The 104,737-nt window shown below is 72.4% G+C and carries 79 protein-coding genes and 8 pseudogenes (1 of these 87 running past the window's edge); 37 read left to right on the top strand and 50 right to left on the bottom strand.

Annotated elements, in window-relative coordinates:
- Nucleotides 1-116 precede the first annotated feature (116 nt).
- The gene (locus ORI94_RS22220; RefSeq protein ID WP_266078416.1) at nt 117-1,307 is read right to left on the bottom strand and encodes a zinc-dependent alcohol dehydrogenase; all 1,191 of its coding nucleotides are present in this window, start codon (nt 1,305-1,307) and stop codon (nt 117-119) included.
- Between the two features lie 183 nt (nt 1,308-1,490).
- On the opposite strand from ORI94_RS22220, the gene ORI94_RS22215 reads away from it, so the two are divergent.
- Together ORI94_RS22215 and ORI94_RS22210 are read left to right on the top strand one after the other, a co-directional pair.
- A complete protein-coding gene (locus ORI94_RS22215; protein WP_266078414.1) occupies nt 1,491-2,504 on the top strand; it encodes a DUF3048 domain-containing protein in 1,014 nt (337 codons plus the stop codon).
- Nucleotides 2,505-2,643: 139 nt separating this feature from the next.
- Nucleotides 2,644-3,045 (top strand): annotated as a pseudogene (locus tag ORI94_RS22210) (alpha/beta fold hydrolase); the annotation flags it as partial.
- Between the two features lie 289 nt (nt 3,046-3,334).
- Here the strand turns inward: ORI94_RS22210 and ORI94_RS22205 are convergent.
- Nucleotides 3,335-6,073, bottom strand: a complete 2,739-nt coding sequence (locus ORI94_RS22205; protein WP_266078412.1) for an ATP-binding protein — start codon at nt 6,071-6,073, stop codon at nt 3,335-3,337.
- Nucleotides 6,074-6,509: 436 nt separating this feature from the next.
- Here ORI94_RS22205 and ORI94_RS22200 point away from each other — a divergent pair, with 436 nt between their 5' ends.
- Entirely contained in the window at nt 6,510-7,493 is a 984-nt protein-coding gene (locus ORI94_RS22200; protein ID WP_266078409.1) for a DUF2510 domain-containing protein, read from the top strand.
- A gap of 166 nt (nt 7,494-7,659) precedes the next feature.
- Here ORI94_RS22200 and ORI94_RS22195 read toward each other — a convergent pair whose 3' ends face one another.
- Nucleotides 7,660-8,274, bottom strand: a complete 615-nt coding sequence (locus ORI94_RS22195; protein ID WP_266078407.1) for a TetR/AcrR family transcriptional regulator — start codon at nt 8,272-8,274, stop codon at nt 7,660-7,662.
- 255 nt (nt 8,275-8,529) lie between these two features.
- Here ORI94_RS22195 and ORI94_RS22190 point away from each other — a divergent pair, with 255 nt between their 5' ends.
- Nucleotides 8,530-9,393: a phosphatase PAP2 family protein gene (locus ORI94_RS22190; protein WP_266078405.1), complete on the top strand. Its 864-nt coding sequence runs from the start codon at nt 8,530-8,532 to the stop codon at nt 9,391-9,393.
- Nucleotides 9,390-10,424 carry a hypothetical protein gene (locus ORI94_RS22185; RefSeq protein WP_266078403.1) on the top strand — a complete coding sequence of 345 codons (1,035 nt, stop codon included), beginning with the start codon at nt 9,390-9,392 and terminating at the stop codon, nt 10,422-10,424. Before ORI94_RS22190 ends, ORI94_RS22185 begins: the two co-directional genes overlap by 4 nt.
- 40 nt (nt 10,425-10,464) lie before the next feature.
- Here ORI94_RS22185 and ORI94_RS22180 read toward each other — a convergent pair whose 3' ends face one another.
- Together ORI94_RS22180 and ORI94_RS22175 are read right to left on the bottom strand one after the other, a co-directional pair.
- On the bottom strand, nt 10,465-10,902 hold the full coding sequence (locus ORI94_RS22180) for a hypothetical protein (protein WP_266078401.1): 438 nt from the start codon (nt 10,900-10,902) through the stop codon (nt 10,465-10,467).
- 287 nt (nt 10,903-11,189) lie between these two features.
- A complete protein-coding gene (locus ORI94_RS22175; protein WP_266078400.1) occupies nt 11,190-11,849 on the bottom strand; it encodes a hypothetical protein in 660 nt (219 codons plus the stop codon).
- Nucleotides 11,850-12,073: 224 nt separating this feature from the next.
- Here ORI94_RS22175 and ORI94_RS22170 point away from each other — a divergent pair, with 224 nt between their 5' ends.
- Nucleotides 12,074-12,736 carry a helix-turn-helix domain-containing protein gene (locus tag ORI94_RS22170; RefSeq protein ID WP_042171501.1) on the top strand — a complete coding sequence of 221 codons (663 nt, stop codon included), beginning with the start codon at nt 12,074-12,076 and terminating at the stop codon, nt 12,734-12,736.
- Between the two features lie 253 nt (nt 12,737-12,989).
- Nucleotides 12,990-13,226, top strand: coding sequence for a hypothetical protein (locus ORI94_RS22165; RefSeq protein ID WP_266078397.1), 237 nt, complete (start codon nt 12,990-12,992; stop codon nt 13,224-13,226).
- Between the two features lie 4 nt (nt 13,227-13,230).
- Here ORI94_RS22165 and ORI94_RS22160 read toward each other — a convergent pair whose 3' ends face one another.
- Nucleotides 13,231-13,959, bottom strand: a complete 729-nt coding sequence (locus ORI94_RS22160) for a 4'-phosphopantetheinyl transferase family protein (protein WP_266078395.1) — start codon at nt 13,957-13,959, stop codon at nt 13,231-13,233.
- A complete protein-coding gene (locus tag ORI94_RS22155) occupies nt 13,956-14,879 on the bottom strand; it encodes a metallophosphoesterase family protein (RefSeq protein ID WP_266078393.1) in 924 nt (307 codons plus the stop codon). Before ORI94_RS22155 ends, ORI94_RS22160 begins: the two co-directional genes overlap by 4 nt.
- 247 nt (nt 14,880-15,126) lie before the next feature.
- Between ORI94_RS22155 and ORI94_RS22150 the strand changes: the two genes are divergently transcribed.
- The gene (locus ORI94_RS22150) at nt 15,127-16,335 is read left to right on the top strand and encodes an ATP-grasp domain-containing protein (protein ID WP_266078391.1); all 1,209 of its coding nucleotides are present in this window, start codon (nt 15,127-15,129) and stop codon (nt 16,333-16,335) included.
- 287 nt (nt 16,336-16,622) lie between these two features.
- Here ORI94_RS22150 and ORI94_RS22145 read toward each other — a convergent pair whose 3' ends face one another.
- The gene (locus ORI94_RS22145) at nt 16,623-19,754 is read right to left on the bottom strand and encodes an alpha-mannosidase (RefSeq protein WP_266078389.1); all 3,132 of its coding nucleotides are present in this window, start codon (nt 19,752-19,754) and stop codon (nt 16,623-16,625) included.
- A 36-nt stretch (nt 19,755-19,790) separates the two neighbouring features.
- Nucleotides 19,791-21,128 carry a 6-phospho-beta-glucosidase gene (locus ORI94_RS22140; RefSeq protein WP_266078387.1) on the bottom strand — a complete coding sequence of 446 codons (1,338 nt, stop codon included), beginning with the start codon at nt 21,126-21,128 and terminating at the stop codon, nt 19,791-19,793.
- A 428-nt stretch (nt 21,129-21,556) separates the two neighbouring features.
- Between ORI94_RS22140 and ORI94_RS22135 the strand changes: the two genes are divergently transcribed.
- From ORI94_RS22135 to ORI94_RS22115, 5 genes and pseudogenes are all read left to right on the top strand, one after another.
- Nucleotides 21,557-22,984 carry a glycoside hydrolase family 16 protein gene (locus ORI94_RS22135; RefSeq protein WP_266078385.1) on the top strand — a complete coding sequence of 476 codons (1,428 nt, stop codon included), beginning with the start codon at nt 21,557-21,559 and terminating at the stop codon, nt 22,982-22,984.
- Between the two features lie 307 nt (nt 22,985-23,291).
- Nucleotides 23,292-24,878, top strand: coding sequence for a glucose-6-phosphate dehydrogenase (zwf, locus tag ORI94_RS22130; protein ID WP_266078383.1), 1,587 nt, complete (start codon nt 23,292-23,294; stop codon nt 24,876-24,878).
- The gene (gene opcA / locus ORI94_RS22125) at nt 24,875-25,810 is read left to right on the top strand and encodes a glucose-6-phosphate dehydrogenase assembly protein OpcA (protein ID WP_266078381.1); all 936 of its coding nucleotides are present in this window, start codon (nt 24,875-24,877) and stop codon (nt 25,808-25,810) included. Before zwf ends, opcA begins: the two co-directional genes overlap by 4 nt.
- 104 nt (nt 25,811-25,914) lie before the next feature.
- A pseudogene (gene gnd / locus ORI94_RS22120) lies at nt 25,915-26,784 on the top strand (phosphogluconate dehydrogenase (NAD(+)-dependent, decarboxylating)); the annotation flags it as partial.
- Nucleotides 26,785-26,912: 128 nt separating this feature from the next.
- Entirely contained in the window at nt 26,913-27,497 is a 585-nt protein-coding gene (locus tag ORI94_RS22115; RefSeq protein WP_266078377.1) for a histidine phosphatase family protein, read from the top strand.
- Between the two features lie 151 nt (nt 27,498-27,648).
- Here ORI94_RS22115 and ORI94_RS22110 read toward each other — a convergent pair.
- Nucleotides 27,649-27,813 (bottom strand): annotated as a pseudogene (locus tag ORI94_RS22110) (PPOX class F420-dependent enzyme); the annotation flags it as partial.
- Between the two features lie 137 nt (nt 27,814-27,950).
- On the opposite strand from ORI94_RS22110, the gene ORI94_RS22105 reads away from it, so the two are divergent.
- Entirely contained in the window at nt 27,951-29,219 is a 1,269-nt protein-coding gene (locus ORI94_RS22105) for a serine hydrolase domain-containing protein (RefSeq protein WP_266078375.1), read from the top strand.
- 28 nt (nt 29,220-29,247) lie between these two features.
- Here the strand turns inward: ORI94_RS22105 and ribA are convergent, their stop codons facing one another.
- The gene (gene ribA / locus ORI94_RS22100) at nt 29,248-29,907 is read right to left on the bottom strand and encodes a GTP cyclohydrolase II (protein WP_266078373.1); all 660 of its coding nucleotides are present in this window, start codon (nt 29,905-29,907) and stop codon (nt 29,248-29,250) included.
- Nucleotides 29,908-29,948: 41 nt separating this feature from the next.
- Between ribA and ORI94_RS22095 the strand changes: the two genes are divergently transcribed.
- On the top strand, nt 29,949-30,752 hold the full coding sequence (locus ORI94_RS22095) for a creatininase family protein (RefSeq protein WP_266078371.1): 804 nt from the start codon (nt 29,949-29,951) through the stop codon (nt 30,750-30,752).
- Nucleotides 30,753-30,931: 179 nt separating this feature from the next.
- Here ORI94_RS22095 and ORI94_RS22090 read toward each other — a convergent pair.
- From ORI94_RS22090 to ORI94_RS22070, 5 genes and pseudogenes are all read right to left on the bottom strand, one after another.
- A pseudogene (locus ORI94_RS22090) lies at nt 30,932-31,687 on the bottom strand (lysylphosphatidylglycerol synthase transmembrane domain-containing protein); the annotation flags it as partial.
- A gap of 428 nt (nt 31,688-32,115) precedes the next feature.
- Complete coding sequence (locus tag ORI94_RS22085; protein WP_266078370.1) at nt 32,116-33,171, bottom strand: class I SAM-dependent methyltransferase; 1,056 nt, start codon at nt 33,169-33,171, stop codon at nt 32,116-32,118.
- Nucleotides 33,168-34,355: a glycosyltransferase family 4 protein gene (locus ORI94_RS22080; protein WP_416237867.1), complete on the bottom strand. Its 1,188-nt coding sequence runs from the start codon at nt 34,353-34,355 to the stop codon at nt 33,168-33,170. Before ORI94_RS22080 ends, ORI94_RS22085 begins: the two co-directional genes overlap by 4 nt.
- Nucleotides 34,356-34,450: 95 nt before the next feature.
- Nucleotides 34,451-34,849, bottom strand: coding sequence for a 6-pyruvoyl trahydropterin synthase family protein (locus tag ORI94_RS22075; RefSeq protein WP_266078366.1), 399 nt, complete (start codon nt 34,847-34,849; stop codon nt 34,451-34,453).
- 114 nt (nt 34,850-34,963) lie between these two features.
- The gene (locus ORI94_RS22070) at nt 34,964-35,947 is read right to left on the bottom strand and encodes a zinc-dependent alcohol dehydrogenase (RefSeq protein ID WP_266078364.1); all 984 of its coding nucleotides are present in this window, start codon (nt 35,945-35,947) and stop codon (nt 34,964-34,966) included.
- A 108-nt stretch (nt 35,948-36,055) separates the two neighbouring features.
- On the opposite strand from ORI94_RS22070, the gene ORI94_RS22065 reads away from it, so the two are divergent.
- Nucleotides 36,056-36,817 (top strand): CDP-alcohol phosphatidyltransferase family protein, encoded by a 762-nt coding sequence (locus ORI94_RS22065; RefSeq protein ID WP_266078362.1) that lies wholly within the window; start codon nt 36,056-36,058, stop codon nt 36,815-36,817.
- Nucleotides 36,818-37,065: 248 nt separating this feature from the next.
- Here the strand turns inward: ORI94_RS22065 and ORI94_RS22060 are convergent, their stop codons facing one another.
- The 5 genes from ORI94_RS22060 to ORI94_RS22040 form a co-directional block, all read right to left on the bottom strand.
- Nucleotides 37,066-37,443 (bottom strand): hypothetical protein, encoded by a 378-nt coding sequence (locus tag ORI94_RS22060; RefSeq protein ID WP_266078360.1) that lies wholly within the window; start codon nt 37,441-37,443, stop codon nt 37,066-37,068.
- Between the two features lie 99 nt (nt 37,444-37,542).
- Nucleotides 37,543-38,796: an MDR family MFS transporter gene (locus tag ORI94_RS22055; RefSeq protein WP_266078359.1), complete on the bottom strand. Its 1,254-nt coding sequence runs from the start codon at nt 38,794-38,796 to the stop codon at nt 37,543-37,545.
- Nucleotides 38,793-40,640, bottom strand: a complete 1,848-nt coding sequence (locus ORI94_RS22050) for an ABC transporter permease subunit (RefSeq protein WP_266078357.1) — start codon at nt 40,638-40,640, stop codon at nt 38,793-38,795. Before ORI94_RS22050 ends, ORI94_RS22055 begins: the two co-directional genes overlap by 4 nt.
- A 2-nt stretch (nt 40,641-40,642) precedes the next feature.
- Nucleotides 40,643-42,151, bottom strand: a complete 1,509-nt coding sequence (locus ORI94_RS22045; RefSeq protein ID WP_266078355.1) for an ABC transporter substrate-binding protein — start codon at nt 42,149-42,151, stop codon at nt 40,643-40,645.
- Between the two features lie 3 nt (nt 42,152-42,154).
- Nucleotides 42,155-42,736: a GNAT family N-acetyltransferase gene (locus tag ORI94_RS22040; RefSeq protein WP_266078353.1), complete on the bottom strand. Its 582-nt coding sequence runs from the start codon at nt 42,734-42,736 to the stop codon at nt 42,155-42,157.
- Nucleotides 42,737-42,889: 153 nt separating this feature from the next.
- Between ORI94_RS22040 and ORI94_RS22035 the strand changes: the two genes are divergently transcribed.
- The 6 genes and pseudogenes from ORI94_RS22035 to abc-f all read left to right on the top strand — a co-directional run.
- Entirely contained in the window at nt 42,890-43,891 is a 1,002-nt protein-coding gene (locus ORI94_RS22035; RefSeq protein WP_266078351.1) for an ATP-binding protein, read from the top strand.
- 576 nt (nt 43,892-44,467) lie between these two features.
- The gene (locus ORI94_RS22030; RefSeq protein WP_266078349.1) at nt 44,468-44,743 is read left to right on the top strand and encodes a hypothetical protein; all 276 of its coding nucleotides are present in this window, start codon (nt 44,468-44,470) and stop codon (nt 44,741-44,743) included.
- Nucleotides 44,744-44,831: 88 nt separating this feature from the next.
- The gene (locus ORI94_RS22025) at nt 44,832-45,743 is read left to right on the top strand and encodes a MerR family transcriptional regulator (RefSeq protein WP_266078347.1); all 912 of its coding nucleotides are present in this window, start codon (nt 44,832-44,834) and stop codon (nt 45,741-45,743) included.
- A gap of 324 nt (nt 45,744-46,067) precedes the next feature.
- Nucleotides 46,068-46,580 (top strand): hypothetical protein, encoded by a 513-nt coding sequence (locus ORI94_RS22020; protein WP_266078345.1) that lies wholly within the window; start codon nt 46,068-46,070, stop codon nt 46,578-46,580.
- A gap of 576 nt (nt 46,581-47,156) precedes the next feature.
- Nucleotides 47,157-54,383, top strand: a complete 7,227-nt coding sequence (locus tag ORI94_RS22015) for a LamG domain-containing protein (RefSeq protein WP_266078343.1) — start codon at nt 47,157-47,159, stop codon at nt 54,381-54,383.
- Nucleotides 54,384-54,644: 261 nt separating this feature from the next.
- Nucleotides 54,645-56,000: pseudogene (abc-f, locus tag ORI94_RS22010) on the top strand (ribosomal protection-like ABC-F family protein); the annotation flags it as partial.
- Between the two features lie 268 nt (nt 56,001-56,268).
- Here abc-f and ORI94_RS22005 read toward each other — a convergent pair.
- From ORI94_RS22005 to ORI94_RS21990, 4 genes are all read right to left on the bottom strand, one after another.
- Nucleotides 56,269-57,153, bottom strand: a complete 885-nt coding sequence (locus ORI94_RS22005; protein ID WP_266078341.1) for a C40 family peptidase — start codon at nt 57,151-57,153, stop codon at nt 56,269-56,271.
- Nucleotides 57,154-57,304: 151 nt separating this feature from the next.
- Nucleotides 57,305-61,210, bottom strand: a complete 3,906-nt coding sequence (locus ORI94_RS22000; protein WP_266078339.1) for a helix-turn-helix domain-containing protein — start codon at nt 61,208-61,210, stop codon at nt 57,305-57,307.
- Between the two features lie 158 nt (nt 61,211-61,368).
- On the bottom strand, nt 61,369-61,818 hold the full coding sequence (locus ORI94_RS21995; protein ID WP_266078337.1) for a hypothetical protein: 450 nt from the start codon (nt 61,816-61,818) through the stop codon (nt 61,369-61,371).
- A gap of 124 nt (nt 61,819-61,942) precedes the next feature.
- The gene (locus ORI94_RS21990) at nt 61,943-62,890 is read right to left on the bottom strand and encodes a hypothetical protein (protein ID WP_266078335.1); all 948 of its coding nucleotides are present in this window, start codon (nt 62,888-62,890) and stop codon (nt 61,943-61,945) included.
- 723 nt (nt 62,891-63,613) lie between these two features.
- Here ORI94_RS21990 and ORI94_RS21985 point away from each other — a divergent pair.
- Complete coding sequence (locus tag ORI94_RS21985; protein WP_266078333.1) at nt 63,614-64,132, top strand: NUDIX hydrolase; 519 nt, start codon at nt 63,614-63,616, stop codon at nt 64,130-64,132.
- Nucleotides 64,133-64,344: 212 nt separating this feature from the next.
- Here ORI94_RS21985 and ORI94_RS35580 read toward each other — a convergent pair.
- A pseudogene (locus ORI94_RS35580) lies at nt 64,345-64,638 on the bottom strand (hypothetical protein); the annotation flags it as partial.
- 304 nt (nt 64,639-64,942) lie between these two features.
- Here ORI94_RS35580 and ORI94_RS21975 point away from each other — a divergent pair.
- Together ORI94_RS21975 and ORI94_RS21970 are read left to right on the top strand one after the other, a co-directional pair.
- Nucleotides 64,943-65,848, top strand: a complete 906-nt coding sequence (locus tag ORI94_RS21975; protein WP_266078329.1) for an alpha/beta fold hydrolase — start codon at nt 64,943-64,945, stop codon at nt 65,846-65,848.
- Nucleotides 65,849-65,876: 28 nt separating this feature from the next.
- Complete coding sequence (locus ORI94_RS21970) at nt 65,877-66,770, top strand: virginiamycin B lyase (RefSeq protein ID WP_266078327.1); 894 nt, start codon at nt 65,877-65,879, stop codon at nt 66,768-66,770.
- A 313-nt stretch (nt 66,771-67,083) separates the two neighbouring features.
- Here ORI94_RS21970 and ORI94_RS21965 read toward each other — a convergent pair whose 3' ends face one another.
- Nucleotides 67,084-67,623, bottom strand: a complete 540-nt coding sequence (locus ORI94_RS21965) for a hypothetical protein (protein WP_266078325.1) — start codon at nt 67,621-67,623, stop codon at nt 67,084-67,086.
- A 128-nt stretch (nt 67,624-67,751) separates the two neighbouring features.
- Here ORI94_RS21965 and ORI94_RS21960 point away from each other — a divergent pair, with 128 nt between their 5' ends.
- On the top strand, nt 67,752-67,898 hold the full coding sequence (locus ORI94_RS21960; RefSeq protein WP_266078323.1) for a hypothetical protein: 147 nt from the start codon (nt 67,752-67,754) through the stop codon (nt 67,896-67,898).
- Nucleotides 67,899-68,135: 237 nt separating this feature from the next.
- Here the strand turns inward: ORI94_RS21960 and ORI94_RS21955 are convergent, their stop codons facing one another.
- Nucleotides 68,136-69,356: an FAD-dependent monooxygenase gene (locus tag ORI94_RS21955; protein WP_266078321.1), complete on the bottom strand. Its 1,221-nt coding sequence runs from the start codon at nt 69,354-69,356 to the stop codon at nt 68,136-68,138.
- Entirely contained in the window at nt 69,353-70,750 is a 1,398-nt protein-coding gene (locus tag ORI94_RS21950) for an MFS transporter (protein WP_266078319.1), read from the bottom strand. The genes ORI94_RS21955 and ORI94_RS21950 overlap by 4 nt, the downstream gene beginning before the upstream one ends.
- 291 nt (nt 70,751-71,041) lie before the next feature.
- Between ORI94_RS21950 and ORI94_RS21945 the strand changes: the two genes are divergently transcribed.
- Nucleotides 71,042-71,680, top strand: coding sequence for a TetR/AcrR family transcriptional regulator (locus ORI94_RS21945; protein ID WP_266078317.1), 639 nt, complete (start codon nt 71,042-71,044; stop codon nt 71,678-71,680).
- Between the two features lie 302 nt (nt 71,681-71,982).
- Here ORI94_RS21945 and ORI94_RS21940 read toward each other — a convergent pair whose 3' ends face one another.
- Complete coding sequence (locus tag ORI94_RS21940; protein WP_266078315.1) at nt 71,983-72,564, bottom strand: NYN domain-containing protein; 582 nt, start codon at nt 72,562-72,564, stop codon at nt 71,983-71,985.
- Nucleotides 72,565-72,848: 284 nt separating this feature from the next.
- Nucleotides 72,849-73,661: an NAD(P)H-binding protein gene (locus ORI94_RS21935; protein WP_266078313.1), complete on the bottom strand. Its 813-nt coding sequence runs from the start codon at nt 73,659-73,661 to the stop codon at nt 72,849-72,851.
- Between the two features lie 85 nt (nt 73,662-73,746).
- On the opposite strand from ORI94_RS21935, the gene ORI94_RS21930 reads away from it, so the two are divergent.
- Nucleotides 73,747-74,160: a winged helix-turn-helix transcriptional regulator gene (locus ORI94_RS21930; protein WP_266078311.1), complete on the top strand. Its 414-nt coding sequence runs from the start codon at nt 73,747-73,749 to the stop codon at nt 74,158-74,160.
- A gap of 78 nt (nt 74,161-74,238) precedes the next feature.
- On the opposite strand, the gene ORI94_RS21925 is transcribed toward ORI94_RS21930, so the two are convergent.
- On the bottom strand, nt 74,239-74,634 hold the full coding sequence (locus ORI94_RS21925; protein WP_266078309.1) for a VOC family protein: 396 nt from the start codon (nt 74,632-74,634) through the stop codon (nt 74,239-74,241).
- A gap of 719 nt (nt 74,635-75,353) precedes the next feature.
- On the opposite strand from ORI94_RS21925, the gene ORI94_RS21920 reads away from it, so the two are divergent.
- Both ORI94_RS21920 and ORI94_RS21915 read left to right on the top strand, forming a co-directional pair.
- A complete protein-coding gene (locus tag ORI94_RS21920; protein ID WP_266078307.1) occupies nt 75,354-76,241 on the top strand; it encodes a CAP domain-containing protein in 888 nt (295 codons plus the stop codon).
- A gap of 393 nt (nt 76,242-76,634) precedes the next feature.
- A complete protein-coding gene (locus ORI94_RS21915; RefSeq protein WP_266078305.1) occupies nt 76,635-77,144 on the top strand; it encodes a hypothetical protein in 510 nt (169 codons plus the stop codon).
- Between the two features lie 25 nt (nt 77,145-77,169).
- Here the strand turns inward: ORI94_RS21915 and ORI94_RS21910 are convergent, their stop codons facing one another.
- The 6 genes from ORI94_RS21910 to ORI94_RS21885 all read right to left on the bottom strand — a co-directional run bounded on the left by ORI94_RS21910 (nt 77,170) and on the right by ORI94_RS21885 (nt 86,093).
- On the bottom strand, nt 77,170-79,623 hold the full coding sequence (locus ORI94_RS21910) for an NACHT domain-containing protein (protein ID WP_266078303.1): 2,454 nt from the start codon (nt 79,621-79,623) through the stop codon (nt 77,170-77,172).
- A gap of 126 nt (nt 79,624-79,749) precedes the next feature.
- Nucleotides 79,750-79,965 (bottom strand): hypothetical protein, encoded by a 216-nt coding sequence (locus ORI94_RS21905; RefSeq protein ID WP_266078301.1) that lies wholly within the window; start codon nt 79,963-79,965, stop codon nt 79,750-79,752.
- 146 nt (nt 79,966-80,111) lie between these two features.
- Nucleotides 80,112-80,390, bottom strand: a complete 279-nt coding sequence (locus ORI94_RS21900; protein ID WP_266078299.1) for a hypothetical protein — start codon at nt 80,388-80,390, stop codon at nt 80,112-80,114.
- Nucleotides 80,391-80,623: 233 nt separating this feature from the next.
- The gene (gene betT, locus ORI94_RS21895; protein ID WP_323056077.1) at nt 80,624-82,747 is read right to left on the bottom strand and encodes a choline BCCT transporter BetT; all 2,124 of its coding nucleotides are present in this window, start codon (nt 82,745-82,747) and stop codon (nt 80,624-80,626) included.
- 231 nt (nt 82,748-82,978) lie between these two features.
- Nucleotides 82,979-84,547, bottom strand: a complete 1,569-nt coding sequence (locus ORI94_RS21890) for a GMC family oxidoreductase (protein WP_266078297.1) — start codon at nt 84,545-84,547, stop codon at nt 82,979-82,981.
- Nucleotides 84,548-84,626: 79 nt separating this feature from the next.
- The gene (locus ORI94_RS21885) at nt 84,627-86,093 is read right to left on the bottom strand and encodes an aldehyde dehydrogenase family protein (RefSeq protein WP_266078295.1); all 1,467 of its coding nucleotides are present in this window, start codon (nt 86,091-86,093) and stop codon (nt 84,627-84,629) included.
- Between the two features lie 397 nt (nt 86,094-86,490).
- On the opposite strand from ORI94_RS21885, the gene ORI94_RS21880 reads away from it, so the two are divergent.
- The 3 genes from ORI94_RS21880 (at nt 86,491) to ORI94_RS21870 (ending at nt 87,889) form a co-directional block, all read left to right on the top strand.
- Nucleotides 86,491-87,219 (top strand): TNT domain-containing protein, encoded by a 729-nt coding sequence (locus ORI94_RS21880; protein ID WP_416237865.1) that lies wholly within the window; start codon nt 86,491-86,493, stop codon nt 87,217-87,219.
- Between the two features lie 13 nt (nt 87,220-87,232).
- Nucleotides 87,233-87,484: a hypothetical protein gene (locus tag ORI94_RS21875; RefSeq protein WP_266078293.1), complete on the top strand. Its 252-nt coding sequence runs from the start codon at nt 87,233-87,235 to the stop codon at nt 87,482-87,484.
- Nucleotides 87,485-87,715: 231 nt separating this feature from the next.
- Nucleotides 87,716-87,889, top strand: a complete 174-nt coding sequence (locus ORI94_RS21870; protein WP_266078291.1) for a hypothetical protein — start codon at nt 87,716-87,718, stop codon at nt 87,887-87,889.
- A 498-nt stretch (nt 87,890-88,387) separates the two neighbouring features.
- On the opposite strand, the gene ORI94_RS21865 is transcribed toward ORI94_RS21870, so the two are convergent.
- The 6 genes from ORI94_RS21865 to ORI94_RS21840 all read right to left on the bottom strand — a co-directional run bounded on the left by ORI94_RS21865 (nt 88,388) and on the right by ORI94_RS21840 (nt 93,150).
- Nucleotides 88,388-88,876 carry a single-stranded DNA-binding protein gene (locus tag ORI94_RS21865; RefSeq protein WP_266078289.1) on the bottom strand — a complete coding sequence of 163 codons (489 nt, stop codon included), beginning with the start codon at nt 88,874-88,876 and terminating at the stop codon, nt 88,388-88,390.
- Between the two features lie 11 nt (nt 88,877-88,887).
- Complete coding sequence (locus ORI94_RS21860; protein ID WP_266078287.1) at nt 88,888-89,760, bottom strand: hypothetical protein; 873 nt, start codon at nt 89,758-89,760, stop codon at nt 88,888-88,890.
- On the bottom strand, nt 89,760-90,272 hold the full coding sequence (locus ORI94_RS21855) for a hypothetical protein (protein ID WP_062191906.1): 513 nt from the start codon (nt 90,270-90,272) through the stop codon (nt 89,760-89,762). Before ORI94_RS21855 ends, ORI94_RS21860 begins: the two co-directional genes overlap by 1 nt.
- Nucleotides 90,269-91,189: an ATP-binding protein gene (locus tag ORI94_RS21850; RefSeq protein WP_266078285.1), complete on the bottom strand. Its 921-nt coding sequence runs from the start codon at nt 91,187-91,189 to the stop codon at nt 90,269-90,271. Before ORI94_RS21850 ends, ORI94_RS21855 begins: the two co-directional genes overlap by 4 nt.
- 253 nt (nt 91,190-91,442) lie before the next feature.
- On the bottom strand, nt 91,443-92,525 hold the full coding sequence (gene ruvB / locus ORI94_RS21845; protein WP_266078283.1) for a Holliday junction branch migration DNA helicase RuvB: 1,083 nt from the start codon (nt 92,523-92,525) through the stop codon (nt 91,443-91,445).
- Between the two features lie 28 nt (nt 92,526-92,553).
- The gene (locus tag ORI94_RS21840; RefSeq protein ID WP_266078281.1) at nt 92,554-93,150 is read right to left on the bottom strand and encodes a crossover junction endodeoxyribonuclease RuvC; all 597 of its coding nucleotides are present in this window, start codon (nt 93,148-93,150) and stop codon (nt 92,554-92,556) included.
- Nucleotides 93,151-93,694: 544 nt separating this feature from the next.
- Here ORI94_RS21840 and ORI94_RS21835 point away from each other — a divergent pair.
- A complete protein-coding gene (locus ORI94_RS21835) occupies nt 93,695-94,663 on the top strand; it encodes a DUF4232 domain-containing protein (RefSeq protein ID WP_266078279.1) in 969 nt (322 codons plus the stop codon).
- A 310-nt stretch (nt 94,664-94,973) separates the two neighbouring features.
- Here ORI94_RS21835 and ORI94_RS21830 read toward each other — a convergent pair whose 3' ends face one another.
- The 4 genes from ORI94_RS21830 to ORI94_RS21815 all read right to left on the bottom strand — a co-directional run bounded on the left by ORI94_RS21830 (nt 94,974) and on the right by ORI94_RS21815 (nt 99,601).
- A complete protein-coding gene (locus tag ORI94_RS21830; RefSeq protein WP_266078277.1) occupies nt 94,974-96,365 on the bottom strand; it encodes a GH1 family beta-glucosidase in 1,392 nt (463 codons plus the stop codon).
- On the bottom strand, nt 96,362-97,201 hold the full coding sequence (locus tag ORI94_RS21825) for a carbohydrate ABC transporter permease (RefSeq protein ID WP_266078479.1): 840 nt from the start codon (nt 97,199-97,201) through the stop codon (nt 96,362-96,364). Before ORI94_RS21825 ends, ORI94_RS21830 begins: the two co-directional genes overlap by 4 nt.
- A gap of 79 nt (nt 97,202-97,280) precedes the next feature.
- Nucleotides 97,281-98,270 (bottom strand): carbohydrate ABC transporter permease, encoded by a 990-nt coding sequence (locus tag ORI94_RS21820; RefSeq protein ID WP_266078477.1) that lies wholly within the window; start codon nt 98,268-98,270, stop codon nt 97,281-97,283.
- 14 nt (nt 98,271-98,284) lie between these two features.
- Nucleotides 98,285-99,601 carry an ABC transporter substrate-binding protein gene (locus ORI94_RS21815; RefSeq protein ID WP_266078276.1) on the bottom strand — a complete coding sequence of 439 codons (1,317 nt, stop codon included), beginning with the start codon at nt 99,599-99,601 and terminating at the stop codon, nt 98,285-98,287.
- Between the two features lie 333 nt (nt 99,602-99,934).
- Here ORI94_RS21815 and ORI94_RS21810 point away from each other — a divergent pair, with 333 nt between their 5' ends.
- Nucleotides 99,935-101,797, top strand: coding sequence for a coagulation factor 5/8 type domain-containing protein (locus tag ORI94_RS21810; RefSeq protein WP_266078275.1), 1,863 nt, complete (start codon nt 99,935-99,937; stop codon nt 101,795-101,797).
- A 148-nt stretch (nt 101,798-101,945) separates the two neighbouring features.
- On the opposite strand, the pseudogene fusA reads toward ORI94_RS21810, so the two are convergent.
- Nucleotides 101,946-102,801, bottom strand: a pseudogene (fusA, locus tag ORI94_RS21805) (elongation factor G); the annotation flags it as partial.
- Between the two features lie 151 nt (nt 102,802-102,952).
- Between fusA and ORI94_RS21800 the strand changes: the two are divergent.
- A pseudogene (locus ORI94_RS21800) lies at nt 102,953-103,291 on the top strand (transposase family protein); the annotation flags it as partial.
- Nucleotides 103,292-103,397: 106 nt separating this feature from the next.
- On the opposite strand, the gene ORI94_RS21795 reads toward ORI94_RS21800, so the two are convergent.
- Nucleotides 103,398-103,847, bottom strand: a complete 450-nt coding sequence (locus ORI94_RS21795; protein WP_266078273.1) for an ATP-binding protein — start codon at nt 103,845-103,847, stop codon at nt 103,398-103,400.
- A gap of 174 nt (nt 103,848-104,021) precedes the next feature.
- Between ORI94_RS21795 and ORI94_RS21790 the strand changes: the two genes are divergently transcribed.
- Nucleotides 104,022-104,737, top strand: the 5' portion of a protein-coding gene (locus tag ORI94_RS21790) for a helix-turn-helix domain-containing protein (RefSeq protein ID WP_266078271.1). It continues 145 nt past the right edge of the window; only the first 716 of its 861 coding nucleotides appear in the window; its start codon is at nt 104,022-104,024; its stop codon lies off the right edge, out of view.

The raw sequence follows: 104,737 nt of genomic DNA, 5'->3' as shown, positions 1-104,737 counted from the left end.
CCCGCCCCCCCCCCCCCGCCCCGGCTGTACCCGCCGGGGTCCGCCCGGCGTCTTCGGACACCCGGGCGGGGACGGCGGACCACCGGGCCCGGCGAAGCGCGCGGCTACGGCTACGGCTACGGCTGCATGAGGATCTTGACCGCGCCGTCCCGCTTGCGCTGGAACATGTCGTAGGCCCGGGGCGCCTCCGACAGCGGCAGGCGGTGGGTGGCGAAGTCGTCGACGCCGAGGGGGTCGTCGTCCGTCAGGTGGGGGATGATCTCGTCGCTCCAGCGGCGCACGTTCGCCTGCCCCATGCGCATCTGGATCTGCTTGTCGAACATGGTGAGCAGGGGCATGGGATCCGCCGCGCCGCCGTAGACGCCGGAGATCGAGACGGTGCCGCCGCGGCGCACCAGGTCGATCGCGGTGTACAGGGCGGCGAGCCGGTCGACGCTGAAGCGTTCGGCCAGCGGGCCGCTGATCTTCCGGGGCAGCAGCGCCGCGGCGTTCTGCACCATGCGGGCCGCCGCGCTGCCGTGTGCCTCGGTGCCGACGGCGTCGATCACGGCGTCGGGGCCGCGGCCGTCGGTCCGGTCGCGGATCGCGGTGACGAGTTCCTTCTCGTCGTCGAAGGAGCGCAGGTCGAAGGTCTCCACGCCCCGTTCCTGTGCCCGGCGCAGTCGCTCCGGGACCAGGTCCACGCCGAAGACCCGGTCGGCGCCCTTGAGCCGGGCGATCCGGCAGGCCATGTCACCGATGGGACCGAGGCCGAGCACGGCGATGCTGCCGCCCTTCGGAACGTCGGCGTAGACCACCGCCTGCCAGGCGGTGGGCAGCACGTCGGAGAGATAGACGAACCGGTCGTCGGACGGCCCTTCGGGGACCTTGATCGGGCCGTACTGCGCCTGCGGGACCCGCAGGTACTCGGCCTGGCCGCCCGGCACCGCGCCGTAGAGGCGGGTGTAGCCGAACAGGGCCGCGCCCATGCCCTCGGCGCTGACCTGGGTGGTCTCGCACTGGGTGGGCAGACCGGTGAGGCACATCCAGCAGTTGCCGCAGGCGATCTGGAACGGCACGACGACACGGTCACCGGCCTGGAGGTCCGGTACGCCGGCACCGACCTCCTCGACGATGCCCATGGGCTCGTGGCCGAGGATGTCGCCGGGGGTCATGAACGGGGTGAGCACCTCGTAGAGGTGCAGGTCGGAGCCGCACAGCCCGGTGGACGTGACGCGGATGACGGCGTCCGTCGGTTCCTCGATCCGCGGGTCGGGCACCTCCTCCACGCGGACGTCCCTCTTTCCCTGCCAGGTCACTGCCTTCATCGCCGCCTGCTCCCTGCGTCGTCGTGGCCGGTGCGCCGTCCGTACCCGTGCGCTCCACGCCGAACCGCGCCCCGCTGAGCCGATCGGCGGAAGCCACCGCGCGGGAACACCGCTGATCAGGCATGGCCATCGACAATCAGAAAAGCGCACAATCAAGACAACCGATGATGTGGGGCAGGCAGGGTGGCGACGGTGGACACGGGACGAGGAACACGCACACGACGCGTCACGACGACGGGAGCGCTGCTGGCGGCACTGCTGGCGGCCGGTCTGGCGGCGGGCTGCACGGCGTCGAACGCTCCCGGCGACGACGGACGCGGATCGCCCCGCACAACGCGTCCGGGCGGGACGGAGGAGACCGGAGGGGACGGCCACCCGCCGGTCCTCGCGGTGAAGATCGACAACGCCCCCGCGGCCCGCCCCCAGACGGGCCTGGAGTCGGCGGACGTGGTGTACGTGGAGCAGGTCGAGGGCGGTCTGAGCCGGCTGATGGCGGTCTACGCAAGCCGGCTGCCCGAGTCCGTCGGCCCGGTACGCAGCGCCCGGGAGGCCGACCTGGAGCTGCTGCGCCAGTTCGACCGGCCGGTTCTGGCGTTCTCCGGGGCGCAGGGCAGGCTGCTGCCGCTGATCGACCGGGCTCCGCTGGAGCCCCTGACACCCGGTACGTCCGACACGGGGGCGGACGTCTACGTCCGGGGCCCCCACCGGCCCGCCCCGCACAACCTCTATCTCCAGCCCCGGCGGTTCATGGACGACCCGCCCGGCCGGGCCTCGCTGACCACCGGCTTCCGCGACGGCCCGCCGCCCGCGGGCGGCGAACCCGAGAACACGCGTACGGTGCGCTATCCGGCGGCCCGCTTCACCTTCACCTGGTCCGACGCCCGGAACCGCTGGCTGGTCTCCATGGACGGCACCCCCACGGTCACCGCGCGGGGCGAGCCGGTGGCGCCCTCGACCGTCGTCGTGCAGTACGTGACCGTCCGGCCGTCCGGCTACCACGACTCCCGGGGCAGCAACACGCCGTACACCGAGACGGTGGGCTCCGGAGCGGCCACCGTGCTGCGCGACGGGCGCGCCCACGAGGTCCGCTGGAGCCGCCCGGACGCCTCGGACGGCACCGCGTTCACGACGGAGGACGGCACCGCGGTGAACTTCGCGCAGGGGCAGGTGTGGGTGGTCTACGCGGAGGCCGCCTGACCGGCACGGAGGCGGCCGGCGGAACCTGCAGTTCAGCGGGGCGCCGGGGCACCGGCCCACCCGGGCGTCAGGCCACCGGGGCGGCCGGCTCGCCGGGGCGGCGCAGCCCTTCGGCGGCGTCCGCCACCCGCCGGATCAGTGGGACGAGGTGGCGCCCGAGCCGTCGGTCACGCACCGGGTGGTCCGCTGGGACCTGCCGGGGCACGGCGGTTCGGCGGCCGGGCTGATCGGTCCCGGCGCGAGCGTCGGCGATCTCGCGGACCTGGTGGTCGCGCTCGCCGACTCGCTCGGCATCGAGCGGTTCGCCTACGCGGGAGTGCCGGTGGGCGGCGCGGTGGGTCTGGAGCTGGCCGTACGGTACCCGCAGCGGGTGTCGTCGCTGGCCGTGATCTGCTCCTCGGCCCACTTCAACGGTGCGAAGGCCTGGGAGGAGCGGGCTGCGCTGGTGCGGAGCGGGGGCCTGGCGGAGCTCGCACAGAGGGCGGACTCCCGCTGGTTCACGCCCGGTTTCACGGTGCCCGAGCTGGTCCGCGGCCTCCGTCACGGCCCGCTCGCCGGTTGCCCCGGCGAGCTGTGGACGCGGCCGCGCCGAGTGGGCCCCGTACGCCACTGCGGGCGCGGACCACGGCAGCAGCACCGCGCCGCACGCCCTGGCGGCCCGTACTTTCCGTGGGCGACATCGACCCGCGTCCGTCCGCCGCGGCCGTGGCGCCGTGGTTCGTCCCCGTCGGGGTGCGGTCCCGCGGCCCGACCGGGTGGTCACCCCGGCCGGGAGCGCGCGCCGTTCGGCGTCCGAGTGGGGCGGCACTCCTCGGCTGCGTGCCCGAGGGTCACCGGGGCCGGTGCCCCGGCTCCCCTCCCGGGGCCGCGGCACGGCCCGTGCTCGCCGTCCGGCCGGCGAGTGCGGTCAGTTCGGCCTCGGCGCGGACGGCCAGGCCGTCCGCGCCGCAGGAACGCGCGAGAGCCAGGCCCCGCTCCAGGTCGGTCCGCGAGCGGGCGAGGACGCCGTACTCGACGCGGGCCGCCGCGTGTTCGTACTGGCAGGGTGAGGACTCCAGGTAGGTGACGGCCTGCGCGGCGAGCCGCACCGCCCGCTGGCCGGTCTCCAGGGCGGCGGCGCAGCGCAGGGCCTCCCCCATGGCGGTGTCCGTGCCGAAGCGCTCGGCCTGGCGGCGGTACTCGACGGCGAGCCGGGCGGCACGGGCCGGGTCCTGGGTGGCGATGGCGCGCGCGAGGTCGGCTGCCCAGAAGACGTGGACGGGGTTGTGGTGGTCGCGGGAGGCCGCCGCCTTCTCCGCGGCCTCCAGTTCGTTGATGCCGTCCTTCGTACGGCCGACGGCGAGCAGCAGTCTGCCGCGCACCGAACGGGGGTCGGGCAGCACGATGGTGGACGGGTAGGGCGGCGTGAAGCCGTGCCGTTCGGCGACCTCCCAGGCCTCGTCCGCATGGCCGCGGACGAGCAGCGTGTCGACCAGGTTGCAGGTCGCCGTCCAGTACAGGGGCAGGCCGCGTCCCACGCGTTCGGCCAGGCGCAGGGATTCGCGCAGCGACTTCTCCGCCGCCGCGAGGCGGCCCCGCCTGCGGTGTGCGAGACCGACGTAGGCGTGGGCGAGGACCAGGTGGCCGCCGCTCCAGCCGGCCGACTCGTAGGAGCGCAGGGCCTCGGTGTAGAGGCTCTCGGCGCGGTCGAGGCGATCGGTGTAGGCGTACGTGCTGGCGAGCATCAGGAGCAGCTCGACGCCCCACTCGGCGTCGGTCCAGCCGAGGCCGGGCGCGAGACGGCCGTTGACGAGGGCGCGGTCGCTGATCTCGGCGACCTCCTCGGCGTTCTCGCCGCGCATCATGGCGTCGAAGCCGCGCAGGATGAGCAGCGCGCGCTCGGAGTTGTCCCGGCCGGTGCAGGTGGCGGCGAGGTCGGCGAGGCGCTCGGAGCGGCCGGGGGCGGTGGTCTCGCCGTCGTGGATGCCCTCCCACATGAACTGCACGGCCTGCAGGCGCATCCGGGCGGGACCGGGCTCCAGCCGCGCTGCCTCCGTCTCGACGGTGCGGACGGCCTCCTCCATCTGGTTGTTGTGCATCAGCGCCTGGGAGAGCCGGACCACGGCGTCCACCCGCGCGTCCCCGGCGAGGCCGGACATGCCGAGCGCGGTCCGCAGATGGCCGATGGTCCGGGCGGGCGCGGTGAGGAAGGTGGCACAGCCCAACTCGTAGAGTACGCGCGCGTGGACCTCGGGGCGGGGCGGTTCCTCCAGGGCACGCTCCAGGCAGCGGCGGGCGGCGTCCGGGGCGCCGACGGCGAGGTGTTCACCGGCGGCGTCCCGCAGTTGGCGGACGAGTTCCTCGTCGTCGTCCGGGTGCACTTCGAGGAGGTGGCGGGAGGCGGACGCGGCGCCGCGCCCGGAGTCGGTGACGATTTGGGCGGCTATGCCGTGCATGGCGCGGCGCAGCGCGTCGGGGATGGAGTGGTAGACGGCGGTGGCTATCAGCGGGTGGACGAACTCGAGGTCGGCGGGGCCGCTGCGGCCGGTCCCGGGGTCGGGTGCGGTGAGGATGCGGGCAGTGCGCAGGCGTTCGGCGCAGCGGACGGCGACGGCGTGGTCGAGGAGGGCGAGCTCGGCCACCAGGCCGACGGTGATGTCGCTGCCGAGGATGGCGGCGGCCCAGGCGAACCGGGTGGCGTCTATGCCGAGTTCTTCCAGCCGGGCGACGAGCCCGCCGCCGCGGGCGGAGCGGTTCAGTTCGCGCAGTTCACCGGCGTGCGCCTCGACGGGTTCGAGTCCGCTGTCCCGGACCTTGGCGAGCAGCTCGACGGTGTCGTAGGGGTTGCCGCCGGTGACGGCCCACACCTCGCGGCAGAACGCGGCGTCCGCGTTCTCGCCGAGGGTGGCCCGGGTCAGGCCGGCCGCGGCGGGCGGGGTCAGTGCGCTGAGGACGGTGACGGGATGCTCGGCGGCCTCGGCGACGGCGTCCAGGTGGCGGGCGCTCGCCCCGGAGACCTCGCCGGGCCGGCGGGCGACCACGACGAGAACGGGCAGGTCCGCCAGGCTTTTCGCGAGGACGGAGAGCCAGTACAGGGTCTCCTGGTCGGCCCAGTGGGCGTCGTCGACCGTCAGCACCAGCGGCCAGTCCCGGTGGGCCAGCCGGCGCACGGCGGCGACCAGGCCCTCGCAGACGCCCTGCGGATCGGCGTGCCGGTCGCCGGGCTCGGCTACGCCGAGGGCGGGGCCGGCGACGTCGTACCAGTCGCCGAGGTACTCGCGGACCTCCTCCGGCACCATCGGCACCAGCGCGGGCTGGAGGAGCTGGCGTACGACGTTGAACGGGACGGTGCGCAGGGTCTCGCCGCCACGGGCCGACCACACGGTGCAGCCGCGCTGTTCGGCGATGCGCCGGGTCTCGGCGAGCAGTGCGGTCTTGCCGAGACCCGCCTCGCCCCGCAGCACCAGCAGACTGCCGGGCGAGGACCGGTCCGCGCACAGGGTGTCGACCATCGCGGTGATGGCGGCGACCTCCTCCTCCCGCTCCCAGAGAGAGGCCGAGGCCGATGCCATGGGCCGTACCTCCGTCATCCCGCTACCTCCCCAAGTCGCCCGAACGACGTACAGGCGTCGAGCGTAGTCCTCCGACGGCCCCGACGGAGCGGTACCGGCCGGGCTCTTGCCGTGGAGGGTGACAAGCGGGTACAGGGGTCGACGCGTCCTGCGGTTCACCGGGGTCCGACGGCCAACGCCTGTCACGGACAAGGCAGGTGATGGAGCGTCGGGCGGTTTCGACAGGTGCGGGGGTGGGGCTGGGCCCCGGGGGCCGGGTTCCGGGGGTTCCGGCCTCCGGGGGTTCCGGCCTCCGGGGGTTCCGGCCTCCGGCCGCCCTCCCGTGCGGGCCCGCACGCCCGCGGGCCCGCACGAGTGCGCACGCATGGATCCCCCCGGGCCCGCGCGACCTCGGGATCCCGGATATACGGACCTCTCTCATCCCTCTTTCACCGACGCCTCATACGGTGGGGGCATGACGCAGGCGACTCCTCCCGGGTGGTATCCCGACCCCGGGCAGACGAATGACGGACCGGCCACCGAGCGCTGGTGGGACGGCACCACCTGGACGGACCAGGTCCGGCCGGCGGGATCGGCGCCCGCCTGGGGCCCGCCGGTGCCGGGCTCGGTGGCCGGACCGGCGTATCCGGCCCGGCCGACGTACCCGGGGTACCCGGCGCATCCCGGGTATCCCGGGGTCGTGAAGTCCGGCCCGGGCTCCGGCCGGGGGCGGGGGCTGCGCATCGGGATCGCCGTGGCGGCGGCCGTCGCGGTGCTGGCGAGCATCGGGGTCGGCGTGTACGCGCTGACCGACGACGGCGGGAGCGACGGCTCCACCGCCTCGCGGGCACCGGACGGACGGGACGGCGGGCCGGACGGGGAGAGCGAGGAGGGCCCCGGCCCGGACACCTCGGAGCCGCCGCGGGTCGAGAGCGGGTCGGTGACCGACGGACTGAGCGGGATCAGCCTGCCCATCCCGGACGGCTGGTACGGCCAGGAGGGCCAGGTGGGCGCCCAGATCATGTCGGAGGACACGTACGACTGCCCCGGCGACACCTCCAGCACCTGCACCAAGGGCGGCGCGTACTCGGCACCGGCACTGGCCCTGGGCACCCGCGGTTCCACCGCGGAGGAGGTCGCCAAGGCGGACATCTCCGCCAATGCCGAGGAGTCGTACGGCGGCGATTCCTACGGGAGGATCAGCTCGCACGAGGTCCTCGAGTCGAAGGCGGTGACCGTCGCCGGGCAGAAGGGCTACCTGGTGCGGTGGAAGGCGGTCACGAGCAAGGGCTCCGACGGGTACGTCCAGTCGCTGGCCTTCCCCTCCCCAGCGCAGCCGGAGCAGATCGTCGTGGTCCGCCTCGGCGTGGACACGGACCAGAAGCAGTCCGTCCTCGACGACATCACCGAGGGCATAGAGGAGGCGGAGGGCAGCGGCGGCACCGGCCAGGACGTCTGAGCCCACCCTCGTCCGCCGCGCCGTCCGCCCCCGGAACGACGGCCGGGTGGGGCTCCCCCTCCGCTCGGGGGGAGCCCCACCCGGCCGGTGGTGCGCGCCGCCCCCGTCCCCACGGTGCGGCGCGGTCGGGCCGCCGCCCGGTCGTCCGGGAACGGCGGCCCTGGTCTCATTCCAGGCCGAGCGCCGGCAGTACGGCGGCCTCCACGAACCGGAGCAGGTAGTCCGGGTCCGCGTTCCCCTCCTCCAGGAGGGGCCGCACCCGCAGCACTCCGAAGAACTGGGCCGGGATGTACGCCAGTGCCGGATTGTCCGCGGGGACCTCACCGCGTTCGACCCCGCGGCGCACGATCGCCTTCAGCGCGGCGATCTCCGGTTCGACCAGCGCTTCGCGCAGGGCCTGCGCCAGCTCCGGGTCCTGCGTGACCGCGTGGCCGAGTGCCTGCAGCAGCGAGGTGTCCTTCACCGACCACGCGCCCGCGCTACGGGCGGCCTCGCGCAGGTCCCCGGCGAGGGTACCGGTGTCGATGCCGGCGAAGCGCGCCTGTCCGCTGGACCGCAGGGCCGCGGCGACGAACCGGGGCTTGGTCTGCCACTGCCGGTACAGCGTGGACTTGCTGCACCGTGTCCGGGCGGCGACCCCCTCCATGGTGACGGCGTCGTAGCCGCACTGTCTGATCTGTTCCAGGACCGCGTCGAAGAACTCCCGCTCACGCTCGGGCGTGATCTTGGAGCGGCGCGAACTGCCGACCGGTTCCGGTCGGTCCGCGGCCTGCGACGTCATCGGCTCGACTCCTTGTCCTGGGGCGGACCCTCCGGGCTGCCGGCTCCCGGCGGGCCTGCGTCCGCCACCCGTCGATACGTGAGCGTACCGGAACGGTTCCGTATCGGTACACTCGCGTATCGGTACGAACTCGTATCGGTACGCTTACGTATCGAATCGAACTCGTCCCGCCGAGGCTCGACACCGCAGCCCGACCCGGCACCACAAGTGCCCTCAGCACCACCACGGAACCAGCGTCGGCGAAAGGGCCGGGGGATGAATGCCCGCAGCGAGCCACCGAGCGAGCCGCCACCGGCGAGGCCCGGCCCACCGCCGGTGTCCGGCACGTCGGCACGCCCGCCCCTCCCGCGTGAGCTCCTGCTCGTGGTGGGACTCTTCCTCGTCTACAAGGTCGGCCGCCGGCTGGCGACGGGCCACTCCGAGGCCGCCCTCCGCAACGGGCACGACGTGTGGGAGCTGGAACGGGCGCTCCGTCTGCCCGGCGAGGGAGCGGTGCAGGCCCTGCTGCTGCACGGCGACGGCCCGGTGCACCTCGCGAACACCTACTACGCGGCCGTGCACTTCCCTGCCACCGCCGCTTTTCTGATCTGGCTCTTCCTGCGCCGTCCGGCCCACTACAGGTGGGCGCGAAGGGTGCTCGCCGCGGTCACCGCCGCCGCGCTGGTGCTGCATCTGGCGTTCCCGCTCGCGCCGCCCCGGATGCTCGCCGCCACCGGCCTGGTGGACACCGCGCGGGTGTACGGGCCCTCGGTCTACGGGCCTCCGCAGACCGACACGTTGTCGAACCAGTTCGCGGCGATGCCCTCGCTGCATTTCGGCTGGGCGCTGATGGTGGCGACCGGTCTGGTCGTCGCCACGCGCTCACGGTGGCGGTGGCTGTGGCTGCTGCATCCGCTGCTGACACTGCTGGTGATCGTCGGTACGGCGAACCACTTCTGGCTGGACGCGATCGTGGCGGCCGCCCTGCTCGGCGCCGCCCTCGCGGTCCTGCGCCTCCCCCAGCACGTCCGCCGGTCGCCGACGGTGCCGGTGCCGGTGCAAAGAGACGAGAAAGGCACGGCGGGCGCGGCGGACGGGACCAGGGCCGTGGACGGGGAACGCGCGGGGGCGCCCCGATGAACGCGGTCCTCGTCGCCGTCGCCCTGTCCCTCGTCTCCGCCGTCACCTACGCGGCCGCCGCGGTCGCGCAGGAACGGCTGGCGTCACGCTCCCCCGGCACCGGTGCCCTGCGGCTGCTGGGCAGCGGCGCCTGGTGGTGGACGGTCGTGCTGAACGCCGCGGGCGCGCTGCTGCACGTCGCGGCGCTCGCGTACGGCCCGCTGACCGTGGTCCAGCCGCTCGGCGCGCTCACTCTGGTCGTGGCCGTGCCCACAGGGGCATGGTTCGCGGGGCGGCGGGTGGGGCCCACCGAGTGGCGGGGCACGGCGTTCACCCTGGCCGGTCTCGCGGCGATCCTGGCCACCGCGTCGGAGCCGGCCCCGGGCGGCACGCTGTCCGTGCCCGGGGCGCTGCTGGTCTCGGGCGTCACGGCCGCTCTGATCGGCGTGCTGTCGCGGCCCGGCGCCCGGCCCGGACTGCGGCACGCGACCGCGGCGGGCATCGCCTTTGGGGTGGCGTCGGCGCTCGCCCAGTCCGTGACGGTGGCCGTGACGGACCGTTCGGGTCAGTTGCCGGACGTCCGGGTGATCGGGGTGGCCCTGCTCGTCGCGGTGTTCGCGGCCGGCGGACTGCTGCTGTCCCAGACCGCGTACCGCAGCGGGCTGGGCGCCCCGCTCGCGGTGGTGACCCTGGCGAACCCCGTGGCCGCCGCGGTGATCGGACTCTGCCTCCTCGGCGAGCGGTTCCGGGGCGGCCCGGCGGGGGTACTGCTCGCACTGTCCGGCGCGGCACTCGCCTCGTGGGGCGTGATTCTCCTGGCCCGGGCGACACCACGCCCGCGCCTCGGCGAGCGCACCGGAGTGGACCCCGCGGCGGGCCCTCCCGTGCCGGATCCCTCCGAGGCCGCCCACCCCGGGGCCGATCACCCCGGGGCCGCGGACCTCCCTCTGCGTCCGGGGCCGGCGGCACCGTCCGGACCCACCGGCCCCGTCCCCCGGCCACGGCGCAGGCGACGGCAGCCCGAACCGGGCCGCCCGGCCGACGTGGCGTAGACGGCTCCGCGGCGAGGCCGCGGCAAGGGGCCGGGGCCGGTCACCGGCCCGGTCGGCACCTGTCGCGCGTCAACTCGTCGACGACGAACCCGACCCCGACCCCGAGCATCCAGACGTCCTTGGCCAGGGCGAGACCCTCCTGGGTGGGCCGCAGGCTGCCTTCCTCCCGCATCCCAGGCGTCCGCAGGTACATCCCCAGCAGCGCCGACGAGAACGCCGCCAGTCCGGCACCGGCCACGACCGTGGGAACGGCGGGCAGCAGCAGGGCCGCGCCCAGCGTGATCTCCCCGGCGGAGAGCAGCCGGACGAAGGCGGCGGGCCGCACCTTCTCGAGGAACGGATAGGTGTTCTTGGCCATCCCGTGCACCTGGGCGGCCGTCTCCTCGTCGACACCCCGCTTGGACAGTCCGGAGTTGAGGATGAACGCCCCCGTGGCCAGACGGGGTGCCACGTGCCTGGGTTCGATGGGCAGACGCATGAGAGCTCCCGGTCGCTGTGTGGCGCAGTGCCGTCCACCCTAGAACGCCCCGGCCCTCCCGGCAGGTCGGCGGCCGGGAGCCGAAGGCCGGTCCGCCGCGGGAACGCGACCGGTCGACATCCGACGACCGGGATCCGCGTGGGGACGTCGAGCCCCCGGTGGTGGTCCGTACGGCACCGGGGGCCAGGGGATCGCTGGCGCAGACGGAAGCACAAGGCGCGCGAACGGTTTGCGTCGGTACGCAAGAAAGCGACGCGTCATGACCGCGTCGACTCCGGCGGGGCGGTTCAGTCCCCCGCCGGCACCACACTGAGATGGGAGGCGGCGGGCCGGCGTCTTCGGTGGCCGGCCGGGGTGCGGGGCGCCTCGCGCAGGACCAGCGTCAGCCGGACGCAGTCCATCTCCTCGAGCACCCTGGTCGTCTCCACGACGAGGCGGCAGTCGGTGACCCCCCAGCGCGGATCAGGGTGCCGCAACGGCCTTACGGCACCGTCGTGTTCGGCGGCCTGCTCGCCGACGGCACGGAGCCAGTGCGGCAGCCCCTGCCGGTAGGCGGCCTCCATGATGGGGTCCTGGGCGATGTCCCGGCGGATGGCCTGCAGCCCGTGGTCGTGGCCGTGCCGCTCCACCGTCTTGGCGAAGTGCGCCAGCATCGGCAGGCACCAGCTCGACTCGTGTTCCCCCAGCACGGTGGCGGCGTCCGGGTGGAAGAGGACGAACCGGAGGAAGTTGTCGCCGGGCATGGCCGTCGGATGCGGCTCGACATCCCGGAAAAGGGTCCGGAAAGCGGTGTTGGCCAGCAGGACGTCCCAGCGGCGGTCGACCACCAGGGAGGGAAAGGGCACCGCGTGGAGGAACACGGCGTAGTCCTCCAGGTAGGCCCGCACCTCGGGAGTCTCGGGGCCGGGCCGCGGTATCGACCGCTGCCCTCCTGCCTGATGTGCCATCGGGAGGCTCACCCCTCTTGCCTGTGCGGCCTTGACGCGGCGCCCCGATCCTCCGGCCCGAACCTCGGGCGTGTCAACTATCGTGGCATTCCATGCTGGTTGACGGCTGAAATTGGCCACAGTTGTGGCGAGACCTGGATGTGAGTTCGAGGCACGGGCTAGTCTCCGTGAAGTTCACGGCAATCCCGTGTGAGAGGCCTGTGAGAGACGTAGGAGATCTGTCGGTGACCGGTGGCTTCGTGGGTGAGGGTCGGGACACCGCGCCGACGACCGCGCTGACGGCCGTCGTCGCCCGCGTCGCCGCACTCGCCGACCGGCTCGACGTGCCGCACACCGAGGTCTTCGACGTCGGCCGGCTCTCCGCGGCCTCCGGAGTGCCGGAACCTGTCGTCAAGGCCCTGCTGAGCGGTCGGCCGGCGGGCGAACCCGAGGTGCAGACCCGGTTCGTGCAGCGCCTGGACCTGCTGCGCCGCACCCGGCTCAAGCCGAACGGCCGCAAGTACACACAGCAGGAGATCGCCGACGGCGCGGGCATGTCCCGGCAGCAGGCCGGCGCTCTGATCAACGGCGACCGGCGTCCCACCATGGAGCACTGCGACGCCATCCAGCGGTTCTTCCGGGTGCACGCCGGATTCCTCACCGCCGAGGACCCCGAAGCGCTCGCGAACGCGCTCCAGCACACCGAGCAGGAGCTGCTGCAGAGCCTGGCGGACCGTGAGCGGCGGGCCGCCGTGGCGGCCGGCGACCCGCTGGAGCGGCTGCTGCAGGACCACGGGGTGCGCGGTATCGCGTGGCGGGCCGCCCAGCTTCCCACCGACCAGCACCGCGACAAGGTCGCGGAGTGGCTGGACATGCTCCTGGAGAACGTCCAGCCCCCCAAGGCCTGAACGGGCGGGACGGTTCATCCGGGTGGGCGGGCCGGTCCGCGGCGCGGACCGGTCGAGCAGGCCCCGGCAGCCGGACAGGACAACCGGAAGACAGTCCGGCGGGACAGTCCGGCGGGACGTCGGTCAGTGGTGGGGCCACGACCACCGGAACCCGCGTACCACCATCAATGTCAGTGGTGGGCGGCAGGCTGGGGGCGCGCCCGCACCGCGCGGGACGCGCGATGCCGGACCACGACTTGGGGAGAGCCGAGCGATGCCCACCGCCGTACCGACCGACCGCGAGCGCACCGCCGTCCAGGCCTACCTGCGACTGCTGCACACGGTGCGCGCCGCCTACGACATGGAGAGCGGGCCCCCGGGCGCCCGCAGGCCCCCGGTCGTGGCACCGTCCGTCCTCGCGGAGGCGGAGACGGCCCTGGCCCGGGCCGGGCTGTCCGGCAACGAGGAGTCCTTCTTCCGGATGCTCCGCGAGTGGCCCCCCCAGCCGTGACGGGTCAGCCGTGGGGGACGGCGACCGCGGTCCCGACCAGGCCGCCCTCGACGCTCCAGCGGCCGTCGAAGTGGTCGAGGCGGCGGTCGCCCACCCAGGGCCCCGGGACCAGGAGCACCGCCCTGAACCCACCGCGCGCCGAAGCACCGGAACCACCGGTGCCGGTGCCGGTGCCGGTGCCGGTGCCGGTGCCGTCGGCAGGTTCGGTGAACAGCTCGATGTCGGCCTCCATGAAGTCGAGCCACTTCCCGGTGAGCGGGAACCACGCCTTGTAGACGGCCTCCTTGGCGCTGAACAACAGCCGGTCCCAGTGCACCCCCGGCCGTTCCCGAGTCAGCCGGGCGACGCGCTCCGCCTCCCCGGGAAGGGACACGGAGGACAACACCCCCTCGGGCAGCGGTCCGTGGACCTCCGCGTCGACGCCGACGGAAGCCAGGTCACCCGTACGGACCAGGGCGGCGGCGCAGTAGCCCGCGCAGTGGGTCATGCTGCCGGCCAGCCCGTCGGGCCAGCCGGGCGCGCCGCGCTCGCCGGGCAGCACGGGATGCGGGGGGACGCCGAGCTTCCTCATGGCCCGGCGGGCGCAGGAGCGTACCGCGGTGAACTCCCGCCGGCGCTTGTCGACGGCCCGCGCCACGACGGCCGCCTCCTCGGGGTAGAGCGGGGCGTCGACGCCCTCGTCGCCGTAGGCCTCCACGACGACGACCGTCTCGGGCAGCAGTTCCCCGATCACCGGTTCCCGCCCTTCCCCGTCACGGACCCGGACACGAACGCGGACCCGGGCCCGGCCGCGGACCCCGTCGCGGGCTTCTCCCCGGGCACGATCCGGCGCAGCCGCCCCGGCGGTGCCGGCCGCTTGCGCCATTCGCGGGGGTAGCCCACGGACACCTCCTCGAAACGGACGCCGTCCTGCCGGGTGCTGCGCGGGATGTGGAGGTGGCCGTAGACCATCGTGTGCACGTTGAACCTGCGGTGCCAGTCGTCGGTGAGGACGGTGCCGCACCACATGGCGAACTCGGGGTACCACAGGACGTCAGTGGGGTGCCGGTGCAGCGGGTAGTGGTTGACGAGGACGACGGGCAGGTCGTCGGGCAGGTCGGCGAGCCGCCGTTCGGTCTCCCCGACCCGGGCCCGGCACCAGGCCTCGCGGCTCGGGTAGGGGTCGGGGTGCAGCAGGTGTTCGTCGGTGCAGACGACGCCGGTGCCCTGCGCGTACTCCAGCCCCTCGTCCTTGGTGGCGCACCCGGCCGGCAGGAAGGAGTAGTCGTACAGGAGGAACAGCGGGGCCACGGCCACGGGACCGCCGGGGCCCTCCCAGACGGGGTAGGGGTCCTCGGGAGTGACCACGCCGAGGTCGCGGCACTGCTCGACGAGGTGGTCGTAGCGGGCGACGCCGCGCAGGGTGACGGCGTCCTTCGGGTGGGTCCACAGCTCGTGGTTGCCGGGCACCCAGACGACCTTCCGGAACCGGCCCGCGAGGGTTCCGAGCGCCCAGCGGATGTCGTCCACGGTCTCCGCGACGTCTCCGGCCACGAGGAGCCAGTCGTCGTCCGACTCGGGACGCATCCGCTCCACCAGGGCACGGTTCTCGTCGTAGCCGATGTGGAGGTCGCTGACGGCCCACAACTGTCCGCCGCCTGCTGTTGACGTCATCTGCCGCCCCTTGAACCTGAACGATCATTCCGTACGCACACCATGCACGAAGCGTACGGTCACCGGCGTACAGGATCATCGAATCCGTAACACGCCCGTGGTTCGGGAGCACGGATCGAAGCCGTATGATCGGCCGCAACACCGCCGCAGTGAAGCCCTTCCCCGGGGCCGTCCGGCGACCCTCCACACACCCTGCCCGGGCACGGGCCGCCGAGGCCTGCCCGCACACCGTGAAAGGCGGCCCTGCATGGCCTCTTGCGTACGCGTATGGCTCAACCGCACGTACGCGGAGAACGTGTTCTTCATGGATCAGCTGAGAAGGAATCCCAGCGACCGGGCCGTCGAGATCCATGCCACCCACGGCGACCCGGACTCCCCCGTACTGGCCGCCGCCGACACCGCCGAGCTCGAGCCCGAGGGCCTGTCCCCGGCGGCGTACGTCGAGTACGCGCTCGCCCAGTGCGCGCGGCGCGGCATCGACGTGTTCGTGCCGCGGCTGCACCAGGGCGCGATCGTCGCGCACCGCGCGGAGTTCGAGGCGGCCGGTACGGCGCTGCTGGCGCCGCCGCCCGAGGCGGTGGCCGTCTTCCACGACAAGGTGATCGCCTACGAGGCCGTCCAGGCGATCGGGGTGCCGGTGCCGCCGTGGTGGCGGGTGCGGTCGGCGGACGAGCTGGTCCACGCGGTCGACGAACTGGAGGCGCACGGGCACCGGGCGTGCTTCAAGCCCGCGTCCGGCGCGGGCGGTGTGGGCTACCGGGTGATCACCCGCGCCCCCTTCTCGCTCACGCAGCTGAACGGCTTCCCCAGCCCGTACGTGCCGCTGGAGCTGGTGCTGGAGGCGGTGCGGCAGGCCGAGGAGCCGGTGGACTGGCTGGTGATGCCGGTGCTGGGACAGCCGGAGGTGTCGGTGGACTGCCTCACCGGGCCGGACAACCGTCTCCGGCTGGCCGTCGGCCGCACCAAGAACGGCCGCCGCAGGGGGTTCACGCTGCACGAGCAGTGGCTGGAGCCGGCCCGGCGGATCGCGGAGGGGTTCGGGCTGCACCATCTGTCCAACATCCAGTTCCGGATGTTCGGCGAACGGCCCGTGCTGATGGACGTCAACACCCGACCGGCCGGCGGTCTGCACCAGCTGTCGCTGTGCGGGGTGAACGTGCCGTGGGCCGCCGTGCGGCTGGCGCTCGGTGACGATCCGGGGGAGATGTTCCCGCCGTTCCTGGGCCAGGACTACTCGGTGGTGTCGGGGCCGCGGCCGCTGCGGCCGGTCCCGGTGTCGCAGCGGGGCACGGACCTGCCCGCGGACCTTCCCACGCCCGCACTGAGCGGTGTACCGGCCTCGGCCGGGCCCGCCGTGCCCGCCGGGTCCCGGGCGGCGGCCGGCTCCGGTCAGGTGCGCGCCGCCGCCGCGGACGCCGTCGCCGGGGGCCCCGCCTGGGGAACGCACCACCGCTAGAACCCGGGTTCCCCCCGCACGCACCCACCGTTCCCGCTCCCACCGACCGGTCCCGGCGCGCTTCCCGTGCCGGGACCGGATTTTTTTCGGGAAATTTCTCCGGAGGGTGTATCAGGCGGCGGGTGTCGCGCTCTTAAAGGTGAAGGGCCGCGGGGGAAGCCCTCTCCGGGAGACGGGGAAGCCTTCCGGAGGGGACGGGGGGAGCCCGGGGGAAGCACGGGGGAACGGGGGGCTCGGGTCGGTCGGCCGCTGTCACGGGGGGCGACCGGCCGACCCGATGCGCGCCGTCAGCCCCGCCCCACCGCCAGCCGCAGGGTCAGCACCTGGAAGGGGCGCAGGGCCACCGGCACGGCGTCCCCGTCGGTGTCCGCCGGTTCCAGCGGGCGCTCCAGGAGATCGGTCACCGTGGCGCCGCCGAGCGGGAAGCCGGTGCGCAGGAGGCCGGTGGCACGCCCGCCGCGGGACTCGTAGAGGCGGACGACGACGTCACCGGAGGCGTCGTCCGCGAGCTTGACGGCCTCGACGGTCACCCCTTCGCCGTCCACGCGGACCACGGGAGTGGCGGGAGCCACGAGGACCTGTGGGTCCGGCGGGGCCGCCGCCCGGGTCACGCGCAGCGGCAGGTTGAGGGCGTAGCCCTCCGCGACGGCGTCCTCGACGCCCGCGCCGGGCAGCAGTGCGTAGGTGAAACGGTGGACGCCCTGGTCGGCCCCGGGGTCCGGGACGCGGGGCGCGCGCACCAGGCTGAGGCCGACCGTGGTGGTCGTTCCGCCGTCGTCGCGGACCGTGCGGGTCACGTCGTGGCCGTACGTCGAGTCGTTGAGGACGGCGACGCCGTAGCCGGGTTCGCCGAGGTGCACCCAGCGGTGGCCGGACACCTCGAACCGGGCCGCCTCCCAGCTGGTGTTGGTGTGGGTGGGGCGCTGGACGTGGCCGAACTGGATCTCCGCGGAGGAGTGCGGGGCCCGGATGTCCACCGGGAAACCGGCCTTGAGGATCTTCTCGGCCTCGTGCCAGTCGATCTCGGTCTCGAAGTCGATCCGGGGGCTGCCGGCACGCAGGGTGATCGTCTGGGTGATCCGTGAGCCGTTGCCGAAGGCGCGCTCCACCCGGACGGCTCCGATCAGCGGGTCCTCCGCGACGACGGTGACGGACTCGGTGCCGAGCAGGTCCGTGCGCCGGTTGCGGTAGTGCTTGTCGAGGTCCCAGGCGTCCCAGTGGTTGGGGAGGTCCGTGTGCAGCCGCAGCAGGTTGCCGGGGCCTGCCAGTACCTCGCGGGCCGACCGCAGATCGTATACGGACGACAGTGTGCCGTCGTCCGCCACCCGGACCCGCACCAGCCCGTTGTCGAGCACCCGCACCGTGTCCGTGGCCGTGGCGGTGACGGGCTGCGGGGGCGCGGCCGGAGCCGCGGCCGCCTCCGCGTCCGCGTCCGCCTCCAGGGGTGCGCTGCCGTTCGCGGGCACCGTCACGTACACGGGCGGGCCGCCGGGGACACGGACCACCTCGGCGCGGTCGTAGGGGCTCGTGTTGAACACCCGGGCGCCTGCGCCGTGGCGGCCGCCGCCCAGGGCGTCGGTCGCCTCCCTCGTCAGCGTCTCCAGTTCCTCCGCGACCCTGGCGTACTCGGCCTCGGCCTCCCGGTGCACCCAGGCGATGGAGGAACCGGGCAGGATGTCGTGGAACTGGTGCAGCAGGACGGTCTTCCACAGCCGGTCGAAGGCGTCGTACGGGTAGGAGTACTGGTCCGGCACCTGCACGGCTGCCGTCGTGGCCCACAACTCGGCCTCGCGCAGACGGTGTTCGCTGCGCCGGTTGCCCTGTTTGGTGCGGGCCTGGCTGGTGTAGGTGGCGCGGTGGAGTTCCAGGTAGAGCTCGCCGTTCCAGACCGGGGCGTCCGGGTACTCCTCCCGGGCCTTGGCGAAGAAGGTGTCGGGGTGTTCGACGACGACCTTCGCGGAGCCCTCCAGATCGGCCAGCCGGCGGGCCCGCTCCATGTGTTCGCGGGTGGGGCCGCCACCGCCGTCGCCCCAGCCGAACGGCGCGAGCGAGCGCCTGCCGCCGCCCTTCTCACGGTAGTTGCGCACGGCGCGGGCCATCTCGTCGCCGGTGAGGGCGGCGTTGTAGGTGTCGACCGGCGGGAAGTGGGTGAAGATGCGGGTGCCGTCGATGCCCTCCCACCAGAAGGTGTGGTGCGGGAACCTGTTGGTCTGGTTCCAGGAGATCTTCTGGGTGAGGAACCAGTCGTTGCCGGCGAGCTTGGCGAGCTGCGGGTAGGCGGCGGTGTAGCCGAAGGAGTCGGGCAGCCAGACGCCCTTGGTCTCGATGCCGAAGTGTTCGAGGAAGAACCTCTTGCCGTGCACGAGTTGGCGGGCGAGGGCCTCGCCGCCGGGCAGGTTGCCGTCGGCCTCCACCCACATGCCGCCCACCGGCGCCCACTGGCCCTTCTCGACCGCCTTCTTGATCCTCGCCCACACCTGGGGGTGGTGGTCGCGCACCCACGCGTACTGCTGGGCCTGCGAGCAGGCGAAGACGAACTCGTCGTACTCGTCGGCGAGCGCGGTGGCGTTGGAGAAGGTGCGGGCCGACTTGCGCCGGGTCTCGCGCAGCGGCCACAGCCAGGCGGAGTCGATGTGGGCGTGCCCGACGCCGGAGACGGTGTGCGCGCTGGCGTGCGCGGGCTGCGCGAGGACGGGGGCGAGGATCTCCCGGGCCGCGGGAGCGCTGCCGGAGACGTCGTCGAGGTCGAGGGCGTCCATGGCCCGGTCGAGCGCGTGCGCGATCTCGTGCCGGCGGGGCTCGTGCTCGCCCAGTTCGGCCATGAGTTCGCGCAGCACGTCGAGGTCGAGGTCGAGGTGCCAGACCGGTTCGTCGAGGACGGCGAGGTCGGCGCCGCGGAACACGTACAGCGGTGTGTCGCCCGCCGTGAGCCGGTCGCCGAGCGGGGTCGGGTGAGCGAAACCGTCGGCCAGGATGTCGGGGTTGGAGGCGGCCTCGACCAGGTAGTCGATCTCCTCGCCGCCCGCGGCCGGACGGCCGACCGGGACGTACCGGTTGAACGGGTTGACGGCCTTCAGGGGGGTGCCGTCGGGCAGGTGCACGAGGCCTTCGGCCTGGAAGCCCGGTCCGGCACCGGTGAAGCCGAGGTCGATGACCGCCTCGACGCGCCGCCCGGCCCATGCCGCGGGGACCTGTCCGCGCATCCGGAACCAGGTGGTGCCCCAGGGCGGGCCCCACGGGGTGTTCGGGGCGAAGGGCGCGTAGGAGGCGGCCGCGGCCTCGGCGAAGGGGACCGGTTCGCCCGGTGCGTGCCACGCCTCGACGGTGAGGGGGGCGGTGGCGGCGTAGATCGCGGGTTTGACGCGCTGGTGGTGGAGCCGCTGGACGCGGTGTTCGATCCGGTGGCGTTCGTCGTGCATGAGGGGCTCTCCTCCTGGTGTGCTCTTCCCGCGGGGCTACTTGAGGTGGGCGAGGCCGGGGTGGACGGCGCTGTAGCCGTCCACGAGGCGGCGGGCCACGTTCACGGAGTCGACGAGCGGGTGCAGCGCGAACGCCTTGACCGCGTGGGTGCGGGAGCCGGACTCGGCGGCACGGAGCACCTCGCGCTCGACCGCCTTGACGGAGCAGACCAGGCCGGTGGCGTGACCGGGCAGCGGATCGGCGGAGAGCGGGTGCGCTCCCTGGGCGTCGACGAGACAGGGGACCTCGACGACCGCGTCCGCGTCCAGCGCCGACAGGGTGCTGCGGTTGCGGACGTTGAGGATCAGGGTGGTGCGCTCGTCGCGGGCGACGGCCCGCATCAGGGCGAGGGCCACCTTCTCGTAGCCGCCGGACAGGTCGTCCTCGTCGCGGTCGCCGGCTCCGGCGGTCTCGCGGTTCTCGGACATGTAGGTGGCCTCGCGTTCGGCGCGGGTGCGCTCCCAGGTGGCGAGGGCGGGGGTGCCGGGGTCGCCCACCTGCGTGTAGAAACGGGCCTGCTGGTCGTGGAGGAAGGCGCCGCGGGTCTTGTGGGCCTGCCGGTAGGCGCGGACGGTCTCCCGGTTGAAGTAGTAGTAGTGCAGGTACTCGTTGGGGACCGCGCCGAGGGACTGGAGCCAGTCGGCGCCGAAGAGCCTGCCCTCCTCGAAGGAGCCGAGCAGCTGCCGGTCGGCGAGCAGGCGCGGGAGTTCGTCACGGCCCCTGACGTACAGGCCGCGCACCCAGCCGAGGTGGTTGAGGCCGACGTAGTCGATCCACGCCTCTCGCGGGTCCGCGCCGAGCACCCGGGCGATGCGGCGGCCGAGACCCACCGGTGAGTCGCAGATGCCGATGACCCGGTCGCCGAGGTGCCGGGACATGGCCTCGGTGACCAGGCCGGCCGGATTGGTGAAGTTGATGACCCAGGCGTCGGGGGCGAGCCGGGCCACCCGGCGGGCGATGTCGACGGCGACGGGGGCGGTCCGCAGCCCGTAGGCGATGCCGCCCGCGCCGACCGTCTCCTGCCCGAGGACGCCCTCGTCGAGCGCGACCCGTTCGTCGTTCGCACGGCCCTCGAGTCCGCCGACCCGGATCGCGGAGAAGACGAAGTCGGCACCGCGCAGCGCTTCGTCCAGGTCGGTGGTGGTGCCCACCTCGGGGGCGTCGGGCACGCCGGCCGCCTGTTCGTTCAGTACACGGGCGACTGCAGACAGTCGACGGTCGTCGACATCGTGCAGAACGACCCGCGTCACCCGTCCCTCGGCGTGGTCCCCGAGGAGCGCGCCGTACACCAGCGGGACCCGGAATCCTCCGCCGCCCAGAATCGTCAGTTTCACGTCCGCACCCTTCCCACCGCGGCGGTTCCGACGCCTGCCGGTCCGTTCGTCCACGATGTCACCGCCGCCGGTTCCGCCCTCGATCATGACGCCTCCGGCGGGCACCGGGACGTCCGGCCGGCATGCGCCCGGCGTGTGGTCGGACAGAGGACCGTGTGCGGCGCCGGGTCACCGGCCGGGCGCCGCTCCGTGCGGCCGGGCGTGGCGCCGTTGCACCCATTCGCGTCAATCCATGAGGTGAACTCCCCCTCGCACGCAAGGACTTTCTCGGTTACACCTCTTGACGGTCACGGGGGCGCGGAGCACATTGGCGACACCTTGAGAGCGCTCTCAGAACTGACGGGCAACCGATGAGCAGGGCTCTTCGGGCACTCCCCGCACCCGGATCGACCCACGCGTCCGTATCCCTCTCCGAGAGGCATCCCCACATGAGTGACCCCTCCGGCACCCCCCGCAGACCCCGTGTCCCCCGCAGATCCCGTCCGCTGCGGCGGACGCTGATGGCCGCCGTCGGCACGCTCGGGCTCGCGCTCGCGGCCTCCACCCTCGCCCTGCCGTCGGCGAGCGCCTCCGCCCCGGCTCCCCCGTCGGGCTGGAACCAGGTCTTCGTCGACGACTTCGACGGCGCCGCGGGCAGCGGCGTCAACACCTCCGACTGGCGGTACGCGACCGGCAGGGGATACCCGGGCGGCCCCGCCAACTGGGGCACCGGTGAGATCGAGACGATGACGTCGAACCCGGAGAACGTCTCCCTCGACGGCAACGGCAACCTTCGCATCACCCCACGCCGGGACGCCTCCGGGAACTGGACCTCCGGCCGCGTGGAGACCAACCGCTCCGACTTCGAGCCGCCCGCCGGTGGCGTCCTGCGCGTCGAGAGCCGCATCCAGGTGCCGAACGTGACCGGTGCCGCCGCCAAGGGGTACTGGCCGGCGTTCTGGATGCTGGGCGCGCCGTACCGGGGCAACCACTGGAACTGGCCCGCCGTCGGCGAGCTCGACATCATGGAGAACACGCAGGGCAACAACACCGTCTTCGCCACGATGCACTGCGGCACCGCGCCCGGCGGGCCGTGCAACGAGAACAGTGGCATCGGGGGTTCGACCACCTGCCAGGGCACGACCTGTCAGGCCGGCTTCCACACCTACCGGTTGGAGTGGGACCGCTCGGGGAGCGTGGAGGAGATCCGCTTCTCCCTGGACGGCACCACCTTCCACACCGTGCGGGAGAACCAGGTCGACACGACCACCTGGACGAACGCCACCGACCACGGTTTCTTCATCATTCTCAACGTGGCGATGGGCGGCGGTTTCCCCGACGCCTTCGGCGGCGGCCCGGACGCCGGTACGCAGCCCGGGCACTCGATGCTCGTCGACTACGTGCAGGTGCTGACCTCCGGCGGCGGTGACGGCGGGGGCGGCACCACGCCGCCGCCGTCCGGCAACCGCGATGCCTACGGCACCATCCAGGCCGAGTCCTTCGACGGCCAGTCCGGCACGATGACGGAGACCACCTCGGACTCCGGCGGCGGTCAGAACGTGGGTGCGCTGGCCAACGGCGACTGGCTGCGGTTCAAGGGCGTGGACTTCGGCTCGCCCGCGGCCACGCAGTTCTCGGCCCGGGTGGCGAGCGGTGCGCCCGCCGGGGTCAGCGGTCTGGTCGAAGTGCGCCTGGACAGCCGCGGCAGCGCCCCCGTCGGAAGTTTCTCGGTGGGCAGCACGGGCGGCTGGCAGTCGTGGCGGACCGTCCCGGCGAACATCGGGTCCGTGACGGGCACGCACGACGTGTATCTGACCTTCACGAGCGGCCAGCCGCAGGACTTCGTGAACGTCAACTGGTTCACGTTCGGCCGCTGACCAGATCGGTTCCGCTGCTCCGCCGAGGGGCTCCACGCACGCGTGGGGCCCCTCCCCCATGTGCGCGACCTGCGGCTCTCCCGGAGCACCCGCGCCGCAGGGGCCCCTCCCCACGAATACGTCATACTTTTACTCGTGAACGTGTTACGGAGGTGAGGGTTCGGGCGTACCGGGACACCCTGTAGGTGGAGGAGAGGAGCGAAGGCGCCACAAGGTACGGCGATGCCGCCCGGCAGGAACGTGAGGAACACGGAGAGGCAGGTCCTCGACCACCTCGACCACCTCGACGACAAGGAGCTGACACGGAATGACCGAGGAGACCGAGGAGACCGGGTCGGCCGGGTCGACCGGGGCGCCGGCCCGGGCCGGCGCCGGTTGGCCCAACCCCCTGCGTGACCCGCGCGACCGCCGTCTCCCGCGCATCGCCGGCCCGTCCGGTCTGGTCATCTTCGGGGTGACGGGCGACCTGTCGCGCAAGAAGCTGATGCCGGCGGTGTACGACCTCGCCAACCGGGGTCTGCTGCCGCCGGGCTTCTCGCTGGTCGGTTTCGCCCGCCGGGACTGGGAGGGACAGGACTTCGCGCAGGTGGTGCACGACGCGGTCAGGGAGCACGCCCGCACGCCGTTCCGTGAGGAGGTCTGGCAGCAGCTCACCGAGGGCATGCGGTTCGTGCCGGGCGACTTCGACGACGACACGGCGTTCGAGCAACTGCGTTTGGCCATAGATGAGTTGAATAATTCGCGGGGCACCAGCGGCAACTACGCCTTCTATCTCTCCGTACCGCCGAAGTTCTTCCCGAAGGTGGTCCAGCAGCTGAAGAAGCACGGGCTGGCCGACGATCCCGCGGGCTCCTGGCGGCGCGCGGTGATCGAGAAGCCGTTCGGCCACGACCTGAGGTCGGCCCAGGAGCTCAACGCGGTCGTGCACGAGGTGTTCGCCCCGGACCAGGTCTTCCGGATCGACCACTACCTGGGCAAGGAGACCGTGCAGAACATCCTGGCCCTGCGTTTCGCGAACACGATGTTCGAGCCGATCTGGAACCGGTCCTTCGTCGACCACGTGCAGATCACCATGGCCGAGGACATCGGCATCGGCGGCCGGGCCGGCTACTACGACGGCATCGGCGCCGCCCGCGACGTCATCCAGAACCACCTGCTCCAGCTGATGGCGCTGACCGCGATGGAGGAGCCGGCCTCCTTCGACGCGGCGTCGTTGCTCACCGAGAAACTGAAGGTGCTCCGGGCCGTGCGGCTGCCGGGGGACCTGGGCCGGCACACCGTGCGCGGGCAGTACGAGGGTGCCTGGCAGGGGGGCAGGCAGGTGCCGGGCTACACGGAGGAGGACGGCATCGACGCGGGCTCCACCACCGACACGTACGCGGCGATCAAGCTGGGCGTCGACAACCGCCGCTGGGCGGGCGTCCCCTTCTACCTGCGCACCGGCAAGCGGCTGGGCCGCCGGGTCACCGAGATCGCGGTCGTCCTCCAGCGGGCACCGCACTCCCCCTTCGACACCACGGCCACCGAGGAGCTCGGGTCGAACGCCATCGTCATCCGCGTCCAGCCGGACGAGGGCATGACGGTGCGGTTCGGCTCGAAGGTGCCCGGCACCTCGATGGAGATCCGGGACGTGACGATGGACTTCGCCTACGGCGAGTCGTTCACCCAGTCCAGCCCGGAGGCCTACGAACGGCTCATCCTCGACGTCCTCCTCGGGGACGCCAACCTTTTCCCCCGGCATCAGGAAGTGGAGGAGTCCTGGAGGATCCTCGATCCGGTCGAGGAGTACTGGGCGTCCCACGGCAGACCGGCCCGGTACGCCTCGGGCAGCTGGGGGCCCGCGGAAGCCGACGAGATGCTCGCACGAGACGGACGGAGCTGGCGCAGGCCATGAAGATCGATCTGACCGACACCACGGCAAGTGATGTCAACAAGGCGCTGGTGCGGGGCCGCCGCGCCATCGGCACCCCGGCGGTGGGCATGGTCCTGACGATGGTGGTCGTCACGGACGAGGAGAACGCCTACGACTCGATCAGGGCCGCCGAGGAGGCCTCGCACGAGCACCCCTCGCGCATGCTGGTCGTCATCAAGCGGCACGCCCGCACTCCGCGCGAGCGCACCCGTCCGCGGCTGGACGCCGAGGTGCGGGTCGGTTCGGAGGCCGGTACGGGCGAGACAGTCGTCCTGCGGACCTACGGCGAGGTGTCCGACCACGCCGACTCCGTGGTGCTGCCGCTGCTGCTGCCCGACGCCCCGGTGGTCGTGTGGTGGCCGGCGGACGCTCCCGAGCACCCCTCGAAGGACCCGCTCGGCGCGCTCGGCCAGCGCAGGATCACCGACCTGTACACGGTGGACGAACCCCTGGAGGTCCTGTCGGCCCGGAGGCGCACCTACGCGCCGGGGGACACCGACCTGGCCTGGACCCGGATCACGCCCTGGCGTTCGATGCTGGCCGCCGCCCTGGACCAGGCCCGGTTGACGGTGACGTCGGCGGCCGTGGAGAGCGAGGCCGACAACCCCAGCGCGGAACTGCTGGCGCGCTGGCTGGAGGCCCGGCTGAAGGTGCCGGTCGAGCGGGTGGAGACGGCCGGCCCGGTGGTCACGGGGGTGCGGCTGGGCACGGCGGACGGCGAGATCGTCATCGACCGGCCGGAGGGTCCGATGGCCACGCTGTCGCTGCCCGGGCAGCCCTCGCGGCGGCTCGCGCTGAAGGTCCGCCCCCTGTCCGAGCTGATCGCCGAGGAGCTCCGGCGGCTCGACGCGGACGAGATGTACGCCGTCGCCCTGCGCGGCGAGAACGCCGAGGAGGCCGCCGCCCCTGCCTGAGACTCCCTGCTCCCCCGCCCCTCATGCCTGACACGGGTGACACGTCCGCACCGACCCGCCGCCCCGGTGGGCCGCCCCACCACGACATCGGGAAGTGAACTGACATGCAGATCGGTCTTGTTGGTCTCGGCAGGATGGGCGGCAACATGCGCGAGCGCATCCGCGCCGCCGGGCACACCGTCGTCGGCTACGACACCAATCCCGACCTCTCGGACGTCGCCCATCTGTCCGACCTCGTCGACCGGCTCCACGGGCCGCGCGCGGTCTGGGTGATGGTCCCGGCCGGCGCCGTCACCCAGCACGTCATCGACCAGCTGGGGAGCCTGCTCAAGCCGGGTGACACCGTCGTCGACGGCGGCAACTCCCGCTGGACGGACGACGAGAAGCACGCCAAGGAGCTGGGCGCCCGGGGCATCGGCTTCGTCGACGCGGGTGTCTCGGGCGGGGTGTGGGGGCGGGAGAACGGCTACGCGCTCATGGTCGGCGGTGACGAGGAGCACGTGGAGCGCCTGAAGCCGATCTTCGACGCGCTCAAGCCGGAGGGCTCGTACGGCTACGTCCACGCGGGCCGGGTCGGTGCCGGGCACTTCGCGAAGATGGTCCACAACGGCATCGAGTACGCCATGATGCAGGCCTATGCCGAGGGCTGGGAGCTGCTCGAGAAGGTCGACTCGGTGGACAACGTCCGTGAGGTGTTCCGTTCCTGGCAGGACGGCACGGTCGTCCGTTCCTGGCTCCTCGACCTCGCGGTCGACGCCCTCGACGAGGACGCCCACCTGGAGAAGCTGCGCGGTTATGCCGAGGACTCGGGCGAGGGCCGCTGGGCCGTGGAGGCGGCCCTCGACAACGCGGTACCGCTTCCCGCGATCACGGCCTCCCTGTTCGCCCGGTTCTCCTCCCGGCAGGAGGACTCGCCGCAGATGAAGATGGTCGCGGCGCTGCGCAGGCAGTTCGGCGGGCACGCGGTCACGTCCGCGGGCACCTCGACGGACCGGCCCGACCAGGACGGTCACGAAAGCCCGGAGGGCGGGGGAAGCCGGGTCGCCGGGGAGGCCCGGGCGGGTCGGGCAGAGCCGGGAAGCCCGGACGAGGTGTAGCGGCCGTGGGCGATCTGCTGCTCGCGCGGCACGGTGAGACGGAGTGGAGCAGGTCGGGGCGGCACACCGGCCGCAGCGACCTGCCCCTGACGCGGGACGGCGAGGCGCAGGCCAGGGCGCTGGCCCCGCTGCTCGCGGGCCGCTCCTTCGCCCTCGTGCTCACCAGCCCGCTGGTCCGCGCCCGGCACACCGCCGCACTGGCGGGGCTGGCACACGCGTTGCCGGAGCCGGACCTGCGGGAGTGGGACTACGGCGGCTACGAGGGCGTCACCACCGCCGACATCCACCGCACCCGGCCCGGCTGGGACCTGTGGACCGACGGGGTGCCGCCCGGACCCGAGTTCCCCGGCGAGTCTCCCGGGCAGGTCGGCGCACGGGCCGACCGGGTGCTGTCCCGGGTGGCCGTGGCGCTCGGGGCGGGCGACGTGATGCTCGTGGCGCACGGCCACCTGCTGCGCGTCCTGACGGCACGCCGACTGGGTCTGCCGCCCGCGAACGGACGGCTGTTCCGGCTGGAGACGGGCACACTGAGCCGGCTGTCGCTGGAGCACGGCCGTCCGGTGGTCGAGGAGTGGAACACCCGGCCGTGACCCGGGCCGCGACAGGCACCGCGGGCCCGGCCCGCACAGGGCCTGTTCGTCGGCTGCTCAGCCGCCGCCGCTGAGGGCGCTCGCGGTACGTCCCCGGCTCCCCGTCGGCGACGGCGGCGACGAGTTCCGCGAAGGCCGAGCCGGTGGGGACGGCGCGGCCGTCCGTGACCGGGACACGGATCATCCGCTCGTCGGGGCAGTAGGCGTGAGGGACGTTCGACAGCTGGGGCCGTCCGTCCTGCTTCAGGGTGACGTGCACCCCGCCGCCCTCGTCGCCCATCAGCTCCAGCAGGGCCCGCCGTGTGTCCTGTGTCATGCCGGGTTCGACGGAGCGCACCGGCTCGGGTGTTCCCCTGCCGGGTCCGCCGGTGTGTTCCCGTGCGCGGTGAGGTCTGACCCGGTCCGGGCGGGGTATTCCGAGAATCGGCTCGTCAGGTTGATCGAAGGAGTGCCATGGGACTGCTGCGGCAGGAGGCCGACCCGAAGGAGGCCGGTCTGGACGCGAAGGCGCTGGACCGGATGGACCGGCACTTCGCGCGCGAGGTCGACGAGGGGCGGCTGCCCGGGTTCCTGGTGTCCGTCGCCCGGGGCGGGCGGATCGCCCACCTCACGGCGTACGGGCGGCGGGACGTCGCGGCCGGGCTGCCGGTGGAGAGCGACACCCTGTGGCGGATCTACTCGATGACGAAACCGGTGACGGCCGTGGCCGCGCTGACCCTGGTCGAGGAGGGCCGGCTGTCCCTGGACGACCCGGTCGGCCGTCACCTGCCGGCGTTCGCCGAGCCCCGCGTGTACGAGAGCGGCTCCGGCGACGGGATACGGACGCGTCCTGCCGCGGGCCCCCTGCTCGTACGGCATCTGATGTCCCACACCGCCGGGCTGACGTTCGCCTTCTACCACGCCCATCCGGTGGACGCGCTGTACCGCGCGGCGGGGCTCGACTCGTCGGTGGCGCCGGGAACGGACCTGGCGGGGACGGTCGACGCGTACGCGCGGCTGCCGCTGCAGTTCGACCCGGGGACGCAGTGGAACTACTCGGTCGCCTCCAACGTGCTGGGGCGGATCATCGAGGTGGTGTCCGGGCAGCCGCTCGACGTGTTCCTCGCCGAGCGGATCTTCGGCCCGCTGGGGATGACGGACGCCGGGTTCCAGGTCTCCGACGAACAGGCCCCGCGGCTCGCGGAGTTGTACGGGGAGACGGACGCCTCCGGCGACGACGGCAGCGGCGGTAGCGGTAGGGGCAGTCGCGGCATCGAGCCCGTCGCCGGGCTGCCGCTGCACGGGCGGCCGCGGTTCCTGTCCGGCAGCGGGGGCATGGTGGCCTCGGCCCACGACATGCACCGGTTCACGGAGCTGCTGCGTCGGCGGGGCGAGGTGGACGGGGTCCGGTTGCTCGCTCCGCGGACCGTGGACCTGATGACCCGCAACCACCTTCCCGGTGGCGCCGATCTGCGCGCCGTCGGCAGCCGCCCGGCCCATGACGATCCCGGCAACGAGGGGATCGGCTTCGGCCTCGGCGTCTCCGTCGTCGTCGACCCGTCCCGTACGCAGACCCCGTCCGGCCTCGGCACGTACGGCTGGACGGGGGTCGCCACCACGGCGTTCTGGGTCGACCCGGGCCGCGACCTGACCGTGCAGTTCTACACGCAGGTGCGGCCCAGGTCCTCCCACACGGTCTTCCGGGACCTCAGGCGGCTCGCGCACGAGGCCGTCACCGGCTGAGCCCTCCGCCGTCCGGCCGGGGACGCCCTCAAGACCAGTGCGCCACCGCGTCGAGGTGGGGCAGGTTGTGGTCGAGGCGTTCCCGCTTGGTGCGCAGGTAGGTGATGTTGCTCTCGCACGGCGGTATCAACAGCGGTACCTGCTCGGTGACCTGGATGCCGTGCCGCTGCAACGCGTCGCGTTTGCGCGGGTTGTTGGACATCAGCCGGACCGACTCCACGCCCAGGTCCTGGAGCATACCGGCGGCGACGCCGTAGTCGCGGGCGTCCACCGGCAGGCCGAGGGCGAGGTTCGCCTCGACGGTGTCCAGTCCCTCCGCCTGCAGGGCCATCGCGCGCAGCTTCGCCAGCAGGCCGATGCCGCGACCCTCGTGCCCTCTCAGGTAGACGACCACGCCCGCCCCCTCGGCGGCGACGGCGCGCAGCGCGGCGGCGAGCTGGTCGCCGCACTCGCAGTGCTGGGAGCCGAACGCGTCCCCGGTCAGGCATTCCGAGTGCAGCCGGGTGAGGACCCGGTCCGCGCCGATGTCGCCGTAGACCAGGGCGACCTGTTCGTCACCGCGGTCGTGGTCCAGGTAGCCGACCGCCTGGAACTTTCCGTACACGGTGGGCAACGGCGCATTCACGACGCGCTCCACTCCGGTCCGCTGCGGGGACTTCTTGCCGAGTACGCCTATGTTTTCTGTCATGATTCTCGAGTTCCTAAGCAGAGACGAAAGGCCGTGAGGATATGAGTGGTTCACCAAAGCGGTCGGCGGCATACGGCCCGGTCCACGGTCTGTTGCCGGCGGATACTACAGAAGATGTACGGAAGCGGGGCGCAGACGTCTCACGGCAGATCGCGGTGCTTCCCGTCGGGAGTTTCGAGCAGCACGGCCCGTTCCTGCCGCTGGCGACCGACACGCTGGTGGCGTGCGCCGTCGCGCGGGAGATCGCCGACGCGTATCCGGTGCATCTCCTGCCTCCGGTGACGATCGGCTGCTCGCACGAGCACGCGGCCTGGCCGGGGACCGTCTCCATCTCCTCCGTGACCCTTCACGCGGTGGTACGGGACATCGCCGACTCACTGCGCCGGTCCGGTGTGGACACCCTGGTGGTGGTCAACGGACACGGCGGGAACTACGTACTCGGCAACGTCGTTCAGGAATCCTTTGCCCGCGGTGAGCGCATGGCGCTGTTCCCCGCCCCGGAGGACTGGGAGACCGCGCTCCGGCACGCCGGCGTGGAAACCTCACTCCTCACCGACATGCACGCGGGGGAAATCGAGACCTCCGTCCTTCTGCACACTCATCCCGAACTGCTCCGACCCGGTTATGAGACCTCCGATCACGTCGCCGACGACCGGCGCCGGTTGCTCACGCTGGGAATGTCCGCCTATACCGATTCCGGTGTCATCGGCCGTCCTTCGCTGGGTTCGGCGGAAAAGGGCAGGGAAATCCTGGTGAGCCTCGTGGATTCCTTCGGCGCGTATTTCTCGATGCTCACCTCCGACTCCACCCGGCCCCCGGCTTCCGGTGGCGGCAGCGGCGCGTAGTCCGGGATGTCCTGCGCGTCGGAGGCGGGTACGGGTGCGGTCGCGGTGGTGGCGGCGGCCGTCCGGAGGCCGGCGCGCAGGCCTGCGTACCAGCGGGCGACGAGCACGATCACGCCGGGCAGGCTCGCCGCGAGGCTGAGCACCCCGTAGACCACGGCGACGGTCAGGCCGCGGCCGGCGCCCAGTCCCGCGGCGCCGAACGCCCAGGCGGCGACGCCCTCACGGGGTCCCCAGCCGCCGACGTTCAGCGGCAGCGACATGGCGAGCAGCGCCAGGACGGCCAGGGGCAGCAGCTCGGTCACCGCCGCGCCGACCCCGGCGACGCGGGCGGCGAGGACGAACATCGCCAGGTATCCGGTCAGGACCACGACGGAGGAGACGAGGACGCCCGGCCCGTTGCGCCGGGACAGCAGTCCCTCGCGTGCCTCGGCGAGCGCCGACCGCAGTGCCCGGCCCCGGCGGGAGGGCCCCGGCCGGTTCATCCGCAGGGCGAGGACGACGGCGCAGGCTCCCAGTGCGGCGAGGCCCGCCACGGGTGCCGCCTGCCGGAGGTCGTCGCGGACCGGGGAGGGCATGGTCAGCAGCATCACGGCACCGGCGGCGAACAGCGCGAGCTGTCCGGCGGTCCGCTCCAGGACCACGGACCGCACCCCGCGGCCCAGGTCGCCGGTGCTCTGCCCGTGCCGTACCGCGCGGTGGACGTCGCCGAGGACGCCTCCGGGCAGGGCCGCGTTCAGGAACAGGGCGCGGTAGTAGTCGGCGACCGCCGGGGCGAGCGGCAGCCGGATGCGCAGGCCGCGGGCCACCAAAGCCCAGCGCCAGGCGCTGAACACCGTGGTCACCAGTCCGATCCCGAGCGCCGCCAGCAGGGACGCCCCGTCGATCCGGCGCAGTCCGTCGACGAGGGCACCGGTGCCCAGGCGCCACAGCAGCACGGCGAGGATGACGACGCCGGCGAGGGTACCGAGGCGGGTGCGTACGGCGGGGGTGTTGAGCCGGGCGAGGAGGGCGCGGGGACCGGTGGCGGTGGCGGTGACGGTGGCGGTGCCGCCACCGGGACCGGGTTCGGAACGGGGGCCAGGACCAGGACCAGGACGAGGTTCGGAGCCGGGACCGGGACGGGGACCAGGATCGGGACCGGGACGGGGGCCAAGACCGGGACCGGGACAAGGTTCGGGACCGGGACGAGGACCAAGACCGGGACGGGGACCAAGACCGGGACGGGGACCAGGGCTAGGTTCGGGACCGGGACGAGGTTCGGGCCCAGGACCGGGATCGGGCCCGGGACCGGGGCGTGCGGGGTGTGACGGGGACGTCTGCGGAACCGGCAGGCCCAGGACCGGTGTCTCCACCGCCCTGGCGGTCACGCGACGCCGCCCGCCGGCCGGCACAGGGCGAGCAGGTCGGTGTGGTGGACGACGACCCGCAGGTCGCCCGCGGCGCAGGCCTCCAGACGCTCGGTCAGGTAACGGCCCGCGGGCTCGGCGAGTTCGGGGCGTTCCTCGACCGCCGCGCCCACCCAGCCCCGCAGCCACTGGGCGGTCAGCCCGGCGTGCTCGGGGCCGAGCCGCCAGGGGCTCGGGTTGAGCCGTACGGTCGCCCCGTGCTCGGAGAAGGCCTCCGCGGCGGCGGTGGCCGCGTCCGGGCCGAGCAGTCCGCCCCGCTTCTGGTGGGCGTTGAACGCCTCGGTGATCTCCTGGTCGAGCGGGTGCGGCGCGGTCAGTTCGACGCGTCCGGCCACCGACAGCGTGAGCAGCGCCGGGCAGCCGGCTCCGGCGCAGGCGGCGGCGAGGGCGTCGACGTCCTCGCGGGTGAGGACGTCGAGGAGTGCGGACGCCGTCACCAGGGAGGCGCCGGACAGCACGTCCGCGGTGAGCCGGGCGACGTCGCCGCGCCGGGTCTCCACGCTGACGCGGCTGCCGTCGGCGGCGGACCGCGGGGAGGCGACGGCGGCGAAGTGCAGGAGGTAGGGGTCCCGGTCGTGCAGGACCCAGTGCTGTGCACCGTCCAGGCGGGGCGCGAGCCAGCGGCCCATCGAGCCGGTGCCGCAGCCGATGTCGTGGATGATGAACCCGTCGGCCCGTGTCGGCAGGTCGGCGAGCCTGACGCGCAGCGGGGCGAGCAGCTCGTGGGCCCGCGCGAAGGCGTCGGCGGGCTCGCGCAGCTGGAGCCACTCGGGCGCGTAGCGGGCGGGTTCGTCCTCCTCGGGGTCGGTGCCGCTGTCCGTCCCCCGCAGCCGGAGGGTGGCCCGCTCACCGGGGCGCGGCGCGGGTCCGGCACCGGGGATGACGGACCGGGCGTCCCCGTACCGGGGGCCGGGCTGGGCCGGGATCACGCCGGTGCCACCCGCGTCCGTAGCCGTATTCGTGCCGGTGCCGGTGCCGGTACCGGTCTGCTGTGTCGTCGCCTGGTCGGTCATGCGGCCCTCCGGGGTTCGGCAGGAAGCCGGCGCAGTACCGTCGCCAGGCTCTGTGCGGTGCTCGCCCAGCCGCCCAGCGCGGCACGCCGGCCGCGCGCGGCCGCCTTCAGCCGGCGGCGGACGTCCGCCTCGCCGAACCAGCCGCGCAGTTCGAGGGCGATGGCGGAGGGGTTCTCCGGCGGGACGAGAATGCCGGGCACCCCGCCGTCGGGGGCGCGGCCTACGGCCTCGGGCAGCCCGCCGACGTCGGTGGCCAGCACCGGGATGCCCCGCGCCAGCGCCTCGGTGACCGCCATGCCGTACGTCTCGGCGTACGAGGTGAGGACCATCAGGTCGGCGGCGGCGTAACTGGCGTCGAGGTCGGCGCCGGCCTTCGGTCCCGTCAGTTCCAGCCGGTCCTGGAGACCGTGCTCGCGGATCAGGTGGCGCAGATGGGTGACGTACCCGGGGTCGTGGGCGAGCCCACCGACCAGGGCGCAGCTCCACGGCAGGTCGGACACCGCCGCCAGCGCCTCCACCAGCCGGTGCTGTCCCTTGCGTGGGGTGACGGCGGCGACGCAGAGCAGCCGGGAGACGCCGTCGGTGCCGGAGGCGAGGGGCGCGATGTCGGCGCCGGGGGCGGCGACGTGGACGCGGTCGGGCGCGAGGCCGTGGTGGGAGACCAGTCGGCGTACCGCCCAGTCGCTGGTGCCGATCACGGCGGGCACCGCGCGCAGCACCGTACGTTCGCGGGCGTCCAGGTCGGCGGCGAGGGCCGGGGCGAGCCCGGTCTCGTCGCCGAGCGGGAGGTGGACGAGGACGGCCATGCGCAGCCGCTGGGCCTCGGGGACGACGATCTCGGGGACCCCGCAGGCGACCAGCCCGTCCAGCATGACGACGCTGCCGTCCGGCAGTTCGCGCAGGGTGCGGGCGAGCGCGCCGCGGGCGGCGGCGTCCGGGCGGGGCCAGTCACCGGGCACGGCGTGGCGCTCCACCTGCCAGCCGAATCCGGGCAGGTCCAGGCACACGCGCCGGTCGTACGCGTTGCCGCCGCTGGGCACCGACGGGTCGTCGACGCCCCCCGGCATCAGGAAGTGCACACGGCGCAGGGACATGGGGATGATCCCGCCGTTCCATCGAGCGGAGGTCTGGGCTGTGGCCTGGGGGGCGGGCTGGGCGGCGGACTGCTGCGGTACGTAGTCCAGGCGGGCCCGCTCGAAGGCGTTGCCGGTGGCCTTGTCCGTGGTCCTGCCGGTGACGTGGACCGTCGTGTCGAGGGCGGTGTCGACGCTCGTGCCGGTCACAGCGCACGCTCGTAACTCGCCCAGGCGATGTGCGACTCGTGCAGGGTGACCGCGAGTTGTGCGATGCCCTTGGCCCCCTCGCCCAGCGCGCCCTTGTGGATGCGCTCGGCGAGCCGGTCGGCGATGATCTTGGCCAGGTACTCCGTGGAGGTGTTGACCCCCGCGAAGTCGGGTTCGTTGTCGAGGTTGCGGTAGTTCAGCTCGCCGACGACGGCCCCGAGTTCCTGCGTCGCCAGGCCGATGTCGACGACGATGTTGTCCTCGTCCAACTGTTCGCGCCGGAACGTGGCGTCCACGAGGAACGTGGCCCCGTGCAGGCGCTGGGCCGGTCCGAAGACCTCGCCGTGAAAGCTGTGGGCGATCATGATGTGATCGCGGACGGTGATGCTGAACAACGGACGACCCTCCAGGTGCGGCGCGTCTGCTCCCCGGCTGATCGCCGCCGGGGATGCCGGGTAGTACGGCCGGACGCATCCCGGTGTTCAGCGTCAGGCACGTCTTTTCTCAGGTCAGGCAGCGACCTCGCCGTAGCGTACGAGGTGGCACAGGGCCGAGAGCTCACCGGAGGCGAGGCGGGGCATGAGGGCGGGCAGCTCCGTGAACCCGGACTCGCCGGTGATGAGCGCGTCCAGGGCCGGGTCGGCCAGCAGCTCCAGGGCGAGGGCCAGCCGGTCGGCGTAGCCGCGGCCGGGGCGGGCCGGGGAGACGGTGCCGACCTGGCTGCTGCGGATGGCGAGCCGCCGTGAGTGGAAGGCCTCGCCCAGCGGAAGGCTCACCTTCCGGTCGCCGTACCAGCTCAGCTCGATCACCGTGCCCTCGGCGGAGAGGAGTTCCAGGGAGCGGGTGAGCCCCTGTTCGGTGGCGCTGGCGTGTACGACCAGGTCGCAGTCGCCGAGGGCGTCGCCGGGCAGCGCGAACCCGGCGCCGAGGGCCTCGGCGGTTTCGGCGCGCGCGGGGTCGGCGTCGACGAGCTGGACCCGTACGCCCGGGAAGCGGGCCAGCAGCGCGGCGACCGAACTGCCGACCATGCCGCCGCCGACGACGGCGATCCGGTCGCCGATCAGCGGCGCCGCGTCCCACAGGGCGTTGACGGCGGTCTCCACGGTGCCGGCGAGCACGGCCCGTCGGGCGGGCACGGTGTCGGGCACGGGTGTCACCGCGCCCGCCGGGACGACGTAGCGGGTCTGGTGCGGGTAGAGGCAGAAGACCGTCCGCCCGACGAGCGTGTCGGGTCCTTCCTCCACCACGCCCACGTTGAGGTAGCCGTACTTCACCGGTCCCGGGAAGTCGCCCTCCTGGAACGGCGCGCGCATCGCGGCGTGCTGGCTCTCGGGCACCTGGCCGCGGAAGACGAGGGTCTCCGTGCCCCGGCTCACTGCGGAGTACAGCGAGCGCACCAGGACCTCGTCCTCACCCGGGCCGGGCAGGGGGACTTCACGGATTTCACCTCGGCCGGGCGACTCGAGCCAGAACGCATGAGCGGCGTGGTTCATCGAATTCCTCCTGAACGATCGTCACGTTGCACGCGTACCGAGGGGTGCACAGGCCGCGCACAAGGTAGCGGCGTTGATCGACTCTGTCACACGGCCGGAGGGTGTTCGGTGGCCCTGAACAACAGTTACGACGCACGGCTCGTACAGCAGGAGACCGCCGTGGGGGCGGGTGTACAGGTCCTGCTGCTGGTGCTGCTCGGCACGGCGATCGGCATGGGCCCTGCGGGCTGGCTGACCGGCCTCGCGTTCGCGATCGCCACGTGGGCGGTGCTCTCCCGGGCCCTGCACCGGTCCCGGCTGCGCTCGTTCGGCCCGGCCAACCGGGTCACGCTCGGCCGGGCGATCCTGGTCGGCGGGGTGACCGCGCTGGTCGCCGACTCCTTCCAGGACTCACCGCCCGTCAGTCTTTTCGTCGGCCTGACCGCCGTGGCCCTCATCCTCGACGGGGTGGACGGCAAGGTGGCGCGCAGGACCGGCACGTCGACGCCGCTGGGCGCCCGCTTCGACATGGAGGTGGACGCGTTCCTCATCCTGGTGCTCAGCGTGTACGTGTCCATGGCGATGGGACCCTGGGTGCTGCTGATCGGCGGTATGCGGTACGTCTTCGTCGCGGCGGCTTGGGTGTGGCCGTGGCTGAACGCCGCGCTGCCGCCGAGCACGGCCCGCAAGACGGTGGCCGCGCTCCAGGGCGTCCTCCTGCTGGTGGCGGGCGCGAACCTGCTGCCGCACCTGGTCAACGTGGGGGTGGCGGCGCTGGCGCTGGGGCTGCTGGTGTGGTCGTTCGGCCGGGACGTGCTGTGGCTGTGGCGGACCTCGCGGGTGCGGCCCGCCCCCGTCGAGCGGCCGATGCGGGAACTCGTCGCGCAGTGACGTCCGGTCGGCCGCGGTGACGTCCGGACGTCGGCCGCGGTGACCGGCGCGGGTCCTGTGATTGGCTGCCCGGCGGCCGTTGCCCGGCGTTCGTTACCCAACGGCCCTTGCCCGGCGGCCGTTACCCAACGGTCGTTACCAGGCGGCCGTTACCCGGCGTTCGTTGCCCGATGGCCGTTGCCCAACGGCTCCTGCCCGGCGGCCCTTGCCCGGCGTTCGTTGCCCAACGGTCGTTACCAGGCGTTCGGTCACCCGATGTTCGCCTCGTCCGCGCCGTAGGGGGACGGGGGCGTGTTCTCGGGGTCCAGGATCTCCAGAGCGCCGTGGATCCAGCCGCCCGCCTTGCCCGTGTTCAGCGCGAAGCGGGCCTGGGAGAGTGGGCGGGTCAGCGGGTTGCGGCGGTGGGCACGCGCCGCTTTCCGAGCGTCCCGGAGGGCTCGGACGGCGAAGGCGAGCCGGAGCTGGAGGTCGCGGGGGACCTTGACGTCGACCAGGCCCGCGGCGCAGGAGGCGACCTTCTCGGCTGCCCCTTCCAGTTCGGCGGCCCGGCGGATACTGGACGGCCCCTGGAAGGACGCCAACAGCTCACGCACTTCGTGCAGTTGGGCTACGGCTTCGGAACTCATGCGTACAGCATGCCTCAACGGGGAGCGGGCCCCTCACCGCGCCGGCGACGGACACCGCGGAGCCGGGGAGGACCGAGCGGGCGTGAGGTGTCCCGTCCGTCACCCGCGCCGGGGCAGCAGTCCCACCGCCGCCGCCGTGACGCCGGCCAGGACCAGCCAGGGCACCGCGGGGGGCAGTCCCGCGTCGAGCAGGACTCCGGTCGCCGAGCTGCCGGCCAGGACGACGAGTCCGGAGACGGAGGACAGCGCCCCGGTGTAGAGGCCGAGCCGGCCGTCCTCGGCGAGATCGGGGACCCAGGCACGGGCCACGGGCGCGACCAGCATCTGGCCGAAGGTGAGCAGGACGACGAACCCGGTCACCGGCGCCAGTGCGGCAGCCCCCGGCCACCCCGTGGGCCGCGTCGTCGCAGCCGTCCCCGCCACCACCGCGAACCCGGCCGCGATCAGCAGCAGACCGGCCGCCATGGACTGGCGCGTCGTCAGCCGTCTGCCCGCCCAGCGGGTCACGGGCAGCTGGGTGGTCACCACCAGCAGCGAGGACACCGCGAACAGCCAGGCCAGCGATGTCTGCGAGCCGGTGACGCGCTCCACCTCGGCGGGCAGCGCGAGATACATCTGGTTGTAGGCGAGCAGGAAGGCGCCGTACGCGCAGCACAGGGCGAGGAAGGGCCGGTTGCGCAGGACCAGCCGCGGCCCGCCCCGGACCGGCGTCCGCTTCCGGCCCGGTATGCGCTGGGGCAGCAGCCGGGCGTGTCCGGCGAGGACGAGGACGAAGACCCCGGCGCCCGCGAGACACGCGGTGCGGAAGTCCACGGCCAGCAGGAGGGCGCCGAGCAGCGGCCCCACGAACGCCCCCGCCTGTCCGGCCACGGTGAACAGCGCGAGGACGCGGGTGCGGGCCTGGCCGCTCTCCTCCTCCCACACGACGGCCTGGCGGGCCACCTCGGACTCGACGGCCGGTGAGAACAGGGCGGCGGCGAAGCCGATCAGCAGCACCGCGCCGATCACCGCCCAGGTCCGCCCGGCGTACCCGAGCCACACGAACCCGGCGATCCGGAGGGCGCAGCCCGCGAGGACCACGGGCCGGATGCCGTACCGGTCGGCCAGGGCCCCGCCGACCACGAACAGCCCCTGCTGGCTGAACGTCCTGAGCCCCAGCACCAGTCCGACCAGCCACCCCGCCATGCCCATGGCCTGGCCCAGATGGGCGGCGAGGAAGGGCAGGACGGCGTAGAAGCCGAGGTTGAAGGCGAGCTGGGTGAGGATCAGCAGCCGCAGCAGCGGGGAGAGGCGGGTGCGGCGGCTGCCTTCCGCGCCGGTCCTGCGGGAGCCGAGGGAGGCCGGGAACGTCATCGTGCCTCCACCAGCCGGTCCCCGTCCTGCGTGCCGTCGGGCTTGCCGGCCGAGGCCGGTCCCTCCAGTCGCTCCGGTCCTTCCGGCCCGGACGCCCCACGTGTCCCCCGCCCTCTCCTCCTCCCCCACTCCGGCCGTCCCGGTCCGCCCGCCGCCGTCACCGAGAGGGCGCCGAGCAGGGCGAGGGCTGCGGCCGGGGCGAGGACGGCCCAGGGCGCGCGTTCGGCGTAGGGCTGGTTCTCGGCGAGGAGCAGGCCCCATTCCGGGGACGGCGGCTGGGCGCCGAGCCCGAGGAAGCCGAGGGAGGCGAGGGCGAGGGCGATGCCGGGCAGCCGCAGCAGGGCGTGGCGGACGACGGGCGGCAGTACGGCGGGGAGCAGGTGGCGCCACAGCAGATACCGGCGGCCGGCGCCCAGGCCCTTGGTGGCGGCGAGGTGCTGGGTGGCGCGTTCCTGGAGCAGCAGCGCGGAGGTGTGCGCGGCGAGCGCGGTCCAGCCGACGGCGGTCACGGCGAGCGCGGGTGTGGTGGTGCCGCTGCCCACGGCGGCGGTGACGAGCAGCGCGGCGAGCACCGGCGGTACGGCGTTGACCGTGTCGACGAGGGCCCCGGACAACCGGGGCACCAGCCCGAGCAGGACGCCGATGCACAGGGTCGCCGCGCTGATCCCGAGGGCGAGCAGCAGGGTGTCGAAGGCGCCGTGCCCGACGCGGGCGAGCATGTCCCGGCCGAGGGCGTCGGTGCCGAACGGATGGGTGAGGGAGGGGGGTTGAAGCCGTTGTGCGGTGTCGAGCGCGAGCGGGTCGCGGGTCAGCCCGAGGACGACGACGGTGGCCAGGACTGCGCCGTGGGCGAGGGGCTGCACGCGGCGGGCCGGTGGCGGCGGCCGGTGCAGTGTCGGCAGGGCGCGGTCGCGCAGGGCGGGTCCGGTGAGCAGCCGGGCGGCGAGCCGGCAGGCGGGGGTGACGAGGGCCGCGAGCAGGACCAGGACGAGGGTGCCCGCCTGGAGGACGGGCAGGTCCTGGGCGAGGGCGGCCTGGAGGGTGGTGCGGCCGAGTCCCGGGATGTCGAAGACCTGCTCGACGGCGACGGCCCCGCCGGTCAGCCCGACGACGAACAGCCCGAGGTTGGGCAGCAGCGCGGGCAGGCACCGGCGTACCGCCTGGCGGGCGACGCGTCGGCCGGGGATGCCCCGGGCGGTGGCGCTCCGGGCCCAGGGTTCGGCGAAGGCGCCGGGCAGCAGGTCGTCGAGGAGCCTGCCGAGGACGGCCCCGGCGGGCAGGCCGAGGGCGAGGGCGGGGAGCACCGTCCACCGGGGTCCGTACCAGCCGAGGGCGGGCAGCCATCCCCACTGCACGGCGACCACGGTGGCGAGGACGGACGCCAGGAGGAACTCGGGCAGGGCGGCGAGCACGGCGGACCCGGTGCCCGCGGCGCGCCGGCCGCCGAGCCGTCGCCGCGCGCCGAGGCGGAGCGTCCGGGCGCACACCAGCGCGGCGGTGAGGGCGGCGGCCAGGAGCGCCACCGTCATCAGCAGCAGGGAGGCGCCGAGTGCCCGGAGCACGTCGGGCATGACCTCGCTGCCGGAGATCCACGACCGTCCCGCGTCCCCGCGCCACAGGCCGCTCAGCCACTGCCCCAGCAGGTGTGCGGGCCCGGCGTCGAGTCCGAGCTGGGCGCGGACGGCGGCCAGGACCTCGGGGGTGGCGTCGCGCTCGGCGGAGCGGGCCTTGAGGACGGTGCGCGCCGGGTCGGTGCGCGCGAGCCAGGGCAGCAGGCCGATGCCGCACACCAGGACGGCCGCGAGTACGGCCCGCCACAGGAGTGCGGCCACCTGCCGTCGCATCGTCAGCGCCGCGTTCCCGTACCGACGAGGGTGCGCTCGTACGGGTCGAACAGCACGCCGCGCGCCGAGGCGCCGACGCCGGTGATGATGCGCTGGTGGACCAGCGGCAGCACCGCGTCGCTGCCGAGGACGGCGGCCTCGGCCTTCATGGCGGCGTCCTGCCGCTTGTCGGGGTCGGCGGTCCGCTCGGCCTCGGCGACGGCCCGGTCGACGTCCTTGTCGCAGAGCTGGGCGATGTTGTTCGCGCCGTCGCAGGTGTAGTCGGCGGCGAGGACGGCGACGGGGTCGCCGGTGTCCAGCATCGTGTTGCGGGCGAGGACGAACGCGTCGAACGTCCCGTCCAGCGCGTCGGTTTCGAGCCGCGAGTACTCCCGCACCTCCAGCTCGACCTCGAACCCGGCCTTCTCCAGCTGCTGCTTCAGCACCTGGGCGGCTTCGGGCAGCTCGGGCCGGTTGTCGTAGGTGGCGAGGGTGATCGCGGCGCCGTCGACGCCACCGGCCGCCCGGGCCCGTCCGGTGGGCTTGCCGCGTTTGCCGTCGGCCCAGGTCACGGCGGGCCCGTAGACGCCGGCGCCGGGGTCGGCGTACCCCTCGTACACGCCTTCGGCGAGCGTGGAGGTGTCGAGGGCCTCGCGGGCGGCGGCGCGCAGCTTCGGGTCCTCGAAGGGGCCGGAGGCGGTGTTGAGCAGCAGGCTGGTGGTGCGGGTGGTGGCGGTGTCCCGGCGCATGGCCGCGTCGAGGGTGGTGGCCTGGGCGACGGGTACGGCTTCGGCGATGTCCAGCTCGCCGGTGCGCAGGGCGTTGGCGCGGGCCGTGCCGTCGGCGATGAACCGGGCGTCGATGCCGGAGGCCTGGGCGCGCCCGCCCCAGTAGTCGTCGAAGCGGTCGAGGGTGGCGGAGGCGGCCCCGTCGACCTTGGTGAGTTCGAAGGGTCCGGCGGCGGTGCCGACGGGGTCGACGCGCCGGGCGTTCCCGCCCTTCTCGTAGGCCTTCTCGGCGAACACGGCGAGGCTGGGGCTGGAGAGCCGCAGCGGCAGGATGGGGTCGGGCTCGGCGGTGCTGACGCGGACGGTCCGGTCGCCGTCGGGTTCGGCGGTCAGGGTGACGCCGGTGAGGGCGCCGGGGACCGGCTCGGCCTCGGCGGCGTGGGTGAGGGCGGCGGCGACGGCGGCCGGGGTGACGTCCGTACCGTCCTGGAACCGGGCCTCGCGCAGCGTGAACACCCAGCTCCTGTCGCCGTCCTGACGCCAGGACTGGGCGAGCGCGGGCGCGGCGGCGCCGTTGGCGTCCATCGCGGTCAGCCCCTCGGAGACACCGAGCCGGCTGAGGAGGGTGGCGTCGGCGCCGTACGGGGAGAGCTGCTCGGCGGGCGGGAAGGCGAGCGCGACGCGCAGCCGGGAGCCGCCGCCGGCGTCGTCGCTGGCGGAGTCCTCACCCGCGGAGGCGAAGCAGCCGGCCAGGAGCGGGGTGAGGGCGAGGGCGGCGAGCAGCCGCGGAGGAAGCCGGCGCACCGGTCACCGTCCCATCGGGATCTCGAAGTGGAGGACGCCGCCGGCGCGGCCCGCGTCCTCACGTTCATCGTGCACGACCTTGGCGAGGGACCGCCAGAAGGGCTCGGCGCCGGGGACGGACGGGTCGGTGTGCAGGTACACGGACCGGTAACCGCCGTCGGCCGCGGCGAAGCCGAGCAGTTCGCCGACCAGGCGCCGGGCGAGCCCGCGCCTGCGGTGGTCCGGCCGGACGTACACGCGCCGCACCTGCGCGGTCTCGCCGGAGGGATACCGCTCGGCGAGTTCGCGCGGGTTCGGCGGATGCGCGGGTCCGCGGGAGTCGAGCGCGGCGGTGGCGACGACCTCCCCGGCGCCGCTCCCGCCGTCGCCGGCACCGCTCCCGCCGTCGCCGGGGCCCTCGGGGTCGACGGCGACGAGGAGGGTGTGGCGGGGCGAGGAGAGGTAGGCGGCGGCCGGATCGACGATGTCGCCGTGCCACCGGGGCACGTAACCGGTGCCGAAGTCGCGGTAGACGGTGTCGAGCATCACGGCTCGCGCACGGTCGAGGTCCGCCGGACCCGCGGCCCTGATGATGTATTCGCGCACTTGCGCATCTTATGCATTAAGCCTCCAGAATCGATCATCCGGGTGAACCTCCCGGCGGACAGCCGTGACACGCGCCGCGGGATTTGACACTGCCGCGACGGCGCCCCTAGAACCTACCGACATGACATTCGTTTTCAAAAGGGTGGGGCGCCGATGAGGATCGCGTTCGTCGGCAAGGGCGGCAGCGGCAAGACGACGATGTCGGCCCTCTTCTCCCGTCACCTGGCCGCCGACGGCGCCCCGGTGCTCGCCATCGACGGCGACATCAACCAGCACCTGGCCGAGGCGCTCGCCCCCTCCGGGGGCACCCCGGTGACACCCCCTCCCCTGGGCCCGCGCCTGCACGACATCAAGGCGTACCTGCGCGGCACCAACCCCCGCATCACCTCCACCGAGTCGATGATCAAGACGACTCCGCCCGGCCGCGGTTCGCGCCTCCTGCGCCTGCTCGGCGACGACGAACTGCACGCGCGGCACGTCTGCCGGGCCGGCGGCGTCCCGCTGATGGCCACGGGCGAGTTCGACGACAGCGACCTGGGCGTGGCCTGCTACCACTCCAAGCTGGGCGCGGTGGAGCTGTACCTGGGCCACCTGGTCGACGGCCCCGGCGAGTACGTGGTGGTCGACATGACCGCCGGCGCCGACGCCTTCGCCTCCGGCCTGTTCACCCGGTTCGACCTCACCTTCCTGGTCGCCGAACCCACCCGCAAGGGCGTCTCCGTCTACCGCCAGTACCGCGACCACGCCCGCGAGTTCGGCATCCGTGTCGCGGTCGTCGGCAACAAGGTGACCTGCGAGGACGACCTCCTCTTCCTCAAGGAACAGGTGGGCGACGACCTCCTGACCCACCTGGTGCACTCGGACTGGGTGCGGGCGGCGGAACAGGGCCGGCCGCAGCCCACCGCCCCGGCCGCTTCCGGCGCCCCGGCCGCCTCGGACCCCCTGGGCGCGCTCGAGCCCCACAACCGCCACGCCCTGACGGTCATGCGCGGGGCCGTGGACTCCCACCCCCGCGACTGGGACCGCCTCCACCGCCACGCCGTGGAGTTTCACCTCCGCAACGCCCGCTCCTGGGCCGACGCCCGCACCGGCGAGGACCTGGCCGCCCAGGTGGACCCGGAGTACGTCCCCGGCCCGGCGACCCTGCCCTGCTGACGCCCCGCCACCCCTCGGCGTCGCCCCTCGGTCCTGCTCATCCCACCCCCGGAAGGAGTTCTGGCACCTGGAGGAAGTCGTCACGGGCGGCCGCGAACTCCTTGGCAGCGACATGAAAGGTGGCTCTGTCCGTCAGGGCCGTGGCCAGGGCCCTGCCCCCGGCGAGGGCGTCGTACCGGTGCGAAGGCGGGCCAGGCTCACCCCTTCGTCGAACAGCCCTCGCACACGTTCCGCGAACAGATGGGTGCGGAACTTTCAGTGGACGGCCGAGCTCACGGTGAGCACCCGTTGCACTCGGACCGCCTCCGCCAGGTGAGCCGGGCTTTCGGCCGCGCGGAGCGCAAGTGCGTCCACCTCGTCCCGGAGGGCCCCACGGCTCTGGAAGTACCACCGTTTGATGTCGGGCGACCAGTGCGAAGACCCGGTACCGACGGGCGGGCGCGGCTCCAACGACCGCCAGGAACATGGTCGTGGCCGAGAAAAACTCGGGCACCTGTACCAAGCCGGGTGACTCCGGAGGGCCGGCGTACCCCGTCGACAGCAGCGGACGCGCCATCGCCAAGGGGATCATCTCCGGTGGCGGAGGCGGCAAAAGTCCTCGACCGCGACGGCCGCACGGAGCACCTGTTCCTCGACATCGGCACCGGCGTCCGGGCGGTGCTCCGGGAGCACGACGGGCGGTGGGCGGTCCGGCAGAACGGGCCGTCCCGCATCTGGGACGCCGTCGAGACGCACATCACCCGCTGGCGCGGCGCCGGGGCCCCGCCGCTGGAGCGGTTCGAGATCACCCTCACCTCCGAACAGCCGTCCATCAGGCGAGGAGGCGCATGCTGTCGGCGCCGGCGGTGGTGAGGGGACTCAGCAGAGCTCTGGGGAACTTACGGAATGCCGCGCCGAGGCGCTTGAGTCTCCAGCTGCTGGAGGGTCCAGAATCTCGCCCATGGACGACGAACGCCCCGACCTGCTCACCATCGGCCGGCTCGCGCACCGCACCGGACTTCCGGTCCGTACCCTGCGCTTCTGGTCGGACGAGGGAGCGGTGCCGCCCGTGGCCCGTTCCGCGAGCGGCTACCGGCTGTACGACGCCGGGTCCGTGGCCCGCGTCGAACTGGTCCGCACCCTGCGCGAGCTGGGCCTCGGGCTCGACGACGTGTGCCGGGTGCTGAGCGGTCGGACCACCATCGCCGAGGTCGCCGACGCGCATGTGGCCGCGCTCGACGCGCAGATCCGCTCGCTCAAGGTGAGCCGGGCCGTCCTGTCCACCGTGGCGACACGTGGTTCCACCGCTGAGGAGACAGCACTGATGAACCGGTTGGCGCGGCTATCCGCCGCCGAACGCAAGCAGATCATCGACGAGTTCAAGGAGGAGGTGTTCGGCGGTCTCGACGCCGACCCGCGCCTGCGCGACCGCATGCGCACCTACAGCATCGAATTGCCCGACGATCCCACGCCTGAGCAGGTCGACGCCTGGATCGAATTGGCCGAACTGGTGCGTGACCCCGGTTTTCGCGCCCGGTTGCGCACATGGCTGGAGCTCAACACGCCCGTACCGGGGCAGGGCCGTCCCCCCGGGGCGTCCATCTGGTGGGCCAGGCAGGTCGTGCGGACCGTCGCGGAGGTCAGAGAACGCGGAGGCGGTCCCGAGGGGCCGGCAGCGGCCGAGGTGCTGTCCGAGCTGTTCGGTGACGCCGATCGGGCCGCCGTGCTGCACAGCCTGGAGGCCGGGATCGAGGCAGAGGCGGAGCGCTACCGCAGGCTCGTGGCCCGTGTGCGCGGGCAGTGTTCGTCGCCCGACGCGACCGAGGAGCTGGAGTGGCTGGCGCGGGCCCTGCGCGCCGTGGATCAAGCCTGACCGGCCGGCAGGCGGCGGCCGTGGAGCGACTACACGTCGGCCGGCACCCTGCCCCTGCCCCTGCCCGCTCTGGTCCCCGGCCCGCACAACGAGGCGACGCCGGACTGCCGGGCGCAGGCAGCCCGCTGCAACGGCGAACCGGGCCGTCCTGACCGAATCGACGACGGGATGACGCGCCCGGCCGCCCCGCTCACGCAGCCAGGCCAAACGAGGGTGTCCGCCGGTCAGACAGCGATCCTCGATGCTGGGAGGGCAGTCGCCGTTCAACGGCGCCGCACCGATAGCGAAGAGTTCCGGCAGCGGGTCCTTGCCGTCCTGGCCGCGATGCACAAGAGCCGCCAGCCCCTGTCCGATGCGGAGACCACCCGGCGGGCCGCCGTCAACCCGCGGTGCCTTCAACGCCACCGTGACCTCAAAGCGGAAGCCGAGTCCATCCGCGCCCACCTCGCCCAAGACCGGCCACGAGCGGCGGCAGCAGCGGCCGCCCGCAAGGAGGCGGCCCTCGAAGTCGAGAACCGCATGCTCCTGGAACAGGTCGCCGCCCTGCAGCGGGCCCTGAACGAAGTCCAGAGCGAGCTGCGCACACTACGCGCCCACGAACTGGGCGCCCGCCTTCGGGACGGCCTGACCGCCCGCTCGCTGCGGGACACGGAGACGGAGGAACTGCGCGAGCAACGAGACGCAGCACTCGCAGCCGGCCGGCAAGCAGAGGCCGCCGTGCAGGCACTCCGCAACGTCAACCAGCGGCTGATGGTCGAGCGCAGCCGACTGATTGCCCCAGATGTTGCGGAACCAACCCGGACAACCACAGTCGCCTGCAAGCCGCCAGGCCCTTGAGGAGCCTGCCGCCAACCGATGTCGCCAGATGGAGGCCTCTTCTGCGGCGCCAGACCAGCCCTCTGACGTGGCCTACCGAGAATTACTCCCGCTGTGTCGCGTGTCACGTACGTGGAGAACCGTCGCTGTCCTTCATCGCGCGCGCAGTCATCAGAGTGCGCGGCTACGGCTGGCGAACGAAGCTCGCCTTGAAGGGCGTGTCCGCCGCGGTTTCCACCTCGCTTCCTGACTTCTGTGGTCATCTGCATTGGGAGAGGTGCTGGATGGCCAATTGCCTGTAGGTCGGTGGCCGGATATCACATGAGTGCTCTTTTCCGGATTCATGGCGGTACGTTGAGTGACTGGATCGCGGTCGGATCCGCCCAACCGGCGGATCCGCAGGCATTCAGCCTGATCTCGGCCTCAGTGGGGGTGCCGGGTGGGCCTGTTGCGAGGTGCTGTCGCAGCCATGTGCCACGTCCCTGATGGGCGGCCGGCGGCGGGTAGTGACCGCCCTGCGAGGGCGGAGCAATGTCGCTTCGAGGAATCGGCCCGCGGCGCGGGACGCCAGGGCCTTGACAGTCAGGGGTGGAACACTTGCAGAACAGGGCATTGGTGCGGACGTACCGGGACCGGTCGTACGTGTCCACGGCGATGGTGCGGCACGGGGGGACGACCGTGGCGTTCGCCATGGACCACAAACGCCGGATCTACTACAGCGTGCTCGACCTCGAGCAGGCCTCGGCGAAGAAGGGCGACCTGGACTCGGCCTACTGGAATGCGGAGCCGGCACTCCTGCCGTTCCCGTCCGAGTTCGTCGACCCGTACGCGGACGTCCCGGTGGCGTACCCGATGCCGGTGGTGAAGGCCGGCGGTACCGCCGAGGTCCACCCGCAGGAGCTGTACGGCGCGGAGACCGACCCGTTCCTGTCGACCACGGCGCGGCTCACCGCTGCCGTGCCCATCCAGGTAGTCTCGGACGGCCGGTACATCCTGGTGTTCCGGCAGTCGATCGCCACGGGCCACGCCGACATGGTCTACCGGACCAACGGCAACGCCCTCACCGGCGACACCTCGCGGACCGACCTGGTGACCGTCGGCGGGGCGAAGGCCGCGGCCGCCGACGACTCGCTGCTGTGCGACCGCTACGCGCTGGTCGGCTCGGCGCTGAAGCCGGTGGTGGAGGCCCGCTACCAGCGTTCGCGCAGCAGGTTCACCCCGGCGGCGGGCGGCAACGACACCCTCGGCACGCGGGACATGGACGGCAAGCAGTTCTACGAGCCCACCACTGGGCTGTCGTTCCTGCCCCGGGTGACCGATGGCGGCTTCGCGGTGCTGCTGCTGCCGACCGAGGTCGAGGGCGTCTCGCGCTGGCAGCTGTTCGTCAACAACGCCGCCGAAAAGCGCATCGAGTCCTTCAACTGCGAGCGCACCGACGACGGCCTGTTCGACGTCGCCGGCACCCAGCTGTGGACCAGCCCGGACCCGCGGTTCCGCAAGTCCGTGCTGGAACGCGAACCCGGAACCGACCCCAACACCGGACGGCCCCTGGTCCCCGTCCCCGCCACCACAGACCGGGCCGGTACCGCGCTGCGCTTCACCGCCGGCACCCCCTCAGAAGTACGGATCGGCACCGACGCCCTGCCCGCGCCGAGCGGCGGCGCCACCTTCGAAGCGTGGGTGAAGGCCGACGCTCCCGGCGGCACGGTGCTCGCCTCGCAGGACGACGCCGCTCCGACCGGGTTCCGCCTCGGCCTGAACGGCCAGTACCAGCCGTACGCCGCCAACGGACCTCAGGGCTGGCAGCTCATCAGCAGACTGGCACTGACACCCGGCGTGTTCGCGCACCTCGCCCTCGTGATCGACGGCGGGGAGGCGGCCCTGTACGTCGACGGCGTCGAGACGGCCCGCACCACCGTGACCACCGCGCCCGTCCCCGCCTCCGCGCAGTTCCTCGGCCGCCAGGGAACCTGGAACGCCGCCAGCGGCCTGGGAGGCGACATCGACGAGGTGCGGATCTGGAACCGCGCCCGCACTGCTGCCGACCTCACCGACAGGGGCCGCCGGCTGCTCGGCACCGAACCCGCACTGGTGACCTACCTGCGCCTGGACGAAGGAAGCGGCAGCACCGCCGCCAACCTCGTGGACCGCCGCCGCGACGCCGCCGTCAGCGGCGCCACCTGGGTCGGCTCGGACGCCCCCGCCGGCGACGGGCCCGGACTGTCCCGCGACATTTTCACCATCAAGGGCCGCGAGGTGGTCGGCGGCCTGGCCGCGACCCTCTACTACCAGCAGGAACAGCAGCCCTCCGGCTACGGCACCGTCGCCACCGAGAAGCGCCAGGCCCGGATACTCCTCGCCTGCGCCACCTCCGGGCCCCCGCCACAGGGCAGCGCCATCGGCCGCAACCACCTGTGCACCCTCGACCTCGCGCTCGGCCGCGGCGGCCGGCTCGCCGCCCTGCCCCGAGAGGTGACCCTCGATCCGATCGGCGTCCCCGAGCCGACCAAGGACCTCGACCGGCTCGCCGCCGCCGAGGCCAAGCTCACCGCGGCCCGGACGCAGCTGAGCGCCGACCGGGTGCTCGCCAACCGCATCAACGCCACCCTGGCGTACATCGAGCACATCCGCCCCATGGGCTTCCGCCGCGCCCAGCGCGAGCAGCTGATCAACGAGGAGATGCCGAGGCTGTACGCCGCGCAGGCCCGCCTCGGCCAGGACCAGGCCCAGGTCGTCGTCGCGGAGTCCGAGCTGGCCGCGCTGTCCGGCGGCCTGCGGGGCGGCGCGGAATCCGTGCTGCCGGTGCCGCGGATCGCCGTCGACCGGGCCGGGCTCAGTGCCTACGGTGCGCTGCTGACCTTCGCCTGGACGGACCGGGCACCGTCCCTGCTCGACAGCGCCAACGGCGACGTGGTCCTCTACTACGCGGGGGCCGACGGACAGTTCTTCTCGGTCTACTACCCGACCACTGTCTCCCGGGCCTCCCGCGGCCTGACCGCCGGGACCGGCACCGTCTCCGTGATCGCACGTGACCCGGGCGCCCGCCTCGCCGACTTCACGCTCACCGTCGCCGCCGGCAGCACCGCCGCGGCCTGCACCGTCACGGTGACCTCGGGATCGGCCATCGAACGGTTCCCCGACGTGCCACGCGCCGTGGGCGACTTCGCCCGCGTCCTCAACGGCCGCCGGATCGACGGAGTGCTGCTCGGCCGGATCAGCGTCGCCCAGGACTCGGTGCTGGAACTCGCCGAACCCCTCACCCAGGGCCTGCCGGCCGGTGCGGCCGTCGCCGTCGGCGGCCGGCTGCGCACCGTCGCCGATGCCATCGCCACCGGCAGCAACAAGATCACCCTGACCGCGGGCGGCCTGACCGACACCCGCGGCCGGGACCTGCGCACCGCCCTGTACGACTACGCCAGGGCCACGTGCACCACGCCCGGCGTCTCGCTTGCCGCCGGCTCCCGCACCGTCGGCGTCACCACCATCGACGCCCCCGCGGACCAGCTGGTCGCCGACGGCACCGCCGCCGACGGCGCGCAACCGCTGCTGCCGCGCTGGCGCGGCGATGCGCCCGGCCGGGCGCTGACCTTCGGCCAGGCCGGCCAGCGACTGACACTCCCACAGGCACAGTGGCCCAAGGTCGCCCCGGACGGCGACTTCACCGTGGAAGCCTGGATCAACCCGGCCAACGTCCCCAACCGGACTCGCATCTGGCACGCCAACACCGGCCCCGTCCCGTACTCGCTGGCCCTCGACAAGGCCTCCGAGAACAGCGCGATCCGCAACGCGGGAATGATCACGGTCAGCCGTGAAATACCCCTGGCCGGAAGGGACTTCACCATCGAAGCGTGGATCCGCCGGGAGCCCGGCAACATCACCGCTCCTCTTCTCCACGGCATGAGCGGGAATCGGGCCCTCACCCTCGTCATCGACGACAGCAACCGGCTGCGCTTCGGCTGGAGCACCGCCACGGGGACGGACGAGTTGGTCGGCGGGCAGGACGACTTCGCCTGGCACTGCTGGAGCGCGGTCTACGAGGCCGCCACCCGGCGCCGCACGCTCTTCCGTGACGGCGTGCAGGTCGCCCAGGACGTCGCCGCGGCGCCCTACGAGGGCACGGGGACGAGCGGGCTGGCGGTACGGGACGGAGCGTTCGACGAGATCCGGGTGTGGGGGCGGGCCCGCAGCGCAGACGAGATCCGGGCAATGGCCCGGCGCCGGCCGACCGGACGGGAACGCGACCTGCTGGCCTACTGGACCTTCGCAGACGGCATCACCACGGACCGGACCGGCCACGGCTACGACGGCGCCCCGTCCGCGACGTTCACCGCGGAACCGTCCGCACCGTGGGGCTTCAATCTCGTCGCCGCCGTGGGAAGCCAGGTCATGGCCAGCCAGGCGGGGTTCCCGGTGGCCGACTGGAGCCACGTGGCCGCGTCCTTCCGGCAGGACTGGGCGCTCGCCCTGAACGGCACCGGATATCTGGACGCCGGCGGTCCCGAGGGCCTGGACCTGGCGGACGAGCTGACCATCGAGGCGTTCCTCAAGGTCGACGCTTTCGGCGCGCCGCAGGGCCTGGTCAGCAAAGGCGCGCTCGCGACAGGCGTGGACGACGCGGTGCCGTACGCGTTCCACCTGACCGCCGACGGGCAGCTCGCGTTCACCTTCGAATCCGGCGACGGCCGGGCCGGCTCCGAACGCACGTACAAGTCCGGGACGCCAGTGCCGCGCGGAAAGTTCGCCAAGGTCGCCGTCACACGCTCCGGCGAGGACAAGGACGGCCAGGTCCGCATCCAGTTCTACATCGACGGCGTGGCACAGTCCGGCGACAACGGCGTCTTCAAGGGCGCCAAACCCGTCGGCAACGACGCCCACTGCGAGATCGGCCGCTACCGCATCCGGAACACCGCGTTCGGTCTGCGCGGCACCCTGGCGCAGGTAAGGATCTGGAACACCGTCCGCACCGCCGAGCAGATCGGTGCTCCGATCAGCCCCGAGGCCAAGGGCCTGGTCGCCTGGTGGCGCTTTCCCGAGCGCTTCGGTGCCGTCACGGCCGACGCCTGCGCCACCTACCCCGCGCAGCTGCGCGGCGCGACCCGGGTCCGCACCCCCGACCCCGAAGGCAATCGCATCACCCTCTACCACAACGGGGTCTCCTCCACCTCCGTGCCCCTGGTCAATAGCATGCTTTCCGTCTTCGGGGCTGCCCAGGTCACCGTCGGCGCAATGCAGCATGACGACGGCAGCTGGGGCGAGCTGCTGGAGGGCGGCCTGGACGAGCTCCGGGTATGGCGGACGTGCCGCACCCAGGAACAGATCCTCGACAACATGTTCACCCGCCTGCGCAGCAAGCAGGAGGACCTGCTCGCCTACTACCCGGTAGACCCGGACTCGGCGAAGCCCGGCGCGACCGTCCTGGACGCCGGACCGGCCGGCTGCCACCTCTACCCGTCCTCCCCGGCACCCGGCGTCGCCGTCTCACACGCCCCGATCAGCGACGACAGCGCCGAGGTCCGCTCCGCGCTCACCGGCGCCCGCACCGTCTTCCAGAGCTACATCACCGCCACACCCCGCGTCGGTGAGTACGCCGACCTGCAGACCGACCACGACGGGCTGCGGTTCGGGGTGATGAAGCGCGCCTACTCCTGCGTCCAGGACGGCTCCTGGTCTCTGGTCACCGGTTACAAAGTCGGCGACCTCACCACCACCTGGGTCGGTCAGGCCCAGTTCGCGCCGCAGCTCGTCGGCTACCTCGAAGGCGCTCCGCCCGTCCCCTCGGAAAACCTGGTCAAGGGCGCCGGCGACGACTTCAAGGACGCCGCCTCGGTGAAGTTCGTCCAGGCCAACTCCGTCACCAACACCCTGGCCGGGGAGAGCAAGAACAGCTTCGACGCGTCCGCGAAGTTCTACATCGACACCTCGTACAGCGACGACACTTACCTCGTGGCCGCCCCGCTCGGCGCGGGCACCGCCAAACGTGCCAGCTCCTCGGCAATGAACCTCAACATCAGCGGGGAAATCAAGGAGAGCAAGGGCTGGAGCAACGAGACCCAGATCACCCAGAGCACCAATACCACCCGCACCAGCGAGGTAAGCCTCTCCGGACACTGGGAACCCGACGACGCCAAGAAGCAGGTCAACCCCACCGTCGGCCGCCGATGGGTACCCGCCAACACCGGCTTCGCCTTCGTCCAGTCCGACACCGCAGACCAGTACGCGCTACGGCTCAAGCACAACGGCGCCCTGGTCGCCTACCGGATGGTCCCCAACCCCGACATCCCCACCGACTGGAACATCATCCCGTTCCCGATCAACCCCCGCTACACCAAACAGGGCACCCTCGACGGCCTGATCGGCTACGCCGCCGACCCCGCCACCGGCGCCCTCCAGCCCTTCCCCGACCCCGACTTCCCCAAAGCCGGCATCGGCGACGCGTTCAGCTACTACCGGCCCCGCGAGGCCTACGCCCTCAAGCGCCGCATCCAGCGCGAGGAACAGCAACTCCAGGGCTTCTACGAGACCGTCGGCTCCGACCCCAAGAGCCCCGACCCGATCGCCGCCGCCGCCGACCGAGTCCTCAAGGGCATGATGGGCGGCACAGGCACCGGCACCGGTCTGACCGCCACCACCGGGGACACCGCCGCCGCCCGCTCCGCCCAACGCTCGGCCGCCAAGCGCAACATTGCCAACACCTACGTGTGGACCGCCGCCGGTGGCCTGTTCTCCGAAGTCACCAGCACCACCGACCAAGTAGTGCAGACCACGTCCGGCGAGTACAGCCTGTCCGGCAGCTCCACCTACACCAACGACTACTCCTTCGAAGCCATGGGTGTTGGCTTCAAGGCCGGATTCGAGATCACCCTCGGCGGCGGCTACAGCCTCACCCGCCGAAAAAACAAGGACTCCCAGCGCACCTTCAGCCTGGAGGTCACCGCCAAACCGGGGTCGGACCTGCAGAAACAGGACGCCGGAAATCCCGTCTTCGACGCCAGGAACCAGCCCGTGCTCGTCCCCGGCCGCGTCGACGCCTACCGGTTCATGACCTTCTACCTCGACACCTCCAGCGACAACTTCGAGGACTTCTACGGCAAGGTCGTCGACCCCGAATGGCTGGAGACCGGCACAACCGCCCACGCCCGCGAACTCGCCCGCGCCCGGCAGACCGACCGCAAACCGCCCTGCTGGCGCGTCCTGCACCGCGTCACCTACGTCAGCCGCGTCCTCGACACCACCTCCGGCGGCGCCACCAGCTACGCCAAGGCACTCGGCGCACTCGGCCTCACCAGCGATCACCAGCTCTTCCAGAAACTCGACCCCTACCTCACCGGTGCCACCAGCCGCCTCGCCGACCTGACCGCCGCCACAGCAGCAGCCCTCGCAGCCCACTTCCCCACCCTCGCCCCGCACGCCGCGACCATCACCGAACGCCTCGCCGCCTACCACCAGGTCGCCGACGCCGCGGGCCCGCTCGCCCACTACACCCCCATCAGCGCCCCGAGCTCGCCTGCACCGACCGCCCCGCCCGCCCAGACTCCGCGCGCCGCGCTCACCCTGCCCTCCACCTCCATCGCCCGCGGCACCCGGCTCACCATCGGCTACACCATCCCGCCGGAGCAGGCCATGCCCAAGAACTGGGCTGGCGTCTTCCCCGCCGGCGCGGCCGTCGACTCCGGCGCCAAGGGATGGCAGTACACCCCCGACACCGCAGGCAACATCGGCATCCCGAACTCCGAGAACCTCCCCGCCGGCCGCTACCAGATCTGGCTGCTCGCCAACGACGGCTACCTTCCCCTCGCAGGCCCGTACGACCTGACCCTCGCCTGACACTTGCCGACGTCCGAACGGCCCCCGGTCGGGGGGTCGTTCCGACCGGTAACGCATGATCGGCCTCGACGAGCGCGCTGCGGTGGACTAGGCCCCCTGGACGAAGCTGCCATCGGGGACTACGCGGCTCCGCTTCGGCCTCCCCAGATCCGAGACCACCGCCGTCATGACACGGTCGACCCACCCACCACGGCTGCTCACGCCCCATGCCCCGGTTCCATCAGGCGATACGTCGCCCCACTGGCCCTGCATGTGCCACCTGCGGCGATGCGCGAGGCCGAGGCGGAACTGGCCGAGCGCGACACGGCCGGCCCCGGAACCGAGCTGTCCGCCGTCCTGGGGCGCTACGCCGGTCTGGTCGAGCAGTACCAGGCCCGTGGCGGCTACGAGGCCGACGTGCGGGTGGAGGTCGCGCTGCACGGCCTCGGACTGCCGAGCCTGGACCGCGGACGCAGGCTCGGGACCCTCTCCGGCGGCGAGCGCTCCCGTCTCGCACTCGCGGCGACCCTGGCCTCGGCGCCGGAACTGCTGCTGTTCGACGAGCCGACCAACGACCTCGACGACCGGGCGACGGAATGGCTGGAGGAGCACCTGCGGGGCCACCGCGGCACCGTGATCGCGGTCACCCACGACCGGGTGTTCCTCGACCGGCTCACCACCACGATCCTGGAGGTCGGCTCCGGCCGCGTCACCCGCTACGGCAACGGCTACGAGGGCTGCTTGACGGCCAAGGCCGTGGAACGCGAGCGGCGGCTGCGGGAGTACGAGGAGTGGCGCGCCGAACTCCACCGCAACCACGGGCTGATCGCCTCCAACGTGGCGCGGATGGACGGCATCCCGCGCAAGATGTCCCTCGCCGTGTTCGGTCACGGCGCCTACCGCGGGCGCGGGCGCGACCACGGCGCGATGGTGCGGATCCGCAACGCCAAGCAACGCGTGGCGCAGCTGACCGAGAACCCGGTGCCGGCCCCCGCGGACCCGCTGTCCCTCGCCGCCCGCATCGACACCGCGGGCCAGGAGGCGGCGGCGGAGACGGTGGCCGAGCTCGCCGACGTGCGCGTCGCGGGCCGGCTCGCCGTCGCCTCCCTGAGGATCCGGCCCGGCGAGCGGCTGCTGATCACCGGCCCCGACGGTGCGGGCAAGTCCACCCCGCTGCGGGTGCTCTCCGGGGAGCTGGAGGCGGACAGCGGCTCGGTGCGCGTCGGCTGCCGGGTGGGGCACCTGCGGCAGGACGAGACGCCCTGGCCGCCCGGGCCGACCGTGCTGGGGGCCTTCGCCCACGGCCGGGAGGGCTACCTGGAGGACCACGTGGAGAAGCTGCTCTCGCTGGGCCTGTTCGGCCCGTCCGAGCTGTGGCGGCGGGTGGAGGACCTGTCGTACGGAGAGCGGCGCCGGATCGAGATCGCCCGGCTGGTGAGCGACCCGATGGACCTGCTGCTGCTGGACGAGCCCACCAACCACCTCACCCCGGTGCTGGTCGAGGAACTGGAGCAGGCGCTGGTGGACTACCGGGGCGCCGTGGTCGTCGTCACCCACGACCGCCGGATGCGGTCCCGGTTCACCGGTGCCCGGCTCACCATGGACCACGGGCACATCGCCGAGTCCGGCGCGGGCTGAGCAGCCACATCCCCACGCGGGGCCCGGGCCCCGGGACCGTGGCGGTTCGTGTTCGCCCGGCCCGGACGCGGAGCTGCGGGCCCGGATGCCGAGCCGGGCCGGCCGGGGACGTCACCACCGTCCCCGGCCGGCCCGGGATCATCGGACGACCGGCCCGAGCGACCGGTCCGACCGGACGCCACGGGGCGCGTGCCCGACCGGGGCATCGGCGACCGGCCGACTCGGAGCGGGCCCCGGCGCCGGGTCTGCCGCCCCCGGCGCCGGCGCGTCACGGTGTCGGTGGCGTCGTCCTGCAGTCGGGCACGCCGTCGAGCCACGCCGGTCCCTTGATGTAGATGTTGGTCACCCAGGCCCTGTAGTCCGGCAGGTACGACCACGCGTCGTTGGTGTAGCCCTCGGAGGTGACCGGTTCGGCGTGCTTCTGGCACTGGACGCGGATGGTGGTGGAGTACGGGAAGGCGTAGACACGGGCGGCCCTGGTGGAGGGTTCGGCCTTGGTCCACACCCCGGTGCCCCAGGTCTGGTGGATGTGACCGGTGACCGGCCCGGTGTTGACGCGGACGGCGCCGAAGTAGTCGCCGTTCAGGCGGACGTCACTGACCATGAGCCTGGTGCCGGATTCCCTGGCCTCGACCATCTTGCCCGCGCCCAGGTAGATGGCGATGTGGTGCAGGTCCTGCGAGGTGCCCCAGGCGAGCAGGTCGCCCGGGAGCAGCGGGGCCAGGCCCTGGGCGGCGGTGAAGCGACCGGCGGCGCGGTGCGTGTAGTACTGCTGGCTTGCGACACCGTTGAGGATGTCGGAGCCCGCCGCCTTGGCGTACGCGTGGCGGACCAGGCCCGAGCAGTCGAAACCGAGCCGTTCGGGGTCGTGCTCGCTGTCCGGGTCGGTGGGGTCGACCTGGCCGTATGTGGCGCCCGGCTGGGGGCCGTGCCCGCCGCCCCACGTGTACCAGGTACCGGCCGCGACCTCGGCGCAGGCGGCGGCGATCGCGCGTTCGGCTGCCGCGGAGGCTCCGGGTGCGAGGGCGCCGCACGCGTCGGCGGCCGCACGCTGCGCGGGCGCCGCGGTGTTCGCGGCGGCGGACACCGGCGCCCAGAAGAGGAAGGCCAGTAACGCGACCAGTGTGCGGATGAGACCGGTCCGGCGAACCATGCCAGGACCCCCGTTTCCTGTGGGTGGTGAAGGGAGTGGTCGCACAGCAGCCTGCTGACCGTGCCTCGCGCTTGTCGAGATACAGGTGTCGCCTCCCGCCGATGGGCAACGGGAAACACCTGGGAAACCCCCTTCGATCAGGTGGTTGCCGTCACCCCCGGCCTTCGCAGGGCGCCCCGTCGGAGAGGGGGACGCCGGGCAGGAGCTTCGCGCGCTCGTCCGCACCGATGCTCGCGCGCAGCCGGCAGATCTCCGCCAGCTGAGCCCCGGGGTCGAGATCCCACAGCCGTACGGTGCCGTCCGTGCCGGCGCTGGCCACCGTGCGCCCGTCGGGAGCGAAGGTCACGCTCCACACCGAGTCGGTGTGGCCCGTCAGCGTCGCCCACGGACGCCGTCCGGGGACGTCCCACAGACGCACCGTACGGTCGTTGCCGCTGCTGGCGAGCGTGCGGCCGTCGGGAGCGAAGGCGATGCTCCGGGTGGAACCGGTGTGACCGGTCAGGACGGCCTCGGAGCGGCGTTCGCGGACGTTCCACAGCCGTACGGTGCCGTCGTTGCCGCTGCTGGCCAGCGTCCGCCCGTCAGGGGTGAAGGTCACGCTCCGCACCGCGCCCGTGTGGCCGTTCAGCGTGCCGAGCGGGCGGTGCGAGGAGACGTCCCAGAGCCGTACGGTCAGGTCGTCGGCGGCGCTCGCCAGAATCCGGCCGTCGGGGCTGAAGGCGACACCGTTGGCGAAGTCCCGGTGGCCGGTCAGCGTCGCCAGCGGCGCGCGCCGCGTCACATCCCACAGGCGCACCGTGCGGTCGGCGCCGGCCGAGGCGAGACTTCGGCCGTCGGGGGCGAAGGCGAGGGAGTAGACCTGCCCGGTGTGGCCGGTCAGGGTCGCCAGCGGCCCGCGTTCGGCCACGTCCCACAGCCGGATCGTGCCGTCGGAGCCCGCCGATGCCAGGGTCCGTCCGTCGGGTGCGAAGGACACCGAGAAAACCGCCTCGGTGTGCCCCCGGAGCGTCGCCAGGAGCCGGCGCCCGCTCACCTCCCACAGGCGTACCGTGTGGTCGGCGTCGGCGGTGGCCAGCAGTCTCCCGTCGGGGCTGTACCGGGCCTGCCAGACCTCCGTGAACGGACGGGCCGTCAGCGCCGGGCCGCCGAGGTCCCACAGGACCACGGACCGGTCGAAACCGGCCGTGGCGAGCAGGGTGCCGGCGGAGGTCACGGCCGCCCCCATCACGTAGTCGGTGTGACCGGCGAGCACGGCGGTCTGCCGGCCGCTGCGGACGTCCCACAGCCTGGTCGTCCCGTCGCCGACCGCGCCGACGACCGTGGCGCCGCCGTGCGTGTACGCGACGGCGTTGACGTCGTCGCTGCTCCCGGACAACGTCGCGCCGAGCCGGCCGCCGCGCACGTCCCACAGCCGTACGGTCCGGTCGATGCCCGCGGAGGCCACCTTCCGGCCGTCCGGGGAGAACACCGCGCTCAGCACTTCGTCGGTGTGCCCCTCGAGTGCGGCGAGGGGCCGGGCGCGGTCGGTGTCCCACAGCCGCACCGTCCGGTCGGCTCCGGCGGAGACCAGGGTCCGGCCGTCGCGGGTGTGATCCAGGGCGTTGACCGTTCCCTCGTGCCCGCTGAGGGAGGCGGTGACGCGGTGCGTGCGCGCGGTGTCCCACAACTGGATCGTCCCCTGCGCGGTCGCGACGGCGAGCCGGTGCCCCCGGGGGTCGAAGGACAGCGACCGGGCCCCCTTCGTGCTGTCGGCGAGCACGGCCTTCCTCCGACGCTCGGCGATGTCCCAGAGACTCACGGGCCCGCGCGTCGACGTCGCCGCGAGGGTGCGGCCGTCGGGACTGAAGGCGACCGAGCGGACGGGCCCGGACACGGCGAACGTGGCGGTCGTACGGCGGTCCGACACCCGTCGCAGGGTCACCGTCCCGTCGGAACTGGCTGTCGCCAGGGACCGGTTGTCCGGCGCGAAGACCACCGCGTTGACCGGCCCCCGGTGACCGCTCAGCCGGCCGGAGAAGGGCTGGGACTGCGTGCTCAGCAGCGCGCCGCGCGCTTCGGCGGTGGTGTGGGCCCGGTAGGCCTCCCCGGCCAGCAGCATCGACGCCTCCGGCTGGCCTCCGGCGAGCGAGGCGGACCGCACGGCGAGCGCCTGGGAACGCGCGACACGTTCCTGGCCCAGGGCGCTCTCGCGCTGCTGGTGGGCGAGGCCTCCGGCGGTCAGGGCGAGCCCCAGCAGGACGACGAGCGTGGCGAGCATCGACTGCCGGAGCCGGACCTGACGTACGGCCTGCCTCTCATGGCCTTCCCGCTCGGCCAGGCTCGCTCTGAGGAACGCTTCCTCGCCGGGGCCGAGCCGGCTCCAGCCGTCCAGTTCGTCGGCCCAGGCACCCACGGTGTTCAGCCGGGTGCCGCGGTACAGCGCGGACGGATCACGGCCTTCGCGCTCCCATTCGGCGGCGGCGTGGGCGAGTTGCTGGTGGAGCAGCAGCCCGGCGCGGTCGGCGTGGATCCAGTCCCGCAGCCGTGGCCAGGCGTGCAGCAGGGCCTCGTGGGTGATCTCGACCGTGTCGCTGTCCATGGTGATGAGCCGGGCCCGTACGAAGGCGTCGAGCGCGGCGGCCGCGCCGTCCGCGCCGGCGAACTGCTCCGTCAGGGCGGCCCTGCTCGTCCGGCGGCGGGTCGCCCCGCCGCCGTCCGCGACGTACACCAGGCGGGACAGGACGCGGCGGATCGTCTTCTGCTCGGCCGGATACAGCCGGGCGAAGACGCTCTCGGCGGTCCGCGCGATCGCACCCTGGATCCCGCCGGCCCGCTCGTACCCGGCCACGGTCAGCGCGGACCCCTCGCGCCGCTGCCAGGTGGCCAGCAGGGCATGGGAGACGAGGGGGAGCACGCCGGAGGGTGTCACGTCGGCTCCGGAACCGGCGTCCTTCCCACTGCCCCGCAGTGTGCTGCCCGGCTCGCCGCGCAGCCCCGCGTCGCGCAGGAGCAGGGGCACCAGGCCCGGCTGGAGGGTCAGTCCGGCGAGTTCCGCCGGCCGGGTGATGGACTCCCGCAACTCCACCACGGACATGGGCGGCAGCACGAACAGCCCGTCGGTGAGGACCGGGACCAGTTCGGGAAGGTCCAGACAGTTGCCGGTGAAGTCGGCCCGGACGCCGAGCACCACGACGGCGGGACCGTGTGCGCTCTCCTCCGGCCGGGAGGTCGCCAGCGCACAGAGCACCCGGACGAAGGAGCGCCGCTCGTCCTCGTCCGCGCAGAGGGTGAAAAGCTCCTCGAACTGGTCGACGATCAGCACCGGTCGACAGGGCGGGGACCGGCGTTCCCCGGGCGGCGCCGGCGGATCGTCCGCTGTCGCGCGTACGGCGTCCAGCACCGCGTCGGGGTTCTCGCGCACCTCCTCGACGGTGAGGGCGAGGTCCCCGCCCATCGCTTTCGCGGTGCGCTCCAGGAGCTCGTCCAGAGGCCGTGAGGTGGGGGTGAACGCCACCACCGGCCACCGGTCGGCGCCCGGCATCGGGAAGTCGCCGCGCCGCAGGGCGGGCACCAGTCCGGCGTTGAGCAGGGATGACTTGCCCGCGCCCGACGGGGCGACGAGCATCAGAGGGCCGCTTCCCACCCGTTCGAAGACCCGTTCCACCAGTGCGGCCGTCGCGCGCTCCCGGCCGAAGAACCAGTCCGCGGCCTGCGGGGTGAACACCGACAGGCCCCGGTACGGACACATCCCGTCGGACTGCCCCTCGGAAGCGGCGTTCTCGGCACCGCTCCCGCTGTCGGCCGGCGGTCTCTCCTGTACGAGCCTGAGCAACTCCCCCTCGGCGCCCAGTACTCGGTCACACAGACGGGCGACGTCGACGGTCGCCCGCTTCGTGCCGGTCTCGATCTTGCTGAGGTAGCCCTTGCTGTAATGCGTCTGCCGTGCCAGGTCGGTCAGCGACAGGCCACGCGCCTGTCTGAGTCGTCTCAGTTGCGCGGGAAAGGAGTGCGTGGTCGGCGCGCCCCGGTCCCGCCCGTTCCAGTGGTCAGCTTCGTGCCCGTGCTGCGGCTCTCCCACGGAGTCCCCCATGCGGTGCGGCCGTGAGACGGTGGACGCCCAGGTTACTGCCGGGGTGGTGAGCGCAGCCAAACCTTTCCTCCGTTTGGCGCACACGGGAACGTCCGGAACCATGGGGTGGTTCCGGACGTTCGCTCCCCGTCGCGCGGACGGACGGGTCAGGTCAGGAAGGCCCCGCAGGCGCTGCGGGCCACCCACCGGTGCGAGGAGATGGTGTCGTTCGCGTTGACACCGTTGGTGAACCGGTTGTCGGTCAGGTTGTCGGCGTAGAGCTCGCCCGGCGCGAGGCAGGCGTGGCCGCCGCCGAAGCCGGAGTTCTCGTAGAACGCGACGTGGTCGAGGCCACCGGTGAAGCCGCGGTTCATGACGGACGTCGCCCTGTCCTGCGAGCCGACCCACCAGTCGCTGTTGCCCGCGGTGCGGATCAGTTCGGCGCCCGAGCAGTCCAGGTTCTCCCAGGCGTACACGTTGCCGTTGCGCGGCCCCCACTTGCTGTCGCAGCCCGGTCCGGCGACGGTGTTCCCGGCAGCCTGCGAGGCCGTGGCGGGTACGACGACGCCCAGGGCGGTGAGCCCGAGGACGGCCATCGTGACGGTGAACTTGCGCATGCTGTTTCCCTCGTTTTCCTCTGGCGATGTGGTGCGTTGGCGGTGGTGCGTCGGTGCCGGCGCACCGGGCCTGTCGCCCGGCGTGCCTCACCGGGGGCGGTGTCCGCCCAGGAGCGGGGAGTGGTCAGCCCCGCTCCGGAACGATGCGCACCGCCCGGTCGTAGGCCCGCTGACCGAGGTGCCGGTAGGTGTCGATGTCCCTGCCGAACCGGTCGCGCAGGCGGTCCAGGTAATACGTCTCCCGCGCCGTGGCCACGGCGCGCAGGGAGGTCTCGCGGGCACAGGTCGCGTCGGCGACGGCGGTCTTCCGCTCGGCGGTGAACGCCTCGTCGGCGCGGGCCGCGCCCAGCCGGCCGGTGTTGGCCCGGACGGCTTCGCGGGCCGCCTGGGGGTCCTCGTAGGGCCGGCCCGCCCTCTTCATGCATCGGGACCAGGCCCGTACCGCCTCGGTCAGGTGGCGGTCTCTCATCAGCTCCTTGCCGTAGAGGGCGTTGAGGCCGGTGGCGATCTTGTCGGTGCGGTACCACTCGGCCGGGTCGCCGTAGAGTGCGCGCTCGGCCTCCTCCGTGCAGCCGCCGACGCGTTTGCGCATCTCCCCACCGTCCGGCAGCGTTGCTGTGAGCATGCGGGCGCTGTCGCCGCCGTCGAGCGCGGTGTCGAAGGCGATGCGCCGGGACGGGGAGAGGTTCTGGCGGTAGGTTCCGTTGGGGTTGCGTTCGCGGAGGCGCAGGCTCTTCGCTTCGATCCGGCCGCCGTACCCGTACGTACGGGCCCAGGCCACGTCGTCCTGCACGTAGCGCACCGGGCGGCTCTCCTGGAGCGTCAGGCCACGGTCCTCCCAGTAGGTGAAGCCCCGGCGGTTCATGCACTGCTTGGTCAGACGTTGCTGCGCGTCGGCGACGCGCAGTTCCTGTTGCCAGGTCAGTGCCCGGGGACGCGGACGCGGATCCTGTTGTGTCCGGCCGTCACCGCCGTCACCGCCGTCACCGCCGTCGCCGCCGTCGGCGCATCCGGTCGTGACGGCCGCCACGACCCCCACGACCGCGCACAAGGACACGAGTGCACGTCTCATGGACCCGACCCCCCTTCGCTGCCGCTTGCTGACGGATTCAGAGTCGTCCCGCTGTCGGCAGAGGTCGACGGGTTTCCTGTTGCCTGCCGGGCGGTCGACCGGGAAACAGGGCGTGAGCTGGGGAAACGCGGGGATGAAGGCAACGTGGTGGGACGGTCGGAAGCGGTGCGGGCGAGAAGCGGCTCTCACCGCGTCACGATGCCGCCCGGGCCGGGCACCGTGAGCAGCGTGCGGGTCTGCTCCACCGGCTGGACACAAACAGCGAGACAGCGATGGAGGTCGCTGGCAGCCCGCCCAGGAAACCCCGGCCCTCGCCCGTCGCCATTACCGACAGCCGCAGGTTCCTCTTGCGTATCGCGTCCAGGAGGTGGCGCCCGTCTCCGGCACCACGACAAACGAGTGCCGGGCTCACCACCCCCAGCGCACACAGCACCGCGTCCGGCGGCTCGAACAGCTCATCGCCCCGAACGGCCGGACACGCGTACACCTCTTCCCGGAAGCGTGACGTTTCCGGGAAGGCTTCCCCCTGAACAGCTTCGGGCAGCGGCCTCCCTCTCACGGCCCTCGCCCTGGCCGGTGCACCTTGGCCGGAGCGCACGATCAGACGAGGGCCGCCTCGGCGTCCGGCGAACGCCCGCCCGAGCGAACCAGTTCGAGACACCGTCCGACGTGGAGAACATACGAGTCGGGCTCTTACCGAACCAGGGGAGGCATCATGTCGAGGTGGCTGCTCCCCAATCTTCGCCGCTTGTCGTCGACGACCGCGGCAACGCCCTGGTCTCTTTCGCCCTGGGAGCGGAAGACAGGCCGCCAGGTGACGCACCCCTGACCGTTGCGCTGGTGGCCCTGTGGCACGGCCACCGCGTCCTGATGGCCTTCAACCGGTTCCGGCAGGCCTGGGAACTGCCGGGCGGACAGATCGACCCCGGCGAGACACCCCGCCGGGCGGCAGCGCGCGAGTTGCTGGAAGAAACCAACCACGCGTCCGACGGACGGTTCCACTTCGTCGGCTTCGCGAGCTTCGCTCTGGCGCCTGACCAGCGTACCGAATACGGCGCCCTGTTCACCGGCCGGGCTGCTGACGTCTCGCAGTCGTTCCGGCCCAACGACGAGGTCGAGGCCATCCGGTGGTGGGACCTCGAGGAGTCATTGCCAGGGCGGCTCCAGCCGCTGGACGCCTACCTCGCAGAACTCAGCCGCAACACGCGACCGAGTACCCGCCACGGCTCAGCCGGAGGTTGAAGGACAAGCGGTGAGACGCTGCTGTCGCGCGTCGGGAGCAGCCACGTCGGCCGGCTCGCGGCGCGGACCGTCCGGGAGGCGGAGCCCGGCAACCGCGAGCGGATCGTCGACGAGTCGCAGGCGGTCCGCGAATGGCGCCCGCTCCTGGACGAACGCAGGCGGCGGGTCCCGTCGAGAGGTACCCCGTCGGTCTCGTTCACGCTCAGCACGCCGCGGTCGCAGCCTGCCACGCGCAAAACCGCCCGCCCCTCGTCGTCCGCCGTGACGTGCGGGAAGTACCAGTTGCGCGTGTTGTAGTACGCGGTGATCCCGGCCAGGTGCTGGAAGGACCGCGGCCCGTACTCCATCGTCGTCTCGAAGGCACCGTTCGCGGACGTCACCCGGCGGCCCGCCGGACTGGGGCCGATCAGGCTCTGGGGCGAGCGGCCGCCGTGCAACCGCAGAGGGGGGGGCGGGTGGTGAGGGGAATCCAGTCGGGCGTCGCGGGACGCCGCAGCGTGGACCACCGCGGCCCGAGCACCGGCCGGTAGAAGCCGTCGGCATCGGCATCGGTCGGCGTCCCCTCACTGTCGGCCTCGCTGCCCCCGGTGACCGGGCCGGTGAGGTGCCCCTCCCCCGGCACTGCCCTCGGTCCGGAGCGGACGGAGAGCGGGCGGGCGACGGACGGGCGGACGGGCGGACGGGCGGACGGGCGGGCGGACGGACGGACGGACGGACGGACGGGCGGTCTCCAGGACCTGCCCCGTCACCCACCCGATGCCCTGTGGAAAGCAGTTGCGCCTGCTGCCCTCCCCTGGGCAGGGTGCGACGGTGATCGGCACAGAGATCGAACTCCCGGTTTCCGACGGGGTGGTGTCAGGCGTTGACTTCGGTGGTCGCGGTGAGGGTGTGCTGCTCGTCCATGGCAGCGGGCACAACGCCGCGGCCTGGGCGGATGTGGCAGCCCATCTGGTGCGGGACTGCCGTCCGGTGGCCGTCGACCTGCGTGGCCACGGGCAGAACCGGCTCGTTTCCACCGGCCCGGAGCAGTACTGGCGGGACATCGGAAGCATCGTGACAGCGCTGTCCTGGAACCACCCCGTGCTGGTGGGCCATTCCACCGGCGGATACGCGGTGACCGCGGCCGCTGCGGCGGGTGTGGTGGAACCGGCCGCCCTGTGCATCGTGGACGGCGTGGTACTCGACGACCGGAACACGTCACTCGCCGGGCACGCCGTCCTGCGGACCGCGGAGACGGCGGACCGCCTCCGGGCGATGTTCCGCTACGGCTGGAACGCCACCGAAGAACAGATGCGGACCCACGTCGAGCAGTGCGTGCAGGAGGCCGGAGGGGACTGGCTCAACGCCGGGGCACGGCCCGCCCTCGTCGAGGAGGTCACCCGGCGCTCCTTCCTCCGCCGCGGCCACGGATGGACACGACAGCCGACCGTAGAGGAGATCGTGGCCGTCAGTGCCGTCGAGCCCGGTACAGCGGTCTTCCCGAGCATCGACGTGTACGACCGCATCACCTGCCCGATGACGATCGTGCTGGCCGACCAGGGCTTTTACGCCTCGCGATGCGACGAGGCGCGTGCAGTCGTCGATGCCGCCCCCGGCCGTCGGCTCGTCGGCATCAGCTCGCACCACAACGTCCCCATGACCCGGCCCGCCGAGCTCGCCGCGGTCATTGCTGACCTCGTACGAAACCGATCCGAGAACATCGGTCAGGAGCGCTGATCGATGCCCGGCCCCGCAAGGAGTTGCTGTGCCCCCTTCCGATGCACCGGTCACCAGGAAGATCCTCGTGGCGGACAAGGAGGCCGGGCCTTACGGCATCGCGACCGGCCCTGACGACGCCCTGTGGCTCACCTTCGCGCACACCGGGCGCATCGCGCGTCTCACCCTCGACGGCGAGCTCAAGGAGTACCCCCTGGACTCACCCGCCTGCCTCCCCACGGTCATTGCTCCCGGACCGGACGGGGCCCTGTGGTTCACTCGTACTCAGGACCACCGGATCGGCCGCATCACCACTGCCGGCGAAACGGCCTCCTTCCCCCTGCCGACGCCCGACGGCGGACCCTTCGGCATCACCGCGGGCCCGGACGGTGCGGTGTGGTTCACGCAGATGAACACCGACCGCATCGGCCGCATCACCGGCAAGGGAGAGATCACCGAATTCGCCCTTCCCACCGCGGGCGGCTTCCCGTCGGCGATCACCACAGGCCCTGACGGAGCCCTGTGGTTCACCCTCAACCAGGCGAACGCGATCGGCCGTATCACCACCGACGGCGACACCGCCATCCACCCACTGCCCACTCCGAACGCCGCGCCCGTGGGCATCACCAGTGACGGAACGGCCCTGTGGTTCGTCGAAATCTCAGCGGGCCAGGTCGGCAGGATCTCGGTGGACGGCGATATCAGGGAGTTCCCGCTCCCCGACCGCACGGCCAGACCCCATGCCATTGCCGCGGTCTCCACCGGGGACTGCTGGTTCACCGAATGGGGAACCGACCGCATCGGCCACATCACCGTGAGCGGCGAGATCACCGGGTACGACCTGCCGTCACCGCCATCCGAACCACACGGCATCGCCCTGGGTCCCGACGGAGCCCTCTGGGTGGCCCTCGAGACAGGAGCGGTCGCCCGGGTGGCCCCATAGCCCGGAGCCAAGCCCCACCAGGGCCGCCGGCCGTTCCGTCCCCCTGGACAACGCGCCTGGCACGAGGATCCGCGTCAGACGCGGCACCCCCCGAAGAAGCGGAGCCTTGCGCTGTGCACGAAGTCTTCGGAGGCACAGGCGCTCCACACGGAAACACCTTCCGGCTTTTCGGGACTTCGAGGCGTTCCGCGGCAGGACGGACGGCCTCGCCCCGACAAAGGGCGTCCGGTGACATGGAGGAGCCGCCTCGCAGCGGACGAGCCGGCTCCCCGACCGCAGCGAGGCAACCGCCTCCCGCTCGACGGAAGTCCCCCTACTCGATACCGGTCGCGTCGAGCAGCCGGACCAGGTCCTTGCGCCCGTACCCGAGCAGCCGCGCACGGTCCACACCCGTGAGCAACAGGTGTGCGGCGATGTGCGCCGCGCATCCGTCCCTGTCGTCGCCGAACCCCTCCTGCGGCTTCTCGATCCCCAGGCTGTTCATCACCAGCCCGTGCTCGCGCCGGACTTGGGCGACGGTACCGGCGACCGCGTCCAGCAGACTCCTCCCCGGCCGCTCGCACTCCAGAGCGAGGCACCCCCGGTCGACCGGCAGACATCCGTCCGGCGGCCGCTCCCGCAGCCCCGCGTACCGCTCGTCCCCGAACCCGGCCGCGTCGAACTCCTCGTGCACCAGGGAGAACCGATGAAACCCGGCCGGGACCGGAGGCGGTGGCGGCGTGTACTCCCATCCGGCGTCCTCGTACAGCTGCCGCTTGACCTCCTCCTCGTCGGCGTGGGTCACGGTGAACCCGCCGGCGTCGTTGTGCCCGGTGGTCGTGCCGTCGGGGTTGCGGTGAAAGGACAGGCTCATATGTGCTCCCGTGGTCCGCGAGGGGGATGAAAAGCAACGAAGCGGGATGTAAGGGAATCCCTCGTCGCTGGATCAAACGGCCCACGGCCCCCACCCGTGCCCGCCCCACCCTGCCCTCACCCCATCGTGTGACGACACGTCACGAACTGACGCCGACCAGCGAAGAACTACAGCCCCGCCCGCGGGATTCACCGCAATCCCTCCGCCTCGTCGCGCCCCCTGACACCGCCGACGACGCCGAGGACGCCGAGGACGCCGAGGACGAGCAACCGTGAGGCCGACCTGCGGCTCGGCACACGGTCGGGCCGCAGCCCTTTTTCTTGAGCGACCGGTCCGGCCCCACCCGATGCCCGGCAACGGCGGCGAAGCGGAACACTGCGCCAGGGGATCAGTAGCGCTTCGCGACCAGCGCGCCCACCGTCACCGGGTCCGGGTCCGGGTCCTGTCCGTCGGCGAGCGGCGGATGGCGGGTGGCGGGTGACGGCACCCGCCAACGGTGCGCGTGCCCGGGTTCACGTCATGGGCGTGAATTCGGGCAGGGTGAGGGCCGAATGGGCCGGTCGTCCCTCCGCGGAGGGCATGTCGGCGAGATTGCGCAGCATGTCGTTTCGCTGCTCCAGGGCCCGGGCGGTGGTCGGGAAGAGGGTGGCATCGCCCTCGCCGACCTGTTCCTGGTTCACGGTCACGAACTCACGGGTGTGGTGTTCGTAGGCGGCGAAGCCTGCGGCGTGGTCCCGGTCGGCCAGGGAACCGGCGAGCATGTACGCGCCGACGAGCGCGAGGCTGGAGCCTTGTCCGGTGAGGAACGAGGGTGCGTACGCGGCGTCGCCCACCAGCGCGACCCTGCCGCTGGACCAGCGGGGCATGCGGATCTGGCTGACCCCGTCGAAGAACAGGTCGTCCGCGTCACGCATGGCGGCGAGCATGCCCGGGACCTCCCATCCCGCGTCGGCGAAGACCGCGGCGACCAGGTCCCGCCGGGCTTTTGGGTTCCGGAACGCGTCGACCGGCGGTTCCGGGTGGGCGAAGTTCAGCAAGGCGTGCACTTCGTCGTTGTCCCCCACGGCGTAGAGTGCCGCGGCTCTGCCCGGGGTGTTCCACATCATGATCTCGTGGGAGAGCCCGAAGGTGTTGCGCAGGGTGAACCCGGCGAAGCAGTAGCCGAGGTACCGGTGGAACTGCTCTTCGGGGCCGAACAGGAACTCCCGGGTACGTGAGTGCAGACCGTCCGCACCGAACACCATGTCGAACGTACGCCGGCCGCCCCCGCGGAAGGTGACGTCGACCCCGTGGCCGGACTGGTCGAGGGCGTCGATGGAGTCGTTGAACAAGAACTCCACGTCGTCACGGACCACCGCGTGGAGAGCGTCGGTCAGGTCCCCGCGCCGCACCTCGAGGTCCTGTCCCGCGACACCGCCGGTGACGGTGTGCGGGGTGAGCGAGGCCACCTCGCCGCCGTCCCCGTCGAGGAAGGTCAGCCGGCGCAGGTCGATGTGCGCGTCCTGCAGTTGCGGCAGGATTCCCATTCTCCGGACGACCTCGAGTGCGGTGCCGCGCACGTCGATGGGGTAACCACCGCGACGCGGTGCGTCCGCCTTCTCGACCACCGTGACCGCGCATCCGTAGCGGTTCAGCCAGAACGCGAGGGCGGGCCCCGCAATACTGGCCCCGGATATCAGGACCTTGCGCCTCGGCACGGTACGGACATCCCTCAACAGATCGATGCGGTTCATTCCTTGGCTCCTTTGTCCATGGTGCGGACGACAAGCAGGGACAGCGCCGTGACGGCACCGGCCATGGCGAAGCCGGTGACGAAGGCCTGTTCGGCCGGGGTGTCCGACCCGGGAGGGGTCCCGGCGGTGAGGATCGCACCACTGACCTGCACACCCACGGCGTAGCCGATCACGCGAGTCACCAGGACCAGGCTGGTGGCGATGCCGGTGTCGCCGTGATCGACGGATGTGGCGGTGATGGTCACCATCGCCGTCACGCACAGGCCGTTGGCAAGCGCGATCACCATCTTGCCGATGACGAGGTGCCAGACCTCGGTGTGCACGGCTGCCAGGGCGATCAGGGCGGCGACCATGATGACGGTCCCTGCGGTGACCACGGCACGCGAGCCGAAGCGCCGCACCCCGATCCCGCTGATCGGCCCGGCCAGCGACGCCGCCACGGCGCCGGGCAGCAGGAAGAAGCCGATCTCGGTGGCGCCGGCCCCGAACCCGTACTCGCCTGCGGACACCGCGAACAGTTGCGGGACGAGATAGACCGCCACCGAGGTACCGACGCACATCACGAACGTCAGCACACACGACTTCCACACCGCAGGCCGTGCCAGCATGCGCAGATCGACCATCGGTGAGGCCGCACGACGCTCAACGGCTGTCCATCCGGTCACGAAGGCGGCCAGGACCACGACGAGGGCGCCGAGCACGAGTGGCTGCGAGCCGATGTCGGGCGCCAGCGCGAGCACGAGCATGAGCGTGACCAGCGTCCCGCTCAGGAGAACCAGGCCGGGCCAGTCGACCCCGGCAGCGTCCGACCGGCCCGGCGGGTCATGCGGCATCAGCCTGTTCACGAGCAGGGTGGCCCCGATGACCGCGATCGTCGGCAGCGCGAACATCCAGTGCCGGGAGAGCCCTTCCGCCACGGGGCCGGCCGACAGCGTTCCCGCCATCCCGCCCCCCACGAAGAGCCCGCTGACCACCCCGATGGCCACCTTCGACTCTCCCGCCGGGAGGTGTTCGCGTACCAGGATGAACGACAGGGGCAGCGCGCCCACCATCGCCCCCTGCAGTACCTGGCCGAGCAGCAGTACGGGCAGGTTCGGCGCCAGGGCGGACACCAGACCACCGGCCGAGACCACCGTCATCAGCCTGATCAGGACTCGTTTTCCGCCGTAGCGGTCGCCGAACTTGCCTGCGACCGGCGTGACGAGCGCGCCGGTGATGAGGAGCATGATGCTGAGTAACGCCCCTTCGGCCGGACTCATATCCAGCTCGCGTTGCAGGAGCGGGAGCGTCGGCGTCACCACCGACTCCAAGGCACCGGTGGCGACTGCCAGCATGCCGAGAGCACCGACAGCGGCCCTTCCGATGCGGACCGGGGGAGCCAGAGTTGCGGTCATGGACGTCCTTTCCGTCATTGCCGGGCGAGCAAGGAGTCGGCCGTACGCGTGGCGCTGCCGCCCTGCCGTGCCCGGCGCGGACACGGCGGCCACTCACCGGGGGCAACCGGGGGCAGTGCGCATGGTGCTGTGTGGACGGGTCCGGGCTCGTCCGGCGGGGTGAACCCGGTGAAGCGGTATCCGAGGTGGCGCATGCACGGTTCCGTCGACGGAGCGGGTGCGGGAGTGCGGCACGCGCCATGAGCCGACATTACACTACACCGTGCAGTGTAGGACGGTTAAGATGTGCCCATGCCGACCACGAAGACACTGCGCGAGGGGTCCGCGCGGAAGCGGGCCGCCATCCTCTCGGCGGCCCGGGAACTGTTCCTCGCCGACGGCTTCGACCGGTCCAGCGTCGACGCGGTCGCCGCCCGGGCCGAGGTGTCCAAGCGGACGGTCTACGACTACTTCGGCGACAAGCAGACGCTGCTGCAAGCAGTCGTCGACGCCGTCGGCCAGTCACTGATCACCACGATCCGACGCACCCTCGACGACACCCTCACCGACCTCGCCGAGGACGCCGACCTCGAGGACGCCCTGGTCACCTTCTCCATGCGCATCTCGACCGACATGCTCGACTCGGCGGAGTACGCAACGCTGCGACGACTGGTCCGGGCGGAATCCGGCCACCTGCCGCACCGGGGCTACAACTCCATGGCCGACACCCCCGACGAGGCACTCGCCGAGCGGTTCGCCGCCTTCGCCGCAGCCGGGCTGCTCGACGTCCCCGACCCCCGGCTCGCGGCCGACCAGTTCATCGCGCTGACCTTCGGCGTCGCGATAGACAGGCTCGGTTCCGCGAACGCCGCGGAGGACAGCCGCGTCCGGCCACTCGTCGTCGAGGGAGTGCGGACCTTTCTCCGGGCATACCGAACCGTGCAGGGCTGAGGCAGCACGGGCAGCACGGGCAGCACGGGCAGCACGGGCAGCACGGGCAGCACGGGCAGCACGGGCAGCACGAAAGAACGGCGCGCCGTCGGCCCACGTTCCCCCATCCTCCCTTTCCCGAGGGTGAGTTCATCTCAGTGGCTCTCGCGCCAGGGCTCGGAGGTCTGCCGTTCGCCAGGATTCCGGAACGGCGAGCGGTGGTTACCGGTCACCGGTATCAGGGAGCCTGAAGCGGCCTCCCGTCGGAGATCTGCCCCGCCCGACCGGAGATCGGGCGGGGCGCGAGCCCTGGGCGGCCGCCGTCAGTGGCGTCGGCGTGTCGGTACGGCGGCGTCGGGGATGCGGGGGTTGAAGACCCAGAGCCCCTGGGAGTGGGTGGCTCCCAGGACCCGGTTGTTCTCCAGGAGCCAGGGGTTGGCCTTCTGGAACGGGGCGAAGTTGTCGTTGGAGACGATCACTCCGCCGATCTCGTCGGCGATGCCGATGACCAGCGCGTCACCGCGGCCCTCGGTCCCGGCGGGCGGCTGGACCACGGTGCCGTCGGCGACGGCCTGCTCCACCAGTGGCCGCTCCTCCGCCGTGACGTCGTGGCGGAGCGTGGCGTCGACGACGACGTGGATGTCCCGGTCGGGATTCTTGAACTGCAGGGACCTGATGGCTGCTTGCAGGGCGAGGAAGCTGGGCTTTCCTCCTGCCGCGCGGGGCGGGCGGCCGTTCCGGGCCAGGTTGGACCCGTCGACGACCAGGGCGGCGGGCTTTTGCCCGGTCGCCGGGGCGGGCTGCCCGGCCACGGGCGTCGGCGGGGTGAGCGGCGCCCGGCCGGCGGCCTTGGCTGCCAGGAAGACCGGCGGCGGCGGGCCCGGCGTTCTTTGCCGGGGGCCCACCGACGGGTCGTCCACCGGGCTGCGTGCCGGTGGGGCCGGGGTCCCGCTGGGGGTGGGTCGGCCGGGGCGCCGCACGCTCGGAGGCGCTCAGGGCGAACAGCCTGGTGAGCTCCTCCTCGACCTCCGGGGGACCGCACCGAGTACCCGGGCTCCGGCGTCCTCGTCGCCTTCTCCGGCTCCCTCACCATTTCGCTCAGTTGCCTGCGCGCCACGATTCCATTCCTACAGAATTCGCCCGCCCCACGGACCCGGATCGGCAGAACTGTTCACACATCACACAGGCCCTAGTCGAGGGCTGCCGCGAGCGCGGAGCGGGGTGCGCGGCCCAGTAGTCGGCGCAGGTCGCCGCCGGTGCGGGACATGAACCCGGCCGCGATGGCGGAGCAGGTGCCCACCAGCATCGGTACCTGGAAGGGCTCGGCGCCGGCAGCGGCGACACGGGTGCGGGCCTGGGCGAGGGTCTCCGGTGCGTAGGTGACGTGCGGGCCGTGCGCGTCGGCCAGGTCGGCGCCGCCGATGGCCTGCTCACCGACGAGTTCATGGATCCGGCCCGCGTGAGCGGGAGCCTCCAGCGTCACACGTGTGGCAGCGTCGGCCAGGTCCGCCCGTGCGACGGCGGCCAGCCGGCCCTCGCCGAGCGGGGCGGTGATCCGCCCGTCGGCCGACGGCGCCGCGAGTCCGCCCAGCAACTCCGCGTACAGGCCGTTGCGCAGGATCGTCCAGTCCATGGTGCTGTCCTGAAGGCGGCGCTCGGTCCAGCGGTGCGGCAGCGCGTAGGGGAGATGGTCGCCGTCGGCGGTCAGGCTCGTGTAGACGACATGCCTCACGCCTGCCTTCTCCGCGGCGTCGACGGCGGCGCCGTGCCGGGCCATGACGGTGTCGTCCTCGCCGTAGCCCGCGGAGATCAGCAGCAGTACGTCCACACCCTCGAAGCCCTCGGCGAGGGTGGCGGGTTCGTCGAAGTCGACGCGGCGAACCGGCAGCGGGGTCTGGAGCTGTTGGGGGTCGCGGGTTCCGAGGACGGTGTCGTCGCGGGCGGCCAGCCGTTCGGCGATCAGCGTGCCCAGGGCGCCGGTGGCGCCGGTGACCAGGATCATCAGGGTCTTCCCGTTCCGGTAGGTTCTCTTCGGTAACCGGGACCATCCTGCGGTTCTGCGCCGGGGAGCGTAAGGAGGCACTTCCATGTCAGTGGGGCACACCGGGGTAACCACCGAGCCCGTCGTCAGGTGCGGCGACGAGCACGAGGACTGCGGGATCCGCGAGGTGCTCGACCGGATCGGCGACAAGTGGTCGGTTCTGGTCGTCGTCGAACTGGCCCAGGGCGTCCGCCGTTTCCGGCAGTTGCAGCGCGCTGTGCCCGGCATCTCCCAGCGGATGCTCACACTCACCGTGCGCCGGCTGGAACGCGACGGCCTGGTCACCCGGACCGTGCACCCCACGGTGCCCCCGCAGGTCGAGTACGAGCTCACGGCGATGGGCCACAGCCTCACCCATCTGGTCAAGGCCCTCGCGGACTGGTCGGCAGAACACCGCGACGCCATCGCGCGGGCACGCCGGGAATGGGATGCCGGGCATCCCGACTCCGGCATCCGGTGAGCAGGCGGACGGCGGCACCCTGTCGACTACGACCGGGACAGCTTGATCAACCCCTCCGCGGGCTTCTGCGGAGCAGCACTATTCCTGCGGTGCCAGGGTGCGCAGGACGCAGAACTCGTTGCCCTCGGGATCCGCCATGACCACCCAGCCCCGGCCTGCCCCTTGGCCCACATCCGCCCTGGTGGCACCGAGACCGAGCAGTCTGGTCACCTCGTCCTCGGTGCTGCCGTCGACCGGGCTGACGTCGAGGTGGAGCCGGTTCTTCACGGTTCTGCCCTCGGGCACCCGGACGAACAGCAGGGTGGGCGGCATCTGGCGGGCCCGGACCTCCTCGACGGTCGGCACCCAGGAGCCGATCTCGACCCTGCTCCCGCTCCGGTCGATCACCTCGAAGCCCAGGACCTCGCACCAGAAGGCCGCGAGTCCCTCCGGATCGCGGCAGTCAACGACCAGCTCGGTGAACCTACTCGTCATGGATCTCCCGGAGAGCGCGACGACCGGGACACAGGTCGCACCTCCGCGACGAACCCCACGAAGCGCGACCACACCCCGGCCCACCCCTTTCCCTTGACGGCGGGTGAGGCGGTACGGCACGGACGTCCCGTCCCCCGTGCGCCGGCGTGCATCGCACACCGTACCGGCTTCGGGCGTCGCCTCGGCGGGAAGGAGCTCACGGGGGGCGGGCGCCCGTCCGTCGAGGCGGGGCACAGCCCCCGCGGTGCCCGGATTCCGAGGCGCTCCGGGCGGGCCGTCCGCCCCGGGCCGGAGTCCGGATCGCGGCAGCCGGTGCACGAGGTCCGGCACCCGCGGGCGTGCTTCCCGGACCCCGGCAACGATCCGGAATCCGTTATTCCGTGACACCTGTCACACCCCGTCCGCGATCTACGCAGGTCGTTTAGTAGAACCCGCTCAGATGACATGGGGGATTTATCCGTCTTGCCGTGGGCGTGAGGCGGGCCGAGGCGGGCGGCGATCCGGTGGGGAGCCGAGTGCCGCGGTTCTTTCGCCGGACGAGGGCTTCTGACGAGGCGGCAGGCGTCCCGCGGGGCACGGCGCGAGCGGGTCGGCACGCTCTCCCGCCCGCCGCAAGACCCTCACGGACCTACGAAGCCCGGTAGTGCGAAGGCCTTTGCGCCCGGCGCCGGGCCGTCCCAAGAATGACGGCCTCCGGACAGCAGCAGGTGAGGTCACGCATGGGAAAGCATCGTCATCAGAAGCGGTACCGGCGGACGGTCGTCACGGCAGTCGCCATGAGCGCCATAGGCATACCCTCGGTCGCCATGGCCTGTGCCGACTGGCCCGGCAGCGGGCAACGGCAGAACCAGGACACCGCCGCCCCGGTCGCGGCCGAGGACGGGTGGGGCGGCGCCGACCGGTACCGCCCGTGGAACGGCCGGCAGCACGGCGGGCCCTCGACGGCGCCGTCGAGCACACCGGCCGCCACCGCGAGCCCCTCGAAGGCCGGCGCACCGAGGCACGGCAGCGCCAGGCCGTCGCACAAGCCGAAGAAGACGGCTCCCGAGACATCCGCCTCCAGGCCCGTCAGCACGGCCCCGAAGCCCGTCACCGAGCCCACCACCGGGGCCCCGAAGCCCACCACCGCAGCCCCTGAGTCCTCTACGACCGCGCCGCAGCCCCCTACGGCCGCCCCCGAACCCACCGCCGGTGCCTCGAGCCCCGCGGCGACGGGTGACCCCACCACCTCCGGAGCCGTCGCCAAGGTCGTGGAACTCGTCAACGCCGAGCGCGGCAAGGTCGGTTGCTCCCCGGTGAAGGTGAACAACACCCTGACCGAGGCCGCACAGGACCACAGCGAGGACATGGCGGCGAGCGGCAGCATGTCGCACACCGGCTCGGACGGCTCCTCACCCGCCGACCGCATCACACGGGCCGGCTACAGTTGGAGCACCTACGGCGAGAACGTCGCCTACGGCTACTCCACTCCCGAGCAGGTGATGGCCGGCTGGATGGCCAGCCCCGGTCACAAGGAGAACATCCTCAACTGCGCGTTCGAGGAGATCGGTGTCGGTCTCGCGCAGCCCGGTGACTACTGGACCCAGAACTTCGGCACGGCCCGGTAGCCGCCGTACGCCCGCACCCGCCGGCGGTCTGCCGTCAGCGCGACGTGTACGGCGAGCCGCGCCGGCCGACCCCGCGCCGGCCGACCCCACGCCGAACGCACCACCCCGGCCGACCGAGCCGTCACGGCGGGCGCGGCCAGGCTGTCTCCGCAGCCGTCCCGGCATCGGGGCACTGACCGCCCTGGTATCCCGGTTCCCGGCCGGGGCCGCGGGATACGAGGTCCGGCTGGAGTGCCGGCTCAGTCACCTCGTCCTTGACGGTCGTCGACTCCTTTTGCCGGGAAGGACCTTGAGTCGGGGGCGCGCCGCCGTTGGACGGGTCATGCTCTGTGGGTGTGTTGTCCGGTGCCCGGCAGGTGGGCACGGTGACCGACAAGTGTCTGGGGAGTGGCGATGGATCCGATCTCGGCAGCCGCGCTGGCGGCTCTGGCAGGGGGTGTCGGCGGCGAGGCCGGCCGGCAGGCGTGGGCGGCGTTGAGCACGCTGGTCCGTCGCCCGTTCCGGCGTGATGAGGCCGATGGTGAGACCGGTGCACTGGTGGTGAGTTCCGGTGAGGCCGAGCTCACGGCGCTGACGCAGGATCCCGGCGAGTTGGAGCGAGCCCAGCGGTTGAGCACGGCCCTTGCCGTGCGCGCTGCGCTCAACGCGGAGTTTCGCCTCGCCCTGGAGAGCTGGTGGCAGCAGGCGCGGTCGGTGCGTACGGGTGAAGGTGCGGTGACGAACCGGGTCAGTGGGGGAACGCAGTACGGTCCCGTCGTCCTGGGCAGGGACTTCTCCGGTCTCACCCTCACCGCCCACGGCCCGGCCGGGCCCGGTGCGGTGTCCACTGACAGGCACGGACCGACGCGCCCTGCCCCGGACGGGGCGACGCCTTCCACGACGGGTGACTCGCAGGAGGGCTGAACCGGCGTCGCCGGCGGGCATCGACTCACGCCCTCCCGGCGAGGCGACGCTGCAGTTCGGCGTGGCGGAACTGGTACGTCGCGCCGACCTGCCGAAGCACTCCCCTCCGGTGTGCGTCCGCGAGGAACGGCATCAGCCGCCATGGCACCTGGCCGCGTAGGGCGAGCCACCATCGGGCGAGCGTGAACGATCCGTACCTGGCCTGGAGGAAGCCCCAGGCCAGGCCGGTGGCCAGCCCGTCGGCCACTCCGGCCAGGGCTCCCCGCCATGGCCCCAGGAGCGATCCGATGACGAAGGCGGCGGCGATGCCGATCGCGAGGCCGCCCGCCATGGCGGTGGTCCAGAACGTGGCGCGGTCCTGGGCCAGTGCGGTCTGCGGGTCCGCCGCGGCCGTCGCCTCGGCCGGTTTGGCCTCCAGCCCTGCGCCGAAGGAACCGCCAACGGCACCCACCACGCCCGACAGCAGCCCGTTGAGCAGGCCGGCCTGCAGGGTGACGGCGATCCCGAGGGCGAGACCGCCGCCCAGGCCGGTGAGGATGCCGAGCGGTGACCAGCGGAGTCCTCTCGCCGGAAGGCGGCTGTGCCCCAGGGTGACCACGCAGGCTGCGGCGACGGCGAACCCGACGCTGTTGACCCACGGCGCCGAGGCCCCCATTTCAGGCTCTCCGACGAACGCCCCGACGAAGGACGCCGCGAGACCGCCCGCCAGTCCGGCCCGGAAGCCGCCGAGGAACCCGGGCACCAGGCCCAGTGCGAGCCCGCTGACGAGGTACCCCGCAGGGCTTTCGATCCCGAGCGTGGCGCGCATGCCGAGCCCGAACGCGGACCCGAGGAGGCTGCCGATCAGACCTCCTGCCAGCCCGCGGTTGAAGGTCCGGTTGGGTGGACTCCACCGGCGGCCCAGCAGCGCCACGGCGACACCGACGATCATGCCGACCCCGAGCCAGGCGCCGAAGGGCATCACCACACCGGCCGGCACCGCCACGAGTCCCACCACGGCTCCTGCCAGAATCCTCGGCGCCGCGTCGGGGAGATCCCACCATCTGAGGTCGGTGGTGCCCTGCTGACGGTGTTCCAGGTCACGGGCGAGACAGGCCAGGAAGTGGGCCGCCTGCCCGAGCGTCCAGTGGGGCTTCGGCCGTGAAGGACCGGCCGTCCGGGCCGGGGGCGGGGTCCGGTGCCGCGCGTAGGAGGCGGGGATGAAGGAATCCAGCAGGTGTGCCCGGATCGCGGCGGGCGTGGGGAATGGTGAGCGGTCCAGGAGTTCGGCCGGATGGCCGGCAAGGGCGTGGTGTCCGTCCGGCGCGGGGTCTCGTTCACAGTCCTGTGCGGGGACGTACGCGGAGTCCTGTGCCGGATCCGACGGGCGGCGGTCCGGTCCGGAGGCGTACCCGATGCCCTCCCCTGCGTCCGGCGGGGGGTCGTAGGCGACGCGGGCCAGGTACGCCATCAGCGGCGTCGTGAGCAACTGGCCCAAGGGATGAGGGTCGTGCCCGGCGGCCAGCGCGGCGAACACCTCCTGCCAGCGGGCTTCGTTGGTCGGCCCGCCGGCGGAGTCCCGGAGGTACGACGCGACGGTGTCCAGGTCCAGCGGCTCGACCTCGACGCCCGCCGCGCCGATCACCCGCACCTCGGGCCCGCTGCGGGGCCGGACGGTGGCGGCGAAGGGAGCGCTGCGTGAGCTGAGGACCATTCCGAGGCCCGGGTGGAGGCCGAGGGTGTCGTTGATCCGGGCGATCGCACGACGGCGGACACCGTCGGGGATCTCGTCCAGGCCGTCCAGCACCAGCATGATCCAGCCGGCGTCCAGGAGTTCCCGTCCCCTGCTGGCTCCCGTGCGGCCGGGATCGCCGAGCCACGGATAGTCGATGCCCAGCCGCTGTTCCAGCCACAGGTCCAGTTCCTCCCGGTCCGGGTCCCACGAGGCGAGTGGTACGAGCACGGGCACGGGGTCCCCGGGGCGGCGGCGCACGAGCAGATCCAGCACCAGCCGCACCAGCAGCACGGTCTTGCCGGAGCCCGGTTCCCCGAGCACGACCAGGCGCCCCGTGGGTACCCGGGCCAGCACCCCCACCAGTTCGCCGCCGCCCCCGGACAGCGCTTCGGGCCCGGACGCCCAGCCGGACGGCGAGGCCGACGCCCAGCCGATTCCGGTCGTCGCCAGCCGGACCAGCGAACGCCAGGGCTCCATGAGTTCAGGATCGGCGGACCGCCACCGGACCGGAAGCGGATACGGATCGTTCAGGCGCCGCAGCGCCGCCTCCTCCCTCCACTGGCGTTTGACGGCGGACGCGAGGTCGTCCGCGGCCCGGACCAGGTCGGCCTCCCCCGTCGTCCTGGACGGCGGGTCGACGGGAGGGTTGACGGTGACGGGACCGAGGAAGTCCCGCCCCAGGACGACGGGCCCGCCGACCCCCGAGAACTCGTTGTGGGTGTCGCCGTCCCCCGTCCGCTCCTCCTCCTGCGCGTCCCGTTCCACGAGCGCCCTCCTTGGCCGAGAACCTCTGCCGCTCCTCGCACCCGCCTGCACACTGCCCGACGCCCCCCACGCACACGGCCGAGGAGTACGGATCAGGTTACCCAGCCACCCCCGGCCCCGTGAGACTCACGCGCACGTGGCAACCGCCCGGGCTCCGTTGCGCCGTACGGCCTCGGTGCTGGTGGGCTCTCGTGCCTGCGGCCCGGTCGAGGTGGTCGCGGACGAGGCGCCGTCGTCGTCTTGGACACCGGTGCCTCGCGGCGCGAGGGCAGTGGTCGGCCCGCCGAGCGGCCGGCGCTCGACCCGGCGTCGGCGCAGTTCATGGGCGTCGGCTTCGCTCATCGTCGGGTCCACGCCGTGGTGGCCGACGCCTCGCACGAAACCATGCTGTCGGGTTCCGTCCGGCACGACGGGACGGCGTCACGGGCGGCGCGGACCGAACCGGTTCTCAAGCCGGTCGAACGGCCGACCGCCGAGGTCGGGGTCCACTACGGGCGCTTCAGGGCATCAGGGCCGGCGTGCCGGTCCCCGGCCCGTCCCCGGGGGCGGGCCGGTCTCGCGCCACTGCGGCGGGGACGGTGCTGCGCCCGGCTCCGGAAGGGATCGACGTGGCCTTCGCCGAATGCTTCCAGGCGCCGGTCGCCGTCGACGACAACACCCGCCTGAGCGCCCTCGCCGAGGCTGTCGGCGGCGTGGGCGGCGTCGCCGACCCGGTGCACACAGGCCTGTCGGGCGGTGCCGGCGGCGGGCTCGTCGTCGACGGTCATCCGCGGAGTCCGTCCCCGCGGACCCGCACGGCGCGAAGCCCCGAACCCCACGGGGCCTGCGCGGCGGCTCCTCCCCGTGCCACGGCTCCCCCTACGACCTCGGCTTCCGCCGCGCCAACGGCACGTCCGGGACGGCGGCCCCGTGGGCAAGGCCCGGTCACACGCTCACGGGCGAGGACTGCGGCCGAGTGTCGGCCGCCACGGAGCCTGCCGTGCCGGCCTTGTACGGGGGCCTACTCCGGCAGGTGTGCCTCCGGCGCGTCCGGGCGGTGGTCGGGGAAGGCCGACCCGGCCGCCGCCTCGTGGTGCAGTCGCAGGAACTCCAGGTGCCGCTCGTACTGGTCGAGGCTGTCGGCGATGAGCTGTTCCTTGGTGTAGCCCATCACGTCGTAGCCCTGGTTGCCCTCGGCGAGCTGGACCTCGAAGCGTACGTAGGTGTCGTGGGTGCTGACCGACTTGGTGGCGAACGCGGGCGTCGGCAGCTCCACGGGCCAGATCCGGTAGACGAATTCGTCGCTCGGGCCGCTCGGTACCCGGAGGCCGACGTGCGTCAGGCCGTTGTCCTCGTCGACCCCTTCCAGGAGTTCCGCTTCCACCCCTTGTTCCCGCAGTTCCTGGACGACCTCCTGGAAGGCGGGGCGGCCCACCTCGTCGACGAACCTGGTGGCCGCCCGCCGGCCGGGGAAGGCCATCACCCGCGCCAGCCGGTGCCGCCAGTTGCGCGCCCCCGGCGGGCCCTGCAGCGTGGTACGGCTGGAGAACGACGCCGGCAGTGTGGTGATCAGCGCCTCCGCCCGCATCCGTTCGGTGCGCAGTGCCAGATAGAGCCCCGCCATGATCAGGAACATGACGAAGGAGAAGGGCAGTCCCATGATGATGGTGGCGTCGGTGAGCGCCTGCACACCCCCCACGAGGAGCATGGCGAGGGTCAGCAGCCCTGTCGCCACCGCCCAGAAGATGCGCAGCCACGGGGCCGCGTCGGTCACCGGGGTGGGCAGGTCGGAGCTGAGGTTGCCCATGACCAGGGCCCCGGAGTCCGCGGAGGTGACGTACAGCAGCAGACCGACGAACGTGGCGAGGCCGACGCTGAACAGGGCGCCCGGGTACTGGTCCAGCAGGCCGTAGAAGCCCTGCTCGGGGGCGTTCATGGCCGTTTCGCCGAACTCGGCGTTCCCGTCGCGCACCAGGAACAGGGCGCTGTTGCCGAAGACCGCGAGGAAGAGGCCGGTGAAGAGGAACGGGATGACCAGCGTCGCCGCGACGAACTGGCGCAGGGTGCGGCCCCGGGAGATGCGTGCCAGGAACAACCCGACGAACGGCGCCCAGGCGATCCACCAGGCCCAGAAGAAGAGCGTCCACGCGTCCAGCCACTCGGTGGGCTGGTCGTAGGCGAAGGTGTTCAGGGTCATCGACGGGAAGCTGCTGACGTAGTCCCCGACGTTCTGGACGAGGGAGTTGAGCAGCCGGAACGGTTCGCCCACGACCAGGATGAAGAGCATGAGCAGGACGGCCAGCAGGACGTTGAGCTGCGACAGCCGGCGGATGCCCTTGTCCACACCGGCCACCGCGGACACCGTGGCCATCACCACCGCCACCGCGATCAGGCCGATCTGCGCGGGAAGTCCCTCCGGCACGCCGAAGAGGACCTTCAGTCCGTAGTTCAGCTGCACCACGCCGATGCCGAGCGACACGGAGATGCCGAACACGGTGCCGAGGATGGCCGCCAGGTCGACGGCGTCACCGATCCGTCCGTGGATCCGGCGGCCGATGATCGGGTAGAGCGCGGAGCGGATCGCGAGCGGCAGCCGGTACCGGAAGGCGAAGTAGCCCAGTGCCATGCCCATCAGCGCGTACATGGCCCAGCCGGTGATGCCGTAGTGGAACAGGGTCCACACCACGGCCTGCCGGGCGGCCTCGACCGTCTCCGGGTCGCCCTCCGGTGGCGCGAGGTAGTGGCTGACGGGTCCGGCGACCGAGAAGAACATCAGGTCGATGCCGATGCCCGCCGCGAACAGCATCGCCGCCCAGGCGAAGAGACCGTAGTCGGGCTTGTAGTGCTTGGGCCCCAGCTTGACCGTGCCGTACTTGGAGACGCCGATGAAGACGACGAACGCCAGGTACAGGGTCGCGGCGAGGAAGTAGTACCAGCCGAACCACGAGGAGATCTTGTCGACCGCCACCCCGATGACCGATTCCGCGCCGGAGGGCGTGATGATCGCCCAGATCGAGACCGCGAGGATCAGCACGGCCGCCCCGAAGAAGACCACGGGTTTGAGCGTGCCCGCCCCCGCCGTCGCGGCTTCCACCGCCGGTTCTTCCGGTGCTGCTCCGACGCCCTTGTCTCCTGTGGTCGACACGGCCGTTTTCCTCCTTGGTCGAGGGTCAGGACATCGACTCGCGGCCGGCGGCGGCCGGCGCGGCGGCGCGCGCGGAGCGCGGGAGACCTCTCGCCGGTGTCCGGACTCGCCGTGGTACGGGTGGTACGGGTGGTACGGGGGTGTCCTGGTGGTTCCGTGTCCCCGACCGGCACCGGTGAAACATGGTGGCCTCGCTCTCCGGTCCCGGGACCCGGACGGCTGCGGTCCGGGTCACCGCCCCGTCCCCCCGGCGGGCCCCGGGCGACCGGTGAGCAGGTCGGCGGCCCGTTCGGCGGCCAGCAGGACGGTCACCATGGGGTTGATGGTGGGCATCGTCGGAAACACCGACGCGTCGACGATGCGCACGCCCTCGACGCCGCGCAGCCTCAACTCGGGGTCGCAGACGGCCGTCGGGTCGTCCGCGGCGCCCATGCGGCAGGTGCCCGCCGGGTGGTAGACGGTGTGCGCCGCGCGGCGCCCGTACTCCGACAGGTCGGCGTCGGAGGTGACGTCGGGGCCGGGCGCGACCTCGCGGACGAGCCAGTTGCTCAGGGGCTCGGTCGCCGCGATCTCGCGGGCGATCTTCAGCCCCTCCACGATGGTGTGTTCGTCGTGGCCCTCGGGATCGGTGAAGTACCGGAAGTCCAGGGCGGGATGGTCGGTCGGGTTGGCGCTGCGCAGCCACATGCGGCCGGTGGAGCGGGCTCGTGGCACGTTCGGCGTCATGCACACCCCGTGGTCCGGGACGGGGTAGCCAAGGCGTTCGGTGTTGACGGTGAACGGCACCTGGTAGAAGTGGAACATCAGGTCCGGGCGCGGCTGGCCGGCCTCCAGGCGCAGGAACAGACCGGCGTCGGAGTCCATCGCGGAGTTGGGCGGCAGGGCGCCGTCGGTCTCCCAGACGATCACGGACTCGGGGTGGTCCAGCAGGTTCTCCCCCACGCCGGGCAGGTCGGCCCGTACCTTGATGCCCAGGCGGCGCAGGTCGTCGGCCGGGCCGATGCCGGACAGCATCAGCAGCCGCGGGGTGTCGATGGCGCCGGCGCACAGCAGGAGTTCACGCTCCGCGCGCACGGTGGCGGGCTCGCCGTCGGCACCGCGGACGGCGACGCGGGTCGGCCTCCCCGACTCGTCGTCGAGCAGCCGGTGGGCCCAGGTCTCCAGGAGGAGGGTGAGGTTGGGGCGGTCCAGGACGGGGTGGAGGTAGGCGACGGAAGCGGAGGAGCGCAGGTTGCCCTCCGGCTCGTAGGCCAGGGAGAAGAAGCCGGTGCCGTCGGCGAAGGGTTCGGCGTTGAAGTCGTCGACGACGGGGACTCCGGTGGCCCGGGAGGCGGCGGTGACGAAGTCCTTGGCGATGGGGTTGCGGTCGGCCTCGGCCACCGGGACGATCTTGGTGAGCAGGCGGTCGCGGTAGGGGAGGATCGTCGCCGGGTCCCAGCCGGTGCAGCCGTGGGCCACCCAGTCGTCGAGGTCCTGCGGCAGCGGCAGGAAGCTGATCAGCGTGTTGTGGGAGGAGCAGCCGCCCAGGACGCGGGCGCGTGAGTGCAGGATGTGGGAGTTGCCGCGCGGCTGCTCGACGGTGGTGTAGCCGTAGTCGAACTCCGAGCCGAGCAGGTCGATCCAGTTGCGCAGGCGCAGGATGCGGTCGTCGCCGACGTCGCTGGGGCCGCCCTCGATGACACAGACGCGGCAGTCGGGGTCCTCGCTCAGGCGGGCGGCGAGCACACAGCCGGCGGTGCCGCCGCCGACGATGACGTAGTCGTAGGCGGACTCGGCGCCGTGCGGGGTGGTGGGGGCCATGGGATGCCTTTCTTCGGCAGCCGTCGGGAGCGGGCGGCGGGCTGCGAGCGATGAGCTGCGGGCGGTGTGCCGCGCCTGGTCATCCCTTGAACCAGCCGGAGGGTGCGGGGGCCAGGTTCTGGTAGATGTGCTGGGCCTCCTGGTATTCGCGCAACCCGGTGGGGCCCAGCTCGCGTCCCACGCCGGAGCGGCCGAAGCCGCCCCACTCGGCCTGCGGCACGTAGGGGTGGAAGTCGTTGATCCACACGGTGCCGTGCCGCAGCCGCCGGGCGACGCGCTGGGCGCGGCTCGCGTCGGAGGTCCACAGGCCGCCGGCCAGGCCGTAGCGGGTGTCGTTGGCCAGTTCCACCGCCTCGTCCTCGGTGCGGAAGCGCTCGACCGTGACGACCGGTCCGAAGATCTCCTCCTGGACGATGCCCATGGACCGGTCGCAGTCGGCGAAGACGGTCGGCAGGAGGAAGAAGCCACTGCTCAGCGCCGGGTCGTCGGGGCGGGTGCCGCCGGTGACGAGTCGTGCGCCCTCCTTGCGGGCGGCGGCGATGTGGCGTTCGACCTTCTCCCGGTGCTCGGCGGAGCTGAGGGGGCCGCTCTCGGTGCCCTCCTCCATGCCGTTGCCGAGGCGGATCGCCCGGGCGCGCCGGGCGAGGGCGTCCACGAACCGGTCGTGCAGGGAGTCCTGGACCAGCAGCCGTGAGCCGGCGGAGCAGACCTGCCCGGAGTGCAGGAAGGCGGCGTCCAGCGCGTAGTCCACGGCGGCGGCGAAGTCGGCGTCCTCGAAGACGATGTTGGGGTTCTTGCCGCCCAGTTCCAGGGCGATGTTCTTCGGCCCCCGGGCGGCGGCGGCCATGATGGCGCGTCCCGTGGCCAGGCCGCCGGTGAAGGACACCAGGTCGACCTCGGGATGGTCCGTCAGGGCGGCGCCGACGGTCGCCCCGGAGCCGAGCACCAGGTTGGCGACGCCGGGAGGCGCGCCGGCCTCCTCGATCAGCCGGATCATGGCGATCGTGGTGAGCGGCGTCGTCTCGCTGGGCTTGAGGACGAAGGTGTTGCCGGCGGCCAGCGCCGGCGCGACCTTCCACGAGGCCTGCAGCAGCGGGTAGTTCCAGGGGGCGATGAGCGCGCACACCCCGACGGGCTGGTAGACGACGCGGCTGAGGACGTCCGGGCCGACGTCCACGACCCGGCCTCCGTCCTTGCCCGCGAGTTCGGCGAAGTAGCGGAAGGCGTTCGCCACGTCCTCCACGTCGATGCGGGCCTCGGTCAGTGTCTTGCCGGTGTCGAGGGTCTCGGTGCGGGCGATCTCGTCCCTGTCGCGCAGCAGCAGGTCGTGGACGCGCAGCAGGAGGTCGGCGCGGTGGCGGGTGGGGGCGTTCGCCCACTCCCCCTGGTCGAAGGCGCGCCGGGCGGCGCGCACCGCGCGGTCCACGTCGGTGGCGTCCGCCTCGTCGACGGTGGTGACGACGGAGGCGTCGTACGGGTTGACCACCTCCCGCTGCCCGCCGGCCGCGGCCTGTGTCCACTCGCCGTCGATGTACAGCTCGCCCACCGCGGGGCCTCCTTCGCGTCCGGCCGGTGCCGACCGGTATGCCGGTCGGCGACACGGCCCATCGTGCGGTCGGCGGCCGCAGGCCGCACCTCCACGCTCGCGACCGGGTGGTCCGGGTGATCCTTCTCCGTGTCTCCGTGTCTCCGTGTCTTCTTGTCTCCGAGTCTCCTTGTCTCCGGTCACGCGGGCGCGTGTCCTTGCCGCCGCACGGTCGTTGGTCTTCACGTCGAAGCGGCCGGGACGGCCACCTCCTGACGGTGGAAGCCGGGCCATGGCCGACGCCGGAGGGCATCGGCCCCGGCATGCGCCACCGTCGCTGTTCACCTTCCCCAGCGCGCCCCGGTAGGTGGCCTCGTACGAGCCGGGGCGCCCCGACGAACACCGGAGTACGAGAGACGTGAAGAACCGCTCACGCGCCGCCCTGTCCGCGCTGTCCCTGGCCTTCGCAGCCGCACTGCCCCCGGCGACCGCGACCGCGTCCACCCCCGCACCGCCCACGCCCCCGGTGGCCGAGGAGTACCAGTGGACGGAGCAAGCGGCACCGCGTCCGGTGTCGCGTCCGGTCCCGTGCACCGGCGCGTACCGGGGCGATGCCCGGCTGGGTCCGAAGACCCTGCCCCGCCCCTGGGAGGCCCCGGTGGGACCGCTGCTGAAGGACTACCGGCGCACCGGTGACCTCTCCCCCGACGCGTTCCTGGCGACGTACTGGAAGGAGGAGGACCCTGAGGGGCCGGCGGGATGGAAGTACCCGCCCAACGACGGGTTCGCCGAGGTCAACGGGCAGCTCGACAAGCACGTGGAGGTCCTGGAGCCGGGTGAGGACCTGGACCGCTTCGGCTCCGAGTACGGTTCCTACCTCGCCCCCGCCGGCGACCCCTACGCCAAGCGGGCACTGCCGCCGCAGAACCTCAACACCCGTGAGGCTGCCCACCCGTGCGACTACCACCGCTACACCGTCACGCGGCCCTTCGCCGTCTGGCAGGGCGGAATCGCCCCCTGGTTCGAACAGCCCGGCGGTGGACAGCAGATCAAGCTCGACCCCGCGCTGCTCACCCCGGGCGACGGCGAGCGTCTGAACGTCAGATGGCTCCTGGACAACGGCTACCTCGTTCACGCGACGGGCTGACCCGGGCCTGCCGGTGAACCGCGGCACCCTGCACACCGTCCTGCGCGCCCTGGGCGTGCGGGACGGCCACTACTACATCGAGGGCGTGCACGAGCCCTCTCCCCTGCCGACCGACTTCCTCTACCTGCGCCGTTCCCGCACGGCCCCGGGCATGTGGGAGACCGGCGCCTACGAACGGGGCACCTGGGAGATCGTCGCCCGGCACACGCGGGAGGAATCGGCCTGCACGCACCTCCTGCGCCTGCTGACCGGAAGCGGCTGCTGACCGGCCCGGAACTCCGTCCTGGGGCGGAAGCCCCGTAGGGCGTCCATCCGTGCGACGTGCCCGACGCGTCGCGCATCGTCCGGCACCGGTCCGCCCGCGTGGCCGCTCACGAGCCCCCGTTGTCTCCTGTGACGGCCCGTTCGTTCCGCGGGTTCCCGGCGTCATCGGATCCCGGTGCGTCCCGGGTCGGAGATACGGCTTCCGGCCCCGGTCGCCCCATAGCCTCGGACCATGACCGAAGAGGCCGAGACCGCTCTGAAGAACTACGACTGGATGGTCCGTCACCGGGGGCTGGAGCACGTGGAGCTGGACTGGGGCTCCCGCACTCTGGTGTGGGGCGGCGGGGGCTCCGACCTCGAAGACCTGTGCAGGCCGGGCTCCACGCCCGCGACCGACGCCGACTGACGCGCGGAACCACAGACCGGTCGTTCCTCCTCGTGGTCGAAGATCGGTGGTCGACTCCGGGGCTCCGCTCGTGATCCCCGTCTCCCGCTGTACCGAGAAGGCACCCGGCCGCGGTGAACGGCACAGCGGGTCGGCACCCGTTCGGCCGGGGCTTTGACGTGCGTGACGAAGCCGGCCGTGCGGCCCCTGCGGATTGCGGGTTCCTCCGGCGTGGCGGCGACCGTCTCCGGTGCCGTCTCGTCCTGCGTGCCGGATGCCTCGTCGAGGACGGTGGACTCCAGACCTGGGGACGCGCCGGGTCTCGCCGCGGGCCGTCCCGTTCCCGTCGTCCGGCCATCTCGAGGCGGTGTGCCGGCGGTCGGGGGCGGGGCCGGGACGGTGTACCGGCGGCCGGGGCAGGTCGGGCCGACGGCCGCTGCCGGGGTGCGGCTCTCGAGCCGGGTCGGCCCGCAGGGCGGGAGGGCGTTCATGACGGTCGCCCTGCACTTCTCGGCCGGTTCAGAAGGGGAACGTGGGGCTGTTGTGGTCGTGGGAGGCGCTCCTGTCCCCGTCGGACGCCCCCTGCTGGTCGTTCGACGCGGGCGGAGCGGTGTCGAAGAGGGTGCCGCCGGGTCCGCCCGCGCTCGGGATCCTGCTGACCGTCGCGTCGGCGTAGCGCAGGGAGGGGCCGATCTCCAGGGCCTCCAGTTCGATGACGGTCCGCTTCTCGCCTTCCCTGGTCTCGTAGGTCCGCTGGTGCAGCCGCCCCTGGACGATGACGCGGGTGCCGCGGGTCAGGGACCGGGTGACGTGTTCCGCCGTCTTCCGCCAGGCCGAACAGCGCAGGAACAGCGTGTCGGCGTCCCTCCACTCGTTGCTCTGCCGGTCGAAGGTGCGGGGCGTGGAGGCGACGGTGAAGTGTGCGACCGCCTCGCCGGACGGGGTGCTGCGGATCTCGGGGTCGTCGGTCAGGTTGCCGACGACGGTGACGACGGTCTCGCCGACCATGAGAGGTACTCCTAACGCGTGTACGGGCTGGAGGAGTGGGTGGTCCGACCACCACACCGGTGCTTCGGGGTGTCCTCGGGTTCGCCGTCCGGTGCGCTTCCCCCTCGTTCGGCGGGCCCCGCCGTGACGAGTCTCGAAGCGTGAGCCGGGGCGTTGCTCAGCGGGACACCGAGCCGGGGGACGGTGCAGGGACGGCCGGCGGCGGCCCGGCACCAGGGGCAGGGCACGCGCAGGGCGTGGACACGGAGGTCGTCCCTCGACCGGCCCGCGGGAGCGGGGGACGGCGGGACCGGGACGGCGGGTGCCCGCCTGACGCGCTGCCCCGAGGCGATCGCGGTCACGATCGCGAGGAGTTCCGCGCGATAGCGGTGCGGGTCGTCCGGGTCGGCGTCCGGGAGCGGCAGCGGGTCGCGGGCGAGCCGCTCCTCCCGGAGCTCGCGCACCTCGGCGCGGATGTCGGCGGCGTCGAAGCGGGGCTGTCTGCGGCCCAGCCGGATCACGGCCTCCCGCGTATCGGCGACGTCCAGGTCGGCGAGCAGGAGGTGCCAGGCGTCCGTCGTGGTCTCCTCCAGATGCATCGACGGGCACATCGCCGCGACCAGTGCGGCGAGCCCGGCGGTCTCGGCCGGCGTCATCCGTTCCTCCCTTCCGCGGGGGCGCTCCCCGGGTGGCCCCGGTGCTCCACTTCCCGCCCCGTCCGCCGATTGCGGGTACAGGTACAGGACGGTGCCGCAGGCACAGCGCAGCCGCCCGTCGTCCCCGAGGCTCCAGCGGCCGCAGCCGAGGTGGGCGGCCCGCGAGATCAGGAACCACAGGGTGGCGGTCGAGTCCCTGGCGGAGCACGCCGTGGTGGTGGCCGTGGAGCGCGCCATGACGGTGGTCATCACGTCTCGCCCCCGTCGAGGGCGAGCAGTCCGCGCAGGTCGATCTCGCCGGTGCGCCAGGCCCGGGCGACCCGTTCCGTTCCGCCGGGCACGGGCCGGAGGCTGAACGAACGCGGTTCGGGGGCCGGCGCCACCGTCAGTCCCGGGACCACCTCGCCGGTGCGCGGGTCGGCGACCGGGCCGGAGCAGGCGAGCCGGGCGAAGAACTCCCGCTGCCAGGCGGAGCGCACCCGGACCAGGGTCTCCACCTCGCCGGGGTGGTTCGCGGCCGTCCAGGCGGTGAAGGCGTCCTCGTCGGCGACCACGACCGTCGGCTGGGGGTCGATGAGCGTGAGGGTGGCGATCGGGGTGTCGTCCGGCATGGTCACCCGCATCGACTTGAGGGCGAGTTCGGCGCGCGCCGCGCGCAGTCCGTCGAGGACCGCGCGGCGCTCGGCCCGGTACTCGGCCTCCACCGCGTCGCGCAGCACCCTGAGTACGACGACCCGGGTGGCGTGGTCCCGGAGGTTCACGCGGCCTCACCCTTTTGCTCGGTCTCTTTCCCGGTGTCCTTCTTGGCCGCGGTGCCGCGGCGCACGATGAGCTCGCCCAGCGTGGTCGATCCCCCGGCGGGGTCCAGGACGGCGGAGGCGAGCAGGTTGTGCCGGCGCACCTCCTCGTAGAGACCGCGGAGTTCCTCGTAGGCGGCGTGCGGGGCGGTGGCGGCCGTGAGGTAGTCGGACGCGCTCGGGGTGGGCTTGCCCGCGTTGAGCCATTCCAGGACGGCTTCGGCGAACTTCTCGTCCGGCTTGCGGATGACGCGTCCGGAGAGCGGCTTCGCCCGGGACTTGGAGATCACCAGGGTGTTCTCGTGGTCGAGGTCGCCGACGATGTCGAACTCGTACTCGATGCCGTCCCGTTGCTCGGGCTTGAGCCCGACCTTGCGCGGCACCTTGCGTCCGCGGTCGTCCGCCTCCACGACGTACTCGGTCTTGGTGCGCATGGTGGCGACGATGTGGCCGGGATAGGCGAGCAGGGCTTCGATCATCGCCCGCTCCAGGGGGCGGGCTTCCCGCCAGCCGGCGAAGGTGTTGCCTCCCGCGACGCGTTTCGCGGCGTTGTCGACCTGCTCCAGCATTCCGCCCGAACCGGACCAGAAGTGGGTGAGCGAGTCGACGATCACGACGTCGTAGCCCTCGTGGGCGGCCACCGCGAGCGCCTCGACGAGCGCGGGCGGCTCGAACGTCGTGAGCGGGAGGACGTCGAAGGTGAACTCGTCGGCGTACTTGGAAGCGCTGCCGTGCTCGGTGTCGATCAGGGCGATCCGGTCGCCGATCCCGGCGCCGAGGACGAGCGCGGTGTAGGTCTTGCCCGAGCCGGTGGGCCCGGTGAGCGCGATGCGGGCCTTGGCCTGTTCCTTGGTGGCGGGGGTGAAAGTGAAGCTGTTCACGCCGTTCTCCTCTGGCGCATGCTCCGGCGGTCCGGGGTGGGCTTGGGGAGGGACGGGAAGCGGTCCTCTTCCGGCAAGACGTGCACCCACACGGCCGAAGCCTCAGTTCGAATGCTAGTTCGAAATTGCGTGGAACCCCACGCTAGACATCGAGCGAGGGAAAAATCAACACCTTTCTCCGGAAAATCGCCAATACTCCATATGTCCGCATCGAGGAGCGGTCCGAGGGCGCCGCGCCGGCGGTACGGCCGGGTCAACCGCGGCGCACATCCGGCGGGAACCGGTCCCGCCCGTCGACGGGACCGCCCTGCCGCGCCGGCACGAGACCGAGGTGCTCCCACGCGGCGGGCATGGCGACCCGGCCGCGCGGGGTACGGGCGAGCAGCCCCTCCCGTACGAGGAAGGGTTCGGCGACCTCCTCCACGGTCTCCCGTTCCTCCCCCACCGCGACGGCGAGCGTGGACAGGCCGACGGGGCCGCCGCCGAACAGCTTGAGCAGGGCCTCCAGCACCGCCCGGTCGAGCCGGTCGAGGCCGCGGGCGTCGACCTCGTAGACCGCGAGGGCCGCCCCGGCGGTCTCCCTGGTGATCCGCCCGTCGGCCTTGACCTGCGCGTAGTCGCGCACGCGGCGCAGCAGGCGGTTGGCGATGCGGGGCGTGCCGCGCGACCGGCCGGCGATCTCGGCGGCGCCGTCGGGGGTCGCCTCCAGCTCCAGCAGCCGGGCGGAGCGGTGGACGACCCGCTCCAGCTCGGTGGGCTCGTAGAACTCCATGTGCGCGGTGAAGCCGAAGCGGTCACGCAGCGGGGGCGGCAGCAGGCCCGCCCGTACGGTGGCGCCGACCAGGGTGAAGGGCGGCAGCTCGAGGGGGATGGCGGTGGCGCCGGGGCCCTTGCCGACGATGACGTCGACACGGAAGTCCTCCATCGCCATGTAGAGCATCTCCTCGGCGGGCCGGGACATGCGGTGGATCTCGTCGAGGAAGAGGACCTCGCCCTCCTGGAGGGAGGACAGGATCGCGGCGAGGTCGCCGGCGTGCTGGATGGCCGGTCCCGAGGTGATGCGGAGGGGGGCTTCCATCTCGGCCGCGATGATCATGGAGAGGGTGGTCTTGCCGAGGCCGGGGGCGCCGGAGAGCAGCACGTGGTCGGCGGTGGCACCGCGCCCGCGCGCGGCGCGCAGCACGAGGTCGAGCTGCTCACGGACCTTCTCCTGGCCGATGAACTCGTCCAGGTCCTTGGGCCGCAGGGCGACCTCGACGGCCCGCTCCTCCCCGTCGGCGACAGATCCCACCAACCGCTCGACGAGGGCGGCGGTTTCGGCTTCGTCCGAGGGCATGCGGTCCACTCCTCTCGGCGTGTGCGGTTCAACCGGGCGTGCGCGGTTCGGCGTGCGCGGAAGCGGAAGGGGCGGCGGAAGCGGAAGGGGCGGCGGTGTGCACCTGCTGCCGGCGGTTCAGGGCCGGGGCGCGCCGGATGTGGCAGATGGCGAGCGCCAGGGCGTCGGCGGCGCCGGCCGGCCCGAGCGGGGAGTCGAGCCGCAGGAGCCGGGTGACCGTCTCACCGACCTGGGTCCGGCCGGCGACTCCGCTGCCGGTGACGGCGGCCTTCACCTCGCTGGAGGTGTGCCAGGCGACGGGCAGGCCACGCCGGGCCGCGCACAGGATCGCGACCGCGCTCACCTGCGCGGTACCCATCACGGCGCGCACGCCGTACCGGCTGGACCCCCGCTCCACGGCGACGGCTCCGGGCCGGTACTCGTCCAGCCACCGCTCGATACCGCGCTCGATGAGGAGGAGGCGGTGACCGGTGTCCGCGTCCGCCGGGGTGCGAAGGACACCGGCGGCCGTCACCGCGAACGGCCGTCCGGGGGCACCGTCGACCACTCCGAGGCCGCACCGGGTCAGCCCCGGGTCCACGCCGAGCACCCGTACGGCGTTTTCCTCGGGAGTCGAAGTCTTCATGATCGAACCAAGCCTGTGCATCGGGTCGCGTCGACACCGGTCGGGCGGAGAGCCCGCCCCGCGGATGCGGGACGGACGGGCCCTCCGGGCACATCGGGAAGTCCTCCTCGGGCCCCGGCCGGCGAGGGGCGGTTCCCCCGGGTGTCCGGCAGGCCCTGAACTTCACCGTAACTCGAACAGGTGTACGACGCGAGGTCGCGGCCGCCGTGAACCGCACGACGCTCGCGCGTCGCCCGCCGCGCCGGGTGCGCCGGGTGCGTCGTCAACAGGACCGGCACCATCGCCGACGGCACGGCGTCCGTGCCGTCGGCGATGGTGCCCGCCCCTGATCCCGGCGTCCGTCCACCCGCGCCACGTCACCGCCCGCGCGCCCCGCACAGCCGGCACCGCCCCTCCCGCCGGCGGAGCCACGGGGCGTCGAGGAGTGGCAGCGTGGACCGGGCCGCTTCTCCCCGCCGTCTCCCACTCACTTGTGACACCCCTGTGACCGTAACTGTGATCTTCCTCGCACGCGCGGGGGCTCACACCTTGATGGGATGAGCCGATGCGCAGACCCGCCGGCCTCCGCCCGCCTCCCGCCGCGACCGCCCTCCCCTTCCTGTCGGCCCTCGCCGCGACCGCCCTGCTGCTCACGGGCTGCGGGACGGAGCGCGCGGGTGCCGGGGGCGGCGGCACCGACGCGGTCGCGTCGCAGGACGGCACACGGATCGACGGTCCGGGCAAGGACGGCGTACGGATCACCTCGCTGACCCTCCCGTCGGCCTCCCCCTCGCCCACCCGCAGTCACTCGGTCTCCGCCGACAGGCTCACCACGGGCTCGGACTCGGGGGTCTTCGCCGCCTACGAGGTCACCAACGAGGGCGCCGAGACCCTGACCTACTCGGTCGTCTTCACCTTCAGGGGCGGTGACGGCGGGGCCGTGACCAACCGGACCGAGACCGTGCGCGACGTCGGCCCCGGACGGACCGTGCGGGGTACGGTCCGGGCCGGGGAACTGCCGCCCACCGCGCCGCGGGTGACCCAGGTCGAGGTGCTCGAGGTGACCAGGGTCCCCGCGGGCGAGGCGCCGGCCGAGCCGGGCGCGTGCCCCGCCTCCGGGATCCGGGTCAGCGCCGACGAGGGCAACGCGGCGATGGGACTGCGCGTCGTGAGCCTGCGGCTCGACAACTGCGGCACGCACGCCTATGGCGTCGAGGGCTATCCGCTGCTGGAACTCCTGGACGGCGACTTCGAGCCCGTCGACGGTGTCGAGATCCTCGACGGCAGCGGTGAGATCACCACTGCTGCCGGCCCCGACGAACAGCCCCGGTCCGTCACGCTCGAGCCCGGCGAGTCGGCGACCGCCGGCCTGGTCTGGCGCAACACCACCGGGTTCGGTACGGCCGTGAACGTGCCCTACGTGCGGGTCAGGGCGAAGGAGGGTGCCGCCCCGGTGACGGTGACCCCGCACCTCGACCTCGGAACCACGGGAAAGCTCGGGGTCAGGCCTTGGGAAAAGGCGGAACTCCAGTAGCGCTTCGTCACGTCGGGTGGTCTTTCCCGTGGGTGGGCACCTTCCTGGTGCGAAGCCGGGGAGGTGGAACGACTCCGGGGTGAGGTGGCGCAGTGCGCTGCCGGTGTGTTCGCCTCGGTGCCGCGGCGGGATCAACGTCGGTGGAGCGGGTGTTGTCTGCGGGGGCTGATGCCGGACGGCCGGCGCAGGCAGGTCCGGCCGACGGCCGGGCAGCTGCCGGACGGGGACATGCAGGCCCTTGCAGCAGTTCGTGAACCAGTGCCGGAGGCACTGGCCCCGGCCCGGCCCCTGCTCCACGCCGAAGCGGCCCTTACGCGGCCCGCCGGGCCTCTCCCCCGTGCCCTCGGATGATGTCCGCGTACCGGTGGCCGGAACCCTTGATGGTGCGGGTCTGGGTGGCGTAGTCGACGTGGACGAGGCCGAAGCGCTTGCCGTAGCCGTAGGCCCACTCGAAGTTGTCCAGCAGGGACCAGGCGAAGTAGCCGGCGAGCGGGGCGCCCCTGCGGGCGGCGGAGGCGCAGGCGGCGAGGTGCCGCTCCAGGTAGTCCTGGCGTTCGGGGTCGTCGATCGTGCCGTCGGGGCGGACCACGTCCGGGAAGGCGGAGCCGTTCTCGGTGACGTAGAGCTTGCGGGCGCCGTACTCGTTCGTCAGGCGCAGGAGCAGTGTCTCGATGCCGCCGGCGTCGATCTCCCAGTCCATGCCGGTGCGCGGGACGCCGGCGCGGCGTACGAACGCGGCGTGCGGGGCGGGGCCGTTCGGGTCGGCGGCCACCGCCTGGGGGAAGTAGTAGTTGAGGCCGAGCCAGTCGAGCGGGGCGGCGATGGTCTCCAGGTCGCCTGATCGCTCGGGGAGTTCGACGCCGTAGACCTCGCGCATGTCGTCCGGGAAGCCGCGGCCGTGGACGGGGTCGAGCCACCAGCGGTTGGTGTGGCCGTCCATGCGGGTGGCGGCGGCCAGGTCCTCGGGACTGCCGGTGGCCGCGTGGATCGTGGAGAGGTTGTTGACGATGCCCACCTGGGCGTCGGGGGCGGCGGCGCGGATGGCCCGGGCCGCGAGGCCGTGGCCGAGGAGCAGGTGGTAGGAGGCGCGGACGGCTGCCGTGAGGTCGGTCAGGCCGGGCGCCATCGTGCCTTCCAGGTGGCCGATCCAGGCCGAGCACAACGGCTCGTTGAGGGTCGCCCAGTGGTGCACCCGGTCGCCGAGGCGTTCGGCGACCACCGAGGCGTACGCGGCGAAGTGCTCGGCGGTGTCGCGCTCCGGCCAGCCGCCGCGGTCCTGGAGGACCTGGGGCAGGTCCCAGTGGTAGAGGGTGAGTGACGGGGTGATGCCCGCCTCGAGCAGGCCGTCGGTCAACCGGTCGTAGAAGTCGAGGCCCTTGGCGTTGACCGGGCCGTCGCCGCCGGGGACGATCCGGGGCCAGGCGAGGGACAGGCGGTAGGCGTTGGTGCCGAGGCGGCGCATCAGGCCGATGTCCTCGCGCCAGCGGTGGTAGTGGTCGCAGGCGAGGTCGCCGTGGTCGCCGTTGTCGGTACGGCCCGGGGTGTGCGAGAAGGTGTCCCAGATCGACGGTGAGCGGCCGTCCTCCGCCACGGCTCCCTCGATCTGGTACGCCGAGGTGGCCGTGCCCCACAGGAAGTCGTCGGGGAGGGCGGCGTAGTCGATGGTCACGGAAGTCCCTTCGTGGGGGGTGGAGCCGGTCATTTGACGGCTCCTGCCGTCAGGCCGGCGACGAGGTAGCGCTGCAGCAGCAGGAAGCCGGCGACCACGGGGACGCTCACCACGAGCGAGGCCGCCATGATCTGGTTCCAGTACACGTCGTTGAGGGTGGAGTAGCCCTGGAGTCCGACGGCGAGGGTGCGGGTGGTGTCGTTGGTCATCACCGACGCGAAGAGCACTTCGCCCCAGGCCGTCATGAAGGCGTAGACGGCGACCGCGACGATGCCGGGGACCGCGGCCGGCACGACGACCCGGAAGAGCGCGCCGAGCGGGCCGCAGCCGTCGACCAGCGCGGCCTCGTCGAGGTCGCGGGGCACCGAGTCGAAGTACCCGATGAGCATCCAGACGGAGAACGGGAGGGAGAACGTCAGGTACGTCAGGATCAGGCCGCCGCGCGAGCCGAACAGGGCGATGCCCGTGGCGTTGCCGATGTTGACGTAGATGAGGAAGAGCGGGAGGAGGAAGAGGATGCCGGGGAACATCTGCGTCGACAGCACGGTCACGGTGAAGACCCGCTTGCCGCGGAAGTCGTAGCGGCTCACCGCGTAGGCGGAGAAGACCGCGATCACCACCGAGCAGACGGTCGCCGCGCCCGCCACGATCAGCGAGTTCACGAAGTACCGGGCGAGCGGGACCGTGGACCAGATGTCGATGTAGGGGCGCACGGTCAGCTCGCTCGGCAGCCAGCGGAACTCACCGGTGACGTCCGCGAGCGGCTTCAGCGAGCTGGAGACCATGACGTACACCGGGACCGTCACGAAGCCGGTGAGCAGGGTGAGGAAGATCCGCCTCGACCAGAGGAACGAGCGGGGCGGGGCCATGGGCGACACCGGGGAGGCCGGGGGCCTGGAGGCCGCGGAGGCCGCCGGAGACACCCGGGTCCGGGTCTTCGTCGGTGGACTAGCCATGTGACGGCCTCCGTCGGCGCGAGGTGAGGACGAGGTACACGCCCGTCACGACGAGCAGGAAGAGCAGGAGCAGGACGGACATCGCGGAGCCGGTGCCGAAGTTCCAGGTGACGAAGGACGCCTGGTAGATGTGGACCGAGACGAGGTCCGCGGCCTCGGGGGCGGCCTTGCCGAACAGGACGAACGGCGTGTTGAAGTCGTTGAACGTCCACAGGAACAGGACCAGGACCAGGACCTGGTTGACCGGACGCAGCGACGGCAGGGTGATGCGGCGGACCTGCTGGATCATCCCGGCGCCGTCGAGGGCGGCGGCCTCGTACAGCTCGCGGGGGATGTTCTGCAGGCCGGCCATGACGATGAGGAAGGCGAACGGCCAGCCCTTCCACACGGAGACGGTCAGCAGCGCGAAGAAGCTGTTGTCGCCGATGAGCCAGAAGGACGGCTTGTCGGTGAGGCCGAGCTGGTCGTGCAGGACGTGGTTCACCAGCCCGTTGTCGTGCTGGAACATGAACACCCAGGTGATGACGGCGGCGTAGACCGGCAGCGCGTACGGCACCAGGAACAGGGCGCGGAGCAGGCCGCGTCCGCGGAAGGTGTCCTGCAGGTAGATCGCGGCGGCGGTGCCGAGGAGCCAGCACAGGCCGACCGACAGCACGGTGAAGGCGACGGTGACGAAGAAGGAGTGGAGCAGGGCCGCGCCGACGGGGGCGTCGAAGTCCACCGACACCTTGTAGTTGTCGAGGGCGGCCCACGGGGCGGCGCCCCAGTCGCGGAGGGAGAACTGGGTGAGTTCCTTGAAGCTCATCACGATGCCGATCACCATCGGCACCAGGTGGACCAGGAGTTCGAGGAGCAGCGCGGGCAGGAGGAGCAGGTACGGCAGTCCGATGCGGCGGACCCGCCCGGGGCGGCGGGGGCCGCGCGCCGCACCGGGGGAACCCTTCCGCGCGGCGGCCTGTGCTGCGGGGACGGTGGCGGTCATGGCGGTGTCGGGACTCACTTCTCGGGCATCTGCTGCTGGGCCTTGGTGAGGGCGGCCTCGACCGAGCCGGTGGTCACCTCGCGGCCGCCGGCGGCCTCGGCGAACAGGTCCTTGATCGCCGTTCCGACGGCGGTCTCGAACTGGGACTCGTCGGGGACCTGCGGGAGGGGTACGGCGCTCTCGGCGAGGGTGTCCTTCAGGACGGCGTCGGCCGGGGAGTCGAAGGCGGCGTCGTCCTGGGCGGCCTTGACCGGCGGGATGGAGCTGTAGGCCGTGTTGAGGATCCTCTGCTCGGCGTCGCTGGTCATGAACTTCACGAACTCGGTGGCGCCGTCGATGTTGTCGCTGTTCCTGAAGACGGCGAGGTTGATGCCGGCGACCATCGAGTTGACCTGTGTGCCGGCGCCCGGGGTGCCGGACTGCACGGGCACGGGGGCGATGCCGTAGTCGTCCTCGCTCATGCCCTGGGACGTGAGGTTGGCGGACGCGGACTGCCACAGCAGCATCGCCGTCCTGCCCTTGGCGAAGTCGCTGACGGACTGGTTCTGGGCGTACTCGGCGTTGCCCGGGGCGATGATCCTGTCCTTGGCCATGAGGTCGACGTACTGCTTGACCGCGGTGACCACGCCGTCGTTGGTGAAGTCGGGCGTGCCGTCGGCGGTGAAGAAGTCGGCGCCGTGCTGCTTGGCGAGGACGAAGGCGTGGTGGACGTTCTCGGAGGGGTTCGAACCCTCCATGGCGATCCCCCACTTGCCGTCCCCGGAGACCTTCTTGCCGGCGGCGACCAGTTCGTCCCAGGTGGCGGGGGGCTCGTCGACACCGGCGTCGGCGAGCATCTGCTTGTTGTAGTAGAGGGCGTACGCCATCGAGTACAGCGGGACCGCGGCCGGGTCCTGGCCCTCGGCGCCGGTGGAGCCCAGCGCGGAGTCGACGAAGCGGTCCCTGCCGCCGATCTTCTCGAAGTTCTTCGCGTCCCACGGCAGCAGCGCGCCGGTCGCCTGGAGCGAGGCGGACCAGGTGTTGCCGATGTTGAGCACGTCCGGTCCCTGACCGGACGTGGTGGCGGTGAGGATCCGGTTCAGCAGGTCGGACCAGGGCACGACCTCCAGGGTGACCTTGATGCCGGTCCGCTTCTCGAACTTGTCCAGTTCGGGCTGGAGCACCTTCTTGTCGATCTCGACACCGGCCCCCTGGTTGGAGGCCCAGTAGGTGAGTTTCCCGGGCGAGTCGTCGGATCCGCCGCCCGTGGTGGATCCGCCGCCGCAGGCCGTGGCGGTGAGTACGAGAGACAGGATGACGGCGCCGGTGGCCGCGGCTCGGATGCTGCGCATGGCTCCTGATGTGCCTTTCCGCGAGGGCAGGGGGCGAGGGGTCAGGGGAGGTGCGAGGGGCGCGGGTGTGTGCGGGGATGCGGGGATGCGGGGATGCGGGGATGCGAAGGGAGGGTGCGGGGGGGCATGCGGGGAGGACGGAGGGGAGGCCACTCATGGCTTAATTTAGGACGTGAGTTAAACCCTCGGAAGGAACGCCGTCAAGGGTTTGGACGGAGTCGCCCAACTCTCGCCGCACCCCTTGACTCGTCTGTTCCACGGATGAACCATCAGCGGCGAGAGAGCGCTCCCACCTCCCCCACACCGTTCACTTCCTGAACCAGGAGAGCCCCCATGACCTCCGACTCCCCCTCCGCCCAGCCCCCCGCCGACGACCCCCGGACCGCCCTCCGCCCCCGGACCGACCTCCGCCGCCGGGCCGTCCTCGGAGCCGCAGCCGCCGCACCCGTACTGGCCGCACTGACCACCACCACGGCCTCCGCCGCACCGGCCGCCCCCTCCGCGCAGGCCGTCCCTGCCGCCGAGACGAAGCGCGGGAGGCGGCGCCGACTGCGGGCCGGCGGCGATCTCGGCCCGAACGTGATCGTCTTCGACCCGTCGACGCCGGGCATCCAGGCAAAGCTGGACGAGGTGTTCGCCCGGCAGGAGTCGGACCAGTTCGGCCCGGGGCGCTACCAGTTCTTCTTCAAGCCGGGCACCTACCACGGGCTCAACGCCCAACTGGGCTTCTACACCTCGGTCTCGGGCCTCGGCCTCTCCCCCGACGACACCACCATCCACGGCGACGTGACGGTCGACGCCGGCTGGTTCGACGGCAACGCCACGCAGAACTTCTGGCGCTCGGCGGAGAACCTGGCCCTCGTCCCGGTCAACGGCACCAACCGCTGGGCGGTCGCCCAGGCAGCCCCGTTCCGCCGGATGCACATCCGCGGCGGCCTCAACCTGGCGCCGGCCGGCTACGGCTGGGCCAGCGGCGGCTACATCGCCGACAGCCGGATCGACGGCGAGGTCGGTCCGTACTCGCAGCAGCAGTGGTACACCCGGGACAGCTCGGTCGGCGGGTGGACCAACGCCGTGTGGAACATGGTGTTCTCGGGCGTCGAGGGCGCCCCCGCACAGAGCTTCCCGGAGCCGCCGTACACCACGCTCGACCGGACGCCGCTCTCCCGCGAGAAGCCGTTCCTGTACCTGGACGGCGCCGACTACCGCGTGTTCCTGCCCGCGCTGCGCCGCGACGCACGCGGTGTCACCTGGGGCCACGGCACTCCGCGCGGCACCTCCCTGCCCCTGGACCGCTTCTACGTGGCGAAGCCCGGCGACTCCGCCGCCACCCTCAACCAGGCACTCGCCCAGGGCCTCAACCTGCTGCTGACACCGGGCATCTACCACGTCGACCAGCCGGTCCGGGTCAACCGCCCGGGCACGGTCGTCCTCGGTCTCGGCTACGCCACCCTGATCCCCGACAACGGCGCCACCGCCCTCCGGGTCGCCGACGTCGACGGCGTGCGGCTGGCCGGCTTCCTCGTCGACGCCGGACCGGTCAACTCCCGCACCCTGGTGGAGATCGGCCCCAGAGGCGCCTCCCGCAACCACGCCGCCGACCCGATCACCGTCCAGGACGTGTTCATCCGGATCGGCGGCGCGGGCCCCGGCAAGGCGACCACCAGCATGGTGGTCAACGCCCGGCACACCATCGTCGACCACACCTGGGTCTGGCGCGCCGACCACGGCGAGGGCGTCGGCTGGGAGACCAACCGCTGCGACTACGGTGTCGTCGTCAACGGCCACGACGTCCTGGCGACCGGCCTGTTCGTGGAACACTTCAACAAGTACGACGTGCAGTGGAACGGCGAACGCGGGCGCACGGTCTTCTTCCAGAACGAGAAGGCGTACGACGCCCCCGACCAGGCCGCCATCCAGAACGGCTCGATCAAGGGCTACGCCGCGTACAAGGTCGGCGACCATGTCATCACCCACGAGGGCTGGGGCATGGGCAGTTACTGCTACTACAACGTCAACCCGACGATCGTGCAGCACCACGGCTTCGCCGCCCCGAACCGCCCGGGTGTCCGCTTCCACCACCTGCTGGTCGTGTCGCTCAGCGGCAACGGGCAGTACGAGTGCGTCATCAACGACACCGGCGCGCCGACGTCGGGCACGAACACCGTGCCGTCGAAGGTGGTCTCCTACCCCTGATCTCTGATCCCGGAGCCCTGACCCCGGACTCCGGCGTCCGCAATCTGTCCCGACCGGCGCCGGCGGCCGGGGCGGGCACCGGTGTGTCGCCGGTGGCGGGTCCTTCCGGGGTACGTGACCGGGAGGACCTGCCGTTCGCACGGGCCGGCTACCGCGCGGAAGCGGGCGACGGCTCCGCCGCCGTCGCCGGGGCGTAGCCGGTGGGGCGGGTGGTGAAGGTGCCCCGGCCCTGGGTGCGGCTGCGCAACCGGGTGGCGTGGCCGAACAGTTCGGCCAGCGGCACGGTGGCGGTGACCGTCGCGGTGACGGCCCTGCCGCCCGTCCGGGTGTCCGAACCGGTCCCCCTTCCGCGGCGGGCAGCCAGACCTCCGAGCACCCCGCCCACCGCGTCCTCGGGCACGGTGGCGGTGCCCTCGACCACCGGTTCCAGCAGCACCATCGCGCAGGCCCGCGGCGCACCGCAGGCCGAACCGGCCCGCGGTGCGGAACGCCGTCTCCGACGAGTCCTTCACATGGGTCGCCCCGTCGGTGAGCGTGACGCGCAGACCGGTCACCGGATGACCGCCCAACAGCCCCTCGGCCAGGGCGCCCCGGCAGCCGGCCTCGACCGCACGGACGTACTCCTGCGGCACGCGCCCGCCGACGACGACCGAGCGGAACCCGAACCCGGACCCGGGTCCGGACCTGGACCTGGACCTGGTGGAGTCCGGGGCGTCCAGCGGCTCGGCGTCGAGCACGACATGGGCGAAATGCCCCGCCCCGCCGTCCTGTTTGACGTGCCGGTACACGAACCTGGACACCCCGTGCCCGACGGTCTCCCGGTAACTGACCCGGGGACGTGCGACGTGGACGCCGAGCCCGTACTCACGCCGGATCTTATCCACCGCGACCTCCAGATGCAGTTCACCCATGCCGGACAGCACCGTCTGACCGGTCTCCCGGTCGGTCCGCGCCACCAGCGAGGGGTCCTCCTCGACGAGCCGCGCGAGGTCGGACGGGTGGCGGGCGCACCAGATGGTGATGGAGCACTTGGACCGCAGTGAGCCCTTTCCAATCTGACGGCGGCCTCGTCAAGGCGGACTGCTGTACCACGCGAAGAAGCTCCTGGTAGACGGGTTCACGACCAAGATCACCCGTGTCCGCCAGGAGCTTCGCGTGCTTGTTTACCCGTCGTCGATCGATCTGTCCAGCCACACCCTGCGCTATCTGACTGAACAACTACGCGCCCGGCAGAGCGAATTCGGAACACGGTGGCGACGGTTGCCAGCGGGCCGCCATGCCCTGCTCGCCCTGGCCCACTTGAGGTGCGGTGACACGTACGCCCAGCTCACGGCCGGGTTCCGCATGGGTGTCGCGACGGCCTACCACTACATACGCGAGGCCTTCGACGTCCTGACCGCTCTCACCCCGCCCCTGGCCGAAGCGATGAGGACCGTGCGGACGAAGGCGTTCGTGGTCCTGGACGGCACCCTGCTGCCGATCGACCGGATCGCCCACTTCGGCGAGAAGCCGCTTTCGCCGGAGACGGCCGACGAGCTGACGACCCTCGCGAGGGTGCTGCGGGAGTTCGCGCCGTGAAGTAGCGGCGCGGGGTTGCTCCTCACTGCGGGCACGCGATCTCGGCCCACACCGTCTTCGTGCAGGTGTCCCGCACCTCGCAACCCCAGCGTTCGGCGTACGCCGACACCAGGAGCAGCCCCCGTCCCGAGTCCGCGTCCAGTGAACGGGCCTCGGCGGCGGGGGCCGTCGGCGGCAGGTGTTCGGGCCGCACATCGGTCACCTCGACCCGGACGTGCCCGTGGAGCCGCAGCAGGGAAAGCCTGAAGCCCCGGCCGGGCAGCCGGCCGTGGGCGACGGCGTTGGCCGCCAGCTCCGCCGTGACGACGGCGACGGTGTGGGACACCTCGCTGTCGTACGGGACTTCCCAGGCCGCGAGCTGCTGCACGGCGAGACGGCGGGCGAGGCGCGCCCCGCGTCCGGTGGCGCTGAGGCGGACGGTGAACTGTGGGACTTGCGCGGGCGTCTCGGTCACTGCATCGATCGACTCCATATAGTGACCGTCTCGTCACGCAGGCGGTCCGGGCCAGGTCGGACGACCGTACCCAGTGGCACGGTACAGCCGTTGTACGAGTCGGTACGGCATCCGTACGGGTCCGGTGCCGGGACCCGACAGCGGTCGGGTCGTTGGGGACGGTACGGGACACTGCGGCGGTCAGGGGGCGCGATGGGCAAGGCGGGCGAACGCGAGTGCCGGACGACGGGCCGACGTGCACCAGGCAAGGAACATCCCGCGGTGTGGAGCGCCTACGGCAAGCTGGTCCGCCTCTTCCGCGAACGGGCGGGACTCACCCAGCAGGGCCTCGCGGAAGCCATCGACTACTCGCTGGAGCAGGTCGCCTCGGTCGAACAGGGCCGGCGCCCGGCCAAGTTCGCCTTCACTGAGGCGGCGGAGCGGGTGTTGGGGGCGGGTGGGGCGTTGCGGGTGCTCCAGGAGGACGTGGACCGTGCCAAGTTGCCGAGCTTCTTCCAGGACTTCGCCTCAATCGAAGTCGAGGCGGTGAGCCGTTTCTCGTTCGATCCGCTTCTGGTTCCTGGGCTCCTGCAGACCGAGTCATACGCCCGGGCTCTGTTCTCAGCGCACTGTCCGGCGCTGGAAGACGAGGTGATCGAATCCCACACGGAGGCTCGGCTGAACCGCCAGCAACTTCTGACGCGCTCCCCCATCGTCGAGCTGTCGTTCGTGATCGGGGAAACGGCGCTCACCAACCCCGTCGGAGGGGGCGAGGTGATGCGGGAGCAGCTCCGTCGGCTGGCAGCGCTGGCGGAACTGCGCAACGTGAGCCTCCAGATCATGCCAGCGGTCTACGGTTTTCATCCGGGTCTCAATGGCGGTTTCGTCGTGCTCGAGACGGCGGAGCACCGTCAGGTTGGTTACGTCGA

Origin of the sequence: Streptomyces sp. NEAU-W12 (assembly GCF_026242095.1) — a bacterium.
In the GTDB taxonomy this organism is placed as follows: Bacteria; Actinomycetota; Actinomycetes; order Streptomycetales; family Streptomycetaceae; genus Streptomyces.
The sequence above is the reverse complement of the archived record's forward strand: the minus strand, read 5'-3'. Positions and strand labels throughout refer to the sequence as shown.

Coding starts and splice junctions, on each gene's coding strand:
- ORI94_RS22220 (WP_266078416.1), bottom strand. CDS start 1,307: ATGAAGGCAGTGACCTGGCAGGGAAAGAGGGACGTCCGCGTGGAGGAG.
- ORI94_RS22205 (WP_266078412.1), bottom strand. CDS start 6,073: ATGACGGAGGTACGGCCCATGGCATCGGCCTCGGCCTCTCTCTGGGAG.
- ORI94_RS22200 (WP_266078409.1), top strand. CDS start 6,510: ATGACGCAGGCGACTCCTCCCGGGTGGTATCCCGACCCCGGGCAGACG.
- ORI94_RS22195 (WP_266078407.1), bottom strand. CDS start 8,274: ATGACGTCGCAGGCCGCGGACCGACCGGAACCGGTCGGCAGTTCGCGC.
- ORI94_RS22190 (WP_266078405.1), top strand. CDS start 8,530: ATGAATGCCCGCAGCGAGCCACCGAGCGAGCCGCCACCGGCGAGGCCC.
- ORI94_RS22185 (WP_266078403.1), top strand. CDS start 9,390: ATGAACGCGGTCCTCGTCGCCGTCGCCCTGTCCCTCGTCTCCGCCGTC.
- ORI94_RS22180 (WP_266078401.1), bottom strand. CDS start 10,902: ATGCGTCTGCCCATCGAACCCAGGCACGTGGCACCCCGTCTGGCCACG.
- ORI94_RS22175 (WP_266078400.1), bottom strand. CDS start 11,849: ATGGCACATCAGGCAGGAGGGCAGCGGTCGATACCGCGGCCCGGCCCC.
- ORI94_RS22165 (WP_266078397.1), top strand. CDS start 12,990: ATGCCCACCGCCGTACCGACCGACCGCGAGCGCACCGCCGTCCAGGCC.
- ORI94_RS22155 (WP_266078393.1), bottom strand. CDS start 14,879: ATGACGTCAACAGCAGGCGGCGGACAGTTGTGGGCCGTCAGCGACCTC.
- ORI94_RS22150 (WP_266078391.1), top strand. CDS start 15,127: ATGGCCTCTTGCGTACGCGTATGGCTCAACCGCACGTACGCGGAGAAC.
- ORI94_RS22145 (WP_266078389.1), bottom strand. CDS start 19,754: ATGCACGACGAACGCCACCGGATCGAACACCGCGTCCAGCGGCTCCAC.
- ORI94_RS22135 (WP_266078385.1), top strand. CDS start 21,557: ATGAGTGACCCCTCCGGCACCCCCCGCAGACCCCGTGTCCCCCGCAGA.
- zwf (WP_266078383.1), top strand. CDS start 23,292: ATGACCGAGGAGACCGAGGAGACCGGGTCGGCCGGGTCGACCGGGGCG.
- opcA (WP_266078381.1), top strand. CDS start 24,875: ATGAAGATCGATCTGACCGACACCACGGCAAGTGATGTCAACAAGGCG.
- ORI94_RS22105 (WP_266078375.1), top strand. CDS start 27,951: ATGGGACTGCTGCGGCAGGAGGCCGACCCGAAGGAGGCCGGTCTGGAC.
- ribA (WP_266078373.1), bottom strand. CDS start 29,907: ATGACAGAAAACATAGGCGTACTCGGCAAGAAGTCCCCGCAGCGGACC.
- ORI94_RS22095 (WP_266078371.1), top strand. CDS start 29,949: ATGAGTGGTTCACCAAAGCGGTCGGCGGCATACGGCCCGGTCCACGGT.
- ORI94_RS22085 (WP_266078370.1), bottom strand. CDS start 33,171: ATGACCGACCAGGCGACGACACAGCAGACCGGTACCGGCACCGGCACC.
- ORI94_RS22070 (WP_266078364.1), bottom strand. CDS start 35,947: ATGAACCACGCCGCTCATGCGTTCTGGCTCGAGTCGCCCGGCCGAGGT.
- ORI94_RS22060 (WP_266078360.1), bottom strand. CDS start 37,443: ATGAGTTCCGAAGCCGTAGCCCAACTGCACGAAGTGCGTGAGCTGTTG.
- ORI94_RS22055 (WP_266078359.1), bottom strand. CDS start 38,796: ATGACGTTCCCGGCCTCCCTCGGCTCCCGCAGGACCGGCGCGGAAGGC.
- ORI94_RS22050 (WP_266078357.1), bottom strand. CDS start 40,640: ATGCGACGGCAGGTGGCCGCACTCCTGTGGCGGGCCGTACTCGCGGCC.
- ORI94_RS22035 (WP_266078351.1), top strand. CDS start 42,890: ATGAGGATCGCGTTCGTCGGCAAGGGCGGCAGCGGCAAGACGACGATG.
- ORI94_RS22025 (WP_266078347.1), top strand. CDS start 44,832: ATGGACGACGAACGCCCCGACCTGCTCACCATCGGCCGGCTCGCGCAC.
- ORI94_RS22020 (WP_266078345.1), top strand. CDS start 46,068: ATGCACAAGAGCCGCCAGCCCCTGTCCGATGCGGAGACCACCCGGCGG.
- ORI94_RS22005 (WP_266078341.1), bottom strand. CDS start 57,153: ATGGTTCGCCGGACCGGTCTCATCCGCACACTGGTCGCGTTACTGGCC.
- ORI94_RS21995 (WP_266078337.1), bottom strand. CDS start 61,818: ATGCGCAAGTTCACCGTCACGATGGCCGTCCTCGGGCTCACCGCCCTG.
- ORI94_RS21990 (WP_266078335.1), bottom strand. CDS start 62,890: ATGAGACGTGCACTCGTGTCCTTGTGCGCGGTCGTGGGGGTCGTGGCG.
- ORI94_RS21965 (WP_266078325.1), bottom strand. CDS start 67,623: ATGAGCCTGTCCTTTCACCGCAACCCCGACGGCACGACCACCGGGCAC.
- ORI94_RS21955 (WP_266078321.1), bottom strand. CDS start 69,356: ATGAACCGCATCGATCTGTTGAGGGATGTCCGTACCGTGCCGAGGCGC.
- ORI94_RS21950 (WP_266078319.1), bottom strand. CDS start 70,750: ATGACCGCAACTCTGGCTCCCCCGGTCCGCATCGGAAGGGCCGCTGTC.
- ORI94_RS21945 (WP_266078317.1), top strand. CDS start 71,042: ATGCCGACCACGAAGACACTGCGCGAGGGGTCCGCGCGGAAGCGGGCC.
- ORI94_RS21935 (WP_266078313.1), bottom strand. CDS start 73,661: ATGATCCTGGTCACCGGCGCCACCGGCGCCCTGGGCACGCTGATCGCC.
- ORI94_RS21930 (WP_266078311.1), top strand. CDS start 73,747: ATGTCAGTGGGGCACACCGGGGTAACCACCGAGCCCGTCGTCAGGTGC.
- ORI94_RS21925 (WP_266078309.1), bottom strand. CDS start 74,634: ATGACGAGTAGGTTCACCGAGCTGGTCGTTGACTGCCGCGATCCGGAG.
- ORI94_RS21920 (WP_266078307.1), top strand. CDS start 75,354: ATGGGAAAGCATCGTCATCAGAAGCGGTACCGGCGGACGGTCGTCACG.
- ORI94_RS21915 (WP_266078305.1), top strand. CDS start 76,635: ATGGATCCGATCTCGGCAGCCGCGCTGGCGGCTCTGGCAGGGGGTGTC.
- ORI94_RS21905 (WP_266078301.1), bottom strand. CDS start 79,965: ATGAGCGAAGCCGACGCCCATGAACTGCGCCGACGCCGGGTCGAGCGC.
- ORI94_RS21900 (WP_266078299.1), bottom strand. CDS start 80,390: ATGACCGTCGACGACGAGCCCGCCGCCGGCACCGCCCGACAGGCCTGT.
- ORI94_RS21890 (WP_266078297.1), bottom strand. CDS start 84,547: ATGGCCCCCACCACCCCGCACGGCGCCGAGTCCGCCTACGACTACGTC.
- ORI94_RS21870 (WP_266078291.1), top strand. CDS start 87,716: ATGACCGAAGAGGCCGAGACCGCTCTGAAGAACTACGACTGGATGGTC.
- ORI94_RS21865 (WP_266078289.1), bottom strand. CDS start 88,876: ATGGTCGGCGAGACCGTCGTCACCGTCGTCGGCAACCTGACCGACGAC.
- ORI94_RS21860 (WP_266078287.1), bottom strand. CDS start 89,760: ATGACCACCGTCATGGCGCGCTCCACGGCCACCACCACGGCGTGCTCC.
- ruvB (WP_266078283.1), bottom strand. CDS start 92,525: ATGCCCTCGGACGAAGCCGAAACCGCCGCCCTCGTCGAGCGGTTGGTG.
- ORI94_RS21840 (WP_266078281.1), bottom strand. CDS start 93,150: ATGAAGACTTCGACTCCCGAGGAAAACGCCGTACGGGTGCTCGGCGTG.
- ORI94_RS21835 (WP_266078279.1), top strand. CDS start 93,695: ATGCGCAGACCCGCCGGCCTCCGCCCGCCTCCCGCCGCGACCGCCCTC.
- ORI94_RS21830 (WP_266078277.1), bottom strand. CDS start 96,365: ATGACCGGCTCCACCCCCCACGAAGGGACTTCCGTGACCATCGACTAC.
- ORI94_RS21825 (WP_266078479.1), bottom strand. CDS start 97,201: ATGGCCCCGCCCCGCTCGTTCCTCTGGTCGAGGCGGATCTTCCTCACC.
- ORI94_RS21820 (WP_266078477.1), bottom strand. CDS start 98,270: ATGACCGCCACCGTCCCCGCAGCACAGGCCGCCGCGCGGAAGGGTTCC.
- ORI94_RS21815 (WP_266078276.1), bottom strand. CDS start 99,601: ATGCGCAGCATCCGAGCCGCGGCCACCGGCGCCGTCATCCTGTCTCTC.
- ORI94_RS21810 (WP_266078275.1), top strand. CDS start 99,935: ATGACCTCCGACTCCCCCTCCGCCCAGCCCCCCGCCGACGACCCCCGG.
- ORI94_RS21795 (WP_266078273.1), bottom strand. CDS start 103,847: ATGGAGTCGATCGATGCAGTGACCGAGACGCCCGCGCAAGTCCCACAG.